At 69.6% G+C, this 105381-nt stretch carries 91 protein-coding genes, 7 tRNA genes and 2 pseudogenes (1 of these 100 cut by a window edge); 49 read left to right on the top strand and 51 right to left on the bottom strand.

Annotated features, from left to right (window positions below; genetic code table 11):
- Positions 1–111: 111 nt before the first annotated feature.
- Entirely contained in the window at positions 112–795 is a 684-nt protein-coding gene (locus tag ACT3T9_RS03705; protein ID WP_444502197.1) for a copper resistance CopC family protein, read from the bottom strand.
- A 72-nt stretch (positions 796–867) separates the two neighbouring features.
- On the bottom strand, positions 868–2301 hold the full coding sequence (locus ACT3T9_RS03700; protein ID WP_444605994.1) for a nitrilase-related carbon-nitrogen hydrolase: 1434 nt from the start codon (positions 2299–2301) through the stop codon (positions 868–870).
- 73 nt (positions 2302–2374) lie between these two features.
- Here ACT3T9_RS03700 and ACT3T9_RS03695 point away from each other — a divergent pair.
- Positions 2375–2447: transfer RNA gene (locus ACT3T9_RS03695), tRNA-Arg, on the top strand.
- 95 nt (positions 2448–2542) lie between these two features.
- On the opposite strand, the gene ACT3T9_RS03690 is transcribed toward ACT3T9_RS03695, so the two are convergent.
- Entirely contained in the window at positions 2543–3328 is a 786-nt protein-coding gene (locus ACT3T9_RS03690; protein ID WP_444605993.1) for a Crp/Fnr family transcriptional regulator, read from the bottom strand.
- A 152-nt stretch (positions 3329–3480) separates the two neighbouring features.
- Between ACT3T9_RS03690 and ACT3T9_RS03685 the strand changes: the two genes are divergently transcribed.
- From ACT3T9_RS03685 to ACT3T9_RS03665, 5 genes are all read left to right on the top strand, one after another.
- Positions 3481–3720 carry a heavy-metal-associated domain-containing protein gene (locus ACT3T9_RS03685; protein ID WP_444601290.1) on the top strand — a complete coding sequence of 80 codons (240 nt, stop codon included), beginning with the start codon at positions 3481–3483 and terminating at the stop codon, positions 3718–3720.
- Positions 3721–3809: 89 nt separating this feature from the next.
- A complete protein-coding gene (locus ACT3T9_RS03680) occupies positions 3810–5810 on the top strand; it encodes a heavy metal translocating P-type ATPase (protein WP_444605992.1) in 2001 nt (666 codons plus the stop codon).
- Positions 5811–5849: 39 nt separating this feature from the next.
- Complete coding sequence (locus ACT3T9_RS03675) at positions 5850–6275, top strand: cupin domain-containing protein (RefSeq protein ID WP_444502194.1); 426 nt, start codon at positions 5850–5852, stop codon at positions 6273–6275.
- Between the two features lie 89 nt (positions 6276–6364).
- The gene (locus tag ACT3T9_RS03670) at positions 6365–7270 is read left to right on the top strand and encodes an NADP-dependent oxidoreductase (RefSeq protein ID WP_444605991.1); all 906 of its coding nucleotides are present in this window, start codon (positions 6365–6367) and stop codon (positions 7268–7270) included.
- A 42-nt stretch (positions 7271–7312) separates the two neighbouring features.
- Positions 7313–9400 (top strand): alpha/beta fold hydrolase, encoded by a 2088-nt coding sequence (locus ACT3T9_RS03665; protein ID WP_444605990.1) that lies wholly within the window; start codon positions 7313–7315, stop codon positions 9398–9400.
- Between the two features lie 34 nt (positions 9401–9434).
- Here the strand turns inward: ACT3T9_RS03665 and ACT3T9_RS03660 are convergent, their stop codons facing one another.
- Positions 9435–10916, bottom strand: coding sequence for a SulP family inorganic anion transporter (locus ACT3T9_RS03660; RefSeq protein ID WP_444605989.1), 1482 nt, complete (start codon positions 10914–10916; stop codon positions 9435–9437).
- 138 nt (positions 10917–11054) lie between these two features.
- Here ACT3T9_RS03660 and ACT3T9_RS03655 point away from each other — a divergent pair, with 138 nt between their 5' ends.
- The 3 genes from ACT3T9_RS03655 to ACT3T9_RS03645 all read left to right on the top strand — a co-directional run bounded on the left by ACT3T9_RS03655 (position 11055) and on the right by ACT3T9_RS03645 (position 13956).
- Positions 11055–11318, top strand: a complete 264-nt coding sequence (locus ACT3T9_RS03655; RefSeq protein ID WP_441444409.1) for a hypothetical protein — start codon at positions 11055–11057, stop codon at positions 11316–11318.
- Between the two features lie 177 nt (positions 11319–11495).
- The gene (locus ACT3T9_RS03650; protein WP_444605988.1) at positions 11496–12455 is read left to right on the top strand and encodes a hypothetical protein; all 960 of its coding nucleotides are present in this window, start codon (positions 11496–11498) and stop codon (positions 12453–12455) included.
- Between the two features lie 244 nt (positions 12456–12699).
- Entirely contained in the window at positions 12700–13956 is a 1257-nt protein-coding gene (locus ACT3T9_RS03645; protein WP_444605987.1) for a calcium:proton antiporter, read from the top strand.
- A 12-nt stretch (positions 13957–13968) separates the two neighbouring features.
- Here the strand turns inward: ACT3T9_RS03645 and ACT3T9_RS03640 are convergent, their stop codons facing one another.
- The gene (locus ACT3T9_RS03640) at positions 13969–15672 is read right to left on the bottom strand and encodes an AMP-binding protein (protein WP_444605986.1); all 1704 of its coding nucleotides are present in this window, start codon (positions 15670–15672) and stop codon (positions 13969–13971) included.
- 158 nt (positions 15673–15830) lie between these two features.
- Between ACT3T9_RS03640 and ACT3T9_RS03635 the strand changes: the two are divergent.
- The 4 genes and pseudogenes from ACT3T9_RS03635 to ACT3T9_RS03620 all read left to right on the top strand — a co-directional run bounded on the left by ACT3T9_RS03635 (position 15831) and on the right by ACT3T9_RS03620 (position 20282).
- Positions 15831–16568: pseudogene (locus ACT3T9_RS03635) on the top strand (dienelactone hydrolase family protein).
- A 471-nt stretch (positions 16569–17039) separates the two neighbouring features.
- Positions 17040–18350 (top strand): quaternary amine ABC transporter ATP-binding protein, encoded by a 1311-nt coding sequence (locus ACT3T9_RS03630; protein WP_425548347.1) that lies wholly within the window; start codon positions 17040–17042, stop codon positions 18348–18350.
- Positions 18347–19270, top strand: a complete 924-nt coding sequence (locus ACT3T9_RS03625) for an ABC transporter permease (protein ID WP_345076792.1) — start codon at positions 18347–18349, stop codon at positions 19268–19270. Before ACT3T9_RS03630 ends, ACT3T9_RS03625 begins: the two co-directional genes overlap by 4 nt.
- 49 nt (positions 19271–19319) lie before the next feature.
- Positions 19320–20282, top strand: a complete 963-nt coding sequence (locus tag ACT3T9_RS03620) for a glycine betaine ABC transporter substrate-binding protein (protein WP_345076789.1) — start codon at positions 19320–19322, stop codon at positions 20280–20282.
- 229 nt (positions 20283–20511) lie between these two features.
- On the opposite strand, the gene ACT3T9_RS03615 is transcribed toward ACT3T9_RS03620, so the two are convergent.
- Complete coding sequence (locus ACT3T9_RS03615) at positions 20512–21618, bottom strand: Gfo/Idh/MocA family protein (RefSeq protein ID WP_441444404.1); 1107 nt, start codon at positions 21616–21618, stop codon at positions 20512–20514.
- Positions 21619–21681: 63 nt separating this feature from the next.
- On the bottom strand, positions 21682–22956 hold the full coding sequence (locus ACT3T9_RS03610) for an ROK family protein (RefSeq protein ID WP_444605985.1): 1275 nt from the start codon (positions 22954–22956) through the stop codon (positions 21682–21684).
- Positions 22957–23062: 106 nt separating this feature from the next.
- On the opposite strand from ACT3T9_RS03610, the gene ACT3T9_RS03605 reads away from it, so the two are divergent.
- From ACT3T9_RS03605 to ACT3T9_RS03590, 4 genes are all read left to right on the top strand, one after another.
- The gene (locus ACT3T9_RS03605) at positions 23063–24340 is read left to right on the top strand and encodes an ABC transporter substrate-binding protein (RefSeq protein WP_444605984.1); all 1278 of its coding nucleotides are present in this window, start codon (positions 23063–23065) and stop codon (positions 24338–24340) included.
- A gap of 30 nt (positions 24341–24370) precedes the next feature.
- A complete protein-coding gene (locus ACT3T9_RS03600) occupies positions 24371–25303 on the top strand; it encodes a carbohydrate ABC transporter permease (RefSeq protein WP_442332419.1) in 933 nt (310 codons plus the stop codon).
- Positions 25304–25305: 2 nt separating this feature from the next.
- Complete coding sequence (locus tag ACT3T9_RS03595) at positions 25306–26220, top strand: carbohydrate ABC transporter permease (protein WP_444605983.1); 915 nt, start codon at positions 25306–25308, stop codon at positions 26218–26220.
- Positions 26221–26392: 172 nt separating this feature from the next.
- Complete coding sequence (locus tag ACT3T9_RS03590; protein WP_444605982.1) at positions 26393–28099, top strand: glycoside hydrolase family 13 protein; 1707 nt, start codon at positions 26393–26395, stop codon at positions 28097–28099.
- Between the two features lie 85 nt (positions 28100–28184).
- Here the strand turns inward: ACT3T9_RS03590 and ACT3T9_RS03585 are convergent, their stop codons facing one another.
- Positions 28185–30401: a Dabb family protein gene (locus ACT3T9_RS03585; RefSeq protein WP_444605981.1), complete on the bottom strand. Its 2217-nt coding sequence runs from the start codon at positions 30399–30401 to the stop codon at positions 28185–28187.
- Between the two features lie 336 nt (positions 30402–30737).
- On the opposite strand from ACT3T9_RS03585, the gene ACT3T9_RS03580 reads away from it, so the two are divergent.
- From ACT3T9_RS03580 to ACT3T9_RS03540, 9 genes are all read left to right on the top strand, one after another.
- The gene (locus tag ACT3T9_RS03580; protein ID WP_441443059.1) at positions 30738–31151 is read left to right on the top strand and encodes a (R)-mandelonitrile lyase; all 414 of its coding nucleotides are present in this window, start codon (positions 30738–30740) and stop codon (positions 31149–31151) included.
- Between the two features lie 535 nt (positions 31152–31686).
- Positions 31687–32148, top strand: a complete 462-nt coding sequence (locus ACT3T9_RS03575; RefSeq protein ID WP_441443060.1) for a VOC family protein — start codon at positions 31687–31689, stop codon at positions 32146–32148.
- Positions 32149–32351: 203 nt separating this feature from the next.
- Positions 32352–32750, top strand: coding sequence for a GntR family transcriptional regulator (locus tag ACT3T9_RS03570; protein ID WP_442332765.1), 399 nt, complete (start codon positions 32352–32354; stop codon positions 32748–32750).
- Between the two features lies 1 nt (position 32751).
- Complete coding sequence (locus tag ACT3T9_RS03565) at positions 32752–33468, top strand: ABC transporter ATP-binding protein (RefSeq protein ID WP_442332766.1); 717 nt, start codon at positions 32752–32754, stop codon at positions 33466–33468.
- The gene (locus tag ACT3T9_RS03560; RefSeq protein ID WP_444605980.1) at positions 33465–34289 is read left to right on the top strand and encodes a hypothetical protein; all 825 of its coding nucleotides are present in this window, start codon (positions 33465–33467) and stop codon (positions 34287–34289) included. The genes ACT3T9_RS03565 and ACT3T9_RS03560 overlap by 4 nt, the downstream gene beginning before the upstream one ends.
- 122 nt (positions 34290–34411) lie before the next feature.
- A complete protein-coding gene (locus tag ACT3T9_RS03555; protein ID WP_444605979.1) occupies positions 34412–34609 on the top strand; it encodes a hypothetical protein in 198 nt (65 codons plus the stop codon).
- Positions 34610–34873, top strand: a complete 264-nt coding sequence (locus tag ACT3T9_RS03550) for an SDR family NAD(P)-dependent oxidoreductase (RefSeq protein WP_444605978.1) — start codon at positions 34610–34612, stop codon at positions 34871–34873. It begins immediately after the preceding gene.
- A 6-nt stretch (positions 34874–34879) separates the two neighbouring features.
- Positions 34880–35095 carry a hypothetical protein gene (locus tag ACT3T9_RS03545; protein ID WP_441443066.1) on the top strand — a complete coding sequence of 72 codons (216 nt, stop codon included), beginning with the start codon at positions 34880–34882 and terminating at the stop codon, positions 35093–35095.
- A gap of 206 nt (positions 35096–35301) precedes the next feature.
- Positions 35302–35637, top strand: a complete 336-nt coding sequence (locus tag ACT3T9_RS03540; RefSeq protein WP_441443067.1) for a MazG-like family protein — start codon at positions 35302–35304, stop codon at positions 35635–35637.
- On the opposite strand, the gene ACT3T9_RS03535 is transcribed toward ACT3T9_RS03540, so the two are convergent.
- From ACT3T9_RS03535 to ACT3T9_RS03525, 3 genes are all read right to left on the bottom strand, one after another.
- Positions 35634–36899, bottom strand: coding sequence for a hypothetical protein (locus ACT3T9_RS03535; protein WP_444605977.1), 1266 nt, complete (start codon positions 36897–36899; stop codon positions 35634–35636). The two genes, ACT3T9_RS03540 and ACT3T9_RS03535, sit on opposite strands and share 4 nt — an antisense overlap.
- A gap of 536 nt (positions 36900–37435) precedes the next feature.
- Positions 37436–37507 (bottom strand) — tRNA-Lys (locus tag ACT3T9_RS03530).
- A 128-nt stretch (positions 37508–37635) separates the two neighbouring features.
- Positions 37636–39144 (bottom strand): alanine/glycine:cation symporter family protein, encoded by a 1509-nt coding sequence (locus tag ACT3T9_RS03525; protein WP_444605976.1) that lies wholly within the window; start codon positions 39142–39144, stop codon positions 37636–37638.
- 353 nt (positions 39145–39497) lie between these two features.
- On the opposite strand from ACT3T9_RS03525, the gene ectA reads away from it, so the two are divergent.
- The 3 genes from ectA (at position 39498) to ACT3T9_RS03510 (ending at position 41956) form a co-directional block, all read left to right on the top strand.
- The gene (gene ectA / locus ACT3T9_RS03520) at positions 39498–40037 is read left to right on the top strand and encodes a diaminobutyrate acetyltransferase (RefSeq protein ID WP_444502190.1); all 540 of its coding nucleotides are present in this window, start codon (positions 39498–39500) and stop codon (positions 40035–40037) included.
- 93 nt (positions 40038–40130) lie between these two features.
- The gene (gene ectB / locus ACT3T9_RS03515) at positions 40131–41450 is read left to right on the top strand and encodes a diaminobutyrate--2-oxoglutarate transaminase (RefSeq protein WP_444605975.1); all 1320 of its coding nucleotides are present in this window, start codon (positions 40131–40133) and stop codon (positions 41448–41450) included.
- Between the two features lie 113 nt (positions 41451–41563).
- Complete coding sequence (locus ACT3T9_RS03510) at positions 41564–41956, top strand: ectoine synthase (RefSeq protein WP_345076709.1); 393 nt, start codon at positions 41564–41566, stop codon at positions 41954–41956.
- 108 nt (positions 41957–42064) lie between these two features.
- On the opposite strand, the gene ACT3T9_RS03505 is transcribed toward ACT3T9_RS03510, so the two are convergent.
- Both ACT3T9_RS03505 and ACT3T9_RS03500 read right to left on the bottom strand, forming a co-directional pair.
- Positions 42065–42433 (bottom strand): GRAM domain-containing protein, encoded by a 369-nt coding sequence (locus ACT3T9_RS03505; RefSeq protein WP_441443082.1) that lies wholly within the window; start codon positions 42431–42433, stop codon positions 42065–42067.
- On the bottom strand, positions 42430–43137 hold the full coding sequence (locus ACT3T9_RS03500; RefSeq protein ID WP_444605974.1) for a hypothetical protein: 708 nt from the start codon (positions 43135–43137) through the stop codon (positions 42430–42432). Before ACT3T9_RS03500 ends, ACT3T9_RS03505 begins: the two co-directional genes overlap by 4 nt.
- Before the next feature lie 97 nt (positions 43138–43234).
- Between ACT3T9_RS03500 and ACT3T9_RS03495 the strand changes: the two genes are divergently transcribed.
- Positions 43235–43888 (top strand): IMPACT family protein, encoded by a 654-nt coding sequence (locus tag ACT3T9_RS03495; RefSeq protein ID WP_441443084.1) that lies wholly within the window; start codon positions 43235–43237, stop codon positions 43886–43888.
- Between the two features lie 73 nt (positions 43889–43961).
- Here ACT3T9_RS03495 and ACT3T9_RS03490 read toward each other — a convergent pair whose 3' ends face one another.
- A complete protein-coding gene (locus ACT3T9_RS03490) occupies positions 43962–44285 on the bottom strand; it encodes a hypothetical protein (protein ID WP_442331856.1) in 324 nt (107 codons plus the stop codon).
- A 223-nt stretch (positions 44286–44508) separates the two neighbouring features.
- Positions 44509–44793 carry a GlsB/YeaQ/YmgE family stress response membrane protein gene (locus ACT3T9_RS03485; protein WP_441443086.1) on the bottom strand — a complete coding sequence of 95 codons (285 nt, stop codon included), beginning with the start codon at positions 44791–44793 and terminating at the stop codon, positions 44509–44511.
- A gap of 261 nt (positions 44794–45054) precedes the next feature.
- Here ACT3T9_RS03485 and ACT3T9_RS03480 point away from each other — a divergent pair, with 261 nt between their 5' ends.
- Positions 45055–48999 (top strand): Pls/PosA family non-ribosomal peptide synthetase, encoded by a 3945-nt coding sequence (locus ACT3T9_RS03480; protein ID WP_444605973.1) that lies wholly within the window; start codon positions 45055–45057, stop codon positions 48997–48999.
- Between the two features lie 49 nt (positions 49000–49048).
- Positions 49049–50374 (top strand): M1 family metallopeptidase, encoded by a 1326-nt coding sequence (locus ACT3T9_RS03475; RefSeq protein ID WP_444600970.1) that lies wholly within the window; start codon positions 49049–49051, stop codon positions 50372–50374.
- Between the two features lie 131 nt (positions 50375–50505).
- On the opposite strand, the gene ACT3T9_RS03470 is transcribed toward ACT3T9_RS03475, so the two are convergent.
- Complete coding sequence (locus ACT3T9_RS03470; RefSeq protein ID WP_444600969.1) at positions 50506–51024, bottom strand: 4'-phosphopantetheinyl transferase family protein; 519 nt, start codon at positions 51022–51024, stop codon at positions 50506–50508.
- Positions 51025–51141: 117 nt separating this feature from the next.
- Positions 51142–52110, bottom strand: a complete 969-nt coding sequence (nrdF, locus tag ACT3T9_RS03465) for a class 1b ribonucleoside-diphosphate reductase subunit beta (protein WP_441443090.1) — start codon at positions 52108–52110, stop codon at positions 51142–51144.
- A 438-nt stretch (positions 52111–52548) separates the two neighbouring features.
- On the opposite strand from nrdF, the gene ACT3T9_RS03460 reads away from it, so the two are divergent.
- On the top strand, positions 52549–53997 hold the full coding sequence (locus ACT3T9_RS03460; protein WP_444605972.1) for a DUF418 domain-containing protein: 1449 nt from the start codon (positions 52549–52551) through the stop codon (positions 53995–53997).
- A 24-nt stretch (positions 53998–54021) separates the two neighbouring features.
- Here the strand turns inward: ACT3T9_RS03460 and ACT3T9_RS03455 are convergent, their stop codons facing one another.
- From ACT3T9_RS03455 to ACT3T9_RS03445, 3 genes are all read right to left on the bottom strand, one after another.
- Entirely contained in the window at positions 54022–55428 is a 1407-nt protein-coding gene (locus ACT3T9_RS03455) for a GntP family permease (protein WP_444605971.1), read from the bottom strand.
- 151 nt (positions 55429–55579) lie between these two features.
- Positions 55580–56359: an anaerobic ribonucleoside-triphosphate reductase activating protein gene (locus ACT3T9_RS03450; protein WP_441443093.1), complete on the bottom strand. Its 780-nt coding sequence runs from the start codon at positions 56357–56359 to the stop codon at positions 55580–55582.
- Positions 56356–58263, bottom strand: a complete 1908-nt coding sequence (locus tag ACT3T9_RS03445; protein WP_441443094.1) for a ribonucleoside triphosphate reductase — start codon at positions 58261–58263, stop codon at positions 56356–56358. Before ACT3T9_RS03445 ends, ACT3T9_RS03450 begins: the two co-directional genes overlap by 4 nt.
- A gap of 340 nt (positions 58264–58603) precedes the next feature.
- Between ACT3T9_RS03445 and ACT3T9_RS03440 the strand changes: the two genes are divergently transcribed.
- Positions 58604–58939: a PadR family transcriptional regulator gene (locus ACT3T9_RS03440; RefSeq protein ID WP_444502188.1), complete on the top strand. Its 336-nt coding sequence runs from the start codon at positions 58604–58606 to the stop codon at positions 58937–58939.
- Positions 58936–59955: a permease prefix domain 1-containing protein gene (locus ACT3T9_RS03435; protein ID WP_444605970.1), complete on the top strand. Its 1020-nt coding sequence runs from the start codon at positions 58936–58938 to the stop codon at positions 59953–59955. Before ACT3T9_RS03440 ends, ACT3T9_RS03435 begins: the two co-directional genes overlap by 4 nt.
- A 42-nt stretch (positions 59956–59997) precedes the next feature.
- On the opposite strand, the gene ACT3T9_RS03430 is transcribed toward ACT3T9_RS03435, so the two are convergent.
- The 5 genes from ACT3T9_RS03430 to ACT3T9_RS03410 form a co-directional block, all read right to left on the bottom strand.
- Positions 59998–60762, bottom strand: a complete 765-nt coding sequence (locus ACT3T9_RS03430) for a hypothetical protein (RefSeq protein ID WP_441443097.1) — start codon at positions 60760–60762, stop codon at positions 59998–60000.
- Positions 60763–60892: 130 nt separating this feature from the next.
- Positions 60893–63025, bottom strand: coding sequence for a class 1b ribonucleoside-diphosphate reductase subunit alpha (gene nrdE / locus ACT3T9_RS03425; RefSeq protein ID WP_441443098.1), 2133 nt, complete (start codon positions 63023–63025; stop codon positions 60893–60895).
- A gap of 5 nt (positions 63026–63030) precedes the next feature.
- Entirely contained in the window at positions 63031–63429 is a 399-nt protein-coding gene (gene nrdI, locus ACT3T9_RS03420) for a class Ib ribonucleoside-diphosphate reductase assembly flavoprotein NrdI (protein ID WP_441443099.1), read from the bottom strand.
- 21 nt (positions 63430–63450) lie between these two features.
- The gene (gene nrdH / locus ACT3T9_RS03415) at positions 63451–63705 is read right to left on the bottom strand and encodes a glutaredoxin-like protein NrdH (RefSeq protein ID WP_345076650.1); all 255 of its coding nucleotides are present in this window, start codon (positions 63703–63705) and stop codon (positions 63451–63453) included.
- Between the two features lie 673 nt (positions 63706–64378).
- Positions 64379–66097, bottom strand: a complete 1719-nt coding sequence (locus ACT3T9_RS03410; protein ID WP_441443100.1) for a Gfo/Idh/MocA family oxidoreductase — start codon at positions 66095–66097, stop codon at positions 64379–64381.
- Positions 66098–66351: 254 nt separating this feature from the next.
- On the opposite strand from ACT3T9_RS03410, the gene ACT3T9_RS03405 reads away from it, so the two are divergent.
- Complete coding sequence (locus tag ACT3T9_RS03405; RefSeq protein ID WP_441443101.1) at positions 66352–66993, top strand: lysophospholipid acyltransferase family protein; 642 nt, start codon at positions 66352–66354, stop codon at positions 66991–66993.
- A 228-nt stretch (positions 66994–67221) separates the two neighbouring features.
- Positions 67222–67605 (top strand): universal stress protein, encoded by a 384-nt coding sequence (locus tag ACT3T9_RS03400; protein ID WP_441443102.1) that lies wholly within the window; start codon positions 67222–67224, stop codon positions 67603–67605.
- Between the two features lie 187 nt (positions 67606–67792).
- Here the strand turns inward: ACT3T9_RS03400 and ACT3T9_RS03395 are convergent, their stop codons facing one another.
- The 6 genes from ACT3T9_RS03395 to ACT3T9_RS03370 all read right to left on the bottom strand — a co-directional run bounded on the left by ACT3T9_RS03395 (position 67793) and on the right by ACT3T9_RS03370 (position 73934).
- Positions 67793–69286: a catalase gene (locus ACT3T9_RS03395; RefSeq protein ID WP_444605969.1), complete on the bottom strand. Its 1494-nt coding sequence runs from the start codon at positions 69284–69286 to the stop codon at positions 67793–67795.
- 94 nt (positions 69287–69380) lie between these two features.
- Entirely contained in the window at positions 69381–69872 is a 492-nt protein-coding gene (locus ACT3T9_RS03390) for a Fur family transcriptional regulator (protein ID WP_444605968.1), read from the bottom strand.
- A gap of 105 nt (positions 69873–69977) precedes the next feature.
- Complete coding sequence (locus ACT3T9_RS03385; RefSeq protein ID WP_444605967.1) at positions 69978–70796, bottom strand: carbohydrate ABC transporter permease; 819 nt, start codon at positions 70794–70796, stop codon at positions 69978–69980.
- Positions 70793–71740, bottom strand: coding sequence for a carbohydrate ABC transporter permease (locus ACT3T9_RS03380; RefSeq protein ID WP_444605966.1), 948 nt, complete (start codon positions 71738–71740; stop codon positions 70793–70795). Before ACT3T9_RS03380 ends, ACT3T9_RS03385 begins: the two co-directional genes overlap by 4 nt.
- Positions 71741–71747: 7 nt before the next feature.
- The gene (locus ACT3T9_RS03375) at positions 71748–73043 is read right to left on the bottom strand and encodes an ABC transporter substrate-binding protein (protein ID WP_444605965.1); all 1296 of its coding nucleotides are present in this window, start codon (positions 73041–73043) and stop codon (positions 71748–71750) included.
- Between the two features lie 117 nt (positions 73044–73160).
- Positions 73161–73934 carry an SDR family NAD(P)-dependent oxidoreductase gene (locus tag ACT3T9_RS03370; RefSeq protein ID WP_444605964.1) on the bottom strand — a complete coding sequence of 258 codons (774 nt, stop codon included), beginning with the start codon at positions 73932–73934 and terminating at the stop codon, positions 73161–73163.
- A 146-nt stretch (positions 73935–74080) separates the two neighbouring features.
- Between ACT3T9_RS03370 and ACT3T9_RS03365 the strand changes: the two genes are divergently transcribed.
- Positions 74081–74806 carry an SDR family oxidoreductase gene (locus ACT3T9_RS03365; RefSeq protein WP_444605963.1) on the top strand — a complete coding sequence of 242 codons (726 nt, stop codon included), beginning with the start codon at positions 74081–74083 and terminating at the stop codon, positions 74804–74806.
- 105 nt (positions 74807–74911) lie between these two features.
- On the opposite strand, the gene ACT3T9_RS03360 is transcribed toward ACT3T9_RS03365, so the two are convergent.
- The 4 genes from ACT3T9_RS03360 to ACT3T9_RS03345 all read right to left on the bottom strand — a co-directional run bounded on the left by ACT3T9_RS03360 (position 74912) and on the right by ACT3T9_RS03345 (position 78755).
- Positions 74912–74984 (bottom strand) — tRNA-Thr (locus tag ACT3T9_RS03360).
- Between the two features lie 103 nt (positions 74985–75087).
- Positions 75088–76731: an alpha/beta hydrolase gene (locus ACT3T9_RS03355; RefSeq protein ID WP_444605962.1), complete on the bottom strand. Its 1644-nt coding sequence runs from the start codon at positions 76729–76731 to the stop codon at positions 75088–75090.
- 150 nt (positions 76732–76881) lie between these two features.
- Positions 76882–77616 carry an ABC transporter permease gene (locus ACT3T9_RS03350; RefSeq protein WP_444605961.1) on the bottom strand — a complete coding sequence of 245 codons (735 nt, stop codon included), beginning with the start codon at positions 77614–77616 and terminating at the stop codon, positions 76882–76884.
- A gap of 113 nt (positions 77617–77729) precedes the next feature.
- Positions 77730–78755: an ABC transporter ATP-binding protein gene (locus ACT3T9_RS03345; protein WP_444605960.1), complete on the bottom strand. Its 1026-nt coding sequence runs from the start codon at positions 78753–78755 to the stop codon at positions 77730–77732.
- Between the two features lie 198 nt (positions 78756–78953).
- On the opposite strand from ACT3T9_RS03345, the gene ACT3T9_RS03340 reads away from it, so the two are divergent.
- Both ACT3T9_RS03340 and ACT3T9_RS03335 read left to right on the top strand, forming a co-directional pair.
- The gene (locus tag ACT3T9_RS03340; protein WP_444605959.1) at positions 78954–80087 is read left to right on the top strand and encodes a sensor histidine kinase; all 1134 of its coding nucleotides are present in this window, start codon (positions 78954–78956) and stop codon (positions 80085–80087) included.
- Positions 80084–80752, top strand: a complete 669-nt coding sequence (locus ACT3T9_RS03335) for a response regulator (protein ID WP_441443114.1) — start codon at positions 80084–80086, stop codon at positions 80750–80752. The genes ACT3T9_RS03340 and ACT3T9_RS03335 overlap by 4 nt, the downstream gene beginning before the upstream one ends.
- Positions 80753–80777: 25 nt before the next feature.
- Here ACT3T9_RS03335 and ACT3T9_RS03330 read toward each other — a convergent pair whose 3' ends face one another.
- The gene (locus tag ACT3T9_RS03330) at positions 80778–81143 is read right to left on the bottom strand and encodes a metallopeptidase family protein (protein WP_441443115.1); all 366 of its coding nucleotides are present in this window, start codon (positions 81141–81143) and stop codon (positions 80778–80780) included.
- 169 nt (positions 81144–81312) lie between these two features.
- Between ACT3T9_RS03330 and ACT3T9_RS03325 the strand changes: the two genes are divergently transcribed.
- From ACT3T9_RS03325 to ACT3T9_RS03305, 5 genes are all read left to right on the top strand, one after another.
- Positions 81313–81385: transfer RNA gene (locus tag ACT3T9_RS03325), tRNA-Glu, on the top strand.
- A 144-nt stretch (positions 81386–81529) separates the two neighbouring features.
- Positions 81530–81606 (top strand) — tRNA-Asp (locus tag ACT3T9_RS03320).
- Positions 81607–81752: 146 nt separating this feature from the next.
- Entirely contained in the window at positions 81753–82775 is a 1023-nt protein-coding gene (locus ACT3T9_RS03315) for an NADP-dependent oxidoreductase (protein ID WP_444605958.1), read from the top strand.
- A 112-nt stretch (positions 82776–82887) separates the two neighbouring features.
- Positions 82888–82963, top strand: a tRNA-Phe gene (locus tag ACT3T9_RS03310).
- Positions 82964–83170: 207 nt separating this feature from the next.
- The gene (locus ACT3T9_RS03305; protein WP_444605957.1) at positions 83171–83806 is read left to right on the top strand and encodes a maleylpyruvate isomerase family mycothiol-dependent enzyme; all 636 of its coding nucleotides are present in this window, start codon (positions 83171–83173) and stop codon (positions 83804–83806) included.
- 53 nt (positions 83807–83859) lie between these two features.
- Here ACT3T9_RS03305 and ACT3T9_RS03300 read toward each other — a convergent pair whose 3' ends face one another.
- Together ACT3T9_RS03300 and ACT3T9_RS03295 are read right to left on the bottom strand one after the other, a co-directional pair.
- On the bottom strand, positions 83860–84654 hold the full coding sequence (locus ACT3T9_RS03300) for an AAA family ATPase (protein ID WP_444502201.1): 795 nt from the start codon (positions 84652–84654) through the stop codon (positions 83860–83862).
- A pseudogene (locus tag ACT3T9_RS03295) lies at positions 84646–85539 on the bottom strand (MFS transporter); the annotation flags it as partial. The pseudogene ACT3T9_RS03295 and the gene ACT3T9_RS03300, both read right to left, overlap by 9 nt.
- A gap of 102 nt (positions 85540–85641) precedes the next feature.
- Between ACT3T9_RS03295 and ACT3T9_RS03290 the strand changes: the two are divergent.
- Complete coding sequence (locus ACT3T9_RS03290; RefSeq protein ID WP_441443118.1) at positions 85642–87315, top strand: formate--tetrahydrofolate ligase; 1674 nt, start codon at positions 85642–85644, stop codon at positions 87313–87315.
- A 146-nt stretch (positions 87316–87461) separates the two neighbouring features.
- On the opposite strand, the gene ACT3T9_RS03285 is transcribed toward ACT3T9_RS03290, so the two are convergent.
- The 6 genes from ACT3T9_RS03285 to ACT3T9_RS03260 are packed head-to-tail and all read right to left on the bottom strand — an operon-like array spanning position 87462 to position 94448.
- Entirely contained in the window at positions 87462–88049 is a 588-nt protein-coding gene (locus ACT3T9_RS03285) for a cation:proton antiporter (RefSeq protein WP_441443119.1), read from the bottom strand.
- The gene (locus ACT3T9_RS03280) at positions 88046–88705 is read right to left on the bottom strand and encodes a monovalent cation/H+ antiporter complex subunit F (RefSeq protein WP_441443120.1); all 660 of its coding nucleotides are present in this window, start codon (positions 88703–88705) and stop codon (positions 88046–88048) included. The genes ACT3T9_RS03285 and ACT3T9_RS03280 overlap by 4 nt, the downstream gene beginning before the upstream one ends.
- Positions 88702–89241 (bottom strand): Na+/H+ antiporter subunit E, encoded by a 540-nt coding sequence (locus ACT3T9_RS03275; protein ID WP_441443121.1) that lies wholly within the window; start codon positions 89239–89241, stop codon positions 88702–88704. The genes ACT3T9_RS03280 and ACT3T9_RS03275 overlap by 4 nt, the downstream gene beginning before the upstream one ends.
- Entirely contained in the window at positions 89238–90818 is a 1581-nt protein-coding gene (locus tag ACT3T9_RS03270; protein WP_441443122.1) for a Na+/H+ antiporter subunit D, read from the bottom strand. The genes ACT3T9_RS03275 and ACT3T9_RS03270 overlap by 4 nt, the downstream gene beginning before the upstream one ends.
- Positions 90815–91534: a Na(+)/H(+) antiporter subunit C gene (locus tag ACT3T9_RS03265; protein WP_441443123.1), complete on the bottom strand. Its 720-nt coding sequence runs from the start codon at positions 91532–91534 to the stop codon at positions 90815–90817. The genes ACT3T9_RS03270 and ACT3T9_RS03265 overlap by 4 nt, the downstream gene beginning before the upstream one ends.
- Entirely contained in the window at positions 91524–94448 is a 2925-nt protein-coding gene (locus ACT3T9_RS03260) for a Na+/H+ antiporter subunit A (protein ID WP_441443202.1), read from the bottom strand. Before ACT3T9_RS03260 ends, ACT3T9_RS03265 begins: the two co-directional genes overlap by 11 nt.
- Positions 94449–94598: 150 nt before the next feature.
- Here ACT3T9_RS03260 and ACT3T9_RS03255 point away from each other — a divergent pair, with 150 nt between their 5' ends.
- Positions 94599–95951, top strand: coding sequence for an MFS transporter (locus ACT3T9_RS03255; RefSeq protein ID WP_444605956.1), 1353 nt, complete (start codon positions 94599–94601; stop codon positions 95949–95951).
- Positions 95952–95991: 40 nt separating this feature from the next.
- Here ACT3T9_RS03255 and ACT3T9_RS03250 read toward each other — a convergent pair whose 3' ends face one another.
- The gene (locus ACT3T9_RS03250) at positions 95992–96894 is read right to left on the bottom strand and encodes a hypothetical protein (RefSeq protein ID WP_444605955.1); all 903 of its coding nucleotides are present in this window, start codon (positions 96892–96894) and stop codon (positions 95992–95994) included.
- Positions 96891–97484 (bottom strand): dCTP deaminase, encoded by a 594-nt coding sequence (gene dcd, locus ACT3T9_RS03245; protein WP_444502177.1) that lies wholly within the window; start codon positions 97482–97484, stop codon positions 96891–96893. The genes ACT3T9_RS03250 and dcd overlap by 4 nt, the downstream gene beginning before the upstream one ends.
- 264 nt (positions 97485–97748) lie before the next feature.
- Between dcd and ACT3T9_RS03240 the strand changes: the two genes are divergently transcribed.
- Positions 97749–97819, top strand: a tRNA-Gly gene (locus ACT3T9_RS03240).
- Between the two features lie 95 nt (positions 97820–97914).
- On the opposite strand, the gene ACT3T9_RS03235 is transcribed toward ACT3T9_RS03240, so the two are convergent.
- Positions 97915–98853, bottom strand: coding sequence for an alpha/beta fold hydrolase (locus tag ACT3T9_RS03235; protein ID WP_441443136.1), 939 nt, complete (start codon positions 98851–98853; stop codon positions 97915–97917).
- Between the two features lie 238 nt (positions 98854–99091).
- Between ACT3T9_RS03235 and ACT3T9_RS03230 the strand changes: the two genes are divergently transcribed.
- Positions 99092–99667: a TetR/AcrR family transcriptional regulator gene (locus tag ACT3T9_RS03230; RefSeq protein WP_444605954.1), complete on the top strand. Its 576-nt coding sequence runs from the start codon at positions 99092–99094 to the stop codon at positions 99665–99667.
- Between the two features lie 170 nt (positions 99668–99837).
- Here ACT3T9_RS03230 and ACT3T9_RS03225 read toward each other — a convergent pair whose 3' ends face one another.
- The 4 genes from ACT3T9_RS03225 to ACT3T9_RS03210 all read right to left on the bottom strand — a co-directional run.
- Positions 99838–102336, bottom strand: a complete 2499-nt coding sequence (locus tag ACT3T9_RS03225) for a pyrophosphatase (protein ID WP_444605953.1) — start codon at positions 102334–102336, stop codon at positions 99838–99840.
- Between the two features lie 108 nt (positions 102337–102444).
- On the bottom strand, positions 102445–104496 hold the full coding sequence (locus ACT3T9_RS03220; RefSeq protein ID WP_444605952.1) for a thioredoxin-like domain-containing protein: 2052 nt from the start codon (positions 104494–104496) through the stop codon (positions 102445–102447).
- Between the two features lie 169 nt (positions 104497–104665).
- Positions 104666–105349, bottom strand: coding sequence for an HAD family hydrolase (locus ACT3T9_RS03215; RefSeq protein ID WP_444605951.1), 684 nt, complete (start codon positions 105347–105349; stop codon positions 104666–104668).
- Positions 105346–105381 carry the final stretch of an HAD family hydrolase gene (locus tag ACT3T9_RS03210; protein ID WP_444605950.1) on the bottom strand. It continues 669 nt past the right edge of the window, so the window shows 36 of its 705 coding nt (coding positions 670–705); its start codon lies off the right edge, out of view; its stop codon occupies positions 105346–105348. The genes ACT3T9_RS03215 and ACT3T9_RS03210 overlap by 4 nt, the downstream gene beginning before the upstream one ends.

Below are 105381 nucleotides of genomic sequence, written 5' to 3'. Positions count from 1 at the left end.
GGCCCCCCCCCCCCTCGGCGGCGGCGCCCCTCTACGTCGCGAGTCTGCGCGCTGTGGGGGTCGTCGCGGTGTTCAGTCGCAGCAGTACGTCGCGGCAGCCAGTCGCAGCGGTCAGTCCCGGCGGCGCACGATGAAGTAGACGGCGACGGAAGCACCCACGGCGATCACCGCGAGTATCCCGATCAGGGCTCCCATGGGGAGGCCACCCTCGTCGTCCGAGGACTGCGCCGAGGCGCCCTGCTCCTGCGGGGCGTCGTCCGTGACCGGAGCGTCCGAGCTCTCCGCTCCCCCGGCATCGCTCGCCGCGGCGCCGGGCTCCTCCGCAGCACCGCCGCCGTCGCTCGGGGCTGCGGACGCGGCCGGTCCCTGCTCGATCGTGAGGGTCTGGGTGCCCTCGATGGGGTGGCCGTCGCTGGAGACCACGCGCCACTGGATGGTGTGGGTGCCTGCGGGCAGCGGCTCCTCGAGCGTCGCGGTGGCGATCGGACCGTCGACGGTCGGGACGATCTCGGCGAGCTCGGTGCCGGACTCGTCGGAGATCCGTACCAGCGGGCTCACCTCGAGGACATCTGCGGAGAACGTGAAGGTGAGCGCCTCGGGCGAGGCCTCCAGAGTCGCGCCGTCCTCCGGATCCGAGCTGAGTAGGGTGTCATGCGCCTGCGCCGGGGCGGGCATCGCCAGCAGCACGGCGAACAGCATCGCGCTGCAGAGCGCGAGCAGCGTGACCAGACGGGCAGGGGCACGACGGGCAGGAGCGGGGCGAACAGAGCCGAAGCTGTCGATCGAAGACATCATTCCTGCAGGCTACGCCAGCAGGGCACGGTGCCGCCGTGGCGCCGGTCACCTCGGGTCACGCCAGCCGCAGGGTCAGTCGCGAGGAAGGTCCACGTGATGCTCGAGCACCGGGAGCGCGGCCCGGGCAGCATCGATCTCCTCGAGATCGAGATCCACCAGCAGCAGCCCCGGCTCGCGGCCGAGCTCCTGGCGGATGGCACCCAGCGGGCCGACGGCGGCGCTGCGGCCGATGCCGCGGGCCGCCTTCCCGGTGTACTCCGCAGGCGGGGTCTGGTCCGCGGCGAGCACCACGGTGGTGGAGTCCAGAGCGCGGGCCCGCAGCAGCAGCTGCAGCTGCTCCCGCTTGCCCAGCCCCTCGGCCCAGGCCAGGGGCAGCAGGATCGCCTGTGCTCCCCGGCGGGCCAGCGCCGTGAACTGCTCCGGGAAGCGCACGTCATAGCAGGTGGCGATCCCGAAGCGGGTGCCGTGCAGATCGAAGGTGACCAGCTCGCTGCCCGGGGCGACGGTCCGGGACTCGTCGGCGCCGAAGGCATCAAAGAGGTGGATCTTGCGGTACTCGAGGTGGGGATCCCAGTTCGGGCCACGCACGATCACGGTGTTGTGGACGCGGCCGTCCTCGGTGGGGGTGAAGGAGCCGGCGACGACCACGAGCGAATGCGCTTCGGCGAGCTCCTGGACCAGCTGGGCGAAGGAGTCATGGTGCGCGAGAGCGGCCGCTCGCAGATCGGTGCCGAAGGGGGTGAGCGTCGCCTCAGGCAACAGCACCAGGTGCGCCCCCTGCTCGGCGGCCTCGATGACCGCGCCACGCACGGTCTCGAAGGTGGCCTCGAGGTCTTCGGAGATCTCGATCTGGGCCAGGGCGATGCGGGGACCCGCGGCGCGGCGCACCTGGGCCAGGGCATCCGGGGTGTCGATGTCCGCGCCTTCAGCGCCGAGCGCACGCAGCGTTCCCAGCTCCTCCGGACCGAGCTGCGCGTAGAGCCGGCGCAGGCTGAGATCGGCCCAGCCACCGTCTTCATGCTCGACCGCACCCAGTGCTGCTCGCAGCCGGCCCAGCGGCCAGGCCGCGCCGAGGAACTGGAGGTGGCCGTCGTCGGCCTCGAGGGCCACCACCTGCCCGGTCTCAGCGCTGCGGGTGGCGAGGCTGCGCAGTGTCTCGGGACGAAGCATCGGCATGTCTCCGCCGAGCACCAGCACGGTGGCGCTGTCCGGGCCTTCGGAGAACTCGGTGACGCCACGGGCGAGAGCGGCCAGCGGCCCGGAGCGCGGCGGATCCTCGAGCACGAAGCGAGCGCCATGGCGGGTGGCGAGGTCACTGCCGTCCTCGCCGCTGGGACCGACGACGATGCGCCGTCCGTGGGGGGCGGCGCGCAGCACCCGCTCCAGGGCGGTCGCGCCGGCGATCGGCAGACGGGTCTTGTCCGCGCCACCCAGGCGCGAGGACGCACCACCGGCCAGGATCACGGCGGCGACGGTGGCGGAGGTCTCGGGCAGCTCGCTGGACATGCTCAGATCCTGCCATGGAGCGCTACCATGTTCGAGGCTCAGGTCCCGGTTCGTTCCGGGGACGGGCCGGATCGCCCCCGTAGCTCAGGGGATAGAGCACCGCTCTCCTAAAGCGGGTGTCGCGCGTTCGAATCGCGCCGGGGGCACGAACCATGGGGCTGGTTGAACCAGTGGGCCGGGTTGGATGAGGCCGACGTGAAGCAATGAGTCGCGCTGCGCAACGCCGCCAGCTCAGCCCTTCTCACTCCTGCGCATCCCGCAGCATCTCGAGCCGTCCGCGATCCTTCACCGCGGTCCAGCGCCGCCCGGAGTCGATCAGGCCCTCCCTCTTCCACCGGCTCATCACGCGGGAGACGGATTCCGGGGTGGAGCGGGCCAGGCCCGCGAGATCCGCGCGGGACAGCGGCACCTCGAGCATGATCCCCTCGCTCCCACGGTCCTCACCGAGCTTGTCCGCCAGGCGGAGCAGGGTGCTCGCGACCCGCTGCTCGACGGTCGCGGAGCCTTGCGAGCCGATGTCGGTCTCAGCACGCGAGAGGCGGGCGGCGACGTCGTCGAGGACCCGCAGCGCGATGCGCGGCTGCTCAGCGAGGACAGAGCGGAAGTCGTCCTGGTCGATGCGCAGCACGCAGGTGCCCACCAGCGCCGAGGCGGTCTGGTGGTGGATCGGCTCGCCGAGAGTGCTCATGGTCCCGAACAGCTCCCCGGGGACCAGCAGATCGGTGACTGTCTCGGTCCCGCCTGCGGTGACCTGGGACAGCTTCACCCGCCCCTCGGCGACCACGTAGAGGGCTTCCGCCGGTTCGCCGGCGCGGTAGATCGGGGCGTCCGGGGCGAAGGTCAGGGTGCGCATCCGGGCATCGATGCGATCCAGCTCCGACTCGCCCAGTCCGAGGAAGTAGGGCGCGCGGGCCAGCACGTACAGCCGCACGGGCCGTGGGCACTGGTGGGGCAGGGTGATCTCCGTGAGCGGGATCGTGCGTCGGCCCTGCGCGGCGGGCCCGGCGGGTGGCTCCTGGATGGTCATGGCTCGACTCTAACCCTCTCCCATCCGGCCTGGTCAGAAGTGGAGTGCAGTTGATTGATCCCTGTCATGTCGCTTCCACAAGAACCCTTCTAGGTTGAGAGCACATCGAGGGAAAGCCCCTCGAGGACCACGCTCCAGAAGGAAGGCTCACCATGACTGCCACCCCCGCCACCAGCACCCACTCCATCTTCCGCGCCGAGGGCTTCAGCTGCCCTTCCTGCGTCGCCAAGATCGAGAAACAGGTGGGCCGCCTCAAGGGCGTGCAGAACGTCAGCGTGAAGTTCGCCTCCGGCCGCGTCGAAGTCGACCACGACGCCTCCGTGACCACCACCGATGAGATCGTCGCCGCGATCGACAAGGCCGGCTACAAGTCCGTCCTCTCGGCCTTCTGACCCCTGGCGGCCGGGCCCCATGGCCCGGCCGTCCTGCCCAGATCCTGCTCCGCGTCCTGCGCCGCACCTGACTTGAAAGGCACCACCTCATGTCTGCTCTGACCCGTTGGCTGCGCGGTCCCTGGGGAACCCCGATCATCTCGGGTCTCCTCATCGTCGTCGCCGCGATCCTCTCCCTGTCCATCGGGGTGAACCCCTTCGGCTCCGGCCACCAGCACGGCCTCGGCTTCTCACTGGACGGGCCCACCGCCCTGGTCACCTCCGATCTCTTCATGGTCGCCGCGGCGCTGGTCGCCGGCATCCCGATCATCCTCAAGGCCTTGCGCGCGCTGATGGTCAAGGTCATCGCCATCGATCTGCTGGTCACCATCGCCGCGGTCGGTGCGCTGATCATCGGCCAGTACTGGGAAGCGGCTGCAGTCACGTTCCTGTTCGCCATCGGCCACGCCCTCGAGGCCGGCACCATGAACCGCACCCGCTCCGCGCTCGCGGAGCTTGTGGCTGTCGCCCCCGATGTCGCCGTGGTGATGCGGGAGGGCGAACAGGTGGAGATCTCCGCCGCCCTGGTCCAGCCCGAGGAGACGGTGCTGGTCAAGAACGGCGCGAAGGTCCCTGTGGACGGCATCGTCATCGGCGGTACCGGGGCTCTGGACGAGGCGTCGATCACCGGCGAGTCCATCCCCGTCGAGAAGGGCGAGGGCGACCAGGTGTTCGCCGGCACCATCTCCGGCGGTGGCTTCCTGCAGGTGCGCGCCACCGGCATCGGGGCCGACACCACCCTGGCCCGCATCATCCATCGCGTCGAGGAAGCGCAGGACGCCAAGGCCCGCACCCAGACCTTCATGGAGAAGTTCTCCACCTGGTACACCCCCGGCATCATTCTGCTGGCCCTGATCACGGGGCTCATCACCGGGAACGTCGTGCTCGCCCTGACCCTGCTGGTGATCGGCTGCCCCGGGGCGCTGGTCATCTCCATCCCCGTCTCGATCGTGGCTGGCATCGGCCGCGGTGCCAAGGACGGCATCCTCATCAAGGGTGGCGAGTACCTGGAGACCAGCGCGAAGATCACCGCCGTCGCCCTGGACAAGACCGGCACCCTCACCGAGGGCAAGCCCTACCTCACCGACGTGACCGTCCTGGACCCTGCCCTGGATCGTGCCGACGTGCTCGGCTGGGCGGCACGTGCCGAGGCCGGTTCCGAGCACCCGCTGGCACGTCCCCTGATCGACGCCGCGGCGGCCGAGGGCCTGCCCACCCATGGCCTGCCCGAGCACACCGAGCCGGTTCCCGGCAAGGGCATCGTCGCCACCCTCGAGGGTCGACGCGTCGCCGTCGGCAACCTGCCGCTGCTGGCGGCCGAGGACATCTCCGAGGATCGCGGCGCGACCGCGGAGGTCGACCGGCTCGCCGGACTCGGCCGCACCCCGATGGTCGTCACCCTCGACGGCCGCGTGATCGGCGTGGTCGCGGTCGCCGACCGGATCCGCACCGACGCGAGGGAGATGATCGCCCGGCTCCACGCGACCGGGGTCAAGAAGGTCATCATGCTCACCGGTGACAACCGGCGGGTCGCCGAGGCGGTCGCCGCCGAGGTCGGGGTCGACGAGGTCCGCGCCCAGCTGCTGCCCGAGGACAAGCTCACCGTCGTCCAGCAGCTCCAGAGCGAGGGCTGCACCGTGGCGATGGTCGGCGATGGCGTCAACGACGCCCCGGCCCTGGCCACTGCCGATATTGGCGTGGCGATGGGCGCCGCCGGCACCGGCGTCGCCATCGAGACCGCTGACATCGCCCTGATGAAGGACGATCTGCTCAAGCTCCCGCAGGCGATCGGTCTGGCCCGCAGCACGGTCTCCGTGATGCGACAGAACATCGCGATCGCGCTGATCACGGTGATCGCGCTCCTGGTGGGCGTGTTCGCCGGTGGGGTCACGATGGCGATCGGCATGCTGGTCCACGAGGGCTCGGTGCTGCTGGTGATCCTCAACGCGATGCGACTGCTGCGCCGCCGCAAGGATCAGCACGGCGCCCGCCCGGGCTCCCCGTCCGAGACCCGCATTCCGCAGAGCGTCGGGGCGAGCCAGAGCATCTGACCCCGAACAGAACCATGTCCACTCGAGAGGAAGCGCATCATGTCTGAACAGCATTTCGCCCTCGAAGGCGACGTCGAGCACTTCACCATCGCGGACATCGCGACAGCGAATCCGGACTTCCGCAAGGTTCTGTGGACGGGGAAGCACTCCCAGATCGTCCTCGTGACCGTGCCGGTGGGCGGAGAGATCGGGGACGAGGTCCACGAGACCACGGACCAGATCCTGACCTTGGTCTCCGGGACCGGTGAAGCCGACCTCAACGGCCACACCCACGCAGTCCACGCCGGTGATCTGTGCGCGGTGCCCGCCGGCGCCCAGCACAACGTCCGCAACACCGGGGAGGAGCCCCTCGTGCTGTACACGATCTACAGCCCGCCCGAGCATGCGGTGGACGGCGCCTTCGCCACCAAGGAGGAGGCGGACGCCGCCGAGGCCGCAGGCGAGGACCAGTCTCCCCAGGCCTGATCCCCCGCAGCACCCCTGATGGCGGCCCCACGGGCACACGCCCGGAGCGGCCGCTCCCCGCACAGCAGCAACGACACAGGAGAACGCAGATGTCCAAGGTTTTCGTCTTCACCACCTACGGAGGCCCGGAGGGTCAGCAGCTCACCGAGCGTGAGGCCCCAGCCCCCCGTGCCGGGGAGATCGCGATCGAGGTGCGCGCCGCCGGCGTGAACCCCGCGGACTGGAAGCGGCGCGAAGGCGTCTTCGGCACCCGTGGCCGTCTGCCGGTGGCGATGGGCCTCGAGGCCGCCGGCATCGTCACCGCTGTCGGCGAGGGAACCCGGGACTTCGCCGTCGGCGACGAGGTCCTCGGCGCCCCGGCGCGCGGGCTCGGCGCCTTCGCCGAGCACACTGTCCTGGACGCCTCGGCGACGGTCGCCAAGCCCGAGGAGATCTCCTTCACCGATGCCGCGGGGATCCCGATCGCCGGCACCGCCGCCTACGACCTCACCCACCAGGTCGAGATCGAGGCCGGGCAGACGCTGCTGGTCCTCGGCGCGGGAGGCGGCGTAGGCCGCATGGCCCTGCAGATCGCGAAGGTCCACGAGCTGAAGGCCATCGGTGTCGCCTCGGAGTCCAAGCGGGAGCTGATCGAAGCCACCGGCGCGACCTTCGTCCCCTCCGGAGAGGGGGTCGCCGCGCGCGTGCGGGCACTCGCCCCGGACGGCGTAGACGTGCTGGCCGATCTCGTGGGCGGGGACGCCCTGCGAGAGCTGGCCCCGCTGGTCAAGCTCCCCTCAGGGATCGTCTCCGCGGCCGACGGCGCCACCGCCGTCGAGCTCGGCGGGGCCGGCCGGGAGCGGTCCGAGGGAGTGCTGGGCAAGATCACCGACGTGGTCCGGTACGGCCTGGTGAGCCCGCACGTGGTGGAGACGTTCCCGCTCAGCCAGGCTGCCGAAGCACTCGCTGCCGTGGAGGCCGGGCACTCCCGCGGGAAGATCGTGATCATCCCCTGACCTGCCCTCGGTGACGCACGCGCCTCCGGTAACGTGACGCAGATGACCTCCCACACCGCTGACCCTGCCGCTCCCTCGACCTCGTCGGCTGATCCCGCTGATCCCGTCGGTTTCACTGACCCCGCTGGTTTCGCTGGTTTCGCTGACATCGACGGCTTTCTGAGGATCCCGCGCGTGGCCTCCGTGGTCGCGAGCGACGACGGGCGCGTTGTCACGGCGATCCAGGAGGCCGACGAGCCCGGCGCGAAGCTCGTCTCCTCGCTCTGGGAGCTCGACCCGGCCGGGGAGCAGCCCGCCCGTCGGCTGACCTTCTCCGCCAAGGGCGAGAGCTCGCCCCGGTTCGCCCCTGACGGGTCGCTGCTGTTCAGCTCCTCCCGGCCGGATCCTGAAGGCGGTGCCGAGGAGGAGGTCACCGCGATCTGGCGCCTGCCGCGCACGGGCGAGGCGCAGGTGGTGGCCTCCGCCGCCGCAGGCCTGTCCCTGCTCTCGGTCGCCGCGGACGGGACCATGCTCGCCGCCACCAGCGTGCTGCCGGGCAGCAACCTCGAGGAGGATGCCGAGCGCCGCAAGGCCCGCAAGGACGCGAAGCAGACCACCATCTGGCACACCGGGATGCCGATCCGGCTGTGGGACCACGAGATCGGCGACCAGAGCCGCCGCCTGGTGCTGGTGTCCCCGGAGGGTGACCTCACCGATCTCACCCCCGACGTCGGCACCGTGACCCTCTACGCCGCCTCCGCCGATCTCTCCCCCGACGGCTCCACCGTCGCGACCTCCTGGACCCAGCGGGTGCGCGGCGGCGAGACCCGCAGCTCGCTGGTGCTGATCGACACCGCGACCCTGCGCCGCAGCGTGCTGCTGAGCGCGGACGAGAACGCGCAGTACGGCTCCCCACTGTTCTCGCGCGACGGCCGGAAGCTGGCCGTGATCCGCTCGACCGCCTCCTCCCCCACCGACACCAGCTACAGCCGCTTGGAGATCCACCCCCTCGGCGGCGGCGAGGCGATCACCGCGCAGCTCGGCGATCTGAGCATCACCGACCTCGAATGGGCCGCAGACGGCAGCCTGCTGATGGCCGGAGACCTGCACTCCTCCGGCGCGGTGCTGCGAATCGACGCGGCCACCGGCGAGGCCCGCACAGTGGCCGGCGACGGCGTCTTCTCGTCACTCGCCGCGACGGCTGACGGCACCCTGTTCGCACTCCGCAATGACGTCGCGGCCCCGTCCCGTCCGGTCCGGATCGACACCGGTTCCCATGCTGGCGCCGGTGCCGTCACCGAGCTGCCCGCTCCAGGGGCGGTCGGCGCACTGCCCGGCACTCTGGAATGGGTGGAGACCGACGTCGACGGGCTCACCGTGGGCGGCTGGCTGTGCGTCCCTGCGGGCGCATCGGCGGAGGCCCCGGCGCCCGTCATGCTGTGGATCCACGGCGGGCCGCACGGCTCCTACAACGCGTGGAGCTGGCGCTGGTGCCCGTGGCTCGCGGTGCAGCGCGGCTATGCGGTGCTGATGCCCGACCCGGCGATGTCCACCGGTTACGGGGATGCGGGTCTGAATCGCGGCTGGCCGCGCCGACCCGACGTGGTGTTCCACGAGTGCGAGACCCTCTTCGATGCGGTGCTCGAGCGGGCGGACCTCGACGGTTCCCGCACCGCGATGCTCGGGGCGTCGTTCGGCGGCTTCATGGCGAACTGGATCGCCGGGCACACCACTCGCTTCGACGCGATCGTCACCCATGCGGGGCTGTGGGCGCTGGATCAGCAGCACCGCACCACCGACGCCGCGGCCTCCAAGATGCGCGTGCACCGTCATGAGGATGAGGACCCGGACTGGTATCGGGCGTTCTCCCCGCATCACGAGGTCGACGCGATCACCACCCCGATGCTGATCACCCACGGCAACCGCGACTACCGGGTGCCGATCAGCGAGGCGCTGCGGCTGTGGTGGGACCTGGTCTCCACCTGGGACGGCGAGCCGCAGGGCATGCCGCACCGCTTCCTGCAGCTGACCAGCGAGAACCACTGGGTGCTCACCCCATCCAATGCGCTCGCTTGGAACCAGGCCGTGCTCGCGTTCTGCGACCAGCACGTCCTCGGCGCCGAGCCGATCCCGGAGGTCCTGCCCTGGTGAGTGCGGAGCTGACAGCTGCTGCTGCTGGGCAGGGTCAGTTCAGCGTGCCGGTGAGCCGGCCGTGGAACTGGGTGGAGTGCTCGTCCAGCCCGGTGAAACGCACTTCGATGCCGTGGTCGGAGTACTTGGTCTGCACCGAATCGAGGACGGCGACGGTCGAGGCATCCCAGATCTGGGCGGCGGAGAAGTCGATGGTGACCTGCGGCGGGTCCTCGGCGTAGGTGAACTGCTCGACGAGGTCGTTGCTGCTGCCGAAGAAGAGCGGGCCGCGCACCGTGTAGGTCGCCGCCCCGTCGGTGACCAGGCGGCGAACGCTCGTCACGTGCGCGATACGGCGGGCGAACAGCACCATCGCCAGCAGCGCCCCGGCCGCAACGCCGATCGCGAGGTTGTTGGTGGCGACCACGACCACGACCGTCGTGACCATCACCAGGGTCTCCGACCACGGCATCCGCTTCAGGGTCGCGGGTCGCACGCTGTGGAAGTTCACGGTGGAGACGGCGACGACCATCATCACCGCGGCGAGCGCGGCCATCGGGATCGCCTCCATGAGATCCGAGAGCACGGTGACCAGGATCAGCAGCATTGCTCCGGCGAAGAAGGTGGACAGCCTCGTGCGGGCCCGGCCGAGCTTCACGTTGACCACGGTCTGCCCGATCATGGCGCAGCCGGCGATGCCTCCCCAGCAGCCGGCGAGGATGTTCGCGACGCCGAGCGCCCACGATTCACGGCTCTTGTGTGAGCGAGTGTCGGTGATGTCGTCCACGAGCTTGGCGGTCAGCAGCGTCTCCATCAGCCCCACGAACGCGACGCTGAGGGCGGTGGGCAGGATCAGGCGCAGCGTGTCGAGGTCCAGCGGGACCTCGAGCGGGGTGATCCCGGGCAGTCCGCCGGAGACATCGCCCTGGTCGCCGACTGTGGGTACGGAGAGATGCGCGAACACCGCGATCGCGGTGACCAGCACAATCGCGACCAGCGGTGCGGGCACGGCCTTGGTGAAGCGCGGCAGCAGCAGCACCACCAGCAGGGTCAGCGCGAACAACGGGTAGACCATGGCCGGCACGTCGAGCACGTGCTGCAGCTGAGCGGCAAAGATCAGGATCCCGAGCGCGTTGACGAAGCCGATCATCACCGAGCGCGGGATGAACCGCATGATCCTGGCGAGCCCCAGTACACCGAAGAGGATCTGGATGATGCCGGCGAGGATCACCGTGGGCAGCAGGTATTCGACGCCATGGGTGTGGACCAGCGGCGCGACCACGAGCGCGACGGCACCCGCGGCGGCGGTGATCATGGCGGGCCGGCCACCGAGGATCGACATCGAGATCGCGAGCACGACCGAGGCGATGAGGCTGACCTTCGGGTCCACGCCGGCGATCACCGAGAACGAGATGACCTCGGGGATCAGGGCGAGCGTGGTGACCGCCCCGGCGAGCGCCTCGGTGGTGAGGAGCCGCGGGTTCCGCAGTGCCTGCAGGGTGGTGGGGCTCGGAGCCGAAGTGGGAGTCGCTGTCACGCCCGTGATGGTATCGGCGGTCCACGGCCGACGGGCGTGGGGTCTGCGTCCTGGCGCGCGAGGTCACAGCAGCCGGGACTACCCTGGTAGATCCCCTCCCGTCGGCCCTGCCGGTGGGTCTGATCGGACAGAGGATCCATGACTGCACCCACGCGTCGCCGCTTCGACGCCACCTGGCTCCCCTTCGGCATGATGATCGGTTTCACCGTGGGAATCGGCTTGGGGCTGGCCGTCATCAACAACATCTTCATCGGTGCTCTGATCGGCTTCGCCGTCGGCGCCACACTCGGTATCGCCCTCGGGTTCCGCGATCCGCGACGCTCTGTGGACGACGAGGATGCCGAGGACGACCGCTACCGCCGCGAGCACGGCGACCCCACCCCTCGCGGCCCGGATGCCTGAGCCCGGCCGGAGCCCCGAACGACAGCTGCACACAAAATCTTCACCTCGCCATCGCGCCACACCCGTGACTAAGCCTTGACCTTTCCTTTACCTTTTGGCACCGTGTGACCCGGGCCATTTGGCTCGATGTCCACCACGGTGCAGCCGCCCCGCGGACTCCCGAGGAGAGGAACCGTCATGACGATCACGAGCATCGGCCGACGAGCCCGCACCACGATGGCGCTCTGCGCCGGCGCGGCCCTGCTGGGGCTGAGCGCCTGCGGGGCCGACGTCGACACCCCTCCGGAGACCCCCGCCGGGGCCGCCGAGACGGATGCCGATGACACCTCCGATGGTGGTGGAGAGCAGGACCAGCAGTCATCGGAAGGCGGGGACGCCTCCGACGAGGAGTCCGCGTCGGACGGTGGCGGCGAGGAAGAAGAAGAGGAAGCAGGAGACGGCGCAGGGGCCGATGAGGGTGCGGGAGAGGACGGGGGTGAGCCGGGTGCCTCGGGGGAGCGCACGCGGATCATGCTGGTGACCGATCTGGGGACGGACGACACCAGGGGAGAGGGCGCCCCCGCCCTCACGGACGACGACCTGGCAGCACTTCTCGCAGCACCCTTCGAGGGCACTGCCGAATGCGAGGACGAGCTGGTGCTCGAGCCGGGCGCCGCAGCGACCGGATGCCTCGGACCGGCGAGCTTCGATACGACCGAGCCGCACCAGGAGTGGGTCGCCAACGTGGTCTTCGTGCCGTCGGAGGACGGATTTCAGAACGGTTCGACGGTGGCAGTGCTGTTCTCGACCGGGACCGAGCTGCCCACAGCGGCCGATGGCCTGCTGGACGAGGACGTCAGCCTCACCGGGGTGGGATTCGGCTCGATGTTCGGTGCCGAGCCGCTCAGCGCCGACGAGGTCGCCGAGAGCACACTGCAGACGCTGACCTCCGAGAACGCCTATGTACCGGTCAACACAATGGCCGAGTGGAGCGACGTCACCTGCGAGGACGGCCTGGACTTCACCGAGTTCGAGACCGTCGACTGCGAGGCCACGACCACCGACGGCACCACCTGGGGGCTGCTGGTCGCCCCGGGCACCTATGCCGACAACGACCAGGGCCTGCTGGTCGGGATCTCGGTCCCCCGGGACGGCTGAGCCACCGGCCACAGAACTGCTGAACTGCTGGACTGCTGGACTGCTGGACTGCTGGACCACCCACTCGCTCAGCTGCTCGGCTGCTGAATCACCGCCCTCGGTGGTCAGTTCCCTCACCGGGAGCTGACCGCCGGGCGCGGTGAGGTTACGGTGGGGAGGCGCCGCGAGGAGAGTGCCGGCGCCGCCGCCGGGACGACCCGGTCCGCGCAGTCGCAGGGAGGACGGCCTCGCAGGAGGATCCCCCATGACCCCGACCGGCCACTCCCCCGCCCAGCCCGGCCCCCGTACCCGCAGACAGCTCGCGCGCGAGCTCCTCACCCGCGACGCCATCGGACGCCTGGTGCTCGGCTGGGCCGCCGTCGGCGCTCTGAGCCTCGCCGGCCCGCTGCTGGCCGCGCCGCTGCCCTCCCCCGTGCTCGCATTGGTGCTGGCCGCGATCATCGCGGTGATCGTGGTCGCCGCCGGCGGAGTGGTCCACCAGGCCGAGGCGCTCGCGCGCCGGCTCGGCGATCCCTACGGCACGCTCGTGCTGACGCTCTCGATCGTGGTGATCGAGGTGGTGCTGATCGCCGCGGTCATGCTCGGTCCCGGAGAGCACGCCGTGATCGCCCGGGACTCGGTGATGGCGGTCTCGATGATCATCATGAACCTGGCGCTCGGGCTCTGCCTGCTGGTGGGCGGCCTGCGGCACGGCTCCCTCGCTACGCACCGGGTGGGGACCTCCGCCTACCTGGTGATGCTCACCGCGCTCGCGGCGCTCGCCTTCGCGCTGCCGGCGACGATCAGCGAGAGCGGCGGCTATGCGCCTCCCCAGGCACTGGTGGTCGGTGGGCTCACGGTGGCGGTGTACGCCTTCTTCCTCTGGCGCCAGATGGGAGCCCAGGCCGGTGAGTTCCAGGAGATCGAGCGAGCCGTGGGCAGCGCCGCGGCCGCCGAGCCCGTGACCGACGCGAACCCCACCACCGCCACCCGCACCACCGCCGCCACCACTCGCACCGCCCGCACTACCGGGAACCGCACCGCGCTGCGGGAGGTCCTCTCCCTGCACCGGGAGGAGCTGCTGGCGCGCGCCGCCCTGCTGATCGCGACCGTGCTGCCGATCGTGCTGCTCTCGCACCATATGGCGGGGCTGCTCGATGACGGCCTGGCGCGGCTCGGTGCCCCGGTCGCCCTCGGCGGAGTGCTGATCGCGATGATCGTGTTCACGCCGGAGTCGATCACCGCGGTGCGGGCGGCGCTGAACGGGGAAATGCAGCGGGTGGTGAACCTGTGCCATGGCGCACTGGTCTCGACCCTCGCCCTGACGATCCCGACGGTGCTGATGATCGGACTGGTCACCGGTACCGAGGTGGTGCTCGCGGAATCGCCGACGAACCTGCTGCTGCTCGGGGCGACCCTGGCCGTCGCCGCGATCTCGGCGAGCGCCCCGCGAGTCACTGCGGTGCACGGCGCCGTGCACCTGCTGCTGTTCGGCGTCTACATGCTCATGCTCTTCTCCTGAGCACTGCTCAGCTCAGCGCCGGGGCCGCCGGCGGTCGAGCTCCTGGAGCCGGTCGCGGACCTCTCGGCGCAGCACCTTGCCCATCTCGTTGCGCGGGAGCTCGGTCAGCACGTGGAAGCGTCGCGGCACCTTGTACGCGGTCAGCCGCTCCTTGAGCCGCTGCCGCAGCACCTCGACGTCAGGAAGCAGCCCGTCAGGGGTGACGATCGCGGCGACCACCTCCTCGGTGCCCAGTTCATCGACCAGGCCCACCACGGCGATGTCCTCGATGCCATGTTCCCCCCGGATCGCGTCCTCGACCTCGGAGGGGTAGACGTTGAAGCCGCCGGTGATCACCATCTCCTTGAGCCGGTCGACAATCCTGAGGAACCCGCGCTCATCGACCTGGGCGATGTCGCCGGTGCGGAACCAGCCGTCATGGAACGCCTCGGCGGTCGCCTCGGGACGGTCGCGGTATCCGGAGAACACCTGCGGGCCCCGGACCAGGATCTCCCCCGCCTCACCCGGCTCCACGTCCCGGTCGAGGTCCTCGGGGTCGACCAGGCGCACCTGGGTGTCAGGGAACGGCATGCCGATCGATCCCGGTGTTCGGGTGCTGTCGACCGGGTTGCCGCACACGATCGGAGAGCATTCCGAGAGTCCGTAGCCCTCGATGAGCAGGCCCCCGGTCGCGTTCTCCCAGGCCTCGATGAGTTCGGGTCGCAGCGGCATCGCTCCAGCGATCCCGGTGCGGATTCCCTCGAGCGAGACGCCCCGCTCCTTCGCGCCGGTGACGACGCGATCGAACAGCGGTGGCACCGCGATCATCGTCGTCGGCCGCCGCCGCTTGATCGCATCGAGGATCAGTCCGGTCTCGGGCTTGGGGATCAGGTGCAGCATCGCCCCGACGGTCAGGCCCGCGTTCATCGACAGCGAACAGCCGAACACATGGAAGAGCGGCAGACAGGCCATGAACACCTCCTTGCCCGGGACCAGGGGCGTGACCCATTCGCGGGCCTGAGTGGTGGAGGCGATCAGGTTGGCATGACTGAGCGGCACGCCCTTCGGGGCGCCGGTGGTGCCCGAGGTGTACAGCAGCAAGGCGGTGTCCTCGCGCGCCGGACGGGAGGCGGCGGGTGCCGGGGCGGCCTCGCGGCGCAGCCCGGAGAAGGGAAGAGTGCTGGCCGGCGCGGGCCGGGAGAGCTGGTCCCGTGAGGCACGGGCCTTCTTCAGCGGCAGCCGCAGCAGGGCGCGCTTCCCGCGGGGCATCTCCTCGATGAGATCCACCGCGATGATCGCGCCCGGGCGCACCTCTTCCGGCAGCTCCTGCAGGGTCCCGGCCGCGACGTTCCACACGATCGCGACCTCCGCGCGGTGGTCGGCGAACATCGGCGCGAGCTCGTGGGCCGGGTAGAGCGGGTTGTGCTCGACGACGGTCGCGCCGCACCGCAGCGCGGCGTAGAAGGCGACGACGTGCTGGGGGCAGGTGGGCATCAGCAGTGCCACGGTCGATCCCGGCCCTACGCCCAAGCGGTGCAGGTTCCCGGCCACGGCCCGCACCTGGGCGGCGAGCTCGGCATAGCTCGTGCGTCGGCCGAAGAAGTCCAGCGCCGCCTGCTCCGCATAGGTCACCGTGTACGCATCGAACTCGTCGACCAGGGAACCGGCGGGATAGTCCAGATGGCGGCGCACCCCAGGGGCGTAGGCGGCGGTCCAGCGATCCTCGAGAGCGGTCATGGTCGGTCCTCAGCGGTGATGGGAGCGGGTCGAGATCAGAGTAGGCCCGAGTCCTGCGAGTCACCTTCCTGCGAGTCGCCGGCGGTGGTCCTGTGGGACTCGTGTTCTGCAGCCCCCGGCGCTCGGGAGCGGGATACAGTCACAGCGTGAGTGCGACGATGCTTCCGATCCCGACCGACGCCGGCGACCTGCCGGGCCTGCTCTGGCTGCCCGAGAACCTCGAGGAGCCGGTGCCCGGGCTCGTGGTGCTGCAGGAGATCTTCGGCCTGTCCGAGTACATGCAGCAGCGCTGCGCGGACCTCGCCGCGCTGGGCTATGCGGTGCTCGCCCCGCAGCTGTTCGCCCGTCTGGACCCGCCGCTGGTGGGGCTCGAGGACTGGGACGACTTCGACTCCTGACTCACCGAGGGCGTCACCCTGACCGGGCAACTGCCCTGGGAGCGCGCGGAGGCCGACGCGATCGCTGCGATGGGTGCGCTGCGGGCGCACGGCGCCGTGGACTCCGAGCAGGTGGGCCTGCTCGGCTTCTGCTACGGCGGCGGGCTCGCCTTCGCCGCGGCCGCTTCCGCCGCCGACGAGCAGCGCCCGCCGTCGGTGCTGGTCAGCTACTACGGCTCCGCCCTGCCGACGCTCCTGCACCGGGCTCCCCTGGTGGGGGCGCCGAGCCTGCACCACTTCGGCACCGCCGACGCTTTCATCCCGGCGGAGCAGGTCGAGCAGATCCGCGAGGCGGTCACCGCAGGCGGCACTCGGGAGCAGGTGCGCTTCGAGCTGCACGAGGGCGCGGGCCATGCGTTCGACAATCCTCATCCGGGGCTCCATCACGCCGACGCCGCAGAGGCCGCCTGGCAGCGGACCGTCGGCTTCCTCGCGGAGAATCTCCCGAGCCGCGCCTGAACCTGCGCCCTGGCCCACCCGCCGGCGCCAGCGCCAGCGCCAGCGCCAGCGCCAGCGCCAGCGCCAGCGCCAGCGCCAGCGCCAGCGCCAGCGCCAGCGCCAGCGCCAGCGGCAGCGGCAGCGGCAGCGGCAAAGAGTGCCGCACCGGAGACCTGAGACACAGGATTCGCGCCCGTGGCAGCGCGCTTTTCGCACCACGCCATGCGTGACCGAATAGTTATGTCCAGATTGTCGGACAGACGAATCTCGGACGATGCGACTACTTCGAGCCCCGCATCGCTCCAGGCCATGCGTCGATTCATTCCTCGCCACCCATAGTCGGCCACGTCCCGCTACGGCTTCAGCAGACCCCGCCATCGGACGAAAACGCCTGATCCTGGGCTGATTCGGTCTGCGCCGACGCCTACGCTTCGAAGAGTCTCAGAGTCGCGCCGGCACCCCGGAACGGGGGAACAGGACGCCGTCGATGCGATGGATGCCCACCAATCGCCCACCGAAGAAGGAGCCCACGTGCCTCCAGTGATCTCTGCGGAAGGCCTGTATAAAGTCTTCGGCCGCCGCCCCGCCCGAGGAGTCGATGCCCTGCGCCAGGGCCGCAGTCGCGGCGAGCTGCGCGAGAACGGACTGACCGCAGCCGTGATCGATGCGAGCTTCAGCGTCGACCCCGGCGAGATCTTCGTGGTGATGGGGCTGTCCGGCTCCGGCAAGTCCACCCTGATCCGGATGGTCAACGGTCTGCTGCCTGCCACGGCCGGCGAGCTGCGGATCGGTGACGCCGTCCTCTCGGACATGTCCCCGGCGCAGGTCCGCGAAGCCCGCCGTACGCGCGTCTCGATGGTCTTCCAGCACTTCGCCCTCCTTCCCCACCGCACCGTCGGCGAGAACGCAGCCTATGGGCTCGAGATCAGCGGCATGAACCGTGCCGATCGCGAGGAGAAGGCGAACACCGCCCTGGAGATGGTCGGGCTGAAGGGCTGGGGTGGCTACCGTCCCGACAACCTCTCTGGCGGCATGCAGCAGCGAGTGGGGCTGGCCCGCGCCCTCGCCGCCGGCACTGACGTGCTGCTCATGGATGAGGCGTTCAGCGCCCTGGATCCGCTGATCCGTCGCGACATGCAGGACCAGCTCGTGGATCTCCAGCAGCGCCTGGACAAGACGGTCCTGTTCATCACCCACGACCTCAACGAGGCGATGCGCCTCGGTGACCGGATCGCGATGATGCGCGACGGCCGGATCGTGCAGGTCGGGACCTCCGACGAGATCCTCAACGAGCCGGCCAACGACTACGTCGCCCGCTTCATCCAGGACGTGGACCGCTCCCGCGTGCTCACCGCCGGGGCGATCATGGAGAAGCCCGCCGAGGTCCTCGGTGACGGGCAGGGTCCCCGCACTGCGCATCGCATGCTGCGCGCGACTCAGAACTCCTGGCTGGTGGTGCTGCGCCGCGACCGCACTCCGCACGGCGTGCTCTGGGAGGACGACGTCGCCGCGGCAGTCAGCGCCGGCCGTGACGACCTGCCCTGGTCCACGGCCCACGAGATGCCGGTGGTCTCCGAGGACACCCCGATCGCTGATCTCTTCGCGCTCTCGGCGAAGCACCTGAGCCCGCTGGTCGTCGTCGACGAGCGCGGTCGCTTCTCCGGCGTCGTCCCTCGGGTCACGCTGCTCACGGCGGCGGGCGTCGGCAACGGCAACGGCAACGGCCAGACCACCAGCACCCCATCACCGGGGAGTGATGCCGTCGCCCCCCAGACCGACGATGCGCAGGGAGGTGCACGATGACCCCGCAGGAAGACTCCCTCGTCCCCCGCATCCCGCTCGGCGACTGGATCGACGACGGCTTCGACTGGCTCAAGGAGAACGTCTCCTGGCTGTTCGACGCCTTCCGCGCGATCATGGACCTCCTGATCGGCGGCCTCACCGATGTGCTGCTGCTGGTCCCGGCGCTGGTCGCGATCCCGATCTTCGCGCTGATCGCCCTGATCCTGCGCTCTTGGAAGCTCGCCGTCGCCACCCTGGTCGGATTCGCACTGGTCCTGTCCATGGAGCAGTGGGAGACGATGATGCAGACCATGTCGTTGGTGCTGATCGCCACCCTGTTCGCGGTGCTGATCGCGGTGCCGCTCGGCATCCTCGCCGCGGTCAACAGCACGGTGAGCTCGATCGTCAAGCCCGTCATGGACTTCATGCAGACCATGCCGGCCTTCGTCTACCTGATCCCGGCGGTCACCTTCTTCTCCATCGGCGTCGTCCCCGGCGTCTTCTCCACCATCATCTTCGCGCTGCCCCCAGGTGTGCGCATGACCGAGCTGGGCATCCGCCAGGTCGACTCCGAGACCGTCGAGGCCGGTGAGGCCTTCGGCGCGACCCGCGGACAGATCCTGCGCGGCATCCAGCTCCCGCTGGCCGTCCCCACCATCATGGCCGGCGTCAACCAGGTCATCATGCTCTCGCTGTCCATGGCGGTCGTCGCCGGCATGGTCGGCGCGGACGGCCTGGGCAAGGAGGTCGTCCAGGCGATCTCCACCCAGAACCTGGCCCTGGGCGTGGAGGCCGGCCTCGCCGTCGTGGTGCTGGCCGTCTACCTGGACCGGCTCACCGCGGCCCTCGGCAACCCGGGCGCCTACAAGGGCTCGCTGGTCGCACTCACCCAGAAGGCGCTGGCACAGCGCGCCCGCGCCGCCGGTGTCGCCGCGCTCTGACAGCGCCCCACCTCTGACCACCCACTGATCACCACGGAAGGACCCGATCATGACGAACCGACGCATTCCCTTCAGCCCCCGAGCTGCCGTCCGCCGGCCCCTCACCCGCCGCGCCGCCCTGCTGGGCGGCGGAGCGGGCCTGATGGGCCTGGGCCTCGCGGCCTGCGGCACCGACGACTCCGGCAGCGGCAGTGGCAGCAGCGACAACGGCGGCGGTGGTGGCGAGACCATCACGCTCGGCTACATCCCGTCCTGGACCGACGGCCTGTCCACCGCCTACCTGCTCGACAACCGCCTGACGGCCATGGGCTACACCGTCGAGCACGAGCCGATCACCGAGGCTGGTGTGCTCTACGCGGGCCTCGCCCAGGGCGATGTCGACATCTTCCCCTCGGCCTGGCCCGAGGTCACCCACGCCTCCTACATGGAGGAGTACGGCGACTCCATCGAGGACCTGGTCCCCTACTACGAGGGTGCGGTGCTGAACCTCGCCGTCCCCGAGTACGTCGACATCACCTCGATCGACGAGCTGGCTGGTCAGGCTGACCGCTTCGGCGGTCGGATCGTCGGCATCGAGCCCGGCGCCGGTCTCACCGAGGCCACTCAGGAGCGCGTGATCCCCGGCTATGGTCTCGACGACTACGAGCTGATCACCTCCTCCACCCCGGCGATGATCACCGAGCTGGAGAGCGCGATCGATGCCCAGGAGGACATCGTCGTCACGCTCTGGACCCCGTTCTGGGCGATGCCCGCCTACTCGATGAAGGCACTCGAGGACCCCGAGGGCCACTTCGGTGAGGCCGAGGCCCTGCACCACCTGGCCCGTCAGGGCTTCGGCGCGGACTTCCCGGACGTCACCGAGTGGATCGCCGGCGCCGCCCTGACCGATGAGGAGTTCGGCTCGCTCGAGGACATGGTCGTCAACGAGTTCGGCGAGGGCAAGTATGCCGAGGCCGTGGAGAAGTGGCTCGAGGAGAACCCCGACGTCCTCCCGCCGCTGCCCGGCGAGTGACCCTCCCCCGTCTCGCCCCGTCGGCCGCGAGGGACTGACCTTCCGGCCGACGGTGCAGCGTCCTCGCACAGCGAGCGACAGCGCGAGGCTGCACAGCGAACGGGCCGACCACGACATCGTCGTGGTCGGCCCGTACTGTCATCCTCCGCAGCTGCGACCCCCGGGCCAGTGCGCACACGCAAGGAATGTGCGGGCTCGGAGCGTGCGCGGGCTCGGAGCGTACGCGCGCTCAGTGCGCGAGAGCCACCTCGGCGCCGGCCTTGGCGGAGGCATAGCAGGCATCGATCACGCGGGCGCGGCGCAACGCGAGCGAGCCGTCGTGCGCGACCCAGTCCTCGGAGTGCACCTTCTGGAGGAACTCCGCGATCGCCCCTGCGTGCCGACCGTCCTCACCCACCACCGGCTGCAGCTCGGCAGGGATGCCGGCGACCTCGGTCCAGACCTTCAGCACCTGGTGCGGGTGCGTGGGATCGCCGCCCCATTCGATGGTGGCGCCGCCGTCGGCCCCATAGAGGGTGACGTAGCAGAGGTCGTGCGGGATCCACTGCGCCCAGCTGGACTCCAGCAGCATCGTGCCGCCGCCGTCCAGGCGCAGGAAGGCGGTCGCGAGGTCCTCGACCTCGAAGGGGACGCCCTCCTCGACCTGTGAGATGCCGAAGCCGGAGCCGCCGCGGCCCAGCGGACCGAACTCCGCGTGGGTGGCAGCGGATGCTGCGGTGACCTCGGGCTCGCCCATCAGGTGCAGGGTCATGTCGAGCATGTGGATGCCGATGTCCATCATCGCGCCGCCACCGGAGCTCGCCGCCTTGGTGAACCAGGTGCCGAGCCCCGGGATGCCCTGACGACGGATCCAGCCGGCCTTGGCGTAGTAGAGGTTCCCGAGCACGCCGGAATCGACCACGGCCTTCAGCGCCGTCACATCTCCGCGCTGGCGGTGGTTGAAGGACACCTCGAGCACCCGGCCGGCGCGGTGCGCGGCCTCCACCATGCGCGCGGCGGCTTCGCCGGTCTGGGCCATCGGCTTCTCGGTGAGCACGTGCACGCCCGCCTCGAGGGCGTGGACCGCCATCGGCTCGTGCAGGAACGTGGGCGTGGCGATGGAGACGACGTCGAGCTCGGCCTCGGCGATCATCTGCTTCCAGTCCTGGTAGCGGCCGGGCACGTCGTGCTCCTGCCCGAACCTCTCCAGCAGGTGCTCCTCCATCGCGGACAGTGCGACGAGATCGACGGTGGGATCGGCGGCGTAGGCGGCCACATGCTGCTGGCCGGCCCAGCCCAGGCCGATCACTCCGGCGCGCAGCTTTCGCTGGGCGCCCTCCGGTGCTGCAACGGTCATGGTGCGTGATTCCCTTCGGTGGTTCGGTCGGTCAGCGGGTCAGTCAGTGGGTGAGTCAGTGGGTCAATCGGTGGAGAGCAGCCCCAGAGGATCCTCGCGCAGGCGGGCCAGCGCAAGCTCGATCGCCCCGCGCACCACCACGTCCTGCCCGAGTGCACTGGCCAGCAGCTGCGGGAACGGGGGCGCGGAGACCTCGGGCAGGACGGCGCGGGCGTGGGCCAGCACAGGTTCGATGGCCGTCGCGATCGCGCCGGCGACCACGACCTTCTCAACCCCGAGGAGGCTGGAGAGGATCGCGGCGATGCGGGCCAGCCGCTCCCCGATCCGGTCCAGCACCTCACGCGCCAGCGCATCGCCTTCGTGGGCGGCGGCGAAGACGTCCTCCGCAGTGAGCAGCTCGGCAGGGATCGTCTCCAGAGCGGGTGAGACCGCCCCGGCCACGAGCGCCTCGAGGCTCCAGCGGCGGGCGAGGGCCGCGACACCGTCGGCCCCGCGGGAGTCGCCGAGCACGGTGTCGAGGAAGCGCATCTCGCCGGCCCCGCCGTCGGCCCCTCGCAGCAGGCGGCCGTCGACAATGAGACCGGCTCCGAAGCGCTCCCCCATCAGCAGCGCGGCGAGGTGCTCGGTGCGCTCTCCCGGCACAGCTCCGGCGGGTGCGGCGGGTGCGGCGGGTGCGGCGGGTGCGAGAGCGTGCTCGGCCAGCACCGCGAGGTTCGCATCGTTCTCGACGACGACGGTGCCGTCCAGGGCGTCGACGAAGCCGGGGTTCATGGCAGACCAGTAGGCACCGCCGACAGCGGGCGAGCGGCCGGAGGAGTCGACCGGGGCGGGGACGCCGATGACGGTCAGCAGCCGCAGGCGACCGCTCGCGCCGGCTCGTTCGAGAACCTCGTCGACGAGGGACCGCACGGCGTCCACCCGTTCCTCGGCCGCAGCAGCCCCCTGCTCAGCATCCGTGCCGTCGAGCTCGCCGTGCATCGTGCATCGCGCGGCCGCGAGCTCCTTCCCATGCAGGTCTGCGACCCGGGCGCTGAGGGTGTGCTGTCCGGCGTCGATGCCGATCAGCACCGCGGCCTCGGCGCGCAGCGCATAGTGCCTGGCCGGACGGCCCCGCTGCACGATGCCCTCGTCGCGGCCACCGGAGACCTCGTAGAGCCACCCGGCCTGCTCGAGCTCGGCACAGACCCCGAGCACCGTGGCCCGGGTGAGCCCGGTCGCGGCCATCGCGTCGGCCGCGGTGAACGCCTCCGCCCGCAGGGCGTGCTGCATCAGCGCCTGCCGGTTGGCGCGGCGCATCAGCTGCGGCGAGCTCGCGCCGCGGTCCTGGACGGTTGACATCACTTCCACCCCGCTCCATACTTCCGATAGACCATAAATATAACGCTTGATGTATCTATGGTCGCATCTATCCAGAGAGCCTGCACACTCTTTCGCGAAGGAGACGATGGTGTCATCCTCGACCGGCTCGCCCGGCCCCCTCACCCGACGAACCCTGCTGGCAGGGGCTGGCAGCGCGCTGACCGCGACCGCCCTGGCCGCCTGCGGCGGCGCAAGCGGCTCCTCCCAGCTGACGCTGTACCAGTCCAAACCGGAGGCGATCCCCTACTTCAGCCAGCTCGCCGCGGACTTCTCCACCTCCCAGGACCGCTTCTCCGTCCAGCACGACATCGCCACGAACCTCTCGGCGAGCTTCGTGCGCAACAACCCGCCGGACCTCGGCTGCCTGAACTACAACCTCGAGATGGGCAGGTTCATGGAGCGCGGCGCCCTCTCGGACCTCTCCGACCTGCCCGAGGCCGCGATGATCCGCGAGGACGTCGCCGAGCTCGCTGACTGGTACCCCACCTACGAGGGCCGCACCAGCGTGCTGCCCTACTCGGTCACCGCCGCCTCGGTCATCTACAACCGGCGGATCTTCGAGGAGCACGGCCTAGAGGTCCCCACCACCTGGGACGAGTTCATGACGGTCTGCGAGACCCTGCAGAGCGCGGACGTCACCCCGGTCTACGGAACCTTCCTGGATCCCTGGACGGTCGCGCAGGGCCTGTTCGACTACACCGTCGGCGGGATGATCGACGTGCGCAGCTTCTACGAGCAGATGAACGAGCTCGGCGAGAACGTCGGCCCCGACTCCGAGGTCTCCTTCCAGAACACCCTGCTCGCACCGGTCGAGCGCATGCTGGAGATCGTCCAGCACGTGAACCCCGATGCCGGGAACCGCGCCTACGGCGACGGCAACACAGCGATGGCCCGGGAGCAGGCCGCGATGTACTTCCAGGGGCCGTGGGCCTTCGGGGAGATCGAGAAGTCCGGCTCCGATCTGGACCTCGGCACCTTCCCGCTGCCGATGACCGATGATCCGGCCGACCTGAAGGTGCGCGTGAACATCGACCTCTCGCTGTGGATCCCCGAGGCCGCCAACGAGCACCAGGGCGCCCGCGAGCTGCTGCAGTTCCTCATGCAGCCGGAGGTGCAGAACCAGTACAACGACTCTTTCCTCGCCTTCGGCACCACGAAGGATGCCCCGGCGGTGACCGACGACCGGATCGCGGAGATGCAGCAGTACTACGACGAAGGCCGCTTCTACATGGGCGCATCCCAGTTCATCCCCAACTCGATCCCGGCCCAGAACTACCTCCAGTCGATCGTCGGCGGCGCCGACGCCCGGCAGACCCTGGCGCGCATGGATGCCGACTGGGCCCGCCTGGCCTTCCGGGAGTGATCACCGATGACGTCTCAGCAAGGAGCCCCGATGTCGACGACGACACCACCGCGCACCGCCCCCGGTGACGGCGGGAGCCGATCCCGCACCCCGATCGTCCATCACAAGCGACGGATCGACCCCCTCTACTACCTGTTCCTGTTCCCCTCGCTGGCCCTGTTCAGCCTCGCCGTCACCCTGCCGGCGGTGCTGGGCTTCGGCTACAGCTTCACCAACTCCATCGGCTTCGGCGACTGGGAGTTCATCGGCTTCCGCAACTACATCGCGATGTTCCGCGACCAGGGAATCCTGGGCTCCTACACCTTCACGCTCGGCTTCTCGCTGATCACCGTGATCCTGGTGAACATCCTCGCCTTCGCCCTGGCCCTGGGCCTGACCTCGAAGATCCGCTTCACCACCGCGCTGCGCACGATCTACGTGATCCCGATGGTCATCTCCGGCATCGTCATCGCCTTCGTGTTCCAGTACCTGTTCGCGAACACCGTTCCGGGATTGGGGCAGGCGATCGGCGCTGACGCCCTATCGACCTCGATCCTGGCCAACCCCGACTGGGCCTGGTTGTCGATCGTGATCGTCACCGCCTGGCAGTCGATCCCCTCGACGATGCTCATCTACATCGCCGGGCTCGTCACCATCCCCGGCGAGGTGTACGAGGCCGGCTCGATCGACGGCGCGACCGGCTGGCAGAGCATCCGGCACATCACGCTGCCGCTGGTCTCCGGGTTCATCGTGATCAACACGATCCTGGGATTCAAGAACTACCTCAATGCCTACGACATCATCGTGGGCCTCACCGATGGCGGTCCGGGCGTGGCCACCCGCTCCGTGGCGATGTCGATCTTCCGTGGCTTCGACGGCGGCGACTACGCCTACCAGATGGCGAACGCGATGGTCTTCTTCCTGATCTCGATCGCCCTCGCGCTCCTCCAGCTCCGCATCACCCGAGGAAGGACGGCGTTCTGATCATGTCGACCACCACTTCCGCCGCCGCTGCGGCTCCGACCCCGTCCTCCTCCCCCACCACCTCTGCACCGGCGCGGCGCCGCCGCAGGAAGGTGGGCAGAGATCGCACCAACTGGTCCGCCACCGTGCTGCTGATGGTGGGCGCTCTGGCCGTGCTGGTACCGCTTTTCGTCACGGTGAACATGTCGCTGAAGACCACCGGGCAGGCGGTCGACGGCAATGCCTTCGGCCTGCCGGACCCGGTGACGTTCTCGAGCTTCATCGAGGCATGGAACCTCACGAACTTCCCGCGCGGATTCGCGATCTCGATCTTCATCACCACGATCGCGGTGATCGGCGAGATCGTGATCTCGTCCCTGGCCGCCTACGCGATCGTGCGCAACTGGGATCGGCGCGCCTTCCGCTGGTCGTTCTTCTACCTGCTGGCGGCGATGTTCATCCCGTTCCCGGTGGTGGCGCTGCCCCAGATCCAGCTGACCGGCATGCTCGGCCTGGACAACCCCCTGGGGGTCGCGATCCTGCATATCGCGTTCTCCCTCGCGTTCAACACCCTGCTGTTCACAGCGTTCCTGCGTACCATTCCGCTCGAGCTCGAGGAGTCGATGCGGATGGACGGTGCCGGCACCTGGCAGGTGTTCTGGAAGCTGATCCTGCCGCTGCTGGGCCCCATGTGCGCGACCGTGGGCATCTTCGCCTTCATCGCCTCGTGGAACGATTTCATGATGCCGTCGCTGATCATCTCGGACCCCACCCTGCAGACCATCCCGGTGCTGCAGAACATGTTCCAGACCCAGTTCAGCAACAGCTACAACGTCGCCTTCGCCTCATACCTGATGGCAATGGCACCGGCGATCATCGTCTACCTGTTCGCGCAGCGCTGGGTCATGTCCGGCCTCACCCAGGGCGCCATCAAGTAGCGGGCGAGCCCGAGGGCGGCCGGCGGCGTCGGCCACCCTTCGTACCGCCCGGCGTCGCCTGCCCATCCGTCCCCACCTGCCGCTTCACCACCCGCCTCTTCCTCTCGCACCCGACTTCGACCCACACCTGACTTCCACTCACCACACCGCAGAACCCGGAGGTTCCTCGACCGTGACCACTCCTTCCCTGACCGTTCCCGCCGCCCCGCAGGCCGACGCCGACTGGTGGCGCCAGGCGGCCGTCTACCAGATCTACCCGCGCTCCTTCGCGGACAGCAACGGCGACGGCATCGGTGACCTGGGCGGGATCATCTCCCGCGTGCCCTACCTGCAGCAGCTCGGCGTCGACGCCGTCTGGCTGAGCCCGTTCTACCCCTCCGCGCTCGCGGACGGCGGCTACGACGTGGACGACTTCCGCGACGTCGATCCGAAGATCGGCACCCTGGCGGAGTTCGACGAGATGGTCGCCGCGCTCCATGACGCCGGCATCAAGCTGGTGGTGGACCTGGTCCCCAACCACTCCTCGGACCGCCACGAGTGGTTCCGCGAGGCGCTCGCCTCCCCGAAGGGCTCGAACGCTCGGGCGCGGTACATCTTCCGCGACGGCAAGGGCGAGAACGGGGAGCTGCCCCCGGCGGACTGGACCTCGATCTTCAGCGGCCCGGCCTGGACCCGGGTGCCGGACGGCCAGTGGTACCTGCACTCCTTCGCCACCGAGCAGCCCGACTTCAACTGGGAGCATCCTGAGGTCCACGAGGACTTCAAGCACACGCTGCGGTTCTGGTCGGATCGCGGAGTCGACGGCTTCCGCATCGATGTGGCGCACGGGCTGGCCAAGGATCTCGGCGAGGTGCTGCCGAGCAAGGCGGAGCTGCAGGCGATGCCCAAGGATGGCACCCACCCGCTGTGGGACCGCGACGAGGTCCACGAGATCTATGCCGAGTGGCGCGCCGTGTTCAACGAGTACACGCCGGCACGCACCGCCGTGGCGGAGGCCTGGGTGGAGACCCCGGAGCGGCGCGCGAAGTACGCGAGCCCTGAGGGCCTGGGCCAGGCGTTCAACTTCGATCTGATGGAGGCGGACTTCGACGCGACGCACTTCCGCGACATCGTCACGGACAACCTTGCGCAGTCGGCGGCGACGGGCTCATCCACCACCTGGGTGTTCTCGAACCATGACGGGGTGCGCCATGCGACCCGCTACGGTCTGCCGCCGCGCGCTGGTCGTGACGTGAAGCAGGGTGCGGAGTGGGTGCTCGCCGGCGGTCCGGACGAGGGCATCGATCGTGAACTGGGCCTGCGCCGTGCACGTGCAGCGACGATGTTCGAGCTGGCCCTGCCGGGCAGCGCCTACCTGTACCAGGGCGAAGAGCTGGGCCTGCACGAGGTCGCCGAGATCCCTGATGCACAGCGGCAGGATCCCGCGTTCTGGCGCACCACCGCAGAGGATCGCGGCTTCGACGGCCTGGGCCGCGACGGCTGCCGGGTGCCGCTGCCGTGGGCCCGCGAGGGCGAGTCGTTCGGGTTCGGGACCGGCGGCGCTCACCTGCCCCAGCCAGCCTGGTTCGCGGACTTCTCGGTCGAGGCCGAGGACGGCGTCGCAGGCTCGACCCTCGAGATGTACCGCGAGGCGCTCCGCCTGCGTGGGGAGCTGCAGAGCGAAGAGTCGCTGACCTGGGACGAGGAGGTCTCCACCGGCGACGTCCTCGCCTTCGAGCGGCCCGGCGGCTGGCTGAGCGTGACGAACTTCGGTGACGCGCCGGTCGCACTGCCGGACGGCGAGGTGCTGCTCGCGAGCGCTCCGCTCACAGCGGCCGACGGCACGGCACAGGAGCTGCCCGGCGCGACCACGGTCTGGCTGCGGCGCGCGGAAGCCTGATCCGCCGACCAGCGGCGATACCCCGGATGCCGACCACTGCGGTCGGCGTCCGGGGCATCGTCCTGTCGAGCGTCGCGCGGATGCCTCAGGGATAGGCGATGAAGTCGAGTTCCTCGAAGGCGCTGACTTCGCTGCTCCACCGCGTTGCGACGAACTGCTGATGCTCGGGGTGCGCGTCGTAGGCGGCGTAGGTCGCCTGGTCTGCGAAATTCATCGCGAACTGGAATCGGTAGTCCGATTTGGGGCTGACCTGGCGCGAGACAGCGAAGTCCTGGACTCCGTCGATCTTGCGGAGCAGGGCCGGCGCCTGGGTGAGGAAGTCCTGCTCCGCTGCGGAGTCCGCAGCGTGCACGAGGGTGAAGGAAACGGTGTGACGGATCATCAGGTCACAGTAGATCGAGACCCCCGCTGCAAGGGCGTGGCGGTGACGACGTGAGACGCGGTGGTTCCACGGCACAGCAGATCGAGACGCGCGCGGTGGCCGCGCGCAGTGTCGAGTCTCAGGATGTCGAGTCTCAGGACGTCGCGGCGCACGACGGCGCCGGTCGCAGGACTTCGTCGCCCGTGGGGTGCATCCTGGCACGCCAGCGCTTGCGGGCTTTCCCTGAGGAGGTCCGACCATTCTGGGATATCCGCTGGGCTGCCCGGCGTCACCCTCGGGAATCCGACAGCTGATCGACAACTCGCTACCCGTGCACGGTGCGACGTCGGCACTGCCGGCGATCCCGCCAGGCTCTTCCTGGTCCTCGCCCCGGCCATTGCCCTGGCCCTCGTCCTGTTCCGAGTGCTCGACCTGGTCCTCATCGTGGCATTCGGAGCGATCGACGGGGCTGTCCTCCACCCGCGCGATCGGCCCGAGCGGCGGCGCGGCGGTGATGACCGTCGTGCCACCGTGACCGGTCCAGGCCACCAGGTGGCCGGGGAGCTCCGGGTCCTCGACACGCTCGACCCGGGCGACGTCGTCCTCTCTGGCGAGGTTGCAGTACGCGCAGGAGCCCTGACCGTTGTCCACGCTGGTGGGGCCACCCTTGCTCGCCGGCACGATGTGGTCGTGATGGCGCAGGGGCGCATCGCAGTACGGGGCACGACAGGTGCCATCACGCCAGTTCAGGAACCTTTTCAGGGCAGCCGGGAACTCCCGCGCCCGAGACTCCACGGCGACCAGCTCCCCGGCGGTGGGATGGAGGTACAGACGCCGCAGGACGACCCGCAGCTGCGGCCCGTCCGGTCCGAATCGATCCTCAGCCGGATCCTCGGGCTCGGCGAGCGCGTTGCGCAGCTCTTCGCGCAGAGCCTCAGCCGGGACTGGGCCGTAGCCCTCGATATGGGCGACGTCCCCATGGTCCGGGGAGAGCAGCGCACGGTCGGTCATCATGAGCCCGATCTCGAGCGTCACCGGCTCCATCCCGCTGTCCCGCCCGAGCAGTGTGTCGGTGAAGGCATCCGCCATCAGCGCGCCATGGCCCTGCCGAGCACCGTCGGCCCGTCGGCGTTCCGCCTCGAGGGAGAGCCGTTTATGGACGAGCTTCGCGTCGAGGGCCGGCAGGTACGCGCTGACGGTCGCCATGCCGTACTCGCCCGGGGTGAAGTTCACGTGCCGGTTCTTGCGCGCCGCCTGGTGACGACCGGCGGCACCGTGAGGATCGAGCTCAGCGATGGCCTGGGCGACAGCTTTCTGCCATCGCTTCACTCCGGCGCCGTCCATCCGCGGCAGTCGCGCGAAGAGGTCCTCGTCGACCTGGCGGCGCTGCCGGTCATCGAGCGGCCCCGTTGCGGAGGCGATCGCATAGGCGACCGTGGCCGTGACCTTCCCCCCGGCCAGAGACTGGAGCATGCGGGGCATGGCGCCGACGAGGCGCCGCGCAGACGTCAAGGTCCTCTTCGTCGTCGACGGCGAGCGCCTGGTGGCCAATGAAACATCCCGTGCGGTCCTGGCGTCGGCCTGCCGGATCAGCCGGTCCAGCGGTGGGAGAAAGGAGCTCTCGTGGGCAGCATCGTCACGCGCAGCCTGCACCTGGTCACGGGTGGTCGCCTCGGCGAGCGCGACCACGGCGCGTGCCTCGAGGGCGTCGAGAGAGCTGCGCGCCTCATGGATCTTGTCGAGCAGGTTCTTGTACGTACCGCGCGGTCGCGCACCGGGCGTGAACATCCGTCTCGGGGTGGCTGCGATGGCGGAGAGCAGGAAGTCGGTATCCCCGATCAGCTCCGCGAGACCGGTGGGGCCTGCCTCACGAAGCGCAGCGAGGAGCGCCTCGGGAGCGGGATGCTCCTGCGAGAACTCCGGAATATTCGCTGTCGACATGCCTCCATCCTTCCCGGTTCGGCCCAGAATCGAAACCCCGTCCGAGAAATGTGGATAACGTGCTTGCCGCCCCCGGCATCCCCTTGAACCGACCTGAGCACCCTCACAACCTGCAACGATGCACCGGCACCGCGCTCCCCATCGACGACGTCGCAAAAACCTGCGCCCCTGCCGTCGAGACTGTGGATGAATTTGTGGATAAATGGCCACTGTGGAGGAACGGTCGCAGGTTTTCACTCACCGCAAGTCCCTACTTGCCACTCGGCGAGGCCTTGCACTTCACGCCGCCCGGGTATCTGATGGGCACCACCACTCCCCCGCCAGCAGGAGGACCAGATGGATAAGCTCGACCGCCCGCCGACGACCACCGGCCCGGAGACGTCATTCACCGGCGAGGTCCTCCTGGATGCGATCCGCGGCCCGCGCGGTGAGTCGCGGGCAGCGATGAACCATGTGCATTTCGCTCCAGGCTCCCGGACCCACTGGCACTGGCATCCGGTGGGCCAGACGCTCTACGGGACCGACGGCACGGGTTTGGTGGTCACCCGCGCCGGGGAGGTGCTCACCCTCGAGCCCGGCCGCACCGTCTGGATCCCGCCGCGCGAGGAGCACTGGCATGGCGCGCTCAGCGCCTCCCCGATGTCCCACATCGCGGTGCAGGAAGCCGATCAGGACGACGAGACCGTGATCTGGCTCGAGCCGGTGAGCGACGAGGAGTTCGCTCGGGCGAACGCCGCCGTCGGCGCCTGACCTGACAGGCCCCGACCTCCCCCACGACCCCGGGCACATTTGTCGACCATCCGGTCTGCTCCCGCTGCGACCTGCACGAACACCCCGTAGGGGCCGTTCAGGCATGCTCGGAATAGCCGCTTCAGCACACGGTCACCTACGTTGGTAGCCCCCGTCGGAGACTCCGGTGGGTTGCCTCGACCGAAGGAGATCGCCATGCGCAAGGCCGTCCTTCCCATCAGCCTCACCACCATTCTGCTGATCATCATCATCCTGCTGCTCGTGCTCTGATCTGCACGTGCTCACGCAGCCTGAGCAGAGTCACCACCCCGCACAGGGCATCGGCAGCGCCGGTGCCCTGTGCGCTGTACCGGCAGACGGGCGACGGGCGCCGGGCGACGGGCGACGGGCGACGGGCACTGTCTGCCCGCCGAGCCGACGCAGACTCTGCGGACAGGCCCTGTCCGCACAGCAGCGGACGATAGGGGCACAGCGGCACACTGCCACCCTTCACCAGCCGAGCACCCCACGGACCCACACCCCGGGAGAGCACCCCATGAGCGCCACCGTCCAGATCACGTTCGATGCCCGCGACCCGCGCACGCTCTCGCTGTTCTGGAGAGAGGTGCTCGGATACGTGCATCCGGGCCCTCCCGGCATCGCCCTGTCACCGGGCTCCGATCCACTGGCGGCGTGGGACGACTTCCTCGCGGCGAGCGGCGTGCCCGAGGAGCAGCGCAACAGCGCCTCCGCCCTCGAGGATCCCGACGGGGCCGGGCCGCGACTCTTCTTCCAGCAGGTCCCGGAGGGCAAGGTCGCCAAGAATCGGATGCACCTCGATGTGCGCACCGCACCGGACCTCCGCGAGGAGGAGCGGATGGCCGCGCTCGAGGAACGGTGCGAGCAGCTGCTCGCGCTCGGGGCCACGCGAGTGCAGCGCCACGAGCCCGAGCCGCCGATGAACATCGGATTCATCGTGATGGCCGATCCGGAGGGCAACGAGTTCTGCCTCGACTGACACGGCGGGACTGACACGGCTGGACTGCCTCGACTGGACTGACACGGCCGGACTGACCCGACTCGACTGACCCGGCTGGACCGACCCGTCTGAGCCGTCCCTCCACGCCGCCCCGGACTGCGCTCCCCGGTCCGGGTCTTGACCGCGCCCTACAACTGTCCTACAGTATTAGTTACCTAATACATTGAGACAGGGGGTCGCTGATGCAGTTCGACAGTTCACTCCCGATCTGGATGCAGCTGGTCACAGAGTTCTCCCGCCGGATCGTCGTCGGCCAGTGGCCCGCTGGAGCCAAGATCCCGGGCGTTCGCGGGCTCGCCACCGAGCTCGGCGTCAACCCGAACACGATCCAACGAGCTCTGGCCGAGCTCGAGCGCGAGGGGCTGTGCCGCTCCGAACGCACCTCCGGCCGCTTCGTCACCGAGGACACCGACCGGATCGACCGGCTGCGAGCCGACCTCGCCGAAGGCGCCGCAGACGACTTCATCCAGCACGCCCGAGGCTTCGGCATGGGGCGAAGCCAGGCCCAGCAGCTCCTCACCGAGAGATGGAATCACCATGACCACGACAGCAACGGCAGTCCCCAGACCGAGGGAGCCTGAGATGACCATCCCTGAGCATGCGAAGCACCCTCTGATCTCCACCAGGGGGCTGACCAAGACCTTTGGTCGGATCACAGCGATCGACTCCCTGGATCTCGAGCTCGAAGGAGGCCGGATCATCGGCCTGCTGGGCGAGAACGGATGCGGCAAGACCACGCTGATGAAGATCCTCGCCGGCGTGATCAGCGACTACCAGGGAGAGGCCCGTATCGCGGGCCTGGTCCCGGGCCCGGCCTCCAAGGCAAAGGTCTCCTTCCTCCCCGACACCAGCTTCCTGCCCGACGGGGCCCGAGCGCGCTACTGCGTGGACCTGTACAGCGACTTCTTCGAGGACTTCGACGCCGCGAAGGCCCACGAGCTCCTGCGGTTCTTCGGACTCGACGAGTCGATGCGCCTGAAGGCGATGTCCAAGGGCATGCGGGAGAAGGTCCAGATCGCGCTGGCGATGTCCCGCCGGGCCGAGGTGTTCCTGCTGGACGAGCCGATCAGCGGCGTCGACCCCGCCGCCCGCCAGATCATCCTCGACGGGATCCTGGGCACCCTCGAGGAGGACTCGCTGCTGCTGATCTCCACCCACCTGATCCACGACCTCGAGCCGATCCTCGACTCGGTGGTCATGATGCGGCACGGCTCCGTGGTCCTCGCCGGCGAGGCCGACGACCTCCGCGCCGCGCACGGGGCCAGCCTCGATGAGATCTTCAAGGAGACGTACCGATGATCACCACCCTCATGAAGCACGAATGGCTGCGCACCCGTGGGCTGCTCGGCACCATCGGCGCGATCGTCCTGCTGCTGGTCGCTGCGGGCACCGCGCTGACCGCCACCGGCTGGCCCGTGATCTCCCTGATCGGAATGCTGATGGTGGTGGTCCCGCTCACCGGGCTGATCCCGGCGCTGCAGATCGCCCTGACCATCCATTACTGGCAGTCCAGCTACAGCCGCACCGGATACTTCACCCAGTCCCTCCCCGTGCGCGGGGCCACGATCTATGCGGCCAAGCTGCTATGGGCGCTGCTGATCTCCCTCGCCGGGCTGCTGGTGGCCTTCGGCCTGCTGTTCGCCGCCTGGCCCGTCATCGGCGGGCAGATGGGGACCGATCGCAACCCCTTCTCCGTCATCCAGCAGCTGTGGAGCACGGGCGCGGCGGTCACCTCGACGCCGCTCCTGATCGCCGGCATCGTGCTCTTCGTGGGCATGATCCTGGTCTGGCCGATCCAGTACTTCTTCGCCGCCTCGGTGGGCAGCGAGACCCCGCTGAACCGGCTCGGCCTCGGCGGCCCCGTGGTGGTCTTCCTCGGTCTCTACCTCGCCTCGCAGGTCCTCATCTTCCTCGGGATCGCCGCCCTCCCCTGGGGCATCGCGATGGTCGACGGGAGCCTCGCGGTGGTGCACTGGTCCGTGTTCAGCGAGATGGCGGCAGGATCCACCAGCACGGACGACATCATGCCGATCGGGTTCCTGCCGGTGATCCTGCTGATGACGCTGGTGTGCCTCGTGCGCAGCGTCCACTCCTGGAGGAGCAAGGTCAGCCTCGTATGAGGAGCGTGATGCCCGAGGGCTTGGATGCCTGAGGAAACGCACGACGGAGGGCCGCCCCGACGAGGGGGCGGCCCTCCTACTTCGCTGAGGAGCATTCGAACCGCCTCCCGAGGAGTACGAGGATGTACCACGGAACACCCCTGCGCGAGGCCCGCGTGCTCATCACCGTCCGCGAGCAGGTCGCCGCCGCCGCACTGGTGGCGGGCCCGCAGGACGTGGTGATCAACAATGCCGGCATCATCACCGGCACGCGGCTGCTGGAGGCGAGCGACGAGGACATCCGCCGCACCTTCGAGCTGAACACCCTTGCCCTGTTCTAGGTGACGCGCGCCTTCCTGCCCGGGATGCTCGAGCGCGAGCACGGCACCATCGCCAGCGCCGCGGGGCTGGCCGGGGTCGCCCGGCAGACGGACTACTCCGCGAGCAAGTGGGCCGCAGTCGGATTCACCGAGTCGCTGCGGGCTGAGCTGCGGGCGGACTCCAGCGCCGTGGGGACCTTCGCGATGTGCCCGTTCGACATCGACACCGACATGTTCGAGGGGGCGAGCACGAAGTTCCCCCGCCTGCTGCCGATCCTGACGTAGCAGGAGGTGGCACGCAGCGCGCTCACGGCGATCGAGCGCGGGAAAGAGCAGATCATCACCCCGTGGCTCGCCCGGCTGCTCCCGGCGGCGCGGATCCTGCCGGTGCGGCTCTTCGACCGCGGCCTGGATCTGCTGGGCGTCAACCACACGATGGACGGCTTCGTGGGGCCGGGTCCGTCCAGTTCGCAGGGTTCAGGGCGAGCAGCACGACCAGCACCATGATCACGGCGGCGACGATGCCGAGCACGGAGAAGCTGGTGGCGACAAGGAGCGGGCCACCGGTCGCCGGCCGCAGTCGCACTCCCCCGCGATCCGCCGGGCGCCGGCGCCGTCCCGCTGGGGGCGCAGCTCGCAGCGCAGACGGTGCACCCTCTAGAACTGCTCTCGACGGGCGCATGCTCGGCGCCGCGATGCAGGAGACTGGCCGCATGGACTGCCACGACACCGCACACGGGATCGCCGAGCTCAGCCGCTGGATCGACGACGGCAACGCGCACCGCGATCCGGAGGCCGCGACCTGGGCCCGGCTGGCGAAGATCACCGAGGAGGCCGGCGAGGTGGTCTCCGCGCACATCGGTGCGACCGGCCAGAACCCGCGCAAGGGCGTCACCCACAGCTCAGCGGATGTCGAGGAGGAGCTGCTGGACGTGGTGATCACGGCGCTGGCGGCGCTCGAGCACCTGCGCGGTCACGATGAACGGTCGTTGGCGCTGCTCAGCGACAAGGTCGCCGCGACCTTGCGCCGCGCCGGCCTGCGGGACTAGTCACTCGCGCGGCGCGCCCGCGCTGAGCGTCGGAACCAGTTCACGAGCACCCCGGGCACGAAGCGGTCCACGAACGGCGCGCCGAACCGTGCGAGCACCTCGACCAACAGCCCGAGGAAGAACGCGACCAGAGGCATCCAGAGGGCGAGGCCGACGTCGACGACGATGTTGCCCATCATCCCCATCCGGGCCTGGGTGCTGGTCCAGACCAGCGCGAGCAGGATCACCGAGCCTCCGAAGTAGGCGAGCGGGAGCGCCGCCCAGGAGGCGGCCTGCGCGAGGATGTTCCCCTTCACGAGTTCGCGGTCCCGGTTCCACAGCAGCGCGACCACCACCGGCATCAGCAGAGCGATCAGCACCATGGGGATCCACCCGTACCAGGGCAGATCGAAGAACCACAGGAACTCGTCGGAGCGCTCCAGCCCGAAGTCCTCGACGTTGCCCTGCAGGTTCATATGCACCGGCACGGACAGCATCCCGAGCCCCGGCAGCAGGGCGAGGCCGGTCAGTCCCCAGATCGGGAGCGAAAGCAGGAGGGGCAGCACGGATCGCGCCTCCCCGTCGATGATCATCGCGATCGCTCCGCCGACCACGATCAGCACCCCGACCGGGATGGCGAATGCCAGGGCGTGCACGAGCGCGAGCCGGGGCGCGGCGGCGAGATCCGCCACCAGCGGCCACCAGGCGGGCTTCTCGCTCCCCGCCACATGCCCCAGGAACAGCGGCAGCGCGATCAGTGCCCAGGTGCCGAAGAACATGTCGGCCCCGGCGGAGTGCATCGAGAGCGCCATCCCCAGCGAATCGTCCTCGATCGCGAACGCGGTGACGCGCGTGGCGATCACGGCGAAGATCGCCACTGCGAGCCCGGAGAAACCCGACCACAGCAGGGCGCCGAGCGCTCCGTTCGAGCTCCAGCGGCGCTGGACGAGACGCGCGGCGAAAAAGGCTGTCGCCACCATCGCGACGGTGATCAGGAGCGGCAATCCCCGCCAGCTCATCGTGGCACCGCCCAGGAAACCCAGGCTCAGTTCGATGTCATAGGAGCCGAAGGAGGCGAGGGAGACCAGCTGGAACGGGATTCCCACCAGGCCCACGATCGCCCGCCACCCGCCATCTCCCGAGGGCGCGGTCGCACCGCCGGTCGGCGAGGTGGTACCCCCGGCCAGATCGCCGGTGTCGAGGGTGAGCACGACGGCGATGGCCGAGACGATCACCAGCAGCGCAGCACCGAGGGCGATGACGTAGGCGAGCGCGCCGACCACGAAGGTGGGTAGAGGGTTGCCGATACCGAACCGTTGCAGGGCGGCGCCGGCTTGCGCCGCAGACAGTGTCTGCGTCCCCTGGGCGTGGGGCGGTGCCTGCGGGTGCGGCGGTGCCGCCGACGCTGACGGGGCGGAGGCTGCCCAGGGCCCCGGCGAGGCGGACGGCGCCGAGCTGAACGGGGCTGGCGATCCGGGCGGCGGGCCGGATGGCGGGCCCGGCGGGACGGAGCCGTAGGGCTCGGGAGCCGGCGGGACCTGGCCATACCCATACGATCCGGAATGGTTGCCCGGCTGTCCGCTGCCCGGATGGCCCTGGTCTCCCCTATCGCCGTAGGGATGGTTCGCCTGCGACATGTGTTCCCCTCTCGCGTGACCGGCCTTCGTGGGCGCGGTCCTGTACCCCGGTATCGAGCCTAGCCGGTGGCACGTTTCCGAACCGAGGCAGGCACCATCGAGGTCAGGGGACGGAGGAGAAACGGAAAACCCTCAGACCTGGGCGATACGCCATCCGTCGCTCCAGCACAGGGGGCTAGTCGTGGGCCCGGAGGGGATCGAACCCTCGACCCGCGGATTAAAAGTCCGATGCTCTACCACTGAGCTACAGGCCCGTGCCCGCCGAGCGGGCCAGATCATCTTAGCGGCGCGCGAGCGGTGCCGAGGACGCCGGGGAGGCGGGCGTGGCCCAGCTCCCCGGCGTCCGGCGGTGCACCACCGGCGCAGCGAACCCCCGGACGGCTCAGCGAGCGCTGGCCAGTTCGCGCTCGCGCACGTAGTCGCTGACGTCGACGTCCTCCCAGACCTCGACGTTCTTGATCTCCGGCAGGTCGGAGGCCAGGAAGATGGGGTCCAGGCCCTGGGCGCGCTGGGCGTTGTAGTGCTTCAGCAGCGTGACCGCCGTGGGCGTGAGGATCGCGATCACCACCAGGTTGATGAGGGCGATGAACACCATGGACACCCCGGCGATGGTCCAGGCGAGGTCCACCGCAATCACGGAGCCGAGGAACACCAGCGCCACCACGGCGACGCCGAAGGCAACATGCCAGCCGCGCTTGGCGGTCAGGAAGTGCATATTCGCCTCGCCGTAGGAGAAGTTCCCCAGCACCGAGGTGAAGGCGAGCAGGAACATGATCACGGCGAGCAGCACCGCGGCCCAGGAGCCGAGGTTGGAGGCCAAGGACTCCTGCACCATCATCAGGCCCTCTCCGCCGACGGAGACGTCGGGGAAGGAGACCAGCACGATGAACCCGGTGATCGAGCAGATCAGCAGGGTGTCGAAGTAGACGCCGAGGGTCTGCACCAGGCCCTGCTTGACCGGGTGGCTCACCGAGGCGGTGGCGGCGACGTTGGGGACCGAGCCCATGCCGGCCTCGTTGGAGAGCATGCCGCGCTGGACGCCGTTGACGATGGCGGCACCGATGCCGCCGCCGATGACGGCCTGCGGGTTGAATGCCTCGGTGACGATCTGGCCCAGCACCCGGGGCAGCTCGCCGAGGTTCATGCCGACGATGATGATGCCGATGATCAGGTAGATCAGAGCCATGATCGGCACCATTCTCTGCGCGACCGAAGCCACCCGGCGCATGCCGCCGAAGATGATCCCGGCGGTGAGCAGCGCGAGCACCACGCCCAGCACGATCGGGAGCCAGGACAGGCCCTCAGGATCGGTGTAGAGCGCAACGGCGCCGGAGACGGCATCGACGATGGTGTTGGCCTGCAGCGAGGTGAAGGCGAAGGCGAAGCAGAAGATGAACAGGATCGCGAAGAACGCACCGAAGCCGCGACTGCCCAGCCCGCGGTGGATGTAGAACGCGGGACCGCCCTTGTAGGTGTCCGCAGAGCGGGTCTTCCACAGCTGCGCGAGGGTGGACTCGATGAAGCTCGCCGCACCGCCGACGACGCACATGATCCACATCCACAGCAGCGCGCCCGGCCCGCCCAAGAAGATCGCCCCGGCCACGCCGGAGATGTTCCCGGTGCCCACGCGGGCGGCGGCGGAGACCGAGAAGGCCTGGAAGGCGCTGAGGGACTTGGTGCGCTCGGTGCGCTTACGCCCGCTGCCCACCGGCTCGCGCTGCGCCTTCTGGGTGATGGCGCCGAGCATCGCCGGGATCATCCGCAGCTGCACCGCACCGGTGCGGATCGTGAAGTAGAGACCGAGCACCACGACCACGGGCATCCCTGCCCAGGTCCAGAGCCAGCCCTCAGCATTTCCGAGGAACTCGTTCAGTGTTTCGAGGGGGTTCATGGGCACGAGAGTATCGAGGCGGCTCACGCAGGGACCGGACCCGCACCCTGCTGGATCACCCGGCGAGACAGCGTTGTACCCGCGCGTGTACAGGCACGCGAAGCTGTGTCCCGCATCGCGGTCACGTGACGCACACCACAGCCGCTGTACGCCGGGCACGCGAATCGCCTGCTCAAAGACGGCATCGCCCCAGGTCGCCATGAATAGTCCACAGTTGTCCGACAATCTGATTCCCGGACGCCGGACAGTCACAGTTGCGTCACGACACTCCGAGGATGGCCCCCCGCAACCCCCCGGGGGACTGCACAAGCGTCACCGCTCTCGATACCGTTGACGGCGATATGGGCCCGTTGATGACGCACAGCGCAGACCACCCGTCCACCTCCGAGAAAACGACCGGACCAGGCTCCGACCTGGAATTCCGCCCTCCCACCATGGAGGAGGGCGCCGCCATGTGGCGGATCGCCCGCGACAGCGGCACGCTCGACCTGAACACCTCCTACGCCTACCTGCTGATGGCCCGCGACTTCGCGGCGACCACCCGCCTGGCGGTGCGTGAGGGAGAAGCTGTCGGGTTCGTGCTCGGCTACCTGCGACCTTCAGCGCCGCAGACCCTGTTCATCTGGCAGATCGCCGTGGACGAGTCCCAGCGCGGGCAGCGCCTCGCCGCCCGCCTGCTCGACGCCCTGCTGGCGGACCTCCCGCAGGTCGCCACGCTGGAGACCACCATCACGGCGGACAACGCCGCGTCCCAGCGGCTGTTCGCCTCCTTCGCCGAGCGCCATGGCGCCGAGCACACGATCGAGCCCCTCTTCGAGGAGGCGCACTTCCCGGACCCCGGCCACGGCGCCGAGCTGCTGCATGTGATCAGCGGACTGCACGCCGGGACCTGAACCCGGGCTCCTCCGAACCACCCGTCGGCGCGGGCGCTTCCGTACGCCCTCGCGCCATCCACAGACCAACGAACCACCACCCAGGGAGATGTCATGACCATGACTGCACCGACCGAGACCACCGTGAAGCCCGAGCTGACCGACGAGGTCAGCGCCCCCACCGTCGACCCGACCGAGCTCGAGTCCGGCGTCCGCAGCTACTCGCGCGGCTGGCCCACCGTGTTCACCCACGCCAAGGGCTCCGTGCTGACCAGCGAGGACGGCCGCGAGTACATCGACTTCTTCGCCGGCGCCGGCACCATGAACTACGGGCACAACCACCCCGAGCTCAAGAAGGTCGTCATCGACCACTACCTCGAGGACCGGGTGGTGCACGGCCTGGACATGTTCACCGACGTGCGCCGCGAGTTCCTGCAGACCTTCGACGCGAAGATCCTCAAGCCCCGCGGCCTGGACTACAAGGTCGCCTTCCCCGGCCCCGGCGGCACCAACGCCGTCGAGGCAGCGCTGAAGCTGGCCCGCAAGGTCACCGGGCGCGAGTCCGTCATCAGCTTCACCAACGCCTTCCACGGCATGACGCTCGGCGCCCTGTCCGTCACCGGCAACTCGATGAAGCGCGGCGGCGCCGGGATCCCCCTGGTGCACGCCACCCCGATGCCCTTCGACGACTACTTCGGCCAGGTCGTCCCCGACTTCATGTACCTCGAGGCGCTGCTCACCGATGACGGCAGCGGCCTGAACAAGCCCGCTGCCGTGATCGTCGAGACCGTCCAGGGCGAGGGCGGCATCAACGCCGCTCGCGCCGACTGGCTGCGCGGACTCTCCGCGCTGTGCACGAAGCACGAGATCCTGCTCATCGTCGACGACATCCAGATGGGCTGCGGCCGCACGGGAGGGTTCTTCAGCTTCGAAGAGGCCGGGATCAAGCCGGACATGGTGACCCTCTCGAAGTCGATCAGCGGCTACGGCCACCCGCTCGCGCTCACGCTGATCAAGCCCGAGCTCGACATCTGGGAGCCCGGCGAGCACAACGGCACCTTCCGCGGCTTCGGCCCCGCCTTCGCGACCGCCACCAAGGCGATCGACCTGTTCTGGAGCGATGACGAGCTCGAGAAGTCCACCATCGCCAAGGGCGCCTACGTGGAGAGCCGCTTCAACCGCATCGCCGCCAAGCACCTCCAGCACGAGCTGATCGTCAAGGGCCGCGGCCTCGCCCGCGGTCTGCAGATGCCCGATGGCGAGATCGCCGGGAAGATCGCCGCCCGCGCCTTCGAGGAGGGCCTGCTGGTGGAAACCTCCGGCCCCTCCGACGAGGTCGTCAAGCTGCTGCCCGCGCTCACCATCCCCGATGAGCTGCTCGCCCGCGGCCTGGACATCATCGAGGCCGCCGTCGACGAGGCGCTCGCCGCCTGAGACCGCTCTTCCGTCGGCCCGCCTGCACCAGAGGGCGGGCCGACGGTCTGCGCCGGGCACCGAACGCCTGCGCAGAACCCCTGACCTGGACCATCCACCGGAAGGACACCCCCATGCTCGTTCGCTCGCTCGCCGAGGTCGAAGGCACCGACGCCGACATCAAGTCCGACACCTGGCGCTCCAAGCGCATCATCCTGGCCAAGGAGGGCGTGGGCTTCTCCGTCCACGAGACCACGCTGTACGAGGGCACCGAGAGCTACTTCTGGTACGCCAACCACATCGAGGCCGTCTTCATCACCCACGGTGAGGGCGAGATCGAGGACCTGGCCACCGGTGAGGTGCACCAGCTCGCACCGGGCACCCTCTACCTGCTCAACGACCACGACAAGCACAAGGTGCGCGTCCGCAAGGAGATCCGCTGCGTGTGCGTGTTCAACCCGCCGGTCACCGGCCGCGAGGTCCACGACGAGAACGGCGTGTACCCGCTGATCACCGAGGACGCCTGAGCACGGCAACGGTTGAGCGCTGAGCCTCAGCGCCCCGCATGACGGAGCCCGGCAGGACCGATGTCCTGCCGGGCTCCGTCATGTCCTGCGTCGTGTCCAGCGGCGGATTCAGCGGGCGGGTGCTCCGCCCCCGCGGGCATGGGTGATCGCGGCGATCCAGGCGGCCCGGCCGGTGACCACGAAGCTGCGCACCGTGCCGTCCCGCAGGGCGATGGCGATCGAGTTCGGCAGCAGCGGAAGCACCCCGAGCAGCTTCGTCCAGGCGGTGCCGACCTCGGCGACCAGTGAGAGCGGCAGCTCTGAGGGGCCGCTGCGCACATTGAACGAGTGAGCGATGAACACCAGGCGCGCGGTGGTCAGGAACAGCTTCCCGCCCGCCGTCTCGGCGCCGCGCTGCATGTTCGCACTCCCGCTGCGCACGAGGGACTCCCCCGCGGCGAGGGGGAACGGGAGGACCGCGGGATCCTCGATGCTCACGCCGTGCGCCGACGCACGATCAGCAGGATCACACCGATCGCCAGCAGCAGGAAGCCGAGTGCCCCGCCGCCGATGCCCAGGAAGATCCCGCCGACTCCGGCCAGGATCCCTCCAACAGAAGCCGGCGGGCCGACCGCGACAGGGGTGCCGCCGCAGTCGATGGTGTATTCGCCGCCCTCTTCCGCAGTGAAGGAGTCGACGGACACCCAGCTCGTCTCGCCGTCCTGGAAGCTGCTGCTCTGCGAGGTGCCTGCACCGACTGCAGGACCGTCCACCATGCAGGTCGGGGTCGGTGTGCCCTCCTCGACGTAGATCTGGAACGTCTCGTCGGCCTCGGCGATGACTGTGCCGCTGCCGCTGTCGAACTCCTCGAGCTCGCTGATGTCACCGATGGCGCCGCCGATGCCTACCACCGCCAGGATCACGCCGATGATCACGCTGAGGGCGAGGATCACGGAGCCGAGGATGATCAGGACCTTCGGCGCCTTGGACGGCTTCTTCACGGGTGCGCCGGGGCCGCCCTGGGGCGCGGAGTAGCCGGCGCCGGATCCTGCATAGCCGCCGTCGGGCGCGGAGTAGCCGCCCTGGGGGCCGGTGCTCTGGCGCCCGGGCTCGCCCGGGGAGGGCATGCCGCCCTGCACGGGGATGCCGTGCTGGGGGGACAGCGGGCGGGACGATGGCTGCTCAGAGGGAGGCTGGGTCACGGGGAGCTCCTGACGTTCTCGAGGGCGACGGGGCCAGGCTACCGTCCGCCCACCGCCCGCCCGCAAGGCCGCTCCCCTGCGGCCTAGACTCGCCTTCATGCCCGATCCCTTCGTCCTCGCCGCCGATGTCGAGACCGAGCTGGTCGAGAAGCGCTCCCGGTTCCTCACCCGGCTGCACCGTGTCCAGGAGGTCGAGCAGGCCGATGTTCTGCTGCGCGCGGCCCGGACGCAGCACCCCGATGCCCGCCATCACTGCACCGCCCTGGTGCTGGGCGAGACCGCGGAGCGGGCGGAGATGCACCGCTCGAACGACGATGGCGAACCGTCCGGGACCGCGGGGATGCCGATGCTGCAGTCCCTGCTGCATGCGCGCCTGGTGGACACCTTCGCGATCGTGATCCGCTACTTCGGCGGGGTGAAGCTCGGTGCGGGAGGGCTGGTGCGCGCCTACACCGCCGGGGTCGAGCTGGCGGTCACGGCGGCGACCCTGCTGCGCCGCACCGAGCTGGTGATCGCGCAGATCGAGGTGCCCCCGGCGGAGGTCGGCATCGCCGAGAACTCGGTGCGCCTCTGGGCCGCCGCCCGTGGCGCTGCGGTCGTGCCGACGCAGTACTCCGCCCGCAGCGCGCTGCTGACGGTGCTGGTCGCGCCCGAGAACTTCGACGAGCTCGCGGCGGACACCGCCCGCTGGTCCTCAGGGCGCCGCACCGTCGAGGACGCAGGGCGGCGCACGGCCGACGTCCCGCTCTGAGCGCCCGGGGCTTCGAGCACCGCGAGCTCCGAGCGCTGGCGGCTCCGCGCACCGGGGGCTCTGCGCTTCGTGCTCAGATGTCGTCCTCCGCCGGAGGCCCGCCCTCGTTCTCCCAGTTCTCCAGCCGCTTCACGGTGCGCGGATTGAACTTCTGACGCACGCCATGGCCGAAGCCGGCGTGCTCATCCGCCGGCAGCAGTTCGATGCCGAACTCCTCGAGCGCGACGTGGAGCCGCTGCTCCTGCTCCGGTGTGAGGACGCGGAGCCCGCGCTCCAGGCCACGCAGGTGCTCGACCTCCAGGCCCGACTGCTCGGAGACGTCGAGGAGGGAGACCTGGGCGAGGGCCCGCGCAGCCCGGGCCAGATCCGCGGTGATCAGGGGCGCTGTATTGGTCATGACTCCAGACTGGCTCATTGCGCAGGAAAGCACCAGGGCACAGCCGGGCAGGACCAGACGGGAGCCGGCCGGGGCGGGGCGGGGAGAGCAGGCGGGAGCGGGATAGTGCGCACGAGAGCGTGCAGGCCGGGGCATGACAACGGCGCCGCCCCGGAAGATCCGGGACGGCGCCGTCGAGGGTGCGGCGCCCTTAGGCGCACGCGTCAATCAGTCAATCAGAAGCTCAGGCGCGGTTCTTCGTCGCGAGGCTGTAGATGAACATGACGATCAGGGCGCCGATGACGGCGAGCAGGATCGTCCAGAGGCTCCACGGGTTCTCCATGATGCCGCTGATGCCCGAGCCACCGAGGAGACCGCCGATGAAACCGCCGACGATCGCGCCGATGACGCCGAGGACGATGGTCGTCCCGAGTCCCATGGACTGCTTGCCGGGCATGAGGGCCCGAGCGATGAGACCGATGAGCGCGCCGATGATGATCCAGGAGATGATGAGTCCGATGAGGCCCATTGTCGAATGTCCTATCTACGAGGGGAAGAGAAGGGTACAGCCACACCATTCTGGTCGTTTCCCCTCGCCTCTTCGCGCAGGACTGTGAACACGCTGGTCACAGAGGCGACCGAGTGGTCCATAAACCGTTATTGAAACTTGGGTCACCTTGTGTGCGGGAACTTCGGGGAGCCCCGATTACCCTCTTCTCGCGTCTCGCCCACCACCCGCTGGTCCGCTCCTGGACGGTTCCGCGTCATCTTGAGGGGACACACTTCTGCTGTGAATGACTCTGCACATCTCCTGCCCGAGCTGCTCGCCGGGAACAGGGCGCCCGCGCCGACCACTTTGGTGGCGCTCTTCCGCCAGGTCGTGGCGGAGTCCGGGGACGCCCCCGCCGTGGACAGCGGGCTGGACACCCTGACCTATTCCGAGCTGGACCGGGCCGCGACCGAGCTCGCCGCCCGCCTCGCCGACCAGGGCGTGCGCCCTGGCGACAAGGTGGGGGTGCGGATCAAGTCCGGCACCACCGATCTGTACGTCGCGATCCTCGGCATCCTGGTCGCCGGCGCCGCGTACGTCCCGGTCGATGCTGACGATCCCGATGAGCGCGCCCGGGTGGTGTTCGAGGAATCCGCGTCTGTCGCCGTGATCGGCAACGACCTGGTCATCACGCCCACTGCCGTCGGCCGCGCAGCCACAACAGATGGCGACAATGTTGGCGACACTGTTGGCGAGACAGCTGGCGACACAGCTGGTGACGCGACCGTCGGGCTGCGCGAGGTCGAACCCGGGGACGATGCCTGGGTCATCTTCACCTCCGGCTCCACCGGGAAGCCCAAGGGGGTGGCGGTCACCCACCGCAGCGCCGCCGCCTTCGTGGAGGCCGAATCACGGATGTTCCTTCAGAACTCCCCGATCGCCCCCGGCGACCGGGTGATGGCCGGGCTCTCCGTGGCCTTCGACGCGAGCTGCGAGGAGATGTGGCTGGCCTGGGCGTACGGAGCGTGCCTGGTGCCCGCACCGCGCTCGCTGGTGCGCTCGGGCGTGGACGTCGGCCCCTGGCTGTCCGCCAACCGCATCAGCATCGTCTCCACCGTGCCCACCCTGGTGTCGCTGTGGCCGGACAGCGCACTGACCGAGGTGCGGCTGCTGATCATGGGCGGGGAAGCCTGCCCGCCCGAGCTCGCGGCGCGGCTCCAGGCCCCTGGCCGCGAGGTCTGGAACACCTACGGCCCCACCGAGGCGACGGTCGTGGCCTGCGGCGCGATCCTCGACGGGACCGACCCGGTGAGAATCGGACTGCCCCTGGATGGCTGGGACCTCGCCGTGGTCGATGCCGAGGGGCGGCCCGTGCCCGCAGGCGCCTCCGGCGAGCTGATCATCGGCGGCGTGGGCCTGGCCCGCTACCTCGATCCGGAGAAGGACGCGGAGAAGTACGCCCCGATGCCGACTCTCGGCTGGGACCGCGCCTACCGTTCGGGCGACATCGTCCAGAACGACCCCGCGGGGCTGCTGTTCGCCGGCCGGGCCGACGACCAGATCAAGCTCGGCGGCCGCCGCATCGAACTCGGCGAGATCGACGACCAGCTGCTGCGCCTGCCCGGCGTGGTCAGCGCCGCTGCCGCCGTGCGCTCCACGAAGTCCGGCAACCAGCTCCTGGTCGGCTACCTCACCGTCGACGCCGGCTATGACGCCACGATCGCCAAGGAGCTGCTGCGCCAGCGGATGCCCGCCGCGCTGGTGCCGCGCCTGGCGGTGATGGACGAGCTGCCCACCCGCACCTCGGGGAAGATCGATCGCGACGCGCTGCCCTGGCCGCTCGCGCGCCGCGGCGCGCCTTCGGCGGCGCTGTCCGGGACGGCCGCCTGGATCGCGGAGATCTGGGGTGAGGTGCTCGGCGCTGAGGCCACCTCCGGAAGCGATGACTTCTTCGACTTCGGCGGCGGCTCCCTCACCGCCGCGCAGGTGGTCAGCCGGTTGCGGGAGAAGCATGCCGAGCTCGCCGTCGGCGACATCTACGCCCATTCCACCCTCGCCTCCCTGGCCGCGTACCTCGACGAGATGGGCACCTCCGCGGTGGCGAGCGACCGCACCGTGGCGCCGCTGCGACGCCGCACCCAGGTCGCCCAGCTGCTCGCGCTGGTGCCGCTGCGGGCGCTCGCGGCACTGCGCTGGATCACCTGGCTGATGCTCGCCTCCACCCTCGGCGCGGCCCTCACCGATCTGCCCTGGCTGGTGGCCTTCCCGCTGTGGCTGGTGATCCCGCTGGCCGTGGTGATGCTGCTGCCGCCCGGTCGGATGATGCTCGCCGCACTGCTGGCACGGGTGCTGCTGCGCGGGGTGCGGCCGGGCAGCCACCCCCGCGGCGGCCGAGTCCATCTGCGGCTGTGGCTGGCGGAGAAGGTCCAGGAGGAGCTCGGGGCGACGAACCTCGCCGGCGCCGCCTGGTTCCCGCTGTACGCGCGCCTGCTCGGGGCGCGCCTCGGCAAGGACGTGGACCTGCACACCCTGCCCCCGGTGACCGGGATGCTGGAGATCGGTGACGGCGCCTCGATCGAGCCCGAGGTCGACCTCGCCGGCTACTGGATCGATGGCGACCGGCTGCGGATGGGACAGATCCGGATCGGCAAGCGCGCCCGCGTCGGGGCCCGCAGCCTGCTCGGTCCCGGCGCGAAGATCGGCCCGGAGGCGGAGGTCGCGCCCGGCTCCGCCGTGCTCGGCACCGTCCCGGCGGGCGAGTTCTGGTCCGGCTCCCCGGCCGAGCGCCAGGCGAAGGCCCGCGGTCCCTGGTCCACCGACGCCCCGCGGCGCCGTCCGCTCTGGCTGCTGGTCTTCGCCGCGCTCTCCGTCCTGATCGCCGCTCTGCCGGTGGTGGCGATGCTGACCGGCGCGGCGGGGCTGCTGCCGGCCGTGCATGACACCGACAGCTTCGGTGCGGCGGTGCTCGCCGCGCTGCCCTGGCTGCCGCTCGCGGCACTCGCGGGCTTCGGCGCTCTGATAGTGCTGGTCGTGGTGCTGACCCGGTTGCTGGCGCTCGCGATCCGGCCCGGTCACCACCCGGTCCGCTCCGCGGCCGGGGTGTCCATCTGGGGGACGCTGCGCCTGCTCGACGAGGCGCGCACCTGGCTGTTCCCGATCTATGCCGGGGCGCTCACCCCGCTCTGGCTGCGCCTGCTGGGCGCCAAGGTGGGCAAGGGCGCGGAGATCTCCACGGTGCTGCTGATCCCGAGCCTCGTGCAGGTGGGTGAGCATTCCTTCCTGGCCGACGACACCTTGGTGGGCTCCTATGAGCTGGGCGGCGGCTGGATCCGGGTGGAGCACGTCAAGGTCGGCAAGCGCGCCTTCGTAGGCAACTCCGGGATGCTCGCCGCCGGGCGCAAGGTCCCCAAGCAGTCGCTGGTCGCGGTGCTCTCTGCCGCGCCGCGGCGCAAGACCGCGAAGGCCGGCACCTCCTGGCTGGGCAGCCCGCCCCGCAAGCTGCGCCGCACGGAGGGCGAGCACGACTCCTCCCTCACCTACGACCCGCCCACCGGCCTGCTCGTGCAGCGCGGGCTGGTCGAGACCGGCCGCATCGTGCCGCTGCTGCTGGCCCTGCTGCTCCCGGTGGCCGTCGGCGCAGTGCTGTTCGCGCTGCTGCTGCAGGACAGCTGGGGAGTCATCGCCGCGGTGGTCCTCGGCGGTCCGGTGATGCTCGCAGCCGGAATCCTCGCCGCCGGGATCACGGTGGTGGCCAAATGGATGATCATCGGCAAGCACCGTCCGGGCGAGCACGCCCTGTTCACGCCCTATGTGTGGCGCTCCGAGCTGGCCGACACCTTCACCGAGGTGCTCGCGGCCCCCTGGTTCGCGAATATCACCGCCGGCACCGCGGCGCTGAACCTGTGGCTGCGACTGCTCGGTGCGAAGATCGGGCCGGGCGTCTGGTGCGACCCGTACTGGCTGCCGGAGACGGACCTGGTGACCCTCGGCGCCGGCTCCACGATCAACCGCGGCTGCGTGGTCCAGACCCACCTCTTCCAGGACCGAGTGCTGAGCATGGACACCGTCACCCTGGGCGAGGGTGCCACCCTGGGCCCCGGCGGCGTGATCCTGCCGGCGGCGTCGATCGATCGGCACGCGACCGTCGGCCCCGTCTCGTTGGTGATGCGGGGCGAACGCGTACCACCCGGCACCCGCTGGACGGGCAACCCGATCGGCCCCTGGGAAGAAGAGGACGGCGCATGAGCACCCTCCGTCGACGAACTGTGAGGAACGAACGGGAGGAGATGGACGCATGAGCGCTACTGCCACGGGCAGCGATCCGTACGTCCCCCGGCATGGGGACTCGAACTTCGAGGTGCTCCACTACGACCTGAACCTCGCCTACCGGGTCGAGGGAAATCGGCTGGACGGGGACGCGACGCTGACCTGCCGGGTCCTGGAGGAGGCCGACGCCCTCCACCTCGACCTCCACGGCCTGCATCCCCAGAAGGTGTTCGTGGACGGCCGGGCGCACGGCTTCACCCATCTGCGCGGACGGCTCACGGTGAAGCTCCCGCTGAGCCTCGGAACAGAGCTGACCGTGCGGGTGAAGTACTCCGGCAAGCCCCGCCCGGTGTCCACGCGGGCCCTCGGCTCGGCCGGCTGGGAGGAGCTGGAGGATGGCGTGATCGTCGCCGCGCAGCCGCATGGAGCGCCGACCTGGTTCCCCTGCAACGACCGCCCCGACAACAAGGCGACCTACGCGATCACGCTCTCGGCGCCGCCCGGGTACACCGTCGCCGTCTCCGGGGAGCTGCAGGGCACCAGCCGCAAGGGCAACGCGGTGACCTGGTCCTACCAGCAGACCGTGCCGATGCCGACCTACCTCGCCACCGTCCAGATCGGGCGCTACCGAACGCTCGAGCAGGCGGGCGCACCGGTGCCGGTGCGCACGATCGCCCCGCGGGAGCTCAGCGTCGCGGACCTCGAGGGCTCCTTCGCCCTGCAACCCGCGATGCTCACCTTCTTCACGGGTCTGTTCGGGGACTACCCCTTCGCCTCCTACACCGCGGTGATCACCGAGGACGAGCTGGAGATCCCGCTGGAGTCCCAGGGACTGTCGACCTTCGGCAGCAACTTCGTGGACACCGCCTGGGAGAGCGTGCGACTGATCGCGCACGAGCTGTCCCACCAGTGGTTCGGCAACTCGGTCACGCTCGAGCGCTGGCAGGACATCTGGCTCCATGAGGGCTTCGCCTGCTACTGCGAATGGCTGTGGGCAGAGGAATCCGGGGTCTCGACCGTCCGGGCGGAGGTCGAGAAGCACCACACGCTGCTGGCCGACCTGCCGCAGGACGATCTGCAGCTCGCCGACCCGGGCCCCGCGCTGATGTTCGACGACCGGGTCTACAAGCGCGGCGCCCTCGCGGTGCATGCGCTACGCCTGCACCTCGGGGATGCACGTTTCTTCGAGATCATCAGGGGCTGGCTCACGGAGCATCGCGCCGGCAGCGTGACCACCGAGCTGTTCCTCGAGCATGTGCGGCGCGAGGCCGGCGAGGAGACCGCCGCGCTGCTGTCGCCGTGGCTGTTCGAGACCGCGCTGCCGCCGTGCCCGGTGCCCGTCAGGGCGTCATAGTCGGGGCCCGGGCTCCGCTCGCCTGGGTGTCCGGCCGTTCAATGAATTGCGTATCCGCAAATCTCTCAACAAGCGGACATCACACCAAGCGGGCAGTCCACCACGCGGGCAGGTCACCCCGCCCTCGTGGATCAGAGCCGGGCGAGGGCGGCGACGTGGCCGGGCGGCGCCGGCAGGTCCTCCACCGCGAAGTCCGCCAGGCGCAGTTCACTCATCGGGGTCTGCATCCCCGTCCCGAGGGCCTTGAGCACCGCCTCCTTGCGGGCCCAGAGCACGGCGCGCTCTGGCGGGTCCGCGCGTGCAGCGGCGGCCCGTTCGCTCGGATGCAGCATCAGCTCCGGGTCCCAGCCGCGGCCGACGGCGGCGATCGATTCGAGGTCGACGCCGACGGGTCCACCGGGATTCACCGCCGTCATCAGGTGCTCCCCGCAGCGGGTGAGGCTCACCGGGACCTCGTCCCGTCGGCCCCGCGCTCGGGCCCAGGGACGGCCGTGCGACGAGGAGCCGCAGCGCGGACACGAACGCCCCACCAGCACGTCCGTCGGCGGGAGTCCGAGCAACTCGGCGACGCGAGCGCGCAGGATCGCATCCGGATCCTCCTCCACCCGATGCAGGCGGACGATCCCGGCGGCGTCCAACGGTGCTGTCATGCCGCGCCCTTCTGTCTGCGAGCCTATCTGCGAGCCTGAGTGCGAGCCTGCCAGTGACGTCCTCGACATGCAGGACGGGCCGGGCGTGATCGCCCGGCCCGTCCTGTCATGAGGGGATCAGAAGTCCCAGTCGTCGTCTTCGGTCTCGACGGCCTTGCCCATCACGTAGCTCGAGCCCGAGCCGGAGAAGAAGTCGTGGTTCTCGTCGGCGTTCGGGGACAGCGCGGAGAGGATCGCCGGGTTCACCTGGACGGAGTCCTGCGGGAACAGACCCTCGTAGCCGAGGTTCATCAGCGCCTTGTTGGCGTTGTAGCGCAGGAAGACCTTGACGTCCTCGGTCCAGCCGACGGGATCGTAGAGGTCCTCGGTGTAGACCTCTTCGTTCTCGTACAGCTCCAGCAGCAGCGAGAAGGTGTAGTCCTTCAGCTCCGCCTTGCGCTCGGCCGAGAACTTCTCGACGGCCTTCTGGTACTTGTAGCCGATGTAGTAGCCGTGGACGGCCTCATCACGGATGATCAGCCGGATGATGTCCGCGGTGTTGGTCAGCTCGCCGTGGCTGGAATAGCGCATCGGCAGGTAGAACCCGGAGTAGAACAGGAACGACTCCAGCAGCACCGAGGCGATCTTCCGCTTCTCCGGATCGTCACCCTCGTAGTAGCCCATGATGATCTGGGCCTTCTTCTGGAGCTGCGTGTTCGTCGCACCCCACTCGAAGGCCTCGTCGATCTGCTTGGTGCTGGCCAGGGTCGAGAAGATCTGGCTGTAGGACTTCGCGTGCACCGATTCCATGAACGCGATGTTCGTGTACACCGCCTCCTCATGGGGGGTGACGGCATCCGGGATCAGGGAGATCGCGCCCACGGTGCCCTGCACCGTGTCCAGCAGGGTGAGCCCCGTGAACACGTGCATCGCCATCGTCTGCTCCTCGGGGGAACGACGGCTCCAGGACTGGATGTCGTTGGACAGCGGCACCTTCTCGGGCAGCCAGAAGTTACCGGTCAGGCGGTCCCAGACCTCCTGATCCTTGGGATCGGGGATCCGGTTCCAGTTGATGGCCTGGATCGTCGCGTTCAGGTGGTCTTTCACCGCAGCCTCACTGTCGTCGAAGGGGTCGTCCGGTCGGCGCAGAGGCGCACGGGACCGTTCTCTTCCAGTCTAGGCATCGGCCCGCGCTCGGCGGGGGCCCGGCAGGCCGACGGGGCGGTGGCAATGCCCACCCCGGTCGGCGCTCGGCGTCCCTTGACTCCCGTGCTTGTCTCGGGGCGGGCGGCCGGGTCAGACGACGGCGGTCATCCCGCCGCCGACGTAGAGCTCCTGGCGAAGGCGGGGTTCTTCGGGCCAACGCCTCGGCGGGGGTCTGAGCGGGGGTGCTCTGGACGATGTCGGCAGCTGGCTTGAGAGATGACGGGAGACCGACCTTCGTCGCGTGCCGGCGACCCGCAGGCGCAGGTAGGTTCGAGGCGCTCCACCGTCGGGGCCGCTCCGTCCCGGCACCGCCCGCCAGACCAGACCGAAAGGCCCGTTGTGAGCAGCTCGGCCGCCCCGTCCTCGGACCATACCTCGCCTTCAGCTCCGGCCCGCGCGGGCGCCGCACGCCCGCACGCCGCCCCCCGTTCCCTGGCCCCGGACATCGCCCGCGGGCTGATGCTCGCGCTGATCGCGATCGCGAACGTCTCCTGGTTCCTGTGGGGGCATGAGGGCGGCGTCGGGATGACCCCGCACGTGCCGGCGCTCGGCCCGGCGGATTCCGTGGTGCAGTTCGTAATGACGGTCGCGGTCGATCACCGGGCGATGCCGCTGTTCGCCTTCCTGTTCGGTTACGGCATGGTGCAGTTCTACCGCTCGCGCATCGATCGCGGGATGGAGCCGCGGATCGTGCGACTCATGATGCGCAGGCGGCACTGGTCGATGCTGCTGCTCGGCTTCCTTCACGCGGCGCTGCTGTTCTACGGGGACATCCTCGGCGCTTATGCGGTGGCGGCCCTGCTGGGGGTGTGGCTGCTCTTCGGTCGGCGCACCCGCACGCTGATCATCTGGGCGAGCGTGATCGGCGGGGTGATGGTGTCCTACGCCGTGTTCAGCATCGTCGGCGCGCTGGGGATCATGTTCTTCGCCCCGCCGGAGGTGCTGATCGACATGCAGCAGGGGGCGACCACACCCTTCGCCAACGACTGGTTGCGGGACCTCGCCTACGCCCAGCCGTACCTGGTCTCGATGCTGACCCGGGCTGTGATGTGGGCGATCAGCACGGTGCCGGCCGCCGCCTTCGGCGCCCCGCTGCCGATCCTGCTGGGCTGGATCGGCGCCCGCGCCCGGCTGCTCGACGAGCCCTGGCGCCATACCCGCACGCTGCGACGCCTCGCAGTCTCCGGTATCGCGATCGGCTGGCTCACCGGCCTGCCCGAGGCCCTCGTGATCATCGGCGTCCTGCCGGTGCCGGAGGCGTTGAGCTGGACCTTCCTGGGCCTGACCTCCGTGGGAGGGATCTGCTGCGGGATCGGTTACGCAGCCGCTTTCGGCCTGCTCGCGATGCGCCTGGAGAAGCGGCCCACGGTGGAGGTGACGCCGGAGGCGGCGCCCGACAAGGCTCAGCGCAGAGCCGTGCGCGCCGAGCGGGCTGCGGCCCATGCGGCGCTCTCCCCTGCTGAGCGCGCCTACGGCGCCCTCGCCGCGGAGGCCCCCTCCACGGCGGCGGCGCCGACCGGGCTCGTACGGGCGCTCTCGGCCGTCGGCCAGCGCTCGCTGACCTTCTACCTGTTCCAGTCGCTGCTGCTGGCACCGCTGCTGGCGGCCTGGGGCCTGGGGCTCGCGCCGCACCTCAGCACCGCGTCCGCCGTCGCTGTCGCGCTCGGCGTCTGGCTGCTCTCGCTGCCGCTCGCCGCCTGGATGGACTCCCGGGGATTGCGCGGGCCCGCCGAGGTCCTGCTGCGCCGGATGACCTACGGGAAGCACGATCCGCGGGGCCGGTCCTGACCGGTCCGGCCCCGTGGCGTGACCTCAGGCGATCGCGGACGCGACGCCGAACAGCACCAGCGACAGGATGAAGCCGACGATGGCCATCGCACCCTGGATCAGGGTCCAGGTGGACAGGGTCTGCTTCATGTCCATCCCGAAGAATCGGCTGACCAGCCAGAAGCCCGAGTCGTTGACGTGCGAGAAGCCCACCGAGCCGGCGGACATCGCCATCACGATCGCCACGACCTGGAGCTGGGAGAAGTCGCTGGCGGCGATCACGCCCACCATCAGCGATGCCGCCGTCGTCAGGGCCACGGTGGCCGAGCCCTGGGCGATGCGGACGATCTGGGCGATCAGGAACGCCGCCACGATCACCGGCAGTCCGATGTCGTTGAGCGATCCGGCGACCGCATCACCGATCCCGGTCACTCGCAGCACCCCACCGAACATGCCGCCGGCACCGGTGACCAGCACCACCGAGCAGATCGGCCCCAGTGCGGAGTCGGTGATCTTCTCGATCAGGTTCCCCTTCTTGCCCGCTCCCCAGCCGAGGACGAACATCGAGACCACCACAGTGATCAGCAGCGCGACCGGAGTCTCACCCAGCAGGCGCAGTCCGGAGACGACCGGGTCGGCGAGGAACGCCTCCGGATCCGGCCGTGCGGCGCCGGCGGTGTTCAGCCCGGTGTTGAGCAGGATCAGCAGCAACGGCAGGATCAACAGGCTGATGATCGTGCTCACCCGTGGGTTCGACTCGAAGCCGGTCTTCTCCGACGTGCTGTCGAGGATCGTGGGGATCGGGACGTCCAGGCGCATGCCCAGTCGCGGGGCCAGCAGGATGCCGACCAGGTACCAGATGATCACTGCGAATACGATTCCGACGAGCATCACCAGGCCGATGTCGGCGCCGACGATGCTGGAGGCGGCCACCGGGCCGGGGTGAGGCGGGGCGAAGATGTGCATCGCGCTGAACGCCACCGCCGAGGGCAGGGCGATGGACAGGAACGATCCGCCGACACGGCGCGCGACGGCGTAGATGATCGGCAGCATCACCACGAGGCCGGCGTCGAAGAAGATGGGGAAGCCCATCAGCAGGCTGGCCAGCGACAGGCCGAGGCCGGCCCGCTTCTCCCCGGCCAGGTCGATCATCCGGTCGGCGAGCAGCTGCGCACCGCCGGAGGTCTCGATCATCCGCCCCAGCATCGCGCCGAGCGCGACCAGCAGCATCACGTTGCCGAGCGTGGAGTTGAATCCGAAGCCGAGGGCATCCATGAGGCTGCCGGGGGCGATGCCGGCGATGAGCGCCGTGCCGATCGAGGTGATCATCAGGGCCAGGAAGGCGTGGATCTTGAACGCCATGATCATGACCAGCAGCACGGCCACGGCGGAGACTGCCAGGATCAGCAGTCCCGCCGTACCCAGCTCCCAGTTCAGGACGAGGCCTTCCATGAGGGGCTCCTAGCGGAGGAGGGGAAGAGACGTCGCGCCCCTGGGACCGGGACGCGGCGGTGAGGGTTGCTCGTACCGCATCCTAGGTGCTGGTCGTCACGGCGCCGAGCCCGGTGGTGGCGGCCGCGGCGCCGTCGTCGCGCCCGAGTCCTCAGGTGCGGGCCCTGACCTGCACCCCTTCTTCCTTGCCCCGCCGGGTGGCGGCGTCGGCGATCTCCTCGAAGCGCTCGGGCCAGTCGGGGGCCCGCGCCAGCTGCGCGGCGAAGCCGGCGTCGGCGCCGTCGGGTCGGGCGCGCTGCAGCACCAGCGCGCCGCCCCCGGCCTGCGCGACCAGGCGCACGACCTGCAGCACCTCGGCCTGCAGCGCGGGGGTGACGGTCATGCGCAGCTCGTGGTCGACGCCCGAGTTGAGCAGCATGCCCAGGGACCGCTGCACCTTCGTGGCGGCACCGGCGCGACCCACCAGCGCGGGATAACCGGCCGGCGAGGCCTTGACGTCGAAGCCCACCCAGTCCACCAGCGGGGCCTCGCTCCGTGCCCCGTCCCGGTCCTGGCCCAGCAGTGCCGCGAGCCGGCCCGGGTAGGCGCCGCCGGTGTGGAGCCCGACGGCGAACCCGGCTCCGCGCACCCGGCGGGCGGCGGGCACCAGGGCGTGCTGCATGGTGGCCTCTCCCCCGCTGAACACCACCGCGTCCAGCAGGCCGTGGCGGCGGCCCAGCAGCTGCTCGAGCTGCGCCCAGCCCACTGCGCCGGGGGTGCGCGGGTCCAGGATCGCCGTGTTGTGACAGTAGGTGCAGGTCCACGGACAGCCCTGGCAGAACACGGTCGCGACCAGGTGCCCCGGCCAGTCCACACTCGACAGCGGCACCACACCGGCGATCTGCAGGTCCTCGGCGGCGACCGCAGGCACCACAGCGCCGTCGGCGCTCACGCCGTGCCTGCGGCCAGGCGCTGCTGCTCGGGCACGACGGACCCTGCCCCGACGCCCGAGGCGGCCTCGGTGAAGAAGGTGCGCTCGGCGTACTCGCCCTTTTTGCCAATGTTGAAGGACGCGACGGGGCGGAAGTAGCCCATCACCCGGGTCCACACCTCACAGGCCTGCCCGCAGCGCTCGCACTCGAGGTGCTCGCCCGAGAGGTACCCGTGGGTGGGGCAGATCGAGAAGGTCGGGGTGACGGTGAGATAGGGCAGGCGGAAGCGGGTCAGGGCGCGCCGCACCAGTTCCTTGCAGGTGGCCGCAGAGCTCATCGCCTCGTTCATGTAGAGGTGCAGCACGGTGCCGCCGGTGTACTTCGCCTGCAGCTCCTCCTGCAGCTCGAGCGCCTCGAAGGGGTCCTCGGTGGCGCCCACCGGGATCTGCGAGGAGTTCGTGTAGTACGGGTTCTGCGCGGTGCCCGCGGTGAGGATCCCGGGGAAGCGAGCACGATCCTCCTTCGCGAAGCGGTAGGTGGCACCCTCGGCCGGAGTCGCCTCGAGGTTGTAGAGGTTCCCGGTGGCTTCCTGGAACTCGACCATCCGCTCGCGCACGTGGTCGAGGATCCGCAGGCACATCGCCTGCCCCTCCTCCGTCATGAGGTCGAGGCGGTCGCCGGTGAAGTTCCGGAGCATCTCGTTCATGCCGTTCACTCCGAGAGTCGAGAAGTGGTTGCCGAGGTGGCCCATGTACCGCTTGGTGTAGGGGTAGAGCCCGGAGTCCATCAGCTCCTGCACGGTGGTGCGGCGCCGCTCCAGGGTGTCCTGGCCCAGCTCCAGCAGGTGGTCGAGCGCGGCGATCAGCGCCGGCTCGTCCCCGGCGTGGAGGTGGCCGAGCCGCGCCATGTTCACGGTCACCACTCCGATCGATCCGGTGAGCTCCGCCGAGCCGAACAGGCCGTTGCCGCGCTTGAGCAGCTCGCGCAGGTCCAGCTGGAGGCGGCAGCACATGGAGCGGATCATCCCGGGATCCAGATCCGAGTTCAGGAAGTTCTGGAAGTAGGGCAGCCCGTACTTCGCAGTCATCACGAACAGCGCCTCGGCGTTGTCCGAGTCCCAGTCGAAGTCCTCGGTGATGTTGTAGGTGGGGATCGGGAAGGTGAAGGCGCGACCGTCCGCGTCCCCCTCGGTCATGACGTCGAGATAGGCGCGGTTGATCAGGTCCATCTCTGCGCGCAGCTCGCCGTAGGTGAAGTCCTGGACCTCGCCGCCGATCAGCGGGCGCTGCTCGCGCAGGTCCGCGGGGCAGGTCCAATCGAAGGTCAGGTTGGTGAAGGGGCACTGGGAGCCCCAGCGGCTGGGGACGTTGAGGTTGTGGATCAGCTCCTGCATATGCTGGCGCACCTGCTCGTAGCTCATCGAGTCCAGGCGCACGAAGGGCGCCATATAGGTGTCGAAGGAGCTGAAGGCCTGCGCCCCGGCCCATTCGTTCTGCAGCGTCCCCAGGAAGTTCACGATCTGCCCGCAGGCTGAGGAGAAGTGCCGTGGCGGACGGGAGCCGATCGCGCCGGCCACCCCGTTGAAGCCCTCCTCGAGCAGGGCCCGCAGGGACCAGCCGGCGCAGTAGCCGGTGAGCATGTCGAGGTCGTGGATGTGGAGGTCGCCCTCGCGGTGGGCTCGGCCCGCCTCCGGACTGAACACCTCCTCCAGCCAGTGATTGGCCATCACTTTGCCGGCGGCGTTGAGGATCAGCCCGCCCACCGAATATCCCTGGTTCGCGTTCGCGTTGACCCTCCAGTCCGAGCGCTCCACGTACTCGGTGACGGTCGCGACGGGGTCGATGAGCTGCCGCGCCGTCGACTCGACAGGCAGTGGCCCGGCGGGGGCTGCGGACCGGGCGGGGGTGGGTGCGAACGCGGTCATGGGTTCTCTCCTGAGAGGTGAGGGGGTGGGGCGGGGAGAGACCTCGGGGCAGAAGCCGGGAGGCGGTCGCCGACGAGGGCGATGAGCACACGCTAGGCAGGAACCACAACATCTAGTGCTCGCGACGCGCGGCGCACACAAGCTCTAGTGGTCTTCGCGCCCGCACGCCGTCCTCCACGGGACCGAGGTCCCGACCTGGGCTCCCCGAAATCCCCCGAATACCCCCCTTGCCGTACTACGGCTGCCGTAGTACGTTATGCGCATTAGTGCGGCGGACCCACCTGTCATGCATATCCGTCGCATGCGTACCCCCACCATCCAGAGGAAGAGAGGAGCCGATGTGATCGGAGCCGACGCCATTCGCGGGCACATCGATCTGATCCTGCTGGCGATCCTCGAGACGCAGCCCTCCTACGCCTACGAGATCTCCAAGACCATCACCGATCGCTCCCGCGGCGAGTACGTCATCAAGCAGACGACCCTCTACACCGCGGTCAAGCGGCTGCAGTCCCAGGGCCTCCTCGACAGCTATGAGGACGCCTCCCCCACGGGCAAGCCGCGCACCTACTACAAGCTCACTCCCGACGGCCTCGACCAACTCGGCCTCAAGCGCGATGAATGGCGCAGCACCCGAGCACTCGTGGACCACTTCACGGAAGGAAAGGACGCCTCGTGAACGTCATCGATTCCTATCTGGACACCCTCTTCGCCCCCTACCCCGAGACTCCGCGCCTGCGGGAGGCCCGGACCGAGCTGCGCGCCATGATGGAGGACAAGCTGCAGGGCCTGATCGAGGACGGCCTCCCCGAATCCCAGGCCGTCGGCCAGGTCATCGCCGAGTTCGGCACCCTCGAGGAGGTCGCCCCGGTGCTGGGGATCAGCGCCGAGCTGGGCCGCGCCGCCGCCGCACCCGTGGTGTCGCCGGCCGCCCCTCTGGAGCTCGAGCGCGCCCGCGCCTATGTCGAGGCCGTGCGCCGTTCTCAGTGGATGCCTGCCGCGGGCTTGGTCCTGTTCGTGCTCAGCGCGGCGCCGCTGCTGCTGCTCCTCGCCGCCACCGGCGCCCAGGAGGCGTCCGCGGGCTGGGTGATCGGCGTCGGCGTCACCGCGGTGCTGGTGATGGTGAGCCTGGGCCTGCTGCTGATGATGGCGCGGAATGCGCGGCTCAGCGACTTCGAGGACATCGACGAGGGGGGCTTCACCCTCACTGCGCAGGTGCGCAGCTACGCGCAGGAGATCCACCGAGAGCACCGCCGCAGCACCCTCCTCGCCACCGCCGTCGCGATCACGCTATGGATCCTCAGCGCTCTTCCCACTCTTCTCGCCGCTCTCCTCTCCAGCGACGAGTCCCCCGCCACGCTGTACGGCGTGAGTGGGACGCTGGTGATCGTGGCGCTGGGCCTCGCGATCATCGCCAGGGCCGGGTGGTCCGACTCCGCGACCAGCACGCTGCTCCAGCAGAAAGAGGAGAACGAGACCCTCGAGCACAGCGACAGCCCGGCGGTCCGCGTAGTGGCGGCGCTCTATTGGCCGGTCATGCTCGCGGCCTATCTGATCTGGAGCTTCGGCTCCGGCGACTGGGGACTGACCTGGGTGATCTGGCCGGTGGCCGGGGTGCTCTACGGCGCGCTGAGCGGTCTCGGCGTGGCGCTGCGCGGGGACGATAGTGCCCGAAAGCACGGCGGGAGCAGCTGAGAGTTCGGATCCGAACTGGCGAGAACTCTGCGGCACACGCTCTCACGCCTGCGCGGACGCCCAGGACTGCCGCCGGGTCTGCGGCAGGTTCCCGCAACACATGCAGAGTGGTCCGCCCATCGGCTCGTCAACCGCCTGCCCTTTGCCCCACGTCGTGCCGGGTCGACGCCAATGCAGACCCCAAGGATCGGTGAAGCAGAACTCAGGATTCGCGACACGGTCGGGCTCGAGCATGCCGATGGCGTTCCAGTTCGTGACCTCGATTGTTCCGCTGACGCTCTCGTGCGGAGCCAGGGTCCCCACCGCGACGCCCTGGAAGTAGTCGTCCAGGGTAGTGAGGGAGTCCAGGTCATATCGACTCTCGTTGTCGTCGTCCAGCTGGTGGACCACGATCTTGACGTTGGTGACCGGGAGCGATGAGTGGTTCGACAGCTCATACGTGTAGACGAGGACCCGTTCTCGACGTCCATTGCTGATGCGTTCCCGCCATTCGCTGCGCAGTGAGATCGATCGCCGCACGACGTCCTTCTTCTCCTCGCCCCGGAGCCGTTCCGAGTCACGGTGCTGACGGACCTGCCACGCCGCGACGAGGAGCGAGAGTCCGGCGAAGAAGAGCCCGACGACAGTTGCCACTGCCTGCGCCCAGGTCCCCACATCGCCCCACACCACTGCATACGGAACAAGGCCAGAGAAATACGCCCAGAGCAACAGTCCGATCAGTGCCGCTTCGAAGCCGATAACCCCGAGCAGCACGATCGCCAGCCACCTGGAACGGCGGCCGCTGCACCACGATCGTCTCTCCCTCATGGTGCGTAAGGATATTCGATCACGATCGGGAGGGCTCCGGAGCTCACGTCGTCTCCACCGACGAGAACGCCAGGGCCCGGGCGAGGATCTTCCTCGTCCGGGCCCCGGCGTCATCTCAACGGGCGAGAGATCAGAGCATGCAGCTGACGCAGCCCTCGACCTCGGTGCCCTCGAGCGCCATCTGCCGCAGGCGGATGTAGTAGAGGGTCTTGATGCCCTTGCGCCAGGCGTAGATCTGCGCCTTGTTGATGTCGCGCGTCGTGGCGGTGTCCTTGAAGAACAGCGTCAGCGACAGGCCCTGGTCCACGTGCTGCGTGGCCTCGGCGTAGGTGTCGACGATCTTCTCGTAGCCGATCTCGTACGCATCCTGGAAGTACTCGAGATTGTCGTTGGTGAGGTAAGGGGCGGGGTAGTACACCCGGCCGATCTTCCCCTCCTTGCGGATCTCGATCTGGGAGGCGATGGGGTGGATCGAGCTCGTGGAGTTGTTGATGTACGAGATCGAACCGGTCGGCGGGACAGCCTGCAGGTAGGCGTTGTACATGCCGTGCTCCGCGACCTCGCCACGCAGCTGCTTCCAGTCCTCCTGCGAGGGCAGGTGGGCATTGGACTCGGCGAACAGTGCACGCACCTTCTCCGTCTTCGGCTCCCACGCCTTGTCGATGTACTTGGCGAAGTACTCGCCGGTGGCGTACTTGGAGTTCTCGAAGTCGTAGAACTTCTCCCCGCGCTCCTTCGCGATCCGCATCGACGCCTTGATGGCGTGATAGGTGACCGAGTAGAAGTACATGTTGGTGAAGTCCAGGCCCTCGTCGGAGCCGTAGTAGATGCGCTCGCGCGCCAGGTAGCCGTGCAGGTTCATCTGCCCGAGCCCGATCGCGTGGGACTTGCGGTTGCCCTCGGCGATGGTCGGCACGGAGTCGATGTCCGAGGTGTCCGAGACTGCGGTCAGGCCACGGATGGCCGTCTCGATGGTCTGGCCGAAGTTCGGTGAATCCATCGCCTTGGCGATGTTCAGCGAGCCCAGGTTGCAGGAGATGTCCCGGCCCATCTCCTCGTACGTCAGATCGACGTTCATGGTCGAGGGGGTCGAGACCTGCAGGATCTCCGAGCACAGGTTGGAGTGCGTGACCTTGCCGGCGATGGGATTCGCCCGGTTCACGGTGTCCTCGAACATGATGTACGGGTAGCCGGACTCGAACTGGATCTCCGCCAGGATCTGGAAGAAGTCACGCGCCTGGATCTTCTTCTTGGAGATGTTCGGGTTGTCGACCATGTCCCGGTAGACCTCGGAGACGTTGACGTCCGCGAAGGGCTTGCCGTACTCGCGCTCCACGTCATACGGGGAGAACAGGTACATCGGCTCGTTCTTCTTCGCGAGCTCGAAGGTGATGTCGGGGATGACCACGCCGAGGGAGAGGGTCTTGATACGGATCTTCTCGTCGGCGTTCTCGCGCTTGGTGTCCAGGAAGCGCAGGATGTCCGGGTGGTGGGCGTTGAGGTACACCGCACCGGCGCCCTGGCGGGCCCCGAGCTGGTTCGCGTAGCTGAAGGAGTCCTCGAGCAGCTTCATCACGGGAATGACGCCGCTGGACTGGTTCTCGATGTGCTTGATCGGCGCACCGTACTCACGCAGGTTCGAGAGCAGCAGGGCCACGCCGCCGCCGCGCTTGGACAGCTGCAGAGCGGAGTTGATCGAGCGGCCGATCGACTCCATGTTGTCCTCGATGCGCAGCAGGAAGCAGGAGACGAGCTCTCCACGCTGTGCCTTGCCGGCATTGAGGAAGGTCGGGGTCGCGGGCTGGAAACGGCCGTCGAGGATCTCGTCGACCAGGTTGCGGGCCAGCTGCTCATCGCCGCGGGCCAGACCCAGGGCCACCATCACCACACGGTCCTCGAAACGCTCGAGGTACCGCTCGCCGTCGAACGTCTTCAGGGTGTACGAGGTGTAGTACTTGAAGGCGCCCAGGAAGGTCGGGAAGCGGAACTTCTTGGCGAAGGCCTGCTCCGAGAGAGACTCGATGAAGGAGAAGTCGTACTGCTCGAGGACCTCGGGCTCGTAGTACTTGTTCTCGACCAGGTAGTCCATCTTCTCGCGCAGCGAGTGGAAGAAGACGGTGTTGGGGTTCACGTGCTGCAGGAAGTACTCCCGCGCCGCTTCCCGATCCTTGTCGAACTGGATCTTCCCGTCCGGTCCGTACAGGTTCAGCATCGCGTTCAGCGCGTGGTAGTCGAGCCGCTTGTTGTGCTCGACCGGGGGCATCTCGGTCAGTGTCGCCAAAACTCTTCCAATCCGTCGTGGACCCGCGTCACATCGCGCGGAGTGCCGAACAGTTCGAACTTGTACATATGGGGGACCTCGCACTTGCGGGCGATGATGTCGCCGGCCAAGCAGTAGGCCTCTCCGAAGTTGGTGTTCCCCGCACCGATCACGCCTCGGATGTGCTTCCGGTTGCGTTCGTCGTTGAGGAACTTGATGACCTGCTTGGGGACGGCGCCACGGCCGTTGCCCCCTCCGTAGGTCGGAACCACCAGGACGAAGTCCTCGTCGACGACGAGGTGCTCATCCCGGGGGTAGAGCGGGACCCGGCGTGCCGGCATCCCGAGCTTCTCGACGAAGCGCTTGGTGTTGCCGGACACCGAGGAGAAGTAGACGAGGTTCGCCACGCCGACGCCTCCCGGGCCCGATCAGATGGCGGTGGCCTGGCGCTGTGCGCCGGCACCCACGAGGGTCTTGATCTTGTCGGGGCGGAAGCCGGACCAGTGGTCCTGTCCTGCGATGACCACGGGGGCCTGGAGGTACCCGAGGTTCATGATGCGCTCGCGTGCCGCGTCGTCCTCGGTGACGTCGACGACGTCGTAGGCGACGCCCGCCTTGTTCAGGGCGCGCTTGGTCGCATCGCACTGGACGCAGAGGGGCTTCGAGTACACGGTGATGTCCAAGGGAGGGGCCTTTCACGAGCGCCGCGCCGGGGCGCAGGACGGGAGCTTCACGGGTTGTCCGGGGGAGGTCCGAAGGACCGTGCCGCCACGCTCCGGAGCCGTGGATCAGGGGCGCAGCGATGAGTTCCGGTGCGCCGCCCGACCTCCGGTGACCCGGTACGGTGCGACTGCGTCAACACTACACCTAGTGGTGACCCGGCGCGACGACCACAAGATGTACTGAGTTACAACACTGTCATCCACAATCGACTGTTGATGGGCTGTGGATAGATCTGCAGGGTTGGGGACGAAGGGCTGGGCCACGCACGAAATCCGAGGATGCGTGCACAGAGCAGTGTGGATGAGGGGTCCGACAGCCCGTTCCTGCGGTGGATGACGCCGCTCCCCGCGACCTCCCGCAGCGCGAAGTAGTGAGGTAGGTCCCCGGCATGTCCGAGAGGACGCTCGGCGTGTCGTCGGCGTGTCCCGACAGTCGGCTCGGCGTGTCGTCGGCATGTCGTCTTCCGGGGCCGTCGGAGGGTCCGACACGGGCCCACTGCGAGATCCGCGCGAGCCCCGGCGTTGCCCGCGCCCGCCCGCGTCATCCCCTCTGGGATCCGGGATCGCCTGGACGCGAGAACCCCCGCGGCCCAGTGGGCGGCGGGGGTTCTCAGCACTCGTGCGCGGTCAGGAGTCAGGAGCGAGGGTCCTCTGGGGCGGGAGCCGCCAGCGTCGGGCCGTCGACCGCAGGGTCGCCAGCCGCAGGGTCGCCAGTTGCATGGGCGCCAGCCTCAGTGCCGTCAGCCGCGGGGGCGTCAACCTCAGGGCCGTCAGCCGCGGGACCATTCGGCGCAGGAGCCTCCGGCGCTACGCTGCCAGCCGCGCCGTCGGCCGGGGTCTCCCCGCTCAGATGCCACACGTCGACGACCTCCTCCCCCTGCGCATCTCCCAGAGGCTCCGCGCTCTCGGGCGCGGCAGCTGTCGCATCGGCGGCGAGGGCCGCGTCGTCGGTTGCCGCTGGATCGTCATCGGCCGTCGCCGTCGCGTCGTCGTCGGCTGCTGTTGCTGTTGCTGTTGCTGTTGCAGCTGCGGTTCCAGGGGCCTCCGCTGCGGGCTCGGCGATCTCCACGATCAGCTCGGGTTCGCCCTGGGCGGTCGCGCCACCCACAGCAGCTGGCTCAGGCGCCTCGTCCTCCCGTGCCTCGCCCTCCACTGCCTCATCGCCCAGCACCTCATCACCAGGCGCTGCGTCGTGAGCCTCGTCGTCGGCGGCGTCCTTCTCAGCCTCGAGGCTGCGACCATCCGCGCCGACAATGCTCGAGAGCACCTCGCGCAGCAACGTCACCTGGGCTGCCGCCTCGGCAGCACCCGAGACCGGCTGCTTGCCCTTCTCCACGAAGGCGTGGAAGGCCTCCCACATGAGCTCCACCGCCCCCTTGGGAGCCGTGGTCGAGGTCTCCTGGACCACGCCCGACTTCTTCTCCCGCAGGGAGATCGTCGAGCGGACGTCGCTGTGCGAGGGGGCGGGCAGCTCCACGCGCATCCGTCGTCGCGCCGAGAGCACCTGCACGCTCTCGGAGTACTCCGGGGCGAACGGCAGGTAGTGCCACACCAGGCGCACCTGTGCCCCGCCGTCCAGCTCGCCGAGCAGCTCGATCGAGCCGGGGATCACTCCCTTGGGCCAGTGCCTCACCGCGACCAGGCGCGCGATCGGGCCATAGGCCGCCTCGATCACGGCCATCTGATGCGCCACGCCCGTCAGCAGGCCCTTGACATAGAGATCACGGTCGCGCTGAGTCGCACCCGCGCCCGCGCCCGCCTCGACCGCGGCCTGGAGGGCCTTGCGCCGCTGCGAGCGCACCTCGGTGGGCAGATCGTACGAGGCCGTGGTCACGTGGGCACTGCCGAACAGCGGCTGGCTCGCAGGCATCAGCACCTCGTGATCCACCATCCGCAGATCCTTGACGGGGATGTGCTCGGACATGCGGGTCACGGAGTCGTCGTACTGCTGGGGATAGGCCATCATCAGCAGGCGTCGGCCCGTCATCCGCTCGAAGCCGGCGACCTGCTCGACCTCGTCTGCGGAGAAGCCCACCGGCGGCTCCACGAGCACCGGGATGCCGCGGCGCATGAGCGTCAGCAGGTCCTCGACATGCAGCCCGTCGGTGGACAGCAGCGCGGCGTCGATCGCGAGGGTCTTGGCGCGCACCGCCGCGATCAGATCCGCGACCGTCTCGTAGCGCTTGTCCTCCTCGATCCCCCACACCTCGGAAGACTCGCGGCGCCGACGCGGGGAGTGATCCACCAGCGCGGCGATCGTGAAACGGTCCCAGCGCCTGCGCAGCACCGGGAGGTGCACGGCCTGGGCCATGGTTCCGGCGCCGATCACGGCAATGTTCAGGGTCTTGGGCATCGACTGGCTCCTCGGGCTCGGACGGGGTCGGCGGCAGCTCCGCGGGATCCTCGGCGGGCGCCGGGCCGTTCCGACAGTGCGCTCCGGACGGCACGGAGCGCACGCCTGTTCTACCACACCCCGGTGATGCCGGGCCGAGCCGCTCCCCCGGCGCGACCTGCGACGCAGGGACGGAGGTCACGCGGCGATCGGCACAGGAACCACCGGACCAGGATTATCGTGGGGCGCGGATCAGCACGTCTCAGGAGGACCACGTGGCAAGACGCTTCTACTTCGGCGCCCGCAACATCTCGCGCCCCTTCGTCAAGCTCTTCTGGAACCCTCGGGTCTCCGGGATCGAGAACGTCCCGCGCGAGGGCGGTTTCGTGATCGCCTCCAACCATCTCGCCAACATCGACAGCTTCGTGCTGCCCGTGGCGCTGCCCCGGCAGATCCGCTTCGTCGCCAAGGACACCCTGTGGACGCAGAAGGGGATCCGCGGGCGCGTCCTGCGCTGGTTCTTCGAGGCCGTCGAGGCAGTCCCGGTGGATCGCGAGGCCCTGTCCTCCGGGAAGGGTGCCCTCCAGGCCGGGCTCACGATCCTCCGCGACGGCGACGGCTTCGCGATCTATCCCGAGGGCACCCGTTCCCGGGACGGCCTGCTGCATCCGGGGAAGCAGGGCGCCGCCTGGCTCGCCGTCGAGTCCGGCTGCCCCGTGATCCCCGTCGGACTCAAGGGCACCCAGCACATGTTCTCGCGGCTGCTCCCCCACCGCGGCGCCATCACCGTGCGCATCGGCACCCCGATCCACCTCGAAGACATCGACCCCACCGCGTCCAAGGGAGTGCGGCGCCGGATCCTGAACGCCAGAATCATGGACGAGATCCAGAAGCTCTCCGGCCAGCGTCGCGCATAGGCACTGCCTGCCTATCGTCGCCCGGGCCGGGCTCGTCGTCGCACAAGTCGGGCCCTGCAGGCGCACGAGTCGTGCCCTGCAGGCGGACGGGTCTGACCCTGCTGGCATACCGGCCAAGGGCCTTATCGCCGCCGGTCCCCCCGCATACCGCCCGGCGACCAGTAGGATCTGGCCAGGCCGCGCACACCGAGCGGCGGCCGCCGCCCGGACCCCACCCGAGGAGAGCAGATGGCCGTCGTCGTCGGATTCATCCCCACTGACGTGGGTTTCAAGGCGCTGTCCGCAGCCCGCGACGAGGCGGAGCAGCGAGGTGGGCCGCTGATCGTGGTCAACGTTCTGCGCGAGGGGGTCGGAGCGGATCCCCGTCACGCCGACGAACAGCAGCTCGAGATCGCTCGTGACCAGCTGCGGCACGCCCGCGTGCGGGTCGCCTTCCGCCAGGAGACCACCGACGACGACATCGCCGATGTGCTGCTGCAGGTGCAGGAGGAGGAGAAGGCGGAGCTGCTGGTGCTGGGAGTGCGCCGACATCAGGAGCTCGCCCGTCACCTGCTGGGCCTGACCGTCCAGAAGCTCCTGCTCTCCGCCGACTGCGAGGTCCTCGTCGTCTGAGCCGACCCCGGTGAGCCGACTCCGGCGGGCGGCAGGCACGAGGCACGGCAGACACGTCAAGCACGAGGCACTGCAGGCGCGGGGCATGGCAGTCGCGGGCCACGGCAGTCGCGGGCCACTGCAGGCAGCAGACATGAAAGGGCCGGGCCGGGGCATGTCGCCCCGACCCGGCCCTGACTGCTGTGGATCAGGCGTTCAGCGGATCCCCGCCGGGCTGCTCGTCACCCTTGGCGGTGTTCACGGCCAGCGCGATGCGCTCACCGATCGTGGTGTCGACGTTCTTCCAGTACTGGAGGGCCTTGCTCAGCACCGGCTCCTCGACCGTGCTCAGCGCACCGGAGACGGTCTCGACGAACTGGTCGCGCTGGGCGTCGTTGTACACCTCGCGCACCAGGATGCCGGGCTGGATGAAGTCGCTGTCCTCGGCGTGGAGGGTGTACGCGGCGCGCACCATCTCGCCATCGGCCTCCCAGCCGTTGTCGACCGGTCCCTGCTCGTCCTGGTAGGCGCGACCGTAGGAGTTCGGCGCGTACACCGGTGCGTCCCCGCTGTGCAGGAACTGCATGAACCCCTCCTTGTCGTAGGAGTTCGTGGGGACCACCGGCTGGTTCACGGGCAGCTGGTTGAAGTTGGTGCCGATGCGGTGGCGCTGTGCGTCCGGGTAGGAGAAGACGCGGCCCAGCAGCATCTTGTCCGGGGAGACGCCCGTGCCCGGCACGGTGTTGCCGGGGCTGAAGGCCGCCTGCTCGATCTGCGCGTAGTGGTTCTGCGGGTTCTTGTTCAGGGTGAACTTGCCGACCTTGATCAGCGGGTAGTCCGCGTGCGGGACGGTCTTGGTGAGGTCGAAGATGTTGAAGCGGTAGTTCTTCGCATCCTCGTACGGGATCACCTGGACGGACATGGTCCAGCTGGGGTTCTCGCCGCGCGCGATGGCGTCGAAGAGGTCCCGGCGGTGGTAGTCGCCGTCGGAGCCGGCCAGCTTCTCGGCCTCCTCGTTGCTGAGGAACTCCATGCCCTGGTCGGTGTGGAAGTGGTACTTGATCCAGAACTTCTCACCGGACTCGTTGACCCACATGTAGGTGTGCGAGCCGTAGCCGTTCATGTGGCGCCAGGACTTGGGCAGGCCGCGCTCACCCATCAGGTAGGTCACCTGGTGCGCGGACTCCGGGGAGTTGGACCAGAAGTCCCACTGCATCTGGTTCGAGCGCAGGCCCGAGTCCGGGGTGCGCTTCTGGGAGTGGATGAAGTCGGGGAACTTGATCGGGTCGCGCAGGAAGAAGATCGGGGTGTTGTTGCCGACGATGTCGAAGTTGCCCTGCTGGGTGTAGAACTTCAGCGCGAAGCCGCGCACGTCGCGCCAGGTGTCGGGCGAGCCGAGCTCACCGGCGACGGTGGAGAAGCGGGCCAGCATCGGGGTCTTGCGACCGGGCTGGAAGAGGTCCGCCTTGGTGTACTGCGAGACGTCCTCGGTGACCTCGAGCTCGCCGAAGGCACCGGAGCCCTTGGCGTGGGGGCTGCGCTCCGGGACGCGCTCGCGGTCGAAGCGGGCGAGCTTCTCGACCAGTGCGACGTCGTGGAGCATCAGGGGGCCGTCGGCGCCGAGGCTCAGCGAGTGCGCATCGGACTCGCGGGGAGCGCCGGTTTCCGTGGTGCTCGGGATCGTGGGATCGAAGTCGGTCATCTGCATCTCCTGGGTGGTGGGGGATTCTGACAAGCTGTGAGAAAAAGTTCGGATACGGGGGCCGGGAAGGACTCCGGAGGTCATCGGCCTGGGATCAGGGGGCGGGGGTCGAGGCGGGTCCGGCGGAGATCGAGGACGCCGACGCCGACGCCGACGTAGTCGCCCCCGCGGTTGCCCGGCATTCCGAGCAGACGCCCCGATAGACGACCTCTGCGATCTCGATGTCGAAGCCGTGGGAGTTGTGCGGGGTCAGGCAGGGCGCCTCTCCGACCGCGCACGGGACGTCCTCGAGCCGGCCGCATTCGCGGCAGACCAGGTGGTGGTGGTTGTCGTGGCGATGCATCTCGTACTGCATGCTGCGACCGCCCACCGACACCCGACGCAGCAGATCTGCATCGGAGAGGGCGTTCAGCACGTCATAGACCGCCTGACGGGACACGGCCCCCAGGCTCTCGCGGACGGACCGGGCGATCGTCTCCGCATCGGCATGCGGGTTCGCCTCGACCGCCGCCAGCGTCGCGAGCCGCGGAGCGGTCACGCGCAGACCCGCGCCCCGGAGGGCGGAGGTGTGAGCGGTGGTCGTCATGGCTCCACCATAGCGCCCTGTCTGGACTATCTCAAGAAAGCGTCTAGGTCCGGAGAGGGTGTGGGGTGTCCGGAGAGGGTAGGGCCGGGACGCCCGCGCAGCGGTTCAGCCCTTGGTCGCCCCCGCGGTCAGCCCGGAGACGATGTACTTCTGCGTGAACAGCGCCATCACGATCACCGGCAGCGTGATGATCACCGAGGCCGCCATCAGGCCGCCCCAGTCCACCGAGGAGTACGCGATGAAGTTGAAGATCGCGACCGGCAGAGTGCGGGTGCTCTGACTGGCCAGCACCAGCGCGAACATGAAGTTGTTCCAGGAGAAGATGAACGCCAGGATCGAGGCCGTCGCGATGCCCGGGGTCGACAGCGGCAGGGCGATCCTCGCGAAGACCCCGATGTTGGTGAGGCCGTCGACCAGCCCGGCCTCCTCGAGGTCGCTGGGCAGCGACTCGAAGAACGACAGCATCACCCAGGCGATCAGCGGCATGGTGACGAACATGTGGGAGATGATCAGCGGCGCATAGCCGCCCACCCAGCCCAGCATCGCGAACACGTAGTAGAACGGCACCAGCAGGGACACCCCGGGGATGATCCGGGCCACCAGCAGCATGCCGGATGACCGTGACATCCCGTACTTCGCCATCACATAGGCGGCGGGGACTGCGAGCAGCAGCGACAGGCCGACGGCGGCGATGCCGACGACCAGTGAGTTCAGCATGAACAACCCGAACTGCGCCTCGGTCATCACCCGGACGAAGTTGTCCAGCGTCGGGGTGAAGCGGAACAGTCGCGTGGGATCGGTGATGTCCAGGCTGGTCTTGATCGAGGACAGGCCCATCCACAGCAGCGGGAACAGGAACACCAGGGCGATGATGCCGATCGCGACATAGCGCGCCACGTTCTTCAGGAGCTTCTGCCGCCTCATCCGCGATCACCGCTCTGGGCAAAGCGGAACAGGGCCCAGGAGGCACCGACGATGAGGAGGAAGAAGACGACCAGCACGGCCGAGGCGATGCCGTACTCGTTGTACTCGAAGAACAGCGAGTAGGACAGGATGTTCAGCGTCTCCGCCTCATGGAACGAACCGCCGCCGCGACCCTTGGTCGCGTACAGCAGGTCGAAGGTCTTCAGCGCGTCGATCGAACGCAGCAGCACGGCGGTGATCACGACCGGCATCAGCTGCGGCATCACCACGAAGCGCAGCCGCTGGAAGAAGTTCGCCCGGTCGATCAGGGCCGCCTCCTCCGGCTCCTCCGGCAGGGAGGAGAGCCCGGCCAGCAGGATCAGCGTGACCATCGGGGTCCACTGCCAGATGTCGACGAACATCAGGGTCGGCATCGCCTGGGTCGGGGAGGAGATCCACCCCTGGGGCGGGAGGCCGAACCAGCCGATGAAGGTGTTCACGAAGCCGATGGTGGGCTCGAACAGCAGCAGCCACATCATCGCCACAGCCACCGGCGTGGCGACCAGGGGCAGCAGGATCACGACCCGCACGAAGCCCTGCCCGCGGAAGGGGCGTCGCAGCAGCAGAGCGATCGCCAGACCCAGCAGGAACTCCACACCCACGCAGATCACGGTGAAGTAGAGCGTCCGCCAGACGGCCGGCCAGAACCGGTCCAGGCCGGTGAAGACCTCGACATAGTTCGCCAGGCCGACGAAGCCGAAGCCTCGCTGCAGGGACCCGCTGGCGTCCGTGAGCGACATGATCAGCGTGTAGATCGCGGGGAACACCACCATCACGATGGTGAACAGGAGGGCCGGGAGCGCGAACAGCCACTTCATGTGCCGGTTCGCCCAGCCGGAGAAGCCGGGCGCCCCACCGGACACGGTGTGTCCCGTCGGCCGCCCGACCTGGGAGTCGGCCGTCATGGGCTGCTCAGCCCTCCTCGTCGAGGAAGGCCTGGTATTCAGTCTGCGCGGTGGTGATGGCCGCGTCGAGGTCGCCGCCCTCGATGCCGATCGGGATCGGGGCGCCGACGATGTCGCGCGCCTGCGAGACCTCGACCACGACCGGCCGGTCGTGGTCCACGCCTTCGGTGAGCGAGGCTTTGATGGTCGCGGTGAGGTTCTCGGGGAAGGCGGAGGTGGCGTCGGGGTCGTCCCAGACCGAGGTCCGGGCTCCGGCGACGCCGGCCTTGCTGATCTCGGTCATGATCTCGGCGGAGGTCGCCCATTGGATGAACGTCCAGGCGTTCTCGGTGTTCTCCGAGGCGGCGCTGATCGAGAGTGCCCAGGACGGGATCGAGTACGGCTTCGAGCCGGCGTCCCCGGCGGGCATCGGGGCGACGGCGAAGGTGTCGCCGATGCGCGACTGGGTCTCGTCGATCATGTTGTTGTAGAACACGCTGGCGTCGGTGTAGAAGGCGGCCTGGCCCTGCTGGAAGATGGCGCTGGCCTCCTTCCAGCTCATGTTGGTGGTGCCGGGAGGGCCGTAGCTGCGCAGCAGGTTGGTGTACATCTCGTACGCGGCCCGGGCCTCGGGGGTGTCGATGGTCGCGGTTCCGGCGGCGTCGTCCCAATCTCCGCCGTAGCCGTACAGGAAGCTCGAGAACTGGGTGACCGCCGCGGCGCGCTGCCCGCGGGCGACGAATCCGAAGACCCCGTCGTTCGCCTCCTGGATCGCCTTCGCGGCCGCCTCGAGGTCATCGAAGGTGGCGGGGACCTCGAGCCCGGCCGCCTCGAGCAGGTCGGTGCGGTAGTACATGACCTCCTGCTCGACCACGATCGGGACGCACACGATGCCCTCGTCGGTGGTCGCGGCGCCTTGGGCTTGGAAGTCGTCCCAGTTCCAGTCGCTCGCGCCGCTGACCTGGTCATCCAGCGGCAGCAGCCAGCCGTTGCGGGAGAACAGCTTGCCCTCCTGCAGGGGGCGCAGCATTGCGACGTCGATGTCGGAGGCGCCGGAGTTGAGCTTGACCTTGTACTGGTCGGAGAGCTGGTCCTCCCCCAGCGTGGTGAGCTCGACCTTGAGGCCGCTCTCCTCCTCGAAGCGGGGCAGGAGATCCTTGACCACATCGGTCCACGGATGGTTCGAGAGGGTGAGCATCAGAGTGCCGCCCCCACCGCCACCTCCGCCGGACGAGGAGCCGCCTCCGCAGGCGGCGAGGGCGAGGGTGCCGGCTCCGAGGCCAGCACCGGCGAGAAGCGAGCGACGTGTGGGACGAGCGGACATGACAGCTCCTTTGCATCAGCATGCGCGTCGAACCAGACTCCCACACACCGTGACGAACCTCACGCCGACTCCCTCTCTGAGGAGGTCACTATCCGGTGACGACGCCGCGGGCGACCCTCAGGGCATGCGCCAGGCCGCCCCCGGGTCCTGGGTGGCGAACTTGCCGCCGCTCACGTCGAGCAGCGCACCGGTGATGTAGCCGGAGAGGTCACCGGCCAGGAACAGGCAGAGGTTCGCGACATCCTCCGGCAGCCCCCAGCGGCGGATGCTCAGCTGGTCCAGCTTCGTCGCCGCCGCGGACTCCTCGAGCGCGGAGAAGCCGTTCATCGCGGTGGGGATCATGCCGGGTGCATAGGCGTTCACGGTGATCCCCCAGGGGCCCAGCTCGCTCGCGAGCACCCGCGTCATCTGCACCACGGCGGCCTTGGAGGCGCCGTATGCCGCCGCCTCGACGCTGGGGATGATCGCCGCGAAGGACGCGGCGTTGATGATCCGCCCCGACTGCTGCCGTTTCATGATCGGGATGACAGCCTGGCAGGTGTTCAGCACGCCGCGCACGTTGACGGCGAAGACTCGGTCCCACAGTGCGGGGTCGAAGCTCTCCAGCGGCCCTTCGGCGTTGATGCCGGCGTTGTTGACCAGCACGTCGAGCCGGCCGTGCCGCTCCTCGATCGCCGCGATCGCCGCCCGCACCGCCTCGGGATCGGTGATGTCACAGGTCAGGACCGTCTCGGCGAGGCCCTCCTCGCGCAGCTCGGCGAGCGCGTCGGAGTCGATATCGAGCCCCACGACAATCGCTCCCTCCCGGGCGAAGGTCTGTGCGATGGTGCGGCCAATCCCCCGCGCGGCGCCGGTGACGAGCACGACGCGCCCTGACATGTCGATCTGCATGCTTCTCCTCGGATCATGGGCTCCCGGGCGCGGGCGCGTGAGTGCGCTCTACGCTGGGCGGGACCCGATCTCGGGTCCACTGACATCGGGTCCCACTGTCGTCCCTGCTCCGGGCGCGGTCAAGGGACCGCAAGGAGAGGACAGCGATGGATGCACGCACCGTCTGGGTGACCGGCGCGGGATCGGGGATGGGCCGGGCCTCTGCGCTCGTCGCGGCGCAGGACGGGAGACCGGTGGCGCTGTCCGGTCGGCGTGCCGAGCCGCTCGAGGAGGTCGCCGAGGAGATCCGCGCCGCGGGCGGGACCGCGCTCGTGGTGCCGCTGGACGTCGCCGATCGCGCAGCCGTGAAGGCGGCGGCCGTGCGGATCGGCGAGGAGCTCGGGAGCATCGAGGCGCTGGTGCTGTCGGCCGGGGCGAATGCGCCCCGCCGCTATTGGCGCGATCAGGACCTCGAGCAGTTCGCGGCGCTCACTGACATCAACCTGCTGGGACCGGTGGCGGTGATCGACGCGGCGCTCCCGGGGATGCGGGAGCGCGGCGCGGGCACGATCGTGCTGATCTCCTCGTATTCGGCCTGGCGCTTCTCGCCAGACGCCGGGGTGGCCTACAGCGCCTCGAAGACGGCGCTCGGTCCGCTGGCGGCGACCCTGAATGCGCAGGAGAACCAACACGGCATCCGTGCCTGCCACCTGTGCCCGGGAGACGTCGACAGCGCCTTCCTGGACCAGCGGCCGCAGGTGCCGGGAGCCGCCGACAGAGCCGTCATGCTCAGTCCTGAGGACGTGGGACGGGCCGTGTCGTTCGTGCTGACCAGTCCGCCGCATGTGGTGATCGACGAGCTCGTCATCAGCCCCGCGAAACCGGCCGTCTGAACCGGCTGTCTGAACGGCACCCGGAACTTCGGCCGGAACGGCATCCGGAACTGCGGAAGGGCCCCGCTCCTGTGCGTCACAGGAGCGGGGCCCTTCTGCATGCGGAGCCGCCTAGGAGAATCGAACTCCTGACCTATTCATTACGAGTGAATCGCTCTACCGACTGAGCTAAGGCGGCGTCGTCGCCGGGGCACGGCGGACCGGTTCACTGTACGTGACCTGCAGGGCCCTGTGCAAAGCAGGAAGGGGCGATCCGTGTCACCCCGTCGGCCGCCGCGGGCTCAGCAGGTCAGGCCGTCCTCCGGCACGGTGCCCTCGAGCAGGTAGGCGTCGACCTGTTCCTCGATGCAGCCGCCGGAGCGCCCATAGGCGGTATGGCCCTGCCCCTCGAAGGTCAGCAGCACACCGCTCTCGAGCTGCTCGGCGAGGCTCTGCGACCACTGGTACGGGGTGGCCGGGTCACCGGTGGTGCCGATGACCACGATCGGGCCGGCGCCCTCGGCGGCGATCGGGGCGGGCTCACGCAGCGCAGGGACCGGCCACTGGGCGCAGCCGCTCCCGCTGAACGTCGGGCCGAAGGTCGGGAACTCCTCCGCCAGGCGCTGCGCCTCCTGCGCGACCCATTCCTCGTCGGCGACCTCGGGGCGGTCCAGGCAGTTCACCGCGGCCTGCGCGAAGGTCGCGTTGGTGCGGTAGGTGCCATCTGCGGAGCGTTCGGAGGAGCTGTCGGCGATCGAGAGCAGCAGCGAGCCGTCCCCGCTCATCGCGGCGGAGAGCGCGTCGCGGCCGTAGTCCCATAGCCCGTCGTCGTACATCAGCAGCATCACGGCCGACCGGGCGAGGCTCCCGGTGAGCGGCCTTTCCGGGTCCCCGCTGTCCAGGGGGGAGGATTCCACGGCGGTGAAGAAGGAGAGCAGCTGCTGCTTGGCGTCCTCCTCGCTGCCCTTGAACGGGCAGCCCTCCCCCGCCTCCAGGCAGTCCGCGAGGAACGCCTCGGTGGCGCGTTCGAAGCCCTCCGACTGACCGGCCGCGAAGTCGTTGCTGGTCAGTGTGGGGTCAATTCCGCCGTCGAGCACGAAGTGGCCCACCCGCGCGGGGTACAGCTCGGCGTAGCTGGCGCCGAGATAGGTCCCGTAGGAGTAGCCCAGATAGTCCAGCTGCTCGGAGCCGAGCGCCGCACGCAGCACGTCCATGTCGCGAGCGGCGGAATAGGTGTCGAGGTAGGGAAGGACATCCTCGGAGTGCGCTTCGCAGGCTTCGGCGACGCGGGTGCCCCATTCGATGGCGAGCTGCTGGGCCTCCGGAGAGCCGGGCTCCGCTCCGGCCGCGAGGTACTCGTCGGTCTCCTCGTCGCTGAGGCACTCGATGCCGGCGGAGCGGTTGACCCCGCGCGGGTCGAAGCCGACCAGGTCATAGGCGGTGCGCACCTCGGGCGAGACCAGGTAGGGCATGCTCTCGAGGTAGTTCACGCCGGAGCCGCCGGGCCCGCCGGGGTTCGTGACCAGGGCGCCGACCCGTTCACCCGAGGCCGCGATCCGTCCCACCGCGAGCTGGATGTCCCCGGCCTCCGGGTCGTTCCAGACCAGCGGCACGTCGATCGTGCCGCATTCGATGTCCTGCCCGTCCACACCCTCGCAGGGTCCCCACTCGATGTCCTGCGCGTAGTAGTCCGCGTAGGCGGGATCTTCTGCCGGATCCGCGGGCAGGTCCACGGCGGCAGAGGTGCCGAGCTCCTCGAGCGCCGGCCCGTCCGGTGCAGACCCGTCCGGCGCAGGCCCCGGCGCTGCTGAGGCGCCGCCGCCGTCGCTCGCCCCGTCACCGTCATCCGGTGCCCCGTCGGGCCCGGTGCAGCCGGCCAGCAGCAGGATGGTCACGGCTGCCGCGGCGGCGAGACGCGTGAGGCGGGGGTGGGCGGCGAGAGTCATGCAGGTTCCTTGTCCGTACGGGAGGCGGGCTGGACGGGCGGGGCGGCGGGATCCGCAGGGCCCGGGGGCGCGGCATGCGGTGGGCTTGGCGTGCGGGTGGCGCGGGGCCCGGCCATCCTAGGCCCCGCGCACGTCCTGCTCCCTGACCGTTCAGGCCACCTCGCGCCGGTTCCAGCGCCGGATCCCGAACACGGTCGGCACGATCACCAGCAGCAGCAGCGGCAGCAGCTCGAAGGCGGTCGCCTCCCCACCGCCGAAGGCAAGGGCAGCAGTCTGCAGGTCGACCGCACGGATGATATCGCTGATCACCTCGGACCCGAACACCATCGCGAGTGTTCCGGCGGTCGTGACGACGAAAGGTATTCCGATCGCGGTGACCAGGCCGATCACCGTGGACTGCAGCAGGATCGCCATCGCCAGGGAGAACAGCAGCGTCGCCGCCATCATCGCCAGCTGGGTGGTCAGTACCCCCTCCATGCTGGAGAAGATCGCGCCCTCGCCGAGCAGCTCACCACCCACCCAGGTGGCGACGGCCGCGAGACCGATGGACAGCGCCATCAGCGCGAGGAATACCACCGTGGCGGCGAGCACCTTCGAGGTCAGCACCGCGAGCCGGCCCGGCCGCTGCAGCAGCGTGTTCTGGATGGATTTGTCGGACCACTCCCCCGCCACCATCATCACCGTGATCACAGGAATGACCAGGCTCAACGGGAGTGAGAGGACGGCGAAGGTGAACTCCACCTCGGAGGTGCCGCCCGGCATGACGGCTGGCTGGATGAGCCCGCCGAGGGCGGCGAAGCCGGCGATGATCAGTACGGACAGGGTCAGCAGGATCGCGGCTCCACGGGTGTCGAGGAAGCTGCGCAGGTCGATGGCGGGTCTCATGGGGTGACTCCTCAGGTGGGTCAGTGCGGGGCAGTGCAGTGCAGTTCAGGTCAATGCGATGCGGGTCGGGTCGGGCGGTGCCGGCCAGCGCAGGGCGGGCCGCGCGGTGCTGATCAGCGCAGCGGTGCCGGGGCGGGCTCGGGGGCGGCAGCGGTCTCCGAGAACGCAGTGGCATTCACGGGCCCCTCGCCGCCGGGCTGCTCAGCACCGCCGGGCTGCTCAGCGCCGCCGGTGAGGGCGAAGAAGAGGTCCTCGAGCCCGCCGCCGGAGGTCGCACCCAGGGAGGTGAGCACCAGCTGCTCGCGCAGCGCCAGGCGTCCCATGTCCTCAGGGGCGAGGCTCACCTCGAGCTCGGCGTCGAGGCGCTGCTCATAGGCGATCCCGTGCTTGTCCAGGGCCTTCAGGAGGGCGGCTGCGTCCAGTGCGGTGACGCGGGTGCCCGTGCCCGAGTCGGTGGTCAGCTCCTCGAGGGTGCCCTCGCGCACCAGGCGGCCCTGCGAGATGACCACCAGGCGGTCCACCGTCGCCTCGACCTCGCGCAGCTGGTGGCTGGAGAGCAGCACGGTGCCGCCGGCTGCGGCGAAGGAGCGCAGCAGGCGGCGCATCCAGCGGATCCCCTCGGGGTCCAAGCCGTTCGCGGGCTCGTCGAGGACCAGCACGGCGGGGTCACCGATCAGCGCCACCCCGATCCCGAGCCGCTGGCGCATGCCATAGGAGTAGCCGCCCACGCGCTTGCCACCGGCGTCCTTGAGGCCCACCTGCTCGAGCACCTCGTCGGCGCGGGAGGCGGGCATGCCGATCGTGCGGGCGGTCAGCCGCAGCGTCTCCAGGCCGGTGCGGCCGCCGTGCAGGGCGCGGGCATCGAGCATCACCCCGATGGTGCGTGCGGGATGGGAGAGCCGCCGGTAGGGCTCCCCGCCGACGAGCGCCTCACCGGCGTCGGCCTGCGCCAGGCCGGTCAGGATGCGCAGGGTGGTCGACTTGCCGGCGCCGTTGGGGCCGAGGAAGCCGGTGACGGTGCCGGGACGGCACACGAAGCTGAGGTCGTCGACGGCCGCGCGCTCGCCGTAGCGCTTGGTCACGCCGCGCACCTCGAGGGTGGGGCCGGAGGATGTGGATGACGGGGTCGTGATGCTCATGGGACGAGACTCCTCCTGCATCCCGCGGCCGCGACAGCGTCGCGGGGCCAGGCGGGCGGCGACGAAGGTCGGGCCGCGGGTGGTCCCCGGGGCCGACAGGGGCGACCTCCGTCGATCCCTTCCCCGACCTGGGGCGAGGACCGGGCAGATGCTGCTGGTCCGGGTGGGGGCCGGGAGCTGCGCGATTACAGTGGCCACGTGGATGAACCCGGAGCCCCGAGGCGGCAGCGCTGGCAGGAGGTGCTCGTCCTCGCCGTCGTGGTGGCCGAGGCGATAACGCAGCTGGTCGTCGTGACCTCCCCCTACGAACCGTGGCGCGCCGCGCTCACGCTCGTGCTCGGGACTGCTCTGCTGCTGCGTCATCGGCACTGGCGCTGGCTGCTGCCCGTGCTGCTGGTGCTCAACGCGGCGGTGATGGCGCTCTCGGTGCTGATCATCGTCGTCTACAGCTTCGCCACCCGCAGCCACCATCGGCTGCTGACCCTGCTGGTCGCAGCGCTGGCCGTGGCGGCCGGGGCGGTGCCCTCACTGCTCTGGGTCGGGGCCGGCCCGTACATGGGCATCACCGGACTGGTGGTGAGCACGCTGATCGTCGCCGCCTCAGCCGCGACCGGGATGTACACCTCGACCCGACGCGCCCTGCTCGCCCAGCTCCAGAAGCGGGCGGAGCAGGCGGAGTCCGGGCGCGCTGCCGCCGAAGAACAGGCCCGGCGCGCCGAGCGCACCCGCATCGCTCGCGAGATGCACGACATCGTCGCCCACAAGATCTCGCTGGTCGCCCTGCAGGCCGGCGCCCTCGAGGTGAACCCGAACCTCGAGCGCTCCCAGGTGCAGCAGTCCGCCGGGCTGATCCGACAGACCGCGACCACTGCGCTCTCGGAGCTGCGCGAGGTGCTGGGAGTGCTGCGCGGCGATGGGGAGGAGGCGCCGCTGGCACCGCAGCCCACCTGGGAGGATGTGCGCCGCCTGGTGGCCACCTCGCAGGACGCCGGCATCTCCGTGGACCTCTTCGATTTCATCGACGATCCGGTGCCCGATCAGCTCGCGCGCACCGCCTACCGGGTGGTGCAGGAGGGGCTGACCAACATCCATAAGCACGCCCTGCACACCAAGGCGCGGGTGGCGCTGATCGGTGAGCCCGGCATCGAGCTGGTGATCGAGGTCAGTAATGTTCTCCCCAAGGGGTTCACGACGGATCTTCCCGGGGCCCGGATGGGCCTGTCGGGCATCGAGACCCGTGTCACCCACGCGGGTGGCACCATCACGTCGGGCCCCACCGACGACGGACGCTTCGAAGTGAGGGCGGTGATCCCGTGGCCGACGGCGACGTGACTCGTGTAGGACTGATCGACGACGACTCCCTGGTGCGTGCTGGGCTGGCGATGATCCTGGGAGCTGATCCGGCCATCGAGGTGGTGGGTCAGGGCAGCGATGGCGCGGAGGCGGTGACACTGGTGCAGAAGCACCGCCCGGACGTGCTGCTGATGGATGTGCGTATGCCGAAGCTCGACGGGATCGCCGCGACCCGCGCGGTCAGCGCCCTGCCGAACCCGCCCAAGATCATCATGTTGACGACGTTCGACATGGATGAGTACGTCTTCCAGGCGCTCGAGGCCGGAGCCAGCGGCTTCCTGCTCAAGGACACTCCGCCCCAGGACCTCGCCCGTGCAGTCCATGTGGTCGCCGGAGGCGAGGCCATGCTCTCCCCCACCGTCACCCGACGGATGCTCTCGCACTTCTCCGACGCCAATCCGGGCTCGCGCCAGGAGCAGCACCCCGGGCTCGATCAGCTCACCGAGCGCGAGACCGAGGTGCTCGGCGCGGTCGGCGCGGGACTGTCCAACGCCCAGATCGGGATGCGGCTGTTCATGAGCGAGGCGACGGTGAAGGCGCACGTCTCGAAGATCTTCGCGAAGCTCGACTGCACCAACCGCGTGCAGATCGCGATCATCGCCCATGAGGCCGGGCTCACGGACCTCGACGCCGACCAGGTCTGAGCGACCCGGCAGCAGTCCTCACGGGTCAGCCCCAGCCGAGCTCGTGGAGGCGGGCGTCGCTGATCCCGAACAGGTGGCCGAGCTCATGCAGCACGGTCACCGCGATCTCCCGGACCAGGTGTTCGCGGGAGATGGCATGGCGCTGGAGCGGGCCGCGGAAGATGAAGATCCGATCCGGCTGGGCGTAGCCGTCGAAGACCGAGCGCTTGTCCAGCGGGATCCCCTCGTACAGGCCCAGCAGCTCGCGACCGTCGGCCTGCTCCGGTGACGGCTCCTCCTCCACCAGGATCACAACGTTCGCCTCGGCGATGGCTCGGGCGATCTCCTCGGGCAGCGAGTCCAGGGCGTCATCGACCGCCTCCTCGAACTCCTCACGACTGATCCGGATCATGGAGCCATCGAACCATGCGCGGGCCGTACGTGGCGGGCTGCGCGCGGGACGTGACGCGACAGCCTGGAACTGCGCCGCATCGTGTCGGATACGACGCATCCATGCCGAACCCGGAGGCATAGATCGCCAGAGATGGGTATGCTCTGCGTCGGGCAGTTCTGCTGCCCGGGCCCCCATCGTCCAGTGGCCTAGGACACCGGCCTTTCACGCCGGCGACACGGGTTCGAATCCCGTTGGGGGTACTTCGCTCCAGGTGCGACGGAAACGTCCGGACCAGGCGAAACGGAAGTGCGAGACGGCTCACAGCCAGTTTGGTCGAGAGCCATCTGAACATCCGGTAGAGTTATTCGAGTCGAAGCGAGTACGCGAAGCGCACAGACACGCATGGCCCTGTAGCTCAGTTGGTTAGAGTGCCGCCCTGTCACGGCGGAGGTCGCCGGTTCAAGCCCGGTCAGGGTCGCCATCGAAAGCAGGCCCCGGAACATCGTTCCGGGGCCTGCTTCGTTCTCTGGAACCCCCAGCAGCCGACGCGGGTTCGAGTCCCGTTGCGGGGCACTTGCCACCGATCGCGGCTCACCGCCTCCGCTCGTTTCCCCTTACGCTCGAGGGATGAGCACCTCCCTGCGCAATCACCGCATCCGCCTCGCCTCACGCCCCCAGGGCGAGCCCGTCCCCGACGACTTCACGCACGACGTGAGCGAGGTCCGGTCCCCCGAGGCGGGCCAGGTGCTGCTGCGCACCCGCTACCTGTCCTTGGACCCGTATGTCCGCGGCCGGATGAGCGCTGCGAAGTCCTATGCGTCGCCGATGGAGGTCGGTGACGTGATCGTCGGTGGCACCGTCTCCGAGGTGGTCGAGTCCGCGGCCGACGGCTTCGCGCCGGGCGACACCGTCCTCTCCTACGGCGGCTGGCAGGAGTACAGCGTCGAACCCGCCGCGCAGCTGCGCCGCCTGGACCCCGCCGCCGCCCCGGTCACGACCGCTCTCGGGGTGCTCGGCATGCCCGGCTTCACCGCCTACGCCGGTCTGCTCGCGATCGGGAAGCCCCAGCCCGGGGAGACCGTCGCGGTCGCGGCGGCCACCGGGCCGGTCGGCTCTGCCGTGGGCCAGATCGCGAAGATCCACGGTGCCCGCGCGATCGGCATCGCCGGCGGCGAGCAGAAGGTCGCCCGCCTGCAGGAGCTCGGCTTCGACGCGGCGCTCGACCACAGGGCCCCGGACCTGGCCGGCAGGCTCGCCGCGGCCGCCCCCGACGGCATCGATGTGTACTTCGAGAACGTCGGCGGCACAGTGTGGGACGCGGTGCTGCCGCAGCTCAACGAGTTCGCGCGAGTGCCGGTATGCGGGCTGGCCGCGAACTACAACGCGACCTCGCTGCCCGAGGGCCCCGACCGCAGCGGGCAGCTCATGGGCGCTATCCTCGCGAAGAGCCTCACCCTGCGCGGATTCATCCAGCGCGAGTTCGTCTCGGCGATGTTCGAGGACTTCCTGCGGGACATGACCGGGTGGCTCGCCTCCGGCCAGGTGCAGCACACCGAGGACATCACCGAAGGTCTCGACCGCGCCCCGGAGGCGTTCGCGGGCATGCTGCGGGGCCGGAACTTCGGCAAGGCGATCGTCCAGGTCTCCTGAGCAGAATCCTCGGCCCGACCGCGTCTCGTGGCGTGCCTTACACCACGCCGATCTGGTGAGGTGCCGGCCTCTCCCGCCTGGTACTCTGTTCCCTGGTCGCCTCGGCGGCCGCGGCTCTGTAGCTCAGTTGGTAGAGCGTTCGACTGAAAATCGAAAGGTCACCGGATCGACGCCGGTCGGAGCCACCACCACGAAGCCCCCTGGTACGCCAGGGGGCTTCGTCGTTCTCCAGGCTCGATCTCCTGCTGGGTCCGCCCTCGCGCTAGGTCCGACCCCGCGCTAGGTCCGACCCCGTGCTGAGTCCGGCCCCGTGCTGAGTCCGGCCTCGTGCCGGGCCCGGTCTGACACTGTGCCCGGTCTTGTGCCGGGTCCTCCACCGCCCTACCGTCGGCCTGGTGAACCGCCGCGACGTCCTCCCTCTCCTCCACGCCGAGCGCCTCGCTCTCGCCGATGCGCTGCGGGACGTGCCCGACGTGGACTGGGAGCGTCCTTCGCTCTGCGCCGGGTGGACGGTACGGGATGTGCTGACACATCTCACCGCCGCAGCGCGCACCCCGACCCTCCCCTGGCTCATGAACATGGCCGCCGCACGGTTCGACACAGACCGGCACAACCAGCGCCTGCTGCACCGGCATCGCGCTGCGGATCCGGCCCGCGGGCTGGCTGCCTTCCGTGACTCGGCGATGTCGTCGGCCGCACCGTTCGGGGAGCGGGCAGGCATGCTCGGAGAGGTCGTGGTGCACGGGCAGGACATCGCGCGACCGCTCGGCCTGCCGCTGGTCCCCGCGCGCGAGGCGGTACGGGTCGTGGCCGAGTTCTTCGCGAGCAAGGACTTCGCCGTCAACAGCCACACGCTGGTGCGAGGACTGCGCCTCGAGGCGACCGACGATGACCTGGCCGTCGGCGACGGCCCCGAGGTGCGCGGCACAATGCTCGACCTCGTCATGGCGATGGCGGGACGAACCGCTGCGCTCGACGAACTGGAGGGAGCAGGCGCGGAGGTGCTCAGGGAGCGGCTCGCCCAACCCTGAACGCGGCGACCGGGCGACGTGCCCGGAGCTGGGCGGGACGGATCAGGACCGGCTCAGTCGTCCGTCGGCTCCTCCAGGTCCATATCGACCATCCCCCGCTCAGCCTCGACGGCCGCGACGATCTCCTCCACGGCTTCGTCGAGCGACATCTGGCTGGAGTCAATGATCAGGTGATAGCGACCCTCGTCGGTCGGCTCCCAGTGCATGAGCCGGCGCGACATCCGCGGCCGCATACGGTCCTCGCGCACCTGCCGCTGCTCGGCGACCTCGCGGGTGATCCCGTAGTCCGCGGCGGCCCGGTCCACGCGGTCCTGGACATCTCCGATCATCCGGATGTGGACCGCGCCGCGCATGTTGTCGAGGATCGCGCTCGCATCCCGTCCGAGCACCACGCCGCCGAAGCCTTTGACCAGGCCCATCACCTCGTCGATGTTCTTGGATACCAGATTCGTGACCACCTGCGCGTCTCCGGAGGCGGTGGCGACGTTGACGTCCATCCCCGGCCAGGAGAAGGAGTGCAGCCATCGCAGGGACCTGCCGGTGGTGTCGTCGGCCAGCACCTTCGGGTGGGAGGAGGACGCCCGTTCGAGATCCTCGGAGCTGAATGCGAGGCCCGCGTACGGCACCCCGAGCTTCTCGGCGACGCGCGGAGCCACGTAGGAGGCGCCGGCGCCGTAGTCCTCGTTGACGGTGACCACCGGGCGGCGGGCGATGAGCTGGTCGCCGCGCGAGGCGAGCACCACTCCCGCGCCGGGCGCGGTCTCCCCCAGGGCGCTGCGTGCTCGCCGCTGGTGGAGCTCCTTGACGATCCCGGTGTGCTCCTTCGCGGTGAGCGGGTACAGGAGCATCACCAGCACCGCGATCAGGCACAGCACGGCAGGTGCCCAGCCGGCGGCGAACTTGATGCCCTGCACCGCCTGGTCGGTCTGGTCCGGAGCGCCGGAGACGTAGCCGAAGGCGGCGATGATCGCGCCGCCCAGGAAGCCGCCGATGCCCTGGCCCGTCTTGCGGACGAAGGAGAGGATCGAGTAGCTGCCGCCCTCGGCGCGGGTGCCGGTCCTCCCTTCGCCGTAGTCGACGGTGTCGGCCTGCATCGAGAACATCAGCGCATTGGTGCCGCCGAAGCCGATGCCGTAGATGAGGAAGGCCAGCAGCGCCATCGGCAGGTTCCCGGTCGGGGTGAGGCCCACGATGCTCAGGCCCAGCACGGCGAACATCGCCAGGCCCACGTAGCTGGTGCGCTTGCCGAAGCGTTCCGAGATCCGCGGGATCACCGAGGCGATCGCGATCGTGCCGACCGTCTGCAGCAGGAACAGGAGCGTGAATTATCCGGCGCCGCCGACCACGTCGCGGGCGTAGTACATCATCACCGCGTTCATGGTGAACGAGCCGCCGAGCAGGAACAGCGCTCCCACGCACAGCACGATCAGCGGCTTGTTCCGCCGCACCATCGACATGGTGGTGCGCAGGTTGACGGTGCCCGTGCCGGCCGTGACGACCTCCTTGGTGTTGCGGAAGCAGACCCAGTAGAAGACGAGCGCGAGGGCGGCCAGGACCAGGGTGGCGATCGTGAATTTCAGGCGGATGCCGTCGACGGCCGTGTTCTCGAACTGCGGGGAGAGCACCATCGACAGGATCACGCCGGTGACCGCGCCGCCGATGGAGCGCGCGCCCGCCAGGCGTGAGCGGTCGGTGCCGCCGATGCCGAGCCGGTGCCTGGTCCGCCCCAGCACCAGGTCTGCAGTTCCCGCGTCTTCCTTCTCCCACCGCCGTAGGCTGGTCCTCGGATCAGCCCGGCCCGTGCCCGGGCGCTCGACACCCAATGGAGGACGACGATGTCAGCCGAGAACCCGGACCTTGCGATCGCCCAGGCGGCGACCCTGCAGCCCATCACCGAGATCGCCGAGAGGGCCGGGGTGCCCGCCGAGGCCCTGGTGCCCTACGGCTCCTACAAGGCCAAGGTCGATGTGCGGAAGATGACGCCGACGGGGACGACCGGGAGACTGATCCTGGTCTCGGCCATGTCCCCCACTCCGGCCGGTGAGGGCAAGTCCACCACCACGGTGGGTCTGGCCGATGCCTTCACGCTGCTGGGGCACCGGACCATGGTCGCGCTGCGCGAACCGGCGCTCGGCCCGATCATGGGGATCAAGGGCGGCGCCACCGGTGGCGGTCACGCCCAGGTGGTCCCGATGGAGGACATCAACCTCCACTTCACCGGGGACTTCCACGCGATCCAGATCGCCAACAACACCCTCGCCGCCCTGGTCGACAACCACATTCACCAGGGCAACGCCCTGAACATCGATCCCCGCCGGATCCAGTGGAAGCGCGTGGTGGACGTCAACGACCGGGCTCTGCGGAAGATCACGATCGGTCTGGGCGGCCCGACCCAGGGCGTTCCCCGCGAGGACGGCTTCGACATCGTGGTCGCCTCCGAGATCATGGCCGTGCTGTGCCTGTCCACCGACCTGAAGGACCTCGAGGCCCGCATCGATCGCATCGTGCTGGGCTTCACCTACGACCGGAAGCCCGTGAGCGTCGCCGACCTGGGCGTGGGCGGCGCGGTCACGATGCTGCTCAAGGACGCTCTGCTGCCGAACCTCGTCCAGACCCTCGGCGGGACCCCGGCGCTCGTGCACGGCGGCCCCTTCGCGAACATCGCCCACGGCTGCAACTCGCTGGCCGCGACCCAGCTGGCGCTGTCCCTGGCGGACATCACCGTCACCGAGGCCGGCTTCGGCTCGGACCTCGGTGCGGAGAAGTTCCTGGACATCAAGGCCCGCCTCGGCGGTCTCTCCCCCGACGCCGGGGTGGTGGTCGCGACCGTGCGCGCGCTGAAGATGCACGGCGGGGTCGCCAAGGACGGGCTGGCGACCGAGGACATCGACGCCGCCCTGGCCGGCACCGTGAACCTCGCCCGTCACGTGCAGAACATGCGCAAGTTCGGCATCGAGCCGGTCATCGCGCTGAACCGCTTCCCCACCGACACCGAGGCTGAGCTCGAGGCAGTGCTCGGATGGGCGAAGGAGCAGGGCTTCCGCGCCGCGCTCTCGGAGGTCTGGGCGAAGGGCGGCGACGGCGGCCTGGCGGTCGCCGAGCAGGTGCTCGCCGCGATCGAGGAGGACGCCCCGGACTTCCGCCACCTCTACGACCCGGCCGAGGGGATCGAGGCATCACTGCGGACCCTGGCTCGCGAGATCTACGGGGCCGACGACGTGGTCTTCGAGGACCGCGCACCGGCACAGCTGCGGATGCTGAAGCGCAACGGCTGGGACACCCTGCCCGTCTGCGTCGCGAAGACCCAGTACTCCTTCTCCGATGATCCCAAGGCGCTCGGCGCCCCCACCGGGCATGTGCTGCATGTGCGGGATCTGGTGCCGAAGATCGGGGCCGGCTTCGTGGTCGCGCTGACCGGCGCGATCATGACGATGCCGGGGCTGCCCAAGGAACCTGCCGCGCTGCGCATGGGTGTCACCGACGCCGGGGAGTCGGTCGGGCTGTTCTGAACTGAACTGAACTGAGTTGAGCCGGGGCGGGCCCGGCAGCCGGTGCGAGCCGGGCGGCCCGGCGGAGCGAAGGGCGCGGCGGGGCGGGCGGGCCGGCCCGGCGGAGCGAAAGGCGCGGCGGGCCGACGAGCCGGGGTGTCGGCCCGTCACCGGTGGTCGCGCTCGGCGACCTCCTCGGCCTCGAGCTCAGTCTCGTCGTCGAGGTCGATATCGATGATGTCCTCGTCCTCGACGTCGTCCGCGCGTTCCTCCGGGTCCACCCAGTTGGGATCCGTGAGCGGTTCGACGGTCTCGGTGAGCACGTTCTCGGGGAAGCGATCCACGTCGCCGTCGGCCATCCCCCGGTGATCGTCCCCCTCTTCGTCGATGAAGCCGTCCTCGTCATCGTCATCATCATCGGTATCTGCCAGCCGGGGGCTGAGCTCGTCGATCGCGTAGTCGCCGCCGCGCACGAAGCCGCGGCGGAAGGCGGCACGGCCCACCATGACGCTCGAGACCGGCACGGTCAGCATCTGGGCGAGCAGCACCACCAGCAGGAAGGCTGCCAGGGACCAGGAGCCCGAGAACAGCGCCGCCCCGCTGAACACCAGGATCAGCCCCAGCACCTGGGGCTTGGAGGCTGCATGGATGCGCATCAGCACGCCGTCGAAGCGGTTGAGCCCGATCGCGGAGACCACGCCCAGCAGCACGCCGCCGGCGATCAGCACAGCGGCGATGATCTCGATCGTCGTCATCGGGGCTCCTCCGTCGTTCCGGGATCACGGACGCCGCGGCGCTCGTCCTCGAAGCCGCGCCAGCCCGGCTGGGCACCGAACCCGTGCTCGTCCCCGTCCTCGAACGGCTCCGGCTGCTGCGGGGCGTCGCGCCCCTCCCCCGGCCGGCCCGTCTCCTCGAGAGCCTCCCCCGGCTGGAGCGGATCCTCCAGCGGGTCCTCGGCGGTCAGCGGGTCCTGGGACTCGGCGTCGACGAAGGTGTTGCCCGGCGTGCTGCCCGGTGTGCTGTCCGATGCGCCCCCCGGCGCCTGGTCCCAGGCCTCCGAGCTGGAGGGGTCGGGGTGGATCGCCTCATGGGGGCCGGTGTCCGTGCGCGGCTCGCGGGAGTGGCGGGTCCGGCGGCCCTGCATCGGGTCCTCGCGGGCCACGAAGCGGGCGAAGGTGACGGTGCCGATGAAGGCCAGGCCGGTGAGTCCCAGCAGTGCCGGCCCCGCCCAGGCCGCCTGGGCGTGCGCGGCGTAGAGGGCCATGCCCATCACCACCAGCGTGACCAGGGAGTCGCTGGAGATCGCACGATCCAGGATCGTCGGGCCCACCACCATCCGGTACACCACGCCCAGCGCAGCGGCCGCGAGGATGGCGGCATAGATGACCAGCAGGATCTCGAAGGTGCTCATCGCAGACCCGCCTCCTCGAGGACCTCGCGGCGGCCGACGGCCCACAGCAGCCGCTCCTCCTGGGCACGGACCTGTGCCCGCGCCTTCTCGACCTCCTCGGGAGTCCCGGTGTTGAAGGTGTGCAGGAACAGCATCCCGGTGGCGCGCTGCGCCTCGACCACGACAGAGCCGGGGATCAGGGTGCACAGCACGCCCGTGAAGGTCAGGAAGAAGTCCGAGCGCGACGCCATCCGCACAGCGATCACCGAGCTCGGCGGCTGCGGGCCCGGGCGCAGCGAGTAGTAGCCGACCTGGATGGCGGAGACCACCACATCGGCCAGGAAGCGGGCCGCGAAGAGGAGGAAGCGCACCGGGCGCAGGGTCAGCTCGTGGCCCGTCGGCGGCATCGGGAACAGCACGAAGACGAGGACGGCGACCGCGATGCCGCCCAGCACGTTCTTGAGGTCCACACCACCCCACAGCAGGCACCACAGCGCCACCGAGACCAGCGCCCAGATCCATGAATGCCGAAGGTCCCTGAAACGTCGGGAGATCATTCGTCCACCTCCTGCCCGTTGCCGTCGAGGCGGTGCCCGGCGTCATCGATCCGGTACTGCAGCTCGCCGGCGGCCTCGTCGCCGAGCACGGCGCCCACATACGGGGTGCGCTCGAGGATGGAGCTCGCCGCATTGTCGGCGTAGGTCATGATCGGGCCGGCGAGCACCGTGAGCACGAGCGAGAAGGCGATCATCGCGGCGGTCGCCCCGCCCATCACCTTGGGCAGCGGGACGTCACGGGCGATGATCTCGGCGCTGGGCTCCTGCCAGAAGGCGCGGTTCCAGATCTTGGCGATCGCATACAGCGTGAGCAGGCTGGTCAGGACGCTGATGACGATGAGGATCCAGCCCGCGGTGCGGTCGTACTGGATGCCCGCCTCGATCAGCCCCACCTTGCCGATGAAGCCGGAGAAGGGCGGGATGCCGGCGAGGTTCATGGCGGGGATGAAGAAGAGCACCGCGATCACGGGGGCCAGCTTCTGCAGCCCGCCGAGCTTGATCAGGTTGGTGGTCCCGCCGCGGTGCTCGATCAGGCCCGCCGCGAGGAACAGCGTGGACTGCACGGTGATGTGGTGGGCGACGTAGAAGATGGTTGCGCCCATGCCCAGCTGCGTGCTCATCCCGATGCCGAACAGCATGTAACCCATATGGGAGACCAGCGTGAAGGACAGCACTCGCTTGAGGTCCGTCTGCGCGACGGCACCGAAGATGCCGATCAACAGGCTCAGCGCCGCCGCGGCCAGCAGCAGGTTCTGGATCTGCGAGGCCGGGAAGAGCAGGGTCTCCAGGCGCAGGATCGCGTAGATGCCGACCTTCGTCAGCAGGCCCGCGAACACGGCGGTGACCGGGGCGGGGGCGGTCGGGTAGGAGTCCGGCAGCCAGGCGCTGAGCGGGAAGATCGCGGCCTTGATCCCGAAGGCCACCAGCAGCATCAGCTCCAGGACCATCCGGATGCCGGGGTCCAGGCCATCCAGCCGGACCGCGAGCTCTGCCAGGTTCACGGTGCCGGTCGCGGAGTACACGGCGGCGATCGCGGCCAGGAAGATCACCGAGCTCAGCAGCGAGACGATCACATAGGTGGTGGCTGCGCGCACACGGCTGGCGGAGCCGCCGAGGGTGAGCAGCACGTAGCTCGCCGCGAGCAGCACCTCGAAGCCGACGTAGAGGTTGAACAGGTCGCCGGCGAGGAAGGCCATCGACACCCCGGCCACCAGGGCGAGGTAGGTGGGATGGTAGATCGCCACCGGGGTCCGCTCGGTGTTCTCGCTGACTGTCTGCGCGCTCGAGTACACCAGCACCGCGAGGGTGACGAAGCTGGAGACCAGCAGCATCAGCGCGGTGAGACGGTCCGCGACCAGCACGATCCCCAGCTGCGGGGTCCAGTTGCCGATCTGCAGGACCAGCACGCCCTCCTGCGAGACGTAGTAGCCCAGCACCATGGAGACGGTGAAGATCGCGGCCAGGGTGAGGATCGCGACCCAGAGCTGGATCCGGGTGTAGTGGCGCAGCAGCAGCGTGAACGCGGCACCGGCCAGCGGAAGCATCACCGGCAGCGCGAGGAGCAGTTCGATGCTCATCCCTCACCCCGCCCATCTGTGTGCTCTCGGTCGGTATCGGTGGCGGGGCCCGCGCCGGGCACGCTGCCCATGTCCTGGGACGCCTGGTCTGCAGCGGAGTGCCCTGCGCGCGGCGGGTCCTCGGGCCGCTTCCCTCCCTTGTCGGCACGGCGACGGCCGGGCCGTGGGGGCGGCGGCGCACCTCCCTCGTCGGCCTCGGTGGCGTCCTGCGGGACGTCCTCGGCACTGGTGAGGTCCGAGCCCAGCGGATCGTCGTCCTCTGCGGCGAGTAGTCCCTGGGACTGTGCCAGGGCACCGCGGCGGGACTCCTCCGAGAGCGCCTGGGACCAGGGCAGGTGGTCGGTCTCCTCGGGGCGGCGCCTCCGCCGACGCAGCACCCGTCGGTCCTCGACGTCGTCGGGGACCTCGTCGTGGCCGAAGAGCTGCCAGGCCCGGTAGGCCAGGGCCATGCCGAAGGCGGTGATGCCTAGCGAGATCACGATCGCGGTGAGCACCATCGCGAAGGGGAGCGGATCGGTCATCTCCGCAGGATCGCCGGTGCCCTCGAAGGGTGGCAGCCCGGGCTTCCCGGCGGCGATGATGAACAGCACGTTCACGCCGTTGCCCAGCAGCACGAAGCCCAGGATGATCCGCGAGAGGGTGCGCTCGAGCATGAGGTAGACGCCGCAGGTGATGAGCACCCCGGCGATCAGGAGCAGCGAGAGACTAACGGGCATCGATCTCCGCCTCCTGCTGCTGGTCGATCTGCGATCCGAGCGACCGCAGGAAGTCGAGCATCACGCCGACGACCACCAGGTAGACGCCGACGTCGAAGATCAGTGCGCTGGGGAAATGCAGCTCCCCCAGCAGCGGCACCTGCACCACCGGGGTCGCGCTGGCGAAGACGGTGCCTCCGAAGAGCACCGGGAGCACGCCCGCCAGGACCGCGATCGCCATCCCGGCGCCGAGCACGAGACCCGCCTGCACCGGCGCGGCCTCGCTCAGCTCGTAGCGGCCGCCCGCGATATAGCGCAGTGCCAGGGCGAGACCTGCCACCAGCCCGCCCGCGAAGCCGCCGCCGGGCAGGTTGTGCCCTGCCATCAGCAGGTACACCGAGAACATCATCATCATCGGGAAGGCGAGGCGTGTGATGACCTCGAGCATGACCATGCGCCTCTCGGGGGCCAGGGTCAGTCCCGCGGAGAGCCAGGTCCGCCAGCGGTTGCCCTCGGAGACGTCATCCGGGCGGGCGTCGAAGTCCAGGGCATTCTGGGGCAGCTCGGAATCCATCCGTCGGGGCCAGATGGAGGTCTTGGACTCCAGGTCGCGCACCCGGGAGATGGGGCGTTCGCGACGGGTGACGAAGATCAGCGAGGCCACCCCGGTCGCCACCACCAGCAGCACGGAGATCTCGCCCATCGTGTCCCAGACGCGGGCATCGACCAGGGTCACGTTGACCACGTTGTGGCCGCCGCCGATGGTGTACGCCGGCTCGATCAGGCCCGGGCCGAGCGCCTCGCGGTAGCGGGCATCGGCGGCATACAGGGTGCCGCCGCACAGCACCACCGCGGTCGCGATCGCGATCCCCCAGCGTCCCCAGGCACCGATCCGCAGGGGTCGGCGGGAGAAGTGGATCGGCAGGCGACGCAGCACCAGCACCAGCACCACGGTCATCGCGGTCTCGACCAGCACCTGGGTGGTGGCGACGTCCGGTGCGCCGGCGACCAGGAAGAGCAGGGCGACGCTGTAGCCCGTCACGGTGATCAGGAAGACGGCTCGCAGTCGCCGACGGGAACGGGCGGCGCCGAAGGCCGCCAGCGCCGCCACCGGCAGCAGGATCAGCTCGAGAGGATGCTGGAAGAGCACCAGGTTGTCCGGCAGCGGGGCCTGGGACACCGCGACCGGCCCCACCAGGGCGATCAGCACCACCAGCATCGTGCCCAGAGTGTAGGGCAGGGACCCTCGCTGGAACAGCGCGGTGGCCGCGATCGACAGCGCATCGGTGCCGCGCAGGATCCGGCGGAAGCCGCGCTCGGCATCGAAGGCCTCCAGCAGGCCGCCGTCGGCCCAGCGCTGCGGGGAGACCCGCTTCTGGAGCTTCGCGAAGGGCTTGGCGAGCAGGGCGAGTCCGATGCCGAGGCCGAGGGTGAGCACGGAGGCCAGCAGCGGGACTCCCAGATGCGGGATCACCACCAGGTGCACTCCCGGGCCGGTCTCCGGCAGCACCGAGGAGGAGGCGCGCAGCACCTCCTCGAGCGGGCCGGTGGCGACGGCGAGCGCCACGGAGAACACGGCCACCAGCGCGGGCGGCAGCCAGTAGAGCACCGGGATCTGCGGCTTCTGGACCCGGGGAGCTCCCGGGGCGGGCCCGAAAGCGCCCCAGACGAATCGCCAGGAGTAGGCGACGGTGAGGATCGATCCGGCGATCAGGGCGAGCAGCAGCAGGCGCTGCCAGCCGCCCGCGTACCAGAGCGCGGAGTAGATCGATTCCTTGGCCACGAATCCGTACAGCGGCGGCACCGCGGCCATCGAGGCGGCGGAGAGGGTGCCGATCACCGCGACGACCGGCGCGACCCTGCCCACTCCGGACAGCACGCGCAGGTCACGGGTGCCGAACTTCTTGTCGATGATGCCGACGACCATGAACAGGGGTGCCTTGAACACCGCGTGCGCGATCAGCATCGCGAGGCCTGCGAGCACGGCATCGTGCGTGGCCAGGCCGGTCACCGCGGCCAGGAATCCCAGCTGCGAGACGGTGCCGTAGGCGAGCAGCAGCTTGATGTCCGTCTGCCGCAGCGCCCGCCAGCCGCCGACCAGCATGGTCGCCGCACCCACGGCGGCCAGGATCATCGTGATCACTTCGAGGTGGGTCAGCGCCGGGGCCATGCGCAGGATCAGGTAGACCCCGGCCTTCACCATCGCCGCAGCATGGAGGTAGGCCGAGACCGGGGTGGGGGCGGCCATCGCGCCAGGGAGCCAGAAATGGGTGGGCAGCAGCGCCGACTTGCTGGTGGCGCCCGCCAGGATCAGCACCATCGCGGTGACGAGATACGGGCCGGCCTGCTCCCACATCGGATCACCGACGATCACCGAGAGCCGCATCGACCCGGCCTGCGAGGCGACCATCAGCAGGCCCACCAGCATCGCGAGCCCACCGGCGGTGGTCGAGATCAGGGCATTCAGTGCAGCACGCCGCGAGGCCTGCTTGTCCTGGTAGTGCCCGATCAGGAGGTAGGAGAAGACGGTGGTGAGCTCCCAGAAGGTGTAGATCACCATCACGTCATCCGCGAGCACCAGGCCCACCATCGCCCCTGCGAACGCGGTCAGCACCCCGGCGAAGCGCCCCAGCCCGGGTTCGGTGTCCTGGAAGTAGCGCGCGCAGTACAGCAGCACGATCGCGCCGATGCCGGTGGCGATCAGCGCCAGCACCCAGCTCAGCGGATCGAGCCGGAAGGCCAGGTCGATGCCGAAGGCGGGGATCCAGGGGATCGATTCCTCGCGCGGGAGCTCCGCGAGGGCCCGGGGGTCGATCGTGGCGAGCCAGAGGGCTGAGGCCCCCGGCACCACGGCCAGCGGATAGAAGGCGTTCCGGCCGATCCATCGCACCAGGAGGGGTCCCACGAGCGCCGCCACCAGGTGGGCGAGCAGCATCAGGAACACGCGAGTCTCCAACCGGAGCAGGGGGAAGGGGCCGACGACATCTTACGGGAGGCCGCGCCCCCATTCCTGAATCAGGGGCATCCGACCACACATCTCACGGACTGCGGCACCGACACCCCGGCTGCTCCGTAGAGTGAGCGCATGGCCACCATCTCGGACCCGGAGGCGCACGTGTCCGCTTCCCGCCCCGCGCGCCCGCCCGTCGTCCCCTTCGCGCTGTGGGACGGAGGGATGTCGGCCTTCAGCTCGGTGATCCTCACGTTCGTGTTCGCGACCTATGTCGCCAGCGCCGTGGCCGCCGAGGGTGCCGTGGGCGATGCGGCGATCACGGCCGCGCAGGCTCACGGCTCACAGGTGCTGACCACCTGGCAGTCCATCGGTGCGGTGGCGGTCGCGCTGCTCGCTCCCCTGCTGGGGAACCTCGCCGACCGGGGCGGTGCCCGCAACACCCTGCTGCGCGTCACCACCCTCGCCACCGTCGTGGTGATCGCCCTGATGCCCCTGGTCGCGCTGGACTCCGACTACCTGGTGCTCGGCGCGGCCCTGATCGCGCTGGCCGTGGTGTTCAGCGAGCTCGCCGGGGTGTTCGTGAACTCCGTGCTGCCGGAGATCTCCACCCCCGCCAACCGGGGCCGCATCTCGGGCACGGCCTGGGCGGTGGGCTACTGGGGCTCGATCGTGTGCCTGGGCATGGTGCTGGTGCTGTTCGTCATGCCCGGGACCGGGCTGCTCGGGATCACCGGCGAGAACGGCTGGAACTACCGGGTGATCCCGCTGTTCGTCGCGCTGTGGATCCTGGTGGGCACGATGCCGCTGATGCTGCGGGCCCCGAAGCACCCCGCCTCCGCCCCCGGCGAGAAGTGGAACCCCTGGCAGGGCTACGCGCACATCGTGCGCCGCGTGATCCGGGCCTTCCGCGAAGAGCCGATCATGCTGCAGTACCTGGTCGCCTCGGCCATCTATCGCGACGGCCTGGGAGCGGTGTTCTCGATCGCCGGAGTGCTGGCAGCGAACGCGTACGGCTTCTCCTTCACGGAGATCATCATCTTCGGCATCGCCGCGAACCTGGTGGCCGGCGTCGGGGTGTTCCTCGGAGGTCGCGTCGATGACCGCGTGGGGCCCCGTCCTGTGATCATCGCCGGGTCCCTCGGGGTCATCGTGCTGGGCCTGGTGGTGCTGTTCTTCAGCTCGAGCCTCGTGTTCTGGATCGCCGGCCTGGCGATCTGCCTGTTCGTCGGCCCCGTGCAGTCCGCGTCGAGGAACCTGCTCACCCGGCTCTCGCAGCCCGGTCGGGAGACGGAGAACTTCGGCCTCTACGCGACCACCGGCCGTGCGCTGGGCTTCCTGGGCACCGCCGCCTTCGCCGCGACGGTCGCGATCTCGGGCGAGACCCGCACCGGGATCTTGGGGATCGTGCTGGTGATGGCCGTGGGGCTGATCGCCTTCGTGCCGATCCGGCTCGGTGCCGCCGGGCGGGCTCCGGCGGCTGACTGAGGACTGGAGGCGTCAGCGGGGCAGGCCTGCCCGCCCGTCGTCAGCCGAGATCTGCAGGGTCGACCAGGAATCCCTCGAGGTCCACGACGTAGCCGCCGACGCTCTCGATGAGCAGCCCGGCGATCAGTCCGATCCGCCGGTAGGCGTGCTCCCACCGCTCGGCGACCTCGGCCGAGGGGACCTCGACCGCATCCTCTTCCGGGTCTGCGGTGATATGCACCAGCTGGTACTCCACGGCGTCGTCGAGCCACTCCAGCGCGGACAGCGCCGCAGGGCGAGAGCTGAGTCCCACCCGCACCGAGATCTCCTCCCCTCCCGGCAGCGGGATCGAGGCGCTGTATCCGGCGCGCGCGACATGCTCGGGAACCTCGTCGAGCGAGACCTCCGACTCGAGCGGGGCGAGCAGCTCGACCAGGGACTCCGGGGCCAGCGCGTGAGCGCTCACCACGCTCAGATCACGGATCTGGAAGGGATGCGGCTCGAGCCGCACACCGCCGTCGGTGACCACCGCGCCGTAGAGACGACGGCCCAGCGACCAGGCGAGGTCCAGCGCCCGCCGCTCGGCGCCGAAGGGCATCCCCTCGGGGAAGGCCCGGTCGTAGCCGTGGGAGTCACCCATACCCTCGGGCAGCGGCACCTCCCGCTCCCGCGGGGTCTCCAGATCCCAGCGTCCCGCACCGCGCGGCGAGCGGTCCGGCACCAGGCGCACCTGCGCCTCGAGCTCGATCGCGCCGTCCTGGTCCTCGCCGGCGGCGGGGAGCACGTTACGGATCATGGTGAGGACGTCACCGGGGTCGGTGTCGCGGGGCAGCTGCAGACGATGCCGGGTGCGGCTCTGCTCAGTGCTCGACGGGCTCGACGGCACCAGTTCGGTGCTCGAAGGCACCAGTTCGGCGTTCAACGGTGCCAGCTCGGTGCTCGACGGGGGGACCGAAGCGGTCACTGCTCCTCCTCGACAGGGATCAGGGTGCGATGGAAGTTCTGCGCGGAGCGCGACGGCGTCGGGCCGCGCTGGCCCAGGTAGCGGTTGAGATTCCCGGCGCTGCCATAGGGGCGCTCCGAGGCGCTCGAGAGCTGGAAGAAGCACAGCTGCCCGATCTTCATCCCGGGCCAGAGCGCCACCGGCAGGGTCGCCATGTTCGACAGCTCGAGAGTGATGTGGCCCTGGAAGCCGGGGTCGATGAAGCCCGCCGTGGAATGGGTGAGCAGGCCGAGCCGTCCCAGGGAGCTCTTCCCCTCGAGGCGCGCGGCGACGTCATCCGGCAGCGTGATCTGCTCATAGGTCGAGGCGAGCACGAACTCCCCCGGATGGAGCATGTACGCCTCCTCGGGGTCGACCGCCACCTCACGCGTGAGATCGGCCTGCTCGAGTGCAGGATCGATCATCGCGTGCTTGTGGTTGTCGAAGAGGCGGAAGAAGCGGTCTATCCGCACATCCACGGACGCGGGTTGGATCATCTCGTCATCGAAGGGGTCCAGGCGTACCCGACCGGCCTCGATCTGGGCCCGAATTTCACGATCGCTCAGCAGCACGGCGCCCAGACTAGTCTCCCCGCGTCGAGGAAGGCACCGCGTCCCAGCATCCCCGCATCCCAGCATCACTGCCCACGGCAAGATTCGGGGTGGGGCATCACCGGCGGGGCGCCTGCCGCCCGTGCGGACCAAGCGCCCGCGCTCTGCCGGGACAGGACGCGAGGCGCCGGTTGGCGGAGCACTGCTGGGAGAGGGTATGCTGATTCGCGTTCGCTCGAGCAGCCGTGGTCCTCCGGGATGGCAGGCCAGGTCGGACGGCGTTTCGCGGGTGTAGTTCAATGGTAGAACTTCAGCTTCCCAAGCTGATAGCGCGGGTTCGATTCCCGTCACCCGCTCTCGATGATGTCGCAGGACATCCGAAGGGCCCGGCACCGTGAGACAAGGTGCCGGGCCCTTCGTCATGCCGGGAGATCCCGGGGCCAGGCGGAGCTCAGCGGGCCGGCAGATGCTCCTGGATCCAGCTGATCAGCTGGTCCCGCACCTCGTCGCGGATCGGCGGCTCGTTGTGGATCTCGTGGCGGTATCCCGGCCATACCCGCACCATCACGTCCTCCACGCCCGCCTCGCGCAGCTTCCGGCCGACCTCCTCCGGACCCGCCCCGAAGCCGCCGACGGGGTCATCCTCCCCCGCGAGCACCGCCACCGGCAGGTCCGTGGGGACGCTGGAGTACCAGGCATCGGGGGTCACCTCGCGGTACAGGCCCACGAAGTTCCGCAGGAACCGCAGGGTCATCACCGCCTGGAAGTTGTTCAGCGGGTCGCTGGCGTGGTCGGCCACGACGCCGCGGTCCGCGGCTACCCAGTCCGTGGGTCCCTGGACGTCGTCGTAGCGATCGAGGAAGCCCTCGAACAGGGTGGGGAGGAAGGCGCCCGCGGGGGCGTCGCCTCCGTCCCGTGCGATCGCCGCATCGATCTCTGCGAGCGCCACGGCCTCGAAGGACGGCTGCGCGGCGGCGATCCCTCCGAGGAGGAGGCCCGCGAGCTCCTCGCCGTGCTGCGCGGCATAGCCGCGCGCGATGATTGAGCCCCAGGAGTGCCCGAACAGCACTAGCGGGAGGTCGGGGTGGAGCTCCCGGACCTTCTGAGTCAGGGCCCATTCGTCGGCGATGACGCCGTCGGGATCGGCCGTGCCCGAATCCTGCCAGTGCCCGCTCAGAGCGGCGGTGCGACCATGCCCCATATGGTCATCAGCGGCGACCACGAAGCCCGCGTCCAGGAACGCGGAGATCAGACGCAGATAGCGACGCGAGTGCTCGCCCAGGCCGTGCACGATCTGCACGATCGCCCGCGGCTGCGGCGGGGAGTAGATCCAGGCTTGGATCCGATCCTGACCGGATGTGGACTCGAACTCGAACTCATGCAGGGCCATCGTCACTCCTTCGTGGGGGTCTGGGTGCGCACACCCTACTCGCGTGCGTCACTATGCCTCCAGGTCAGCGCCGTACCTCCAAGTCAGCGCCGTCGCCACCTCGTCCTGGGGTCAGGCCTTGCCCGAGCCCGGTGAGCAGGAGCCTCCCGCACGGAGAGCACGGACAGCGCGGAAACCCGCACGTCGGCGCATCGCCGCCCGGGTTATGTCGATCTTCGCGGAAGTGTAAGAATGCGGCATGCCCAAGATCATCGGAGGATCCCTCGAGGAGCATCGCGAGCGCACGCGGGAGAAGATCTTCGCCGCGCTCGCCGAGCTGCTCGAGACGCAGTCGTTCGAGTCGGTCACCTTCTCCCGCATTGCGTCCGCGGCCGGCGTGGGGCGCACGGCGATGTACAACCACTTCCCCGACCGCGAGACCCTCCTGGTCGAGTACGCGATCCATGAGACGACGGACTACATCGCCCAGCTGCGTGCCGGGGTGAGCGATTCCGCCACCCCCCGCGATGCCGCGATCGCCTACGTGCACACCCAGCTGGACCTCAACATCTCCTTCCATGTCCCGCAGACCTCCGGCGGCGCGAGCCTCACCCCGGAGACGGCCGCGCGCATGCGCGACCACGTGGTGCTGATCGAGGACGTGCTGCGCACGATCGTCACCGACGGCGTGGCCGGTGGTGACTTCGCAGCTGATCTCGATGTGGACGCGACCGTGCGCATCATCAACGGTCTACTGGTGGGCTCCTCCGCCAAGCGCTACGCCCGTGAGGCGCTCGAAGGCTTCGTCCTGCGAGGCCTGGGCGTCGAGGCCTGACACCGGCGCCGACGCCGACGCCGACGCCGCGACGCAGACAACCGAAACGCCCCGTTCGAACCGCAGCTGCGGATCGAACGGGGCGCTTCGCTGTCTGAGGCCGGCGGGGCCGTCTGAGCCCGACTACGCGGTCTGGACCCGGCGGGGCCGTCTGGGCCCTGCGGGGACGGTCAGTCCTCGTCCTCCTCGTCGGACTCCTCTGCGGCCCTCGCCTCGGCGCGGCGCTTCTTGCGCTGGGCGCGGGTCGGCTTCTGAGCAGGCACCGGGACCTGCTCGACGTTCTCATCGTCGGCCCCCCAGTCCATCGCATCCAGACCCCCGTCCGCAGTCTCCTCGGCCCGGGCGAACAGCGGCCGGGAGATCTCTCCCTCACCATCTTCGAGATCCACCTCGGGGGCCGTCGCGGCCACCACCCAGCAGACCAGCACGATGACGAGGGCGAGCACGGCGATGCCCCAGCGCAGGAAGGCGCTGGTGCCGTCGGTGGTCATGCCCACCACGGCGCTGACGGACAGCGCCGCCAGCAGCGAGGTGGTCAGCAGCAGCGGGAGCGCGACGGAGCCGACGGCGGCGCGCAGGATGCCGGTCAGCACCGTGCCGCCCAGGGCGCCGGAGTGGCCCCAGGAGCCGCGACCGCCATAGCGGCCCGAGCCGATCACGGCCGCGGCGTTCTCGAGGGTCGAGGCGGAGCCGAGCAGCCACAGGCCCAGGCCTGTCGCCGTGAGCACCACCCCGATCACCAGTCCGGGCAGAGCCCCCGGTCCCAGACCGAACCCGGCCACGATCGGCATCAGCACGACCAGCACCACGGACGGCACGGCGGCGCGGCGCACCATCTCCGAGAGCTCGACCAGCTCGGCGCGGGCACGGCCCTCGAGCATCGAGGCGCGGGTCTCGACCACGGCATTCGCACCGAGGCGGCGGGCGCCGTCGAGCAGGGAGGCGGTCACCAGCAGCACGGTGATCACGCCGAGCCCCACCCCGCCGAGCACGGTCAGGGAGGTGGGACCGACGGCGTGCAGGGCACGGTCCTCCCAGACGGTCGCGGCGCGGGGTGCGAGCTGCAGGGCGCTGCCCAGCGGGCCCAGCACGGGCAGGGCGGTGAGGGCGCCTGCCAGCAGCAGCGCCGCGCGCGGACCGGTCGCGGCACCGGAACCGGCGTTGGCCAGCCCGGCGTCGATCTCCGGGCCCTCGGTCAGAGTGGACGCCAGGAGGGAGCCCGCATGGGCCGCCACCACGATCAGGGCGCCGATCCCGGAATATGCCAGCAGCGCGAGCGCGAGGGCGGGCACCCCGGCGGAGAGCACGGCGATGACCGTGGTGATCAGGACCAGCAGGGCCACGACTCCGGCCGCGGTGAGCGCGGTCGAGCCGAGCCCGGCGGTGAGGCCGAGCGCCCCGCCGGTGCGGGCGGTGCGGGCGGCGCGCAGCACGGTCCCGCCGAAGCGGTGCCCGGTGCCGCCCAGCAGCGCCACCGTGCCCAGCGCGGTGAGGGCGCCGAGGCCGAGGGCGATCGCGACCACCACGTTGGGGGTGATCGAGTAGAGCGTGAGGGTGTCCAGGAAGGCGCTCGCGTACTGCGACTCATCGGTGCTGGTCAGCCACTGGCCCATGTCAGTCAGCGCGCCCTCGATCTGCGGCTCGAGCTGCTCGCGCGGGGTGGGGGTGCCGCCGGTGATCGCCGGGTCCGTGAAGTTCTCGAGGCCCACGTCCTCGAAGCGGAGGTCCTTGTAGAGGGACGGGATCCACAGCGCAGCGGCGGCGACTGCTCCGGCGGCGCCGAGCACTGCCGGGATCAGCCCGCCCAGACGGAGCGCTCCGCGCTCATGGCCGGTGCTGCCGACGTGGGGCATCACTGCGGCGATGGCAGCGGCCAGCAGTGCCGCTCCGAGCCCCAGCAGCACCACGATGAATCCTTCCGCCGCGAAGACGGGGATCCCCAGCAGCACTCCGACCGCGGCGACCGCTGTGGCCACGGCGACCAGATCGGCGCTGAGTCCACCTCCGCGGCGGAACATGCGGGCGCTGCGCAGGTGCGGACCGCCCAGGTTCTGCGGGTCTTCCGCGTCCAGCTCGTGCTCGTCGGTTCCCACGAGGAGCCCGGCGGAGGAGGCGGCCGCCTCGATGGGTGCCCCGCAGACCCGGATCGCCAGGGCGGAGATCGCAGCGCCTGCGGCCAGGGCCATCAGCGCCGGTCCGGCGGTCGTCTGCAGGAACCACACGATGATGACGATCGGGATGATCGCGACGGCCAGTGCCCCGGTGACGGCGAGCGCCCCCAGCCGGGAGATCATCGCGGCGCGTCGTTCGGCGGCGATGCCGAGGGCGGCCAGCTGGATGGCGATGCCGCGCCAGGCCGCGAGCGGTCCGAGGGCGACGCCCACCAGCAGCAGCGCGGAGCGCAGGATCCGGTCATCGGTCGTGCCGGGAGCGAGGTACAGCAGCACCGCGACCGGCAGGCCGATCCACAGCATCAGCGAGCCGGCGGAGAGCAGCTGCGCGCCGAGGCGATGGCCGAGTGCGTCGTCGACCTGGTCGCTGTCCTCATCTCGACGCATCCGGCTGGGGACGACGGCCCCCGCGACGAGGGCGGCGAGGGCGAGCACGCCGAGCGCCAGGAGGGTCCAGGCGAGATCGTCGCCCAGGGGGAATTGCGTGATCAGATCCACGGGTGAGCTTCCGACGACGGGGCTCGGCAGGCCGAGCAGGTCAACGCACCGGAGCGGGGCTCCGGCGGACGAGAATAGCGGAGGGCGGCGGCCGGGGCCTGGACCGACTCAGTCCAGCAGCGAGAGATCGAGATGATCCGGTCCGCCTTCGACGACTCGGATCGGGACTCCCCAGTCCTGCTGATGCATGTGGCAGGCCGGGAACTCGACCGCCGGATCTGCATCGCAGGAGGCGGCCCGGGCGCTGACGTGCAGCACTCCCTCGGTGTAGGCGGGATCGAGCTCGAGCGTGCGCTCGAGGGCGGTGTCCACCCCGGCACCTGCGGTGAGCATCGAGGTCGGGGTGGTCGAGATGGTCACCTGGGTCGAGGGGCCCAGGGAGTCATCGAGCTTGTGGCCCGGCGGCGGGGTGAACAGCACTCGCACGGTGAGCGGGCCCGGTCCCACCTCGGTGACCGGCCGTTCGGAGCGCTGAGCGCCCTGGTCGATCATCCGTTCGGCAGCCTTCGCCACAGGCACCCAGGTGATGCGGTGGGTGCCGGACTCGACGACGATCAGCTGACCGATGCCGTCCACCGGCGGGCCGACGATCGCGTCCGACGGCTCCTTGAGGTCGGTGGCGACCGTGACCACGTGCGCGGTCCCGCCGCCGTCCCCGGCCCCGTTCCCCCCGGCAGCGGTGCCCCCAGCAGCGGTGCCTGTGCCCGAGGCGCCCGGCAGGTCCGCGATCCCGACCATGCCGCTGAGGGCGGTGATGCCGCCCGTGGTGGCGTGGTCGCCGTCGGCCGACGGCTCCTCGATGATCCGGATCGCGCCGTTGTAGGTGTCGCTGACCGCGATGCGGCCATCGGGCAGTGCCGTCACCCCGAGCGGGTGCTGGAACCGCGCGACGTCCGCGGCGCCGTCCACATGCCCGAAGTCGAACAGCCCGTGCCCCACGAGGGTGCTGACCTGCATCGTGCGCGGGTCCAGGATGCGCACGGCGGAGGTCTCGGAGTCGGCGATCACGATGCGGCCGTCGGGCAGCTCGTCGAGCCCGGAGGGCTGGGCCCACCAGGAGGTCACGGCCGGACCGTCCACCAGGCCCTCCTGGGTGGTGCCGGCGAGCACCATGAGCGCACCGGTGACCGGGTCGAAAGTCCACAGCTGGTGGATGCCGGCCATCGCGATGACCGCCCGGTTCAGCACATGCGACCAGGTCAGGTCCCACGGCGTGGACAGTGAATAGGTGCGTGCATCCCCCTCGCCCCGGGGCAGCGGCTCGCCCTGCATCCACTGCGCACCGGTGCCGGCGACGGTGGTCACCTCGGTCGCGGTGCGCGAGCGCAGCAGGCGGTCCTGGCCGACCTTCACCCCGCGCAGTCGGTGGTTCACCGTATCGGCGATCAGCAGGTCGTAACCGACCTCGGCGGCGATCTCGTCAGGGAGCGCGAGGACGCCGTTGGGCTCGGCGAACTGTGCGATCTCCGCGTCACCGTCGGCGTGGCCGCGGGTCCCGGTCCCGATGATCGCGTCGACCGTCGTGCCGTCGTTCTGGAAGACCACCAGCCGGTGCTGGCCGGCATCGGAGACCACCAGGCGCCCGTCCGGCAGGACCGAGAGCTTCGAGGGGAAGCGGAGGGTCTGGGGGGTGCGCTCGGTGAGCACGGTGGGGGCCGGGCCGCGACGCAGCGAGCCGTCGGCCTCTCCCTCGGCGACCAGCTGCTCGACGAGCTGGTCGAGGTTCGCGGCATGCCCCTCACCGGAGAGGTTGCCGGCGATGCGGCCATGGGTGTCCAGCACCATCAGGGTGGGCCAGGCGCGGGCCCCGTAGGCGCTCCAGGTCTCCAGCTCCGGGTCATCGATGACCGGGTGGGTGACCTCGTAGCGCTCGATGTTGGCGGCCAGTGCCTCAGGGTCCTTCTCGAACTCGAACTTCGGCGAGTGCACCCCGATGACCACGAGCTCCTGCTCCCACTTCTCTTCCAGAGGGCGCAGCTCGTCGAGCACATGCAGGCAGTTCACGCAGCAGAAGGTCCAGAAGTCCAGCAGGACGATCTTCCCCCGCAGCGCTTCGAGGTCGAGCTCCACACCTCCCGTGTTCAGCCAGCCGCGGCCGCGCAGGGCGGAGCCGTGGGCGCGGGCGGTCAGGGGCGCAGAAGGATCGGACGCTGTGCTCATGGGGACCAGTGAACACCGGATCGGCGTCGCAGGTCGAACTCGGGTGACATGCGCGGACATCCGGGCCGCTCTCCCGCGTGCTCGCTCCTGCTGACGACCACGCTGACGACCACGCTGACGATCACGTCGTTCCCACGCCCTGCGAGACGGCCGGAACGGCTCCTTCAGCTCACCAGCTGCGGATCCAGGCCGCGAGGTCGGGGTCGGTCAGCGAGGTCAGCGCCAGATCCGCGGGCGGGGCGTCATAGCCGGGAGCCGGGACCGCGATCAGGCGCAGACCTGCATCGCGCGCGGCCTGCGCCCCGGTCCCCGAGTCCTCGAAGGCGAGCACGTCCGACGGCCCGATGCCGAGGGCACGGGCCGCGGCGGCGTACATGTCCGGAGCGGGCTTGGCGTTCTCGACGGTGTCCGAGGCCTCGAGCACCGCGAACTTCTCGCGCAGCCCGCCGAGGGTCAGCTTGTCCTCCAACGCGGCCAGCCACGAGTTCGAGGCGCAGCCCAGCGGCACCTTCTCCCCCGCCAGGCGCAGGATCTCCTCGGCGCCCGCCATGGTGCGGATCCCGGCGGAGAGCTCACGCTCGAACTCGCGGTGGAGATCCGCGAGGACCTCCTGCTCGTCGTGGCCGGAGCGGCGTGAGATCAGCTCGGCGGCAGCCTCGATGGTGGAGCCGTGCAGCACGTCCTCGTCGCCGGCCTGGAGCTGGGCGTCGTGTGCCGCGACGACCAGGTCCTCGGTGCGCTGCCAGACCGATTCGGTGTCCAGCAGCAGTCCGTCGCAGTCGAAGACGACGGCGCGCGGGGTCCAGTCCCCGAATGCCTCCGCGAAACGGGCCGGCACCTCCGCCCCGCTCATCGCCGCAGCTCCCAGCCGGCGATCCAGCCGCT

It is taken from the genome of Brachybacterium sp. AOP29-B2-41 (genome assembly GCF_052378395.1).
Lineage (GTDB): Bacteria > Actinomycetota > Actinomycetes > Actinomycetales > Dermabacteraceae > Brachybacterium.
This window is presented reverse-complemented; position numbering and strand designations above follow the sequence as displayed.

What these genes read in the sequence shown, in the direction of transcription:
- ACT3T9_RS03395 (WP_444605969.1), bottom strand. Translation starts at nt 69,286, where the DNA reads ATGACCGACTTCGATCCCACGATCCCGAGCACCACGGAAACCGGCGCT.
- ACT3T9_RS03230 (WP_444605954.1), top strand. Translation starts at nt 99,092, where the DNA reads ATGCCCAAGATCATCGGAGGATCCCTCGAGGAGCATCGCGAGCGCACG.
- ectA (WP_444502190.1), top strand. Translation starts at nt 39,498, where the DNA reads ATGACGCACAGCGCAGACCACCCGTCCACCTCCGAGAAAACGACCGGA.
- ACT3T9_RS03675 (WP_444502194.1), top strand. Translation starts at nt 5,850, where the DNA reads ATGTCTGAACAGCATTTCGCCCTCGAAGGCGACGTCGAGCACTTCACC.
- ACT3T9_RS03640 (WP_444605986.1), bottom strand. Translation starts at nt 15,672, where the DNA reads ATGACCGCTCTCGAGGATCGCTGGACCGCCGCCTACGCCCCTGGGGTG.
- ACT3T9_RS03235 (WP_441443136.1), bottom strand. Translation starts at nt 98,853, where the DNA reads ATGGCCCTGCATGAGTTCGAGTTCGAGTCCACATCCGGTCAGGATCGG.
- ACT3T9_RS03510 (WP_345076709.1), top strand. Translation starts at nt 41,564, where the DNA reads ATGCTCGTTCGCTCGCTCGCCGAGGTCGAAGGCACCGACGCCGACATC.
- ACT3T9_RS03650 (WP_444605988.1), top strand. Translation starts at nt 11,496, where the DNA reads ATGACGATCACGAGCATCGGCCGACGAGCCCGCACCACGATGGCGCTC.
- ACT3T9_RS03265 (WP_441443123.1), bottom strand. Translation starts at nt 91,534, where the DNA reads ATGCCCGTTAGTCTCTCGCTGCTCCTGATCGCCGGGGTGCTCATCACC.
- ACT3T9_RS03300 (WP_444502201.1), bottom strand. Translation starts at nt 84,654, where the DNA reads ATGCTCCTGTACCCGCTCACCGCGAAGGAGCACACCGGGATCGTCAAG.
- ACT3T9_RS03400 (WP_441443102.1), top strand. Translation starts at nt 67,222, where the DNA reads ATGGCCGTCGTCGTCGGATTCATCCCCACTGACGTGGGTTTCAAGGCG.
- ACT3T9_RS03375 (WP_444605965.1), bottom strand. Translation starts at nt 73,043, where the DNA reads ATGTCCGCTCGTCCCACACGTCGCTCGCTTCTCGCCGGTGCTGGCCTC.
- ACT3T9_RS03280 (WP_441443120.1), bottom strand. Translation starts at nt 88,705, where the DNA reads ATGAGCACCTTCGAGATCCTGCTGGTCATCTATGCCGCCATCCTCGCG.
- ACT3T9_RS03525 (WP_444605976.1), bottom strand. Translation starts at nt 39,144, where the DNA reads ATGAACCCCCTCGAAACACTGAACGAGTTCCTCGGAAATGCTGAGGGC.
- ACT3T9_RS03365 (WP_444605963.1), top strand. Translation starts at nt 74,081, where the DNA reads ATGGATGCACGCACCGTCTGGGTGACCGGCGCGGGATCGGGGATGGGC.
- ACT3T9_RS03260 (WP_441443202.1), bottom strand. Translation starts at nt 94,448, where the DNA reads ATGCTGCTCGCCCACCTGGTGGCGGCGCTCGTGGGACCCCTCCTGGTG.
- ACT3T9_RS03355 (WP_444605962.1), bottom strand. Translation starts at nt 76,731, where the DNA reads ATGACTCTCGCCGCCCACCCCCGCCTCACGCGTCTCGCCGCCGCGGCA.
- ACT3T9_RS03485 (WP_441443086.1), bottom strand. Translation starts at nt 44,793, where the DNA reads ATGGGCCTCATCGGACTCATCATCTCCTGGATCATCATCGGCGCGCTC.
- ACT3T9_RS03585 (WP_444605981.1), bottom strand. Translation starts at nt 30,401, where the DNA reads ATGTCGACAGCGAATATTCCGGAGTTCTCGCAGGAGCATCCCGCTCCC.
- ACT3T9_RS03575 (WP_441443060.1), top strand. Translation starts at nt 31,687, where the DNA reads ATGAGCGCCACCGTCCAGATCACGTTCGATGCCCGCGACCCGCGCACG.
- ACT3T9_RS03285 (WP_441443119.1), bottom strand. Translation starts at nt 88,049, where the DNA reads ATGACGACGATCGAGATCATCGCCGCTGTGCTGATCGCCGGCGGCGTG.
- ACT3T9_RS03555 (WP_444605979.1), top strand. Translation starts at nt 34,412, where the DNA reads ATGTACCACGGAACACCCCTGCGCGAGGCCCGCGTGCTCATCACCGTC.
- ACT3T9_RS03615 (WP_441444404.1), bottom strand. Translation starts at nt 21,618, where the DNA reads ATGACCGTTGCAGCACCGGAGGGCGCCCAGCGAAAGCTGCGCGCCGGA.
- ACT3T9_RS03370 (WP_444605964.1), bottom strand. Translation starts at nt 73,934, where the DNA reads ATGCAGATCGACATGTCAGGGCGCGTCGTGCTCGTCACCGGCGCCGCG.
- ACT3T9_RS03350 (WP_444605961.1), bottom strand. Translation starts at nt 77,616, where the DNA reads ATGAGACCCGCCATCGACCTGCGCAGCTTCCTCGACACCCGTGGAGCC.
- ACT3T9_RS03595 (WP_444605983.1), top strand. Translation starts at nt 25,306, where the DNA reads ATGTCGACCACCACTTCCGCCGCCGCTGCGGCTCCGACCCCGTCCTCC.
- ACT3T9_RS03655 (WP_441444409.1), top strand. Translation starts at nt 11,055, where the DNA reads ATGACTGCACCCACGCGTCGCCGCTTCGACGCCACCTGGCTCCCCTTC.
- ACT3T9_RS03490 (WP_442331856.1), bottom strand. Translation starts at nt 44,285, where the DNA reads ATGACCAATACAGCGCCCCTGATCACCGCGGATCTGGCCCGGGCTGCG.
- ACT3T9_RS03570 (WP_442332765.1), top strand. Translation starts at nt 32,352, where the DNA reads ATGCAGTTCGACAGTTCACTCCCGATCTGGATGCAGCTGGTCACAGAG.
- ACT3T9_RS03685 (WP_444601290.1), top strand. Translation starts at nt 3,481, where the DNA reads ATGACTGCCACCCCCGCCACCAGCACCCACTCCATCTTCCGCGCCGAG.
- ACT3T9_RS03410 (WP_441443100.1), bottom strand. Translation starts at nt 66,097, where the DNA reads ATGCCCAAGACCCTGAACATTGCCGTGATCGGCGCCGGAACCATGGCC.
- ACT3T9_RS03215 (WP_444605951.1), bottom strand. Translation starts at nt 105,349, where the DNA reads ATGAGCGGGGCGGAGGTGCCGGCCCGTTTCGCGGAGGCATTCGGGGAC.
- ACT3T9_RS03560 (WP_444605980.1), top strand. Translation starts at nt 33,465, where the DNA reads ATGATCACCACCCTCATGAAGCACGAATGGCTGCGCACCCGTGGGCTG.
- ACT3T9_RS03430 (WP_441443097.1), bottom strand. Translation starts at nt 60,762, where the DNA reads ATGAGGGAGAGACGATCGTGGTGCAGCGGCCGCCGTTCCAGGTGGCTG.
- ACT3T9_RS03495 (WP_441443084.1), top strand. Translation starts at nt 43,235, where the DNA reads ATGCCCGATCCCTTCGTCCTCGCCGCCGATGTCGAGACCGAGCTGGTC.
- ACT3T9_RS03540 (WP_441443067.1), top strand. Translation starts at nt 35,302, where the DNA reads ATGGACTGCCACGACACCGCACACGGGATCGCCGAGCTCAGCCGCTGG.
- ACT3T9_RS03330 (WP_441443115.1), bottom strand. Translation starts at nt 81,143, where the DNA reads ATGATCCGGATCAGTCGTGAGGAGTTCGAGGAGGCGGTCGATGACGCC.
- ACT3T9_RS03470 (WP_444600969.1), bottom strand. Translation starts at nt 51,024, where the DNA reads ATGACAGCACCGTTGGACGCCGCCGGGATCGTCCGCCTGCATCGGGTG.
- ACT3T9_RS03390 (WP_444605968.1), bottom strand. Translation starts at nt 69,872, where the DNA reads ATGACGACCACCGCTCACACCTCCGCCCTCCGGGGCGCGGGTCTGCGC.
- ACT3T9_RS03630 (WP_425548347.1), top strand. Translation starts at nt 17,040, where the DNA reads ATGGATGCCCACCAATCGCCCACCGAAGAAGGAGCCCACGTGCCTCCA.
- ACT3T9_RS03220 (WP_444605952.1), bottom strand. Translation starts at nt 104,496, where the DNA reads ATGAGCACAGCGTCCGATCCTTCTGCGCCCCTGACCGCCCGCGCCCAC.
- ACT3T9_RS03380 (WP_444605966.1), bottom strand. Translation starts at nt 71,740, where the DNA reads ATGACGGCCGACTCCCAGGTCGGGCGGCCGACGGGACACACCGTGTCC.
- ACT3T9_RS03275 (WP_441443121.1), bottom strand. Translation starts at nt 89,241, where the DNA reads ATGATCTCCCGACGTTTCAGGGACCTTCGGCATTCATGGATCTGGGCG.
- ACT3T9_RS03620 (WP_345076789.1), top strand. Translation starts at nt 19,320, where the DNA reads ATGACGAACCGACGCATTCCCTTCAGCCCCCGAGCTGCCGTCCGCCGG.
- ACT3T9_RS03345 (WP_444605960.1), bottom strand. Translation starts at nt 78,755, where the DNA reads ATGAGCATCACGACCCCGTCATCCACATCCTCCGGCCCCACCCTCGAG.
- ACT3T9_RS03445 (WP_441443094.1), bottom strand. Translation starts at nt 58,263, where the DNA reads ATGACCGCGTTCGCACCCACCCCCGCCCGGTCCGCAGCCCCCGCCGGG.
- ACT3T9_RS03315 (WP_444605958.1), top strand. Translation starts at nt 81,753, where the DNA reads ATGAGCACCTCCCTGCGCAATCACCGCATCCGCCTCGCCTCACGCCCC.
- ACT3T9_RS03665 (WP_444605990.1), top strand. Translation starts at nt 7,313, where the DNA reads ATGACCTCCCACACCGCTGACCCTGCCGCTCCCTCGACCTCGTCGGCT.
- ACT3T9_RS03670 (WP_444605991.1), top strand. Translation starts at nt 6,365, where the DNA reads ATGTCCAAGGTTTTCGTCTTCACCACCTACGGAGGCCCGGAGGGTCAG.
- ACT3T9_RS03625 (WP_345076792.1), top strand. Translation starts at nt 18,347, where the DNA reads ATGACCCCGCAGGAAGACTCCCTCGTCCCCCGCATCCCGCTCGGCGAC.
- ACT3T9_RS03645 (WP_444605987.1), top strand. Translation starts at nt 12,700, where the DNA reads ATGACCCCGACCGGCCACTCCCCCGCCCAGCCCGGCCCCCGTACCCGC.
- ACT3T9_RS03700 (WP_444605994.1), bottom strand. Translation starts at nt 2,301, where the DNA reads ATGTCCAGCGAGCTGCCCGAGACCTCCGCCACCGTCGCCGCCGTGATC.
- ACT3T9_RS03610 (WP_444605985.1), bottom strand. Translation starts at nt 22,956, where the DNA reads ATGTCAACCGTCCAGGACCGCGGCGCGAGCTCGCCGCAGCTGATGCGC.
- ACT3T9_RS03680 (WP_444605992.1), top strand. Translation starts at nt 3,810, where the DNA reads ATGTCTGCTCTGACCCGTTGGCTGCGCGGTCCCTGGGGAACCCCGATC.
- ACT3T9_RS03705 (WP_444502197.1), bottom strand. Translation starts at nt 795, where the DNA reads ATGATGTCTTCGATCGACAGCTTCGGCTCTGTTCGCCCCGCTCCTGCC.
- ACT3T9_RS03270 (WP_441443122.1), bottom strand. Translation starts at nt 90,818, where the DNA reads ATGAGCATCGAACTGCTCCTCGCGCTGCCGGTGATGCTTCCGCTGGCC.
- ACT3T9_RS03290 (WP_441443118.1), top strand. Translation starts at nt 85,642, where the DNA reads ATGTCAGCCGAGAACCCGGACCTTGCGATCGCCCAGGCGGCGACCCTG.
- nrdE (WP_441443098.1), bottom strand. Translation starts at nt 63,025, where the DNA reads ATGCCCCCGGTCGAGCACAACAAGCGGCTCGACTACCACGCGCTGAAC.
- ACT3T9_RS03385 (WP_444605967.1), bottom strand. Translation starts at nt 70,796, where the DNA reads ATGAGGCGGCAGAAGCTCCTGAAGAACGTGGCGCGCTATGTCGCGATC.
- ACT3T9_RS03255 (WP_444605956.1), top strand. Translation starts at nt 94,599, where the DNA reads ATGGCCACCATCTCGGACCCGGAGGCGCACGTGTCCGCTTCCCGCCCC.
- ACT3T9_RS03565 (WP_442332766.1), top strand. Translation starts at nt 32,752, where the DNA reads ATGACCATCCCTGAGCATGCGAAGCACCCTCTGATCTCCACCAGGGGG.
- ACT3T9_RS03475 (WP_444600970.1), top strand. Translation starts at nt 49,049, where the DNA reads ATGAGCGCTACTGCCACGGGCAGCGATCCGTACGTCCCCCGGCATGGG.
- ACT3T9_RS03455 (WP_444605971.1), bottom strand. Translation starts at nt 55,428, where the DNA reads ATGGAAGGCCTCGTCCTGAACTGGGAGCTGGGTACGGCGGGACTGCTG.
- ACT3T9_RS03600 (WP_442332419.1), top strand. Translation starts at nt 24,371, where the DNA reads ATGTCGACGACGACACCACCGCGCACCGCCCCCGGTGACGGCGGGAGC.
- ACT3T9_RS03690 (WP_444605993.1), bottom strand. Translation starts at nt 3,328, where the DNA reads ATGACCATCCAGGAGCCACCCGCCGGGCCCGCCGCGCAGGGCCGACGC.
- ACT3T9_RS03605 (WP_444605984.1), top strand. Translation starts at nt 23,063, where the DNA reads ATGGTGTCATCCTCGACCGGCTCGCCCGGCCCCCTCACCCGACGAACC.
- ACT3T9_RS03580 (WP_441443059.1), top strand. Translation starts at nt 30,738, where the DNA reads ATGGATAAGCTCGACCGCCCGCCGACGACCACCGGCCCGGAGACGTCA.
- ectB (WP_444605975.1), top strand. Translation starts at nt 40,131, where the DNA reads ATGACCATGACTGCACCGACCGAGACCACCGTGAAGCCCGAGCTGACC.